The 112,102-nt window shown below is 65.3% G+C and carries 110 protein-coding genes, 1 tRNA gene and 2 pseudogenes (2 of these 113 running past the window's edge); 52 read left to right on the forward strand and 61 right to left on the reverse strand.

Annotation, left to right across the window (positions count from 1 at the left end; all coding sequences use genetic code 11):
• Together dnaG and B1756_RS11855 are read right to left on the reverse strand one after the other, a co-directional pair.
• On the reverse strand, nt 1-830 hold the 5' portion of the coding sequence (dnaG, locus tag B1756_RS11850; RefSeq protein WP_086888726.1) for a DNA primase DnaG. 526 nt of this gene lie to the left of the window's left edge; the window shows 830 of its 1,356 coding nt (coding positions 1-830); the start codon lies at nt 828-830; its stop codon lies off the left edge, out of view.
• Between the two features lie 177 nt (nt 831-1,007).
• Nucleotides 1,008-1,889 carry an ArsR/SmtB family transcription factor gene (locus B1756_RS11855; protein ID WP_086888727.1) on the reverse strand — a complete coding sequence of 294 codons (882 nt, stop codon included), beginning with the start codon at nt 1,887-1,889 and terminating at the stop codon, nt 1,008-1,010.
• 173 nt (nt 1,890-2,062) lie between these two features.
• Between B1756_RS11855 and B1756_RS11860 the strand changes: the two genes are divergently transcribed.
• The 7 genes from B1756_RS11860 to B1756_RS11890 all read left to right on the forward strand — a co-directional run bounded on the left by B1756_RS11860 (nt 2,063) and on the right by B1756_RS11890 (nt 9,590).
• Nucleotides 2,063-2,329 (forward strand): DUF3311 domain-containing protein, encoded by a 267-nt coding sequence (locus tag B1756_RS11860; protein ID WP_086888728.1) that lies wholly within the window; start codon nt 2,063-2,065, stop codon nt 2,327-2,329.
• The gene (locus tag B1756_RS11865; protein ID WP_086888729.1) at nt 2,326-3,795 is read left to right on the forward strand and encodes a sodium:solute symporter family protein; all 1,470 of its coding nucleotides are present in this window, start codon (nt 2,326-2,328) and stop codon (nt 3,793-3,795) included. Before B1756_RS11860 ends, B1756_RS11865 begins: the two co-directional genes overlap by 4 nt.
• A gap of 79 nt (nt 3,796-3,874) precedes the next feature.
• On the forward strand, nt 3,875-4,477 hold the full coding sequence (locus tag B1756_RS11870; RefSeq protein ID WP_086888730.1) for a DUF6517 family protein: 603 nt from the start codon (nt 3,875-3,877) through the stop codon (nt 4,475-4,477).
• Between the two features lie 101 nt (nt 4,478-4,578).
• Nucleotides 4,579-6,588 (forward strand): bacterio-opsin activator domain-containing protein, encoded by a 2,010-nt coding sequence (locus tag B1756_RS11875; RefSeq protein ID WP_086888731.1) that lies wholly within the window; start codon nt 4,579-4,581, stop codon nt 6,586-6,588.
• 46 nt (nt 6,589-6,634) lie between these two features.
• The gene (locus tag B1756_RS11880; protein ID WP_086888732.1) at nt 6,635-7,552 is read left to right on the forward strand and encodes an HFX_2341 family transcriptional regulator; all 918 of its coding nucleotides are present in this window, start codon (nt 6,635-6,637) and stop codon (nt 7,550-7,552) included.
• 222 nt (nt 7,553-7,774) lie between these two features.
• A complete protein-coding gene (locus tag B1756_RS11885; RefSeq protein WP_086888733.1) occupies nt 7,775-8,530 on the forward strand; it encodes a class I SAM-dependent methyltransferase in 756 nt (251 codons plus the stop codon).
• 79 nt (nt 8,531-8,609) lie between these two features.
• Nucleotides 8,610-9,590, forward strand: coding sequence for a carbohydrate kinase family protein (locus tag B1756_RS11890; protein WP_086888734.1), 981 nt, complete (start codon nt 8,610-8,612; stop codon nt 9,588-9,590).
• Nucleotides 9,591-9,678: 88 nt separating this feature from the next.
• On the opposite strand, the gene B1756_RS11895 is transcribed toward B1756_RS11890, so the two are convergent.
• Together B1756_RS11895 and B1756_RS11900 are read right to left on the reverse strand one after the other, a co-directional pair.
• A complete protein-coding gene (locus B1756_RS11895) occupies nt 9,679-10,665 on the reverse strand; it encodes a M50 family metallopeptidase (protein ID WP_086888735.1) in 987 nt (328 codons plus the stop codon).
• A gap of 6 nt (nt 10,666-10,671) precedes the next feature.
• Nucleotides 10,672-11,649 (reverse strand): ATP-grasp domain-containing protein, encoded by a 978-nt coding sequence (locus B1756_RS11900; protein ID WP_086888736.1) that lies wholly within the window; start codon nt 11,647-11,649, stop codon nt 10,672-10,674.
• A 214-nt stretch (nt 11,650-11,863) separates the two neighbouring features.
• On the opposite strand from B1756_RS11900, the gene B1756_RS20055 reads away from it, so the two are divergent.
• Complete coding sequence (locus B1756_RS20055) at nt 11,864-11,989, forward strand: hypothetical protein (RefSeq protein WP_267128189.1); 126 nt, start codon at nt 11,864-11,866, stop codon at nt 11,987-11,989.
• 140 nt (nt 11,990-12,129) lie between these two features.
• On the opposite strand, the gene B1756_RS11905 is transcribed toward B1756_RS20055, so the two are convergent.
• Nucleotides 12,130-13,182, reverse strand: a complete 1,053-nt coding sequence (locus B1756_RS11905) for a zinc-binding dehydrogenase (RefSeq protein ID WP_186336537.1) — start codon at nt 13,180-13,182, stop codon at nt 12,130-12,132.
• 94 nt (nt 13,183-13,276) lie between these two features.
• Nucleotides 13,277-14,059 carry a sensor domain-containing protein gene (locus B1756_RS11910; protein WP_228434350.1) on the reverse strand — a complete coding sequence of 261 codons (783 nt, stop codon included), beginning with the start codon at nt 14,057-14,059 and terminating at the stop codon, nt 13,277-13,279.
• A gap of 169 nt (nt 14,060-14,228) precedes the next feature.
• Here B1756_RS11910 and B1756_RS11915 point away from each other — a divergent pair, with 169 nt between their 5' ends.
• The 4 genes from B1756_RS11915 to B1756_RS11930 all read left to right on the forward strand — a co-directional run bounded on the left by B1756_RS11915 (nt 14,229) and on the right by B1756_RS11930 (nt 15,945).
• The gene (locus B1756_RS11915) at nt 14,229-14,582 is read left to right on the forward strand and encodes a winged helix-turn-helix domain-containing protein (RefSeq protein WP_086890167.1); all 354 of its coding nucleotides are present in this window, start codon (nt 14,229-14,231) and stop codon (nt 14,580-14,582) included.
• Nucleotides 14,579-14,935, forward strand: coding sequence for a hypothetical protein (locus tag B1756_RS11920; RefSeq protein WP_228434351.1), 357 nt, complete (start codon nt 14,579-14,581; stop codon nt 14,933-14,935). The genes B1756_RS11915 and B1756_RS11920 overlap by 4 nt, the downstream gene beginning before the upstream one ends.
• Entirely contained in the window at nt 14,922-15,206 is a 285-nt protein-coding gene (locus B1756_RS11925; protein WP_086888738.1) for a DUF7521 family protein, read from the forward strand. The genes B1756_RS11920 and B1756_RS11925 overlap by 14 nt, the downstream gene beginning before the upstream one ends.
• Nucleotides 15,207-15,303: 97 nt before the next feature.
• Nucleotides 15,304-15,945, forward strand: coding sequence for a sensor domain-containing protein (locus tag B1756_RS11930; RefSeq protein ID WP_086888739.1), 642 nt, complete (start codon nt 15,304-15,306; stop codon nt 15,943-15,945).
• Between the two features lie 126 nt (nt 15,946-16,071).
• Here B1756_RS11930 and B1756_RS11935 read toward each other — a convergent pair whose 3' ends face one another.
• The 4 genes from B1756_RS11935 to B1756_RS11950 all read right to left on the reverse strand — a co-directional run bounded on the left by B1756_RS11935 (nt 16,072) and on the right by B1756_RS11950 (nt 21,865).
• Nucleotides 16,072-16,905, reverse strand: a complete 834-nt coding sequence (locus B1756_RS11935) for a DUF4097 family beta strand repeat-containing protein (protein ID WP_086888740.1) — start codon at nt 16,903-16,905, stop codon at nt 16,072-16,074.
• Between the two features lie 132 nt (nt 16,906-17,037).
• On the reverse strand, nt 17,038-20,340 hold the full coding sequence (locus tag B1756_RS11940) for an MMPL family transporter (RefSeq protein ID WP_086888741.1): 3,303 nt from the start codon (nt 20,338-20,340) through the stop codon (nt 17,038-17,040).
• A gap of 135 nt (nt 20,341-20,475) precedes the next feature.
• Entirely contained in the window at nt 20,476-20,922 is a 447-nt protein-coding gene (locus tag B1756_RS11945; RefSeq protein ID WP_086888742.1) for a type IV pilin domain-containing protein, read from the reverse strand.
• Nucleotides 20,923-21,070: 148 nt separating this feature from the next.
• The gene (locus B1756_RS11950) at nt 21,071-21,865 is read right to left on the reverse strand and encodes an alpha/beta fold hydrolase (RefSeq protein ID WP_086888743.1); all 795 of its coding nucleotides are present in this window, start codon (nt 21,863-21,865) and stop codon (nt 21,071-21,073) included.
• A gap of 232 nt (nt 21,866-22,097) precedes the next feature.
• On the opposite strand from B1756_RS11950, the gene B1756_RS11955 reads away from it, so the two are divergent.
• Together B1756_RS11955 and B1756_RS11960 are read left to right on the forward strand one after the other, a co-directional pair.
• Complete coding sequence (locus tag B1756_RS11955) at nt 22,098-24,947, forward strand: valine--tRNA ligase (RefSeq protein WP_394340682.1); 2,850 nt, start codon at nt 22,098-22,100, stop codon at nt 24,945-24,947.
• Nucleotides 24,948-25,300: 353 nt separating this feature from the next.
• Nucleotides 25,301-25,660 carry a DUF7344 domain-containing protein gene (locus tag B1756_RS11960; RefSeq protein WP_086888745.1) on the forward strand — a complete coding sequence of 120 codons (360 nt, stop codon included), beginning with the start codon at nt 25,301-25,303 and terminating at the stop codon, nt 25,658-25,660.
• A 48-nt stretch (nt 25,661-25,708) separates the two neighbouring features.
• Here B1756_RS11960 and B1756_RS19080 read toward each other — a convergent pair whose 3' ends face one another.
• Both B1756_RS19080 and B1756_RS11970 read right to left on the reverse strand, forming a co-directional pair.
• Complete coding sequence (locus B1756_RS19080; RefSeq protein ID WP_228434353.1) at nt 25,709-26,260, reverse strand: hypothetical protein; 552 nt, start codon at nt 26,258-26,260, stop codon at nt 25,709-25,711.
• A gap of 85 nt (nt 26,261-26,345) precedes the next feature.
• Nucleotides 26,346-27,044 carry a DUF1405 domain-containing protein gene (locus B1756_RS11970; protein WP_086888747.1) on the reverse strand — a complete coding sequence of 233 codons (699 nt, stop codon included), beginning with the start codon at nt 27,042-27,044 and terminating at the stop codon, nt 26,346-26,348.
• Between the two features lie 121 nt (nt 27,045-27,165).
• Between B1756_RS11970 and pdxS the strand changes: the two genes are divergently transcribed.
• Nucleotides 27,166-28,074, forward strand: coding sequence for a pyridoxal 5'-phosphate synthase lyase subunit PdxS (gene pdxS / locus B1756_RS11975; protein WP_086888748.1), 909 nt, complete (start codon nt 27,166-27,168; stop codon nt 28,072-28,074).
• A gap of 128 nt (nt 28,075-28,202) precedes the next feature.
• Here pdxS and mct read toward each other — a convergent pair whose 3' ends face one another.
• The gene (mct, locus tag B1756_RS11980; protein WP_086888749.1) at nt 28,203-29,375 is read right to left on the reverse strand and encodes a succinyl-CoA:mesaconate CoA-transferase; all 1,173 of its coding nucleotides are present in this window, start codon (nt 29,373-29,375) and stop codon (nt 28,203-28,205) included.
• Between the two features lie 158 nt (nt 29,376-29,533).
• Here mct and glmS point away from each other — a divergent pair, with 158 nt between their 5' ends.
• The 6 genes from glmS (at nt 29,534) to B1756_RS12010 (ending at nt 35,315) form a co-directional block, all read left to right on the forward strand.
• The gene (gene glmS / locus B1756_RS11985; RefSeq protein WP_086888750.1) at nt 29,534-29,989 is read left to right on the forward strand and encodes a methylaspartate mutase subunit S; all 456 of its coding nucleotides are present in this window, start codon (nt 29,534-29,536) and stop codon (nt 29,987-29,989) included.
• Between the two features lie 18 nt (nt 29,990-30,007).
• A complete protein-coding gene (locus tag B1756_RS11990; protein ID WP_086888751.1) occupies nt 30,008-31,441 on the forward strand; it encodes a methylaspartate mutase subunit E in 1,434 nt (477 codons plus the stop codon).
• Between the two features lies 1 nt (nt 31,442).
• Nucleotides 31,443-32,720: a methylaspartate ammonia-lyase gene (locus tag B1756_RS11995; RefSeq protein WP_086888752.1), complete on the forward strand. Its 1,278-nt coding sequence runs from the start codon at nt 31,443-31,445 to the stop codon at nt 32,718-32,720.
• Entirely contained in the window at nt 32,713-33,774 is a 1,062-nt protein-coding gene (mch, locus tag B1756_RS12000) for a 2-methylfumaryl-CoA hydratase (RefSeq protein ID WP_086888753.1), read from the forward strand. The genes B1756_RS11995 and mch overlap by 8 nt, the downstream gene beginning before the upstream one ends.
• 72 nt (nt 33,775-33,846) lie before the next feature.
• Nucleotides 33,847-34,896 carry an L-malyl-CoA/beta-methylmalyl-CoA lyase gene (citE, locus tag B1756_RS12005; RefSeq protein ID WP_086888754.1) on the forward strand — a complete coding sequence of 350 codons (1,050 nt, stop codon included), beginning with the start codon at nt 33,847-33,849 and terminating at the stop codon, nt 34,894-34,896.
• 203 nt (nt 34,897-35,099) lie between these two features.
• The gene (locus B1756_RS12010; RefSeq protein ID WP_086888755.1) at nt 35,100-35,315 is read left to right on the forward strand and encodes a hypothetical protein; all 216 of its coding nucleotides are present in this window, start codon (nt 35,100-35,102) and stop codon (nt 35,313-35,315) included.
• Between the two features lie 145 nt (nt 35,316-35,460).
• Here B1756_RS12010 and tnpA read toward each other — a convergent pair.
• Nucleotides 35,461-35,964 (reverse strand): annotated as a pseudogene (gene tnpA, locus B1756_RS12015) (IS200/IS605 family transposase).
• A 95-nt stretch (nt 35,965-36,059) separates the two neighbouring features.
• Here tnpA and B1756_RS19665 point away from each other — a divergent pair.
• From B1756_RS19665 to B1756_RS12025, 3 genes are all read left to right on the forward strand, one after another.
• On the forward strand, nt 36,060-36,203 hold the full coding sequence (locus B1756_RS19665) for a hypothetical protein (protein WP_186336457.1): 144 nt from the start codon (nt 36,060-36,062) through the stop codon (nt 36,201-36,203).
• Nucleotides 36,200-37,477: an RNA-guided endonuclease InsQ/TnpB family protein gene (locus B1756_RS12020; protein ID WP_086888756.1), complete on the forward strand. Its 1,278-nt coding sequence runs from the start codon at nt 36,200-36,202 to the stop codon at nt 37,475-37,477. The genes B1756_RS19665 and B1756_RS12020 overlap by 4 nt, the downstream gene beginning before the upstream one ends.
• 221 nt (nt 37,478-37,698) lie before the next feature.
• Entirely contained in the window at nt 37,699-38,577 is an 879-nt protein-coding gene (locus B1756_RS12025) for a hypothetical protein (RefSeq protein WP_086888757.1), read from the forward strand.
• 160 nt (nt 38,578-38,737) lie between these two features.
• Here the strand turns inward: B1756_RS12025 and B1756_RS12030 are convergent.
• Nucleotides 38,738-38,821: transfer RNA gene (locus B1756_RS12030), tRNA-Ser, on the reverse strand.
• A 47-nt stretch (nt 38,822-38,868) separates the two neighbouring features.
• On the reverse strand, nt 38,869-39,672 hold the full coding sequence (locus B1756_RS12035) for a hypothetical protein (RefSeq protein ID WP_086888758.1): 804 nt from the start codon (nt 39,670-39,672) through the stop codon (nt 38,869-38,871).
• A 128-nt stretch (nt 39,673-39,800) separates the two neighbouring features.
• On the opposite strand from B1756_RS12035, the gene B1756_RS12040 reads away from it, so the two are divergent.
• Nucleotides 39,801-40,019, forward strand: coding sequence for a hypothetical protein (locus B1756_RS12040; protein ID WP_086888759.1), 219 nt, complete (start codon nt 39,801-39,803; stop codon nt 40,017-40,019).
• A 47-nt stretch (nt 40,020-40,066) separates the two neighbouring features.
• Here B1756_RS12040 and B1756_RS12045 read toward each other — a convergent pair whose 3' ends face one another.
• From B1756_RS12045 to B1756_RS12090, 11 genes are all read right to left on the reverse strand, one after another.
• Nucleotides 40,067-40,684, reverse strand: a complete 618-nt coding sequence (locus tag B1756_RS12045) for a uracil-DNA glycosylase (protein ID WP_086888760.1) — start codon at nt 40,682-40,684, stop codon at nt 40,067-40,069.
• 100 nt (nt 40,685-40,784) lie between these two features.
• Nucleotides 40,785-41,831: an Mrp/NBP35 family ATP-binding protein gene (locus B1756_RS12050; protein ID WP_086888761.1), complete on the reverse strand. Its 1,047-nt coding sequence runs from the start codon at nt 41,829-41,831 to the stop codon at nt 40,785-40,787.
• A 76-nt stretch (nt 41,832-41,907) separates the two neighbouring features.
• The gene (locus tag B1756_RS12055) at nt 41,908-42,249 is read right to left on the reverse strand and encodes a DUF7969 family protein (protein ID WP_086888762.1); all 342 of its coding nucleotides are present in this window, start codon (nt 42,247-42,249) and stop codon (nt 41,908-41,910) included.
• Nucleotides 42,250-42,325: 76 nt separating this feature from the next.
• Nucleotides 42,326-42,478: a hypothetical protein gene (locus B1756_RS19430; protein ID WP_161493180.1), complete on the reverse strand. Its 153-nt coding sequence runs from the start codon at nt 42,476-42,478 to the stop codon at nt 42,326-42,328.
• A 102-nt stretch (nt 42,479-42,580) separates the two neighbouring features.
• The gene (locus tag B1756_RS12060; protein ID WP_086888763.1) at nt 42,581-43,888 is read right to left on the reverse strand and encodes an MFS transporter; all 1,308 of its coding nucleotides are present in this window, start codon (nt 43,886-43,888) and stop codon (nt 42,581-42,583) included.
• A gap of 86 nt (nt 43,889-43,974) precedes the next feature.
• Nucleotides 43,975-44,370: a secondary thiamine-phosphate synthase enzyme YjbQ gene (locus B1756_RS12065; protein ID WP_086888764.1), complete on the reverse strand. Its 396-nt coding sequence runs from the start codon at nt 44,368-44,370 to the stop codon at nt 43,975-43,977.
• Nucleotides 44,371-44,487: 117 nt separating this feature from the next.
• Entirely contained in the window at nt 44,488-45,069 is a 582-nt protein-coding gene (locus B1756_RS12070; RefSeq protein ID WP_086888765.1) for a hypothetical protein, read from the reverse strand.
• Between the two features lie 174 nt (nt 45,070-45,243).
• On the reverse strand, nt 45,244-47,271 hold the full coding sequence (locus B1756_RS12075; protein WP_086888766.1) for a SpoVR family protein: 2,028 nt from the start codon (nt 47,269-47,271) through the stop codon (nt 45,244-45,246).
• The gene (locus B1756_RS12080) at nt 47,264-48,589 is read right to left on the reverse strand and encodes a YeaH/YhbH family protein (protein ID WP_086888767.1); all 1,326 of its coding nucleotides are present in this window, start codon (nt 48,587-48,589) and stop codon (nt 47,264-47,266) included. Before B1756_RS12080 ends, B1756_RS12075 begins: the two co-directional genes overlap by 8 nt.
• A gap of 49 nt (nt 48,590-48,638) precedes the next feature.
• On the reverse strand, nt 48,639-50,924 hold the full coding sequence (locus tag B1756_RS12085; RefSeq protein WP_086888768.1) for a PrkA family serine protein kinase: 2,286 nt from the start codon (nt 50,922-50,924) through the stop codon (nt 48,639-48,641).
• A gap of 1 nt (nt 50,925) precedes the next feature.
• Nucleotides 50,926-52,998 (reverse strand): PrkA family serine protein kinase, encoded by a 2,073-nt coding sequence (locus tag B1756_RS12090; protein WP_086888769.1) that lies wholly within the window; start codon nt 52,996-52,998, stop codon nt 50,926-50,928.
• 602 nt (nt 52,999-53,600) lie between these two features.
• Between B1756_RS12090 and B1756_RS12095 the strand changes: the two genes are divergently transcribed.
• Complete coding sequence (locus B1756_RS12095; protein WP_086888770.1) at nt 53,601-53,999, forward strand: DUF5820 family protein; 399 nt, start codon at nt 53,601-53,603, stop codon at nt 53,997-53,999.
• A 62-nt stretch (nt 54,000-54,061) separates the two neighbouring features.
• Nucleotides 54,062-54,508, forward strand: a complete 447-nt coding sequence (locus B1756_RS12100; RefSeq protein ID WP_086888771.1) for a UPF0179 family protein — start codon at nt 54,062-54,064, stop codon at nt 54,506-54,508.
• 179 nt (nt 54,509-54,687) lie between these two features.
• On the opposite strand, the gene B1756_RS12105 is transcribed toward B1756_RS12100, so the two are convergent.
• The 8 genes from B1756_RS12105 to B1756_RS12140 all read right to left on the reverse strand — a co-directional run bounded on the left by B1756_RS12105 (nt 54,688) and on the right by B1756_RS12140 (nt 65,241).
• The gene (locus B1756_RS12105) at nt 54,688-55,146 is read right to left on the reverse strand and encodes a universal stress protein (RefSeq protein ID WP_086888772.1); all 459 of its coding nucleotides are present in this window, start codon (nt 55,144-55,146) and stop codon (nt 54,688-54,690) included.
• A gap of 106 nt (nt 55,147-55,252) precedes the next feature.
• Nucleotides 55,253-56,899, reverse strand: coding sequence for a solute symporter family protein (locus B1756_RS12110; RefSeq protein WP_086888773.1), 1,647 nt, complete (start codon nt 56,897-56,899; stop codon nt 55,253-55,255).
• Nucleotides 56,896-57,306: a DUF4212 domain-containing protein gene (locus tag B1756_RS12115; RefSeq protein WP_086888774.1), complete on the reverse strand. Its 411-nt coding sequence runs from the start codon at nt 57,304-57,306 to the stop codon at nt 56,896-56,898. The genes B1756_RS12110 and B1756_RS12115 overlap by 4 nt, the downstream gene beginning before the upstream one ends.
• A 76-nt stretch (nt 57,307-57,382) precedes the next feature.
• Complete coding sequence (acs, locus tag B1756_RS12120) at nt 57,383-59,356, reverse strand: acetate--CoA ligase (protein ID WP_086888775.1); 1,974 nt, start codon at nt 59,354-59,356, stop codon at nt 57,383-57,385.
• A 259-nt stretch (nt 59,357-59,615) separates the two neighbouring features.
• Nucleotides 59,616-61,901, reverse strand: a complete 2,286-nt coding sequence (locus B1756_RS12125) for a bacterio-opsin activator domain-containing protein (protein WP_086888776.1) — start codon at nt 61,899-61,901, stop codon at nt 59,616-59,618.
• A gap of 123 nt (nt 61,902-62,024) precedes the next feature.
• A complete protein-coding gene (gene acs, locus B1756_RS12130; protein WP_086888777.1) occupies nt 62,025-64,016 on the reverse strand; it encodes an acetate--CoA ligase in 1,992 nt (663 codons plus the stop codon).
• A 96-nt stretch (nt 64,017-64,112) separates the two neighbouring features.
• Nucleotides 64,113-64,613, reverse strand: a complete 501-nt coding sequence (locus B1756_RS12135) for a universal stress protein (protein ID WP_086888778.1) — start codon at nt 64,611-64,613, stop codon at nt 64,113-64,115.
• Nucleotides 64,614-64,797: 184 nt separating this feature from the next.
• Nucleotides 64,798-65,241: a universal stress protein gene (locus B1756_RS12140; protein ID WP_086888779.1), complete on the reverse strand. Its 444-nt coding sequence runs from the start codon at nt 65,239-65,241 to the stop codon at nt 64,798-64,800.
• Between the two features lie 152 nt (nt 65,242-65,393).
• Between B1756_RS12140 and B1756_RS12145 the strand changes: the two genes are divergently transcribed.
• Nucleotides 65,394-65,780, forward strand: coding sequence for a pyridoxamine 5'-phosphate oxidase family protein (locus tag B1756_RS12145; protein WP_086888780.1), 387 nt, complete (start codon nt 65,394-65,396; stop codon nt 65,778-65,780).
• A gap of 22 nt (nt 65,781-65,802) precedes the next feature.
• Here the strand turns inward: B1756_RS12145 and B1756_RS12150 are convergent, their stop codons facing one another.
• From B1756_RS12150 to B1756_RS12180, 6 genes are all read right to left on the reverse strand, one after another.
• On the reverse strand, nt 65,803-66,909 hold the full coding sequence (locus B1756_RS12150) for a deoxyhypusine synthase (RefSeq protein ID WP_086888781.1): 1,107 nt from the start codon (nt 66,907-66,909) through the stop codon (nt 65,803-65,805).
• Between the two features lie 359 nt (nt 66,910-67,268).
• Entirely contained in the window at nt 67,269-68,792 is a 1,524-nt protein-coding gene (locus B1756_RS12155) for a hypothetical protein (protein WP_086888782.1), read from the reverse strand.
• Between the two features lie 606 nt (nt 68,793-69,398).
• Entirely contained in the window at nt 69,399-70,175 is a 777-nt protein-coding gene (locus B1756_RS12165; RefSeq protein ID WP_086888784.1) for a Nif3-like dinuclear metal center hexameric protein, read from the reverse strand.
• An 85-nt stretch (nt 70,176-70,260) separates the two neighbouring features.
• Entirely contained in the window at nt 70,261-70,653 is a 393-nt protein-coding gene (locus tag B1756_RS12170; RefSeq protein WP_086888785.1) for a DUF7344 domain-containing protein, read from the reverse strand.
• Nucleotides 70,654-70,792: 139 nt separating this feature from the next.
• Nucleotides 70,793-71,647 (reverse strand): agmatinase, encoded by an 855-nt coding sequence (gene speB / locus B1756_RS12175; protein ID WP_086888786.1) that lies wholly within the window; start codon nt 71,645-71,647, stop codon nt 70,793-70,795.
• On the reverse strand, nt 71,647-72,021 hold the full coding sequence (locus B1756_RS12180) for a translation initiation factor IF-5A (RefSeq protein ID WP_086888787.1): 375 nt from the start codon (nt 72,019-72,021) through the stop codon (nt 71,647-71,649). The genes speB and B1756_RS12180 overlap by 1 nt, the downstream gene beginning before the upstream one ends.
• Nucleotides 72,022-72,202: 181 nt before the next feature.
• Between B1756_RS12180 and B1756_RS12185 the strand changes: the two genes are divergently transcribed.
• The 3 genes from B1756_RS12185 to B1756_RS12195 all read left to right on the forward strand — a co-directional run bounded on the left by B1756_RS12185 (nt 72,203) and on the right by B1756_RS12195 (nt 73,422).
• Nucleotides 72,203-72,760 carry a hypothetical protein gene (locus B1756_RS12185; protein ID WP_086888788.1) on the forward strand — a complete coding sequence of 186 codons (558 nt, stop codon included), beginning with the start codon at nt 72,203-72,205 and terminating at the stop codon, nt 72,758-72,760.
• 61 nt (nt 72,761-72,821) lie between these two features.
• Nucleotides 72,822-73,049 carry an antitoxin VapB family protein gene (locus B1756_RS12190; RefSeq protein ID WP_086888789.1) on the forward strand — a complete coding sequence of 76 codons (228 nt, stop codon included), beginning with the start codon at nt 72,822-72,824 and terminating at the stop codon, nt 73,047-73,049.
• Nucleotides 73,036-73,422, forward strand: a complete 387-nt coding sequence (locus B1756_RS12195) for a type II toxin-antitoxin system VapC family toxin (protein ID WP_086888790.1) — start codon at nt 73,036-73,038, stop codon at nt 73,420-73,422. Before B1756_RS12190 ends, B1756_RS12195 begins: the two co-directional genes overlap by 14 nt.
• Nucleotides 73,423-73,540: 118 nt before the next feature.
• Here B1756_RS12195 and B1756_RS12200 read toward each other — a convergent pair whose 3' ends face one another.
• The 3 genes from B1756_RS12200 to B1756_RS12210 form a co-directional block, all read right to left on the reverse strand.
• Nucleotides 73,541-74,617 carry an enolase-like domain-containing protein gene (locus tag B1756_RS12200; protein ID WP_086888791.1) on the reverse strand — a complete coding sequence of 359 codons (1,077 nt, stop codon included), beginning with the start codon at nt 74,615-74,617 and terminating at the stop codon, nt 73,541-73,543.
• A 54-nt stretch (nt 74,618-74,671) separates the two neighbouring features.
• A complete protein-coding gene (locus B1756_RS12205; protein WP_228434613.1) occupies nt 74,672-76,285 on the reverse strand; it encodes an ABC1 kinase family protein in 1,614 nt (537 codons plus the stop codon).
• Nucleotides 76,286-76,348: 63 nt separating this feature from the next.
• A complete protein-coding gene (locus B1756_RS12210) occupies nt 76,349-76,858 on the reverse strand; it encodes an Hsp20/alpha crystallin family protein (RefSeq protein ID WP_228434356.1) in 510 nt (169 codons plus the stop codon).
• A 57-nt stretch (nt 76,859-76,915) separates the two neighbouring features.
• On the opposite strand from B1756_RS12210, the gene B1756_RS12215 reads away from it, so the two are divergent.
• On the forward strand, nt 76,916-78,235 hold the full coding sequence (locus B1756_RS12215; RefSeq protein ID WP_086888793.1) for a molybdopterin molybdotransferase MoeA: 1,320 nt from the start codon (nt 76,916-76,918) through the stop codon (nt 78,233-78,235).
• A 153-nt stretch (nt 78,236-78,388) separates the two neighbouring features.
• Here the strand turns inward: B1756_RS12215 and B1756_RS12220 are convergent, their stop codons facing one another.
• The 4 genes from B1756_RS12220 to B1756_RS12235 all read right to left on the reverse strand — a co-directional run bounded on the left by B1756_RS12220 (nt 78,389) and on the right by B1756_RS12235 (nt 80,683).
• A complete protein-coding gene (locus tag B1756_RS12220) occupies nt 78,389-78,715 on the reverse strand; it encodes a DUF5789 family protein (RefSeq protein ID WP_086888794.1) in 327 nt (108 codons plus the stop codon).
• Between the two features lie 200 nt (nt 78,716-78,915).
• On the reverse strand, nt 78,916-79,134 hold the full coding sequence (locus B1756_RS12225) for a hypothetical protein (protein WP_086888795.1): 219 nt from the start codon (nt 79,132-79,134) through the stop codon (nt 78,916-78,918).
• 51 nt (nt 79,135-79,185) lie between these two features.
• Nucleotides 79,186-80,316: a serine hydrolase domain-containing protein gene (locus tag B1756_RS12230; RefSeq protein ID WP_086888796.1), complete on the reverse strand. Its 1,131-nt coding sequence runs from the start codon at nt 80,314-80,316 to the stop codon at nt 79,186-79,188.
• Nucleotides 80,317-80,362: 46 nt separating this feature from the next.
• Nucleotides 80,363-80,683, reverse strand: a complete 321-nt coding sequence (locus tag B1756_RS12235) for a hypothetical protein (RefSeq protein ID WP_086890170.1) — start codon at nt 80,681-80,683, stop codon at nt 80,363-80,365.
• A 232-nt stretch (nt 80,684-80,915) separates the two neighbouring features.
• Here B1756_RS12235 and B1756_RS12240 point away from each other — a divergent pair, with 232 nt between their 5' ends.
• The 5 genes from B1756_RS12240 to B1756_RS12260 all read left to right on the forward strand — a co-directional run bounded on the left by B1756_RS12240 (nt 80,916) and on the right by B1756_RS12260 (nt 86,029).
• Nucleotides 80,916-81,767 carry a bacteriorhodopsin gene (locus B1756_RS12240; protein ID WP_086888797.1) on the forward strand — a complete coding sequence of 284 codons (852 nt, stop codon included), beginning with the start codon at nt 80,916-80,918 and terminating at the stop codon, nt 81,765-81,767.
• A gap of 60 nt (nt 81,768-81,827) precedes the next feature.
• On the forward strand, nt 81,828-83,699 hold the full coding sequence (locus B1756_RS12245; protein WP_086888798.1) for a molybdopterin biosynthesis protein: 1,872 nt from the start codon (nt 81,828-81,830) through the stop codon (nt 83,697-83,699).
• Between the two features lie 111 nt (nt 83,700-83,810).
• Nucleotides 83,811-84,470 carry a helix-turn-helix domain-containing protein gene (locus B1756_RS12250; RefSeq protein WP_086888799.1) on the forward strand — a complete coding sequence of 220 codons (660 nt, stop codon included), beginning with the start codon at nt 83,811-83,813 and terminating at the stop codon, nt 84,468-84,470.
• An 87-nt stretch (nt 84,471-84,557) separates the two neighbouring features.
• On the forward strand, nt 84,558-85,394 hold the full coding sequence (locus B1756_RS12255; RefSeq protein WP_086888800.1) for a M48 family metallopeptidase: 837 nt from the start codon (nt 84,558-84,560) through the stop codon (nt 85,392-85,394).
• Nucleotides 85,395-85,531: 137 nt separating this feature from the next.
• The gene (locus B1756_RS12260) at nt 85,532-86,029 is read left to right on the forward strand and encodes a LabA-like NYN domain-containing protein (RefSeq protein WP_086888801.1); all 498 of its coding nucleotides are present in this window, start codon (nt 85,532-85,534) and stop codon (nt 86,027-86,029) included.
• Between the two features lie 201 nt (nt 86,030-86,230).
• Here the strand turns inward: B1756_RS12260 and B1756_RS19670 are convergent, their stop codons facing one another.
• Complete coding sequence (locus B1756_RS19670; RefSeq protein ID WP_186336458.1) at nt 86,231-86,401, reverse strand: hypothetical protein; 171 nt, start codon at nt 86,399-86,401, stop codon at nt 86,231-86,233.
• Nucleotides 86,402-86,652: 251 nt separating this feature from the next.
• On the opposite strand from B1756_RS19670, the gene B1756_RS12265 reads away from it, so the two are divergent.
• The 7 genes from B1756_RS12265 to B1756_RS12295 all read left to right on the forward strand — a co-directional run bounded on the left by B1756_RS12265 (nt 86,653) and on the right by B1756_RS12295 (nt 92,047).
• Complete coding sequence (locus B1756_RS12265; protein WP_086888802.1) at nt 86,653-87,165, forward strand: PUA domain-containing protein; 513 nt, start codon at nt 86,653-86,655, stop codon at nt 87,163-87,165.
• A gap of 110 nt (nt 87,166-87,275) precedes the next feature.
• Nucleotides 87,276-87,503 carry an LSM domain-containing protein gene (locus B1756_RS12270; protein ID WP_086888803.1) on the forward strand — a complete coding sequence of 76 codons (228 nt, stop codon included), beginning with the start codon at nt 87,276-87,278 and terminating at the stop codon, nt 87,501-87,503.
• Nucleotides 87,500-87,676: a 50S ribosomal protein L37e gene (locus B1756_RS12275; protein WP_086888804.1), complete on the forward strand. Its 177-nt coding sequence runs from the start codon at nt 87,500-87,502 to the stop codon at nt 87,674-87,676. Before B1756_RS12270 ends, B1756_RS12275 begins: the two co-directional genes overlap by 4 nt.
• Nucleotides 87,677-87,815: 139 nt before the next feature.
• Nucleotides 87,816-89,009: a threonine synthase gene (locus B1756_RS12280; RefSeq protein ID WP_086888805.1), complete on the forward strand. Its 1,194-nt coding sequence runs from the start codon at nt 87,816-87,818 to the stop codon at nt 89,007-89,009.
• A gap of 155 nt (nt 89,010-89,164) precedes the next feature.
• Entirely contained in the window at nt 89,165-90,334 is a 1,170-nt protein-coding gene (locus tag B1756_RS12285) for a nitric oxide synthase oxygenase (protein WP_086888806.1), read from the forward strand.
• A 236-nt stretch (nt 90,335-90,570) separates the two neighbouring features.
• Nucleotides 90,571-91,272: a phosphoglycerol geranylgeranyltransferase gene (locus tag B1756_RS12290; protein ID WP_086890171.1), complete on the forward strand. Its 702-nt coding sequence runs from the start codon at nt 90,571-90,573 to the stop codon at nt 91,270-91,272.
• Nucleotides 91,273-91,399: 127 nt separating this feature from the next.
• Nucleotides 91,400-92,047, forward strand: coding sequence for a helix-turn-helix domain-containing protein (locus B1756_RS12295; RefSeq protein ID WP_086888807.1), 648 nt, complete (start codon nt 91,400-91,402; stop codon nt 92,045-92,047).
• A 7-nt stretch (nt 92,048-92,054) separates the two neighbouring features.
• On the opposite strand, the gene B1756_RS12300 is transcribed toward B1756_RS12295, so the two are convergent.
• Nucleotides 92,055-92,858 (reverse strand): SIR2 family NAD-dependent protein deacylase, encoded by an 804-nt coding sequence (locus tag B1756_RS12300; RefSeq protein ID WP_086888808.1) that lies wholly within the window; start codon nt 92,856-92,858, stop codon nt 92,055-92,057.
• A 90-nt stretch (nt 92,859-92,948) separates the two neighbouring features.
• Here B1756_RS12300 and B1756_RS12305 point away from each other — a divergent pair, with 90 nt between their 5' ends.
• The 3 genes from B1756_RS12305 to aspS all read left to right on the forward strand — a co-directional run bounded on the left by B1756_RS12305 (nt 92,949) and on the right by aspS (nt 94,925).
• Entirely contained in the window at nt 92,949-93,203 is a 255-nt protein-coding gene (locus B1756_RS12305) for an antitoxin VapB family protein (protein ID WP_086888809.1), read from the forward strand.
• Entirely contained in the window at nt 93,187-93,558 is a 372-nt protein-coding gene (locus B1756_RS12310) for a type II toxin-antitoxin system VapC family toxin (RefSeq protein WP_086888810.1), read from the forward strand. Before B1756_RS12305 ends, B1756_RS12310 begins: the two co-directional genes overlap by 17 nt.
• Nucleotides 93,559-93,620: 62 nt before the next feature.
• Entirely contained in the window at nt 93,621-94,925 is a 1,305-nt protein-coding gene (gene aspS, locus B1756_RS12315) for an aspartate--tRNA(Asn) ligase (protein ID WP_086888811.1), read from the forward strand.
• A 449-nt stretch (nt 94,926-95,374) separates the two neighbouring features.
• On the opposite strand, the gene B1756_RS12320 is transcribed toward aspS, so the two are convergent.
• Nucleotides 95,375-96,262, reverse strand: a complete 888-nt coding sequence (locus tag B1756_RS12320; protein WP_086888812.1) for an alpha/beta hydrolase family protein — start codon at nt 96,260-96,262, stop codon at nt 95,375-95,377.
• A 383-nt stretch (nt 96,263-96,645) separates the two neighbouring features.
• Here B1756_RS12320 and B1756_RS12325 point away from each other — a divergent pair, with 383 nt between their 5' ends.
• The 3 genes from B1756_RS12325 to B1756_RS12335 all read left to right on the forward strand — a co-directional run bounded on the left by B1756_RS12325 (nt 96,646) and on the right by B1756_RS12335 (nt 101,393).
• Nucleotides 96,646-97,320 carry a helix-turn-helix domain-containing protein gene (locus tag B1756_RS12325; RefSeq protein ID WP_086888813.1) on the forward strand — a complete coding sequence of 225 codons (675 nt, stop codon included), beginning with the start codon at nt 96,646-96,648 and terminating at the stop codon, nt 97,318-97,320.
• Between the two features lie 170 nt (nt 97,321-97,490).
• On the forward strand, nt 97,491-98,324 hold the full coding sequence (locus tag B1756_RS12330) for a pantoate kinase (RefSeq protein WP_086888814.1): 834 nt from the start codon (nt 97,491-97,493) through the stop codon (nt 98,322-98,324).
• A gap of 159 nt (nt 98,325-98,483) precedes the next feature.
• Nucleotides 98,484-101,393 (forward strand): DUF1508 domain-containing protein, encoded by a 2,910-nt coding sequence (locus B1756_RS12335; protein ID WP_086888815.1) that lies wholly within the window; start codon nt 98,484-98,486, stop codon nt 101,391-101,393.
• A gap of 492 nt (nt 101,394-101,885) precedes the next feature.
• Here the strand turns inward: B1756_RS12335 and B1756_RS12340 are convergent.
• Nucleotides 101,886-102,956 (reverse strand): annotated as a pseudogene (locus tag B1756_RS12340) (AI-2E family transporter); the annotation flags it as partial.
• Between the two features lie 149 nt (nt 102,957-103,105).
• Here B1756_RS12340 and B1756_RS12345 point away from each other — a divergent pair.
• Nucleotides 103,106-103,882: a 4-phosphopantoate--beta-alanine ligase gene (locus B1756_RS12345; protein WP_086890172.1), complete on the forward strand. Its 777-nt coding sequence runs from the start codon at nt 103,106-103,108 to the stop codon at nt 103,880-103,882.
• 107 nt (nt 103,883-103,989) lie between these two features.
• Here the strand turns inward: B1756_RS12345 and B1756_RS12350 are convergent, their stop codons facing one another.
• Nucleotides 103,990-104,517 (reverse strand): winged helix-turn-helix transcriptional regulator, encoded by a 528-nt coding sequence (locus B1756_RS12350; RefSeq protein WP_086888817.1) that lies wholly within the window; start codon nt 104,515-104,517, stop codon nt 103,990-103,992.
• A 211-nt stretch (nt 104,518-104,728) separates the two neighbouring features.
• Here B1756_RS12350 and B1756_RS12355 point away from each other — a divergent pair, with 211 nt between their 5' ends.
• Nucleotides 104,729-105,079, forward strand: coding sequence for a DUF7471 family protein (locus B1756_RS12355; protein ID WP_086888818.1), 351 nt, complete (start codon nt 104,729-104,731; stop codon nt 105,077-105,079).
• A gap of 11 nt (nt 105,080-105,090) precedes the next feature.
• On the opposite strand, the gene ribB is transcribed toward B1756_RS12355, so the two are convergent.
• From ribB to B1756_RS12400, 8 genes are all read right to left on the reverse strand, one after another.
• Nucleotides 105,091-105,813 (reverse strand): 3,4-dihydroxy-2-butanone-4-phosphate synthase, encoded by a 723-nt coding sequence (gene ribB / locus B1756_RS12360; protein WP_086888819.1) that lies wholly within the window; start codon nt 105,811-105,813, stop codon nt 105,091-105,093.
• Nucleotides 105,810-106,517: a DUF120 domain-containing protein gene (locus B1756_RS12365; RefSeq protein WP_086888820.1), complete on the reverse strand. Its 708-nt coding sequence runs from the start codon at nt 106,515-106,517 to the stop codon at nt 105,810-105,812. Before B1756_RS12365 ends, ribB begins: the two co-directional genes overlap by 4 nt.
• 140 nt (nt 106,518-106,657) lie before the next feature.
• Entirely contained in the window at nt 106,658-107,509 is an 852-nt protein-coding gene (locus B1756_RS12370) for a DICT sensory domain-containing protein (protein ID WP_086888821.1), read from the reverse strand.
• An 88-nt stretch (nt 107,510-107,597) separates the two neighbouring features.
• Nucleotides 107,598-108,683: a 4-demethylwyosine synthase TYW1 gene (twy1, locus tag B1756_RS12375; protein ID WP_086888822.1), complete on the reverse strand. Its 1,086-nt coding sequence runs from the start codon at nt 108,681-108,683 to the stop codon at nt 107,598-107,600.
• A gap of 63 nt (nt 108,684-108,746) precedes the next feature.
• Nucleotides 108,747-109,067: a hypothetical protein gene (locus tag B1756_RS12380; RefSeq protein ID WP_086888823.1), complete on the reverse strand. Its 321-nt coding sequence runs from the start codon at nt 109,065-109,067 to the stop codon at nt 108,747-108,749.
• 79 nt (nt 109,068-109,146) lie between these two features.
• Nucleotides 109,147-110,106, reverse strand: coding sequence for a formyltransferase family protein (locus B1756_RS12385; RefSeq protein WP_086888824.1), 960 nt, complete (start codon nt 110,104-110,106; stop codon nt 109,147-109,149).
• 137 nt (nt 110,107-110,243) lie between these two features.
• The gene (locus tag B1756_RS12390) at nt 110,244-110,939 is read right to left on the reverse strand and encodes an HAD-IIB family hydrolase (RefSeq protein WP_086888825.1); all 696 of its coding nucleotides are present in this window, start codon (nt 110,937-110,939) and stop codon (nt 110,244-110,246) included.
• A 310-nt stretch (nt 110,940-111,249) separates the two neighbouring features.
• Nucleotides 111,250-112,102, reverse strand: partial view of a DUF7973 family transport facilitator gene (locus B1756_RS12400; RefSeq protein WP_349675641.1) — the 3' portion only. It continues 248 nt past the right edge of the window; the window shows 853 of its 1,101 coding nt (coding positions 249-1,101); its start codon lies off the right edge, out of view — the gene reads right to left on this strand; its stop codon occupies nt 111,250-111,252.

A 112,102-nucleotide genomic window follows, 5' to 3' on the forward strand; every position in this document is an offset into this window, starting at 1 on the left:
GCGATCGCCTCTCGCGGTTCGTTCAGACTGGCAACGGTGTCGTAAGGGACCTTGTTCCGGAGCGCGGCGAACAGTTCGTGGTGGTCGAGTTCCTCGACGGAGTCGCCGGCGGGAGCGAACGCCACGTAGTCGACGTCCCCGACCTGTGAGAGTTCCTCCAGGATGAGGTCACCGCCGCGGTCGCCGTCGAGGAACGCGGTGACGGTGCGGTGACGGGTGAGTTCGGCGACGGCGTCGGGGACGTTCGTCCCCTCGACGGCGATGGCGTTCTTGATACCGTACTTGAGCAGCGTGAGGACGTCCGATCGTCCCTCGACGACGATGATCGCGTCGCTGTCGGTCACCCGCGGTCCCGCAGGAAGTCCCTCGTACTCGGTGACGTCCTCGACGCGAACGTGCTCGCGAACCTCTGCGAGGATTTCGTCGGAGGACATGACCGTGTCGTCGAAGCCGGTCCGAAGCAGTTCCTTGGCGCGTTCGACGACTTCCTTGCGCTTTGCGGCCCTGACGTCTTCGATCTCTGCCACCTCGAGGTCGGCCCGGCAGGGACCGACGCGGGTAATCGTCTCGAGGGAGGCAGCGAGCGTGGCGGTCTCGACCTTGTCGAGGCTGGTTGCGATGGTGACCTCGCCGGTCGACTGGCCCTTGCTGCTCGCGATTTCGACGTCGATGCGACCGACCTTCTGGGACTGACGGAGGTCACGGAGGTCGAGTTCGTCGCCGAGGAGGCCTTCGGTTTGCCCGAAGATGGCGCCGACGACGTCGCTCCGCTCGACGACCCCGTCAGCCGTGACGTTCGCGTGAATGAGGTATTTCGAGGTGTCTTCCATGGGGGATCTGTCACCGGCGCGACCGGTGACGGGGGGATGCGCGGGGGCGATCCGGTTACCGAAAGGTACGGCCGTGGAAGGGAAATAGCTGTTGACCCGCCAGATCCGTCGGAGTGTCGGATCGACAGCGTTCGACCGTTCCGGGTCGTGCTCGCCCACGAATCGAACTGCCGTCGATCAGACGGCCGCCTGCTCCCTGTAGACCGCCAGATACCAGTAGACAGACAGGCCGAGCAGAACGGCCAGTCCCCCGAGGAAGAACACCATCCCGGGAGAGGAAAGCGAGAAGAACGACTCGACGAGTTCGAGACCGCCGTCGACGACACCTTCTGGTTCCACGTCGTCGGCCGGAGCGTCCGCATCGAGCGCTTCGTCGTCCGGTTCCGCGACAGGCTCGTCGGCCGGGGCGTCTTCCTCGACGGCTTCGTCCATCGGTGCTGCATCGGCGGCGGCGACGTCGTCTTCGGGTGCGTCGTCGGCGACGTCTTCGTCGAATGCAGTGACGCCAGCGTCGTCGGCCGCTGGTTCGTCAGGCTCGTCCGGGGCGTCGGTAGCCCTCTCGTATTCGTCGCCCGCTGGGGCAGGCGCGGCGTCCTCGGTCACTCCCGATCCAGCGGCGTCGAACCACTGGGTGGCACCGTACTGGACGAGCAAACTGCCGCCAGCGAGTGCACCGATCGCGCCGATGAGCCGTGAGATGGCCCGTTTCAACTGGGCACCCGTCGACTCGTCACTGGTGACGATCAGCGGCCCGTTCGTCGTCGCGTAAACGCTCATCTCGTTGCCACGCGAGGAGTACCAGGTGTCGACGACCTCGACCAGTCCCGCGTCCTCGAGCTTTTCGAGGTGGTAGCGGACGTTCTGTATCGAGGAGTCGATGGCCTCCGCGACGTCGCTGGGCGTCCCGGGCTCTTCGTCGAGTCTGGCGTAAATTTCCCGGGCGGTCGTCGAGGAGAGCGCGCTGAAGACGGCGTCGGCGTCCTCGCCCTCGAGATCGACCACGCGTGGTGGCCCCTCCTGGGCGGGCGTCTCAGAGCGGAAGGGAAACAGGCGGGCCATATCGTCGGTTGCTTGCATTCGCCTGCCGAGGGGTATACGTTTTGTCTTACCTGAAACGTCTGTTTCACCTACCGAAACCGGCAGCCTGCGAACCGATCGGGGCCATCGACACGACTCGAGCGGTCCCCCGTCGAAAGAAAAGCCTTACTCCGGTCGGTTCCCCAGCCCCGCGCATGCAACGGCTCGAGGTGTGGGGCTGGCTCGTGGTCGCGGTCGTCCTCTCGGTGCTCGCGATTCCGTGGTTCCTGTGGGGGGATGCGACGACCGTGGTGGGTCTGCCGCTGTGGCTGTGGTGGCACGTCGGGTGGATGGTGCTCGCCTCCGTGGTCTTCTGGGTATTCACCCGGCGGGGCTGGGGGATCGGCATCGAACCAGACGCGTCCCGGACGTCTCCTGACGGGACCGACCCGCGGACGGACGCCGGGGGTGACGGTCGGTGACGCTCACGCTCCAGCTGGCGATCATCGTCGGCTATCTCGTGGTGGCCCTGCTGGTCGGGTTACTCGCCTACCGCGTGGCCGAACGGACCGCAGAGGACTTCTACCTCGCGAGTCGCACCTTCGGGACCGTCGTCTTGCTGTTTACGACCTTCGCGACCCTGTTGTCGGCGTTCACCTTCTTCGCCGGGCCGAACATGGCCTACCAGCACGGACCGGAGTGGATCCTCGTCATGGGCCTGATGGACGGCATCATCTTCGCGATCCTCTGGTACGTGATCGGCTACAAACAGTGGTTGCTCGGCCGCCAGCGCGACTACGTTACCCTCGGCGAGATGCTCGGCGACCGCTTTGGCTCCCGCGGTCTTCGGGGACTGGTCGCCGGCGTCAGCCTCGTCTGGCTCTTTCCGTACGTGATGCTCCAGCAGGTCGGGGCCGGCACCGCGCTCGAGGCGCTGACCGAGGGCGCGGTCCCCTACGCGCTCGGCGCAGGCCTGATCACCGCGTTCATGATCCTCTACGTCGTCGTCGCCGGGATGCGGGGCATCGCCTGGACCGACACCCTGCAGGGGGCGTTCATGCTCGTGACGACCTGGGTCGCCCTCCTGTGGATTCTCGCGATCGTCGACGGGCCGACGGCGGCCACGGCGGCACTCGAGGCCGAAGCCGCCGGCCACCTCGCCCTCGGCAGTGACTTCTACACGCCCCAGTGGATGCTGTCGACGGCGATCGTGATCGGCTTCGGCGTGGCGATGTTCCCGCAGGTCAACCAGCGATTCTTCGCGGCGGGCTCGCGAACCGTCTTCAAGCGCTCGTTCGCCCTCTGGCCGATCCTCTGTGTGTTGCTGTTCGTCCCCTCGTTCCTGCTCGGTGCGTGGGCTCGCGGGCTCGACGTGACCGTTCCGGAAGGCGGGAACGTCCTGCCGGCGATGCTCGCAGAGTTCAGCCCCGCGTGGTTCGCCGCCCTCGTCATCGCGGGTGCGATGGCCGCGATGATGTCTTCGTCGGACTCGATGCTGCTGTCGGGGTCGTCGTACTTCACACGGGACCTCTACCGGCCGTACGTGAACGCCGACCTGACGGAGCGTCGGGAAGACCTCCTCGCCCGCGTCGGCGTCGTGGTGTTCGCTACCGGTGCGTTTCTCGCGAGCCTCTGGAACCCCGCGACGCTGTTCGAACTCGGCGACGCCGCCTTCAGTGGCTTCGCCCAGCTCGCCCTGCCCGTGATCGCCGCCCTCTACTGGCGCGGGACCACTCGAGCCGGGATCACCGCGGGAATCCTCGCGAGCCAGGTGTTCTACCTCTCGAGTCTGTTCGTCGCCGTCGTTCCAGCGACCTACGCGGGCTGGTCCGCCGGCCTCGTCGGGATGGGTGTCGGGCTCCTCGTTACGGTCGGCGTCTCGCTGGTCACCGCTCCGGCCGCCGAGGAACGCCGGTCGATCTACTTCGAGGGGCTGCGAGCCGATTGAGCACGTCTGGCGACGAACCGAATCACACTGACGAACCCAACCGCCAGACCGATACGCACATCCGTCGAAGTGGGCACCGATGACCGATCCTCTCCCGGCCGACCTCGCCGACGCGTGGCGGCCGGTGGCGACCCTGACGGACGAACGCTCGATCGTCGCCGTCTCGATCACCGCCGAGACGACCGTCTACGAACCGGTCGAGCCCCCTGCGACCACGCCGGTCGAGGCGTCGCTGCCGCTTCGATCGCTGTTCGTCACCGATCTCTCCGTCTCGCCGTCGCTCTCGACCATCGGCCTCGAACCGACCGGCCTCCTCTCGGTCGCCACGTCCCAGGCGAAAACCCGCTTCGTCGACGTCGTCGAGGAACGCGGCGTGACCGTCGACGGCGTCCGGGACACCATCGCCTTCGAGACCCCCTCCGGTGAGCCCGGCAAGTGGCACGTCCTGGAGGCGACCTATCCACTCGTCGCCGACGAGACACCAGCAGACGCAGACTCGCTCACCGCCGAGGCCCACGTCGTCGTCTGGCCCACCGACTCGAGTTTCGGCGTCGTCGGCGGGACCCACCCGCTCGAGGCCGTCGACGACCGGCCCGTCGATCCGGAACGCGATCGGGACCGAATCGCCCGGCTCGTTCGATCGGTCGGTGGAGACGCGCCCGGCGGGTCGCCGGCGGAGTAACGGCGGTCGCGCGAGGCGTCCTGTCGTCGTCCAGTAACGTCGCGGCGAGAAATGCCAGATTACCCGCCACCCTTATTCTCGTCGGGGCAGTGTGCCCGATAATGTGCGAGGAGTGGTCACCGATCGAACGAGACGCCTCGTCGACTCCGGACGAGCGCGTTTCAGATCGGTCACTCGACGAATCGGATCGACAGCGGCCGCCTGCGCTGGCGGTGCTCGACCGGATCGGCGACCCCGTCTACGCCTTCGACGACGACCTGAACGTGACGTACGCCAACGACGCTGCTCGAGCGCTGTTCGGGCTCGCCGCCGGTTGCGCTCGCCCCAACGACGCGACTCGAGGTGGTTGCTCACCGCCGTCGCTGTTCGACGAGGCCCACCACCGAGCGCTCGAGCGTGAGCGCCGGTCGCCCCTGACGGTCGATCGATACCACGAGGCGTCCGACTCGTGGCTCGAGGCCAGACTGTGGCCGTCAGCGACGGGCGTGACCGTCGAGGTTCGCGACGTCACCGAGCGTAACGACCGCGAGCGACGGGTCGCAGAAGACGACACGCTCCGGGTGATCTTCGAGGCCGCCCACGACGCGATCGTGCTCGGTGACCACCGGTCGATCACCGAAGCAAATCCAGCCGCGTGCGAACTGTTCGGACTCGAGCGATCGGAACTGCGCGGCCGATCGTTCGTCGAGTTCGTCGCCGACGACGAGTGCGATATACGCGAGGAGTGGCGGGACTTCCTCGAGACCGGGCGACGGCGAGATATCCGTCGGCTCGCGCTGGCCGATGGAACCGAACGGGTCGTCGAGTACAACGCCGTCGCGAACGTGGTCCCCGGGACGCATCTGGCAGTCCTGCGGGACGTCACGGACGCACGCGAACGCGAGCGGGAACTCGAGGAGCAACGTCAGCGACTGGCCGCGCTCAATCACGTCAACGGGGTCGTTCGTGAGATCAACGCGGCGATCGTCAACGGCTCGACGCGAGACGACCTCGAGACGGTCGCCTGCCAGACGCTCGCTGACTCGCCGTCCTACGAGTTCGCGTTCGTCGCCGACGTCGATTCGAACGTCGTCACGACCCGCGTCGAGGCGGGCGTCGACGGCTATCTCGAGTCGATCCCGCTCTCGATCGACGCCGACGACCCGTCGGGACGAGGACCGATCGGCCGGGCGATTCGAACCCTCGAGGTTCAGGTCACCAACGACGTCCTCGAGGATCCGACGTTTCGACCGTGGCACGACGACGCCAGGGAGCGTGGCTATGCCTCCGCGGCAGTGATCCCGATCGTCCACGGCGGCGTGCTGTACGGCGTCCTCGGTGTCACGAGCGCCCGGCCGAACGCGTTCTCCGACGAAGAGCGCGCCGTCGTCTCCCAGCTCGGTGAACTCCTCGGACACGCCATCGCAGCCCAGGAGCGTCGGCGCGTCTTGCTCGGCGAGACCGTAATCGAACTCGAACTCGTCATCGACGACGCGACGGCGATGTTCGACGGTCCGTCGATGGCTGACCGGATCGTCCAGTTCGACCGGGTCGTCCGGATCGGCGACGACCAGTACCTCGAGTACGGCTCGACGTCACCGGAAACCTACCCGGAAGTCGAGGAACTGGTCGACTGCGTCCCCCACTGGGACGACGTCACGGTACTCGAAGAGTCGGGCGACCAGCTGACGTTCGAACTCGAGATCACTGCGCCACCGATGTTCTCGGTCATCGAGGCCTACGGCGGGTACGTCGACGCGGCGGCCATCCACGACGGCGATTACATCACGACGATCCTCCTGCCACCGGGGACGGACGTTCGCGCGCTCGTCGCCGAAATCGAGTCGGTCTATCCCGGCACCCGGACCCTCGCGCGCCGCCAGCGTAACCTGACGCGGGAATCGATCGCGAAACTGGTCGATCGGCTGACCGCGGACCTCACGCCCCGCCAGCGGACGGCACTCGAGATGGCCTACGCGACGGGGTACTTCGAGTGGCCCCGAACTACCTCGGGCGAGGAGGTTGCAGAAACTCTCGACGTCACGCCCGCGACCTTCCACGAACACCTCCGGACGGCCCAGCGGAAGCTCCTCGACGCACTGTTCGACGAGGGAGAGCGACTCGAGGAGTGACGACGAGTCTGGTGATTTTTATACGTACTGCCTCGCTGGTCTACGTATGCAGACCCACATCGTCCCGGTCGGATTCGACTACGACCGGCTGATTGCGCCGCTGGTCCGCGATCAGATCGACGTCGACAGCGTCATCCTCCTCGAGGGCGCCGTCGGGAGCGAGGCCAACGTCGAGTACTCCCGAAACCTCTCACGGAAACTCGAGACGGACTTTCGGAACCTGCTGGGTGCCGAGACCGACCGGTTCGTCCTCGAAGACGTCTACGATTACGACGAGGCGTTCGAGCAGGCGTACGACCTGATCACCGACGAACTCGACGACGGCAACGAGGTCTGGGTCAACGTCGCCGCGATGCCCCGGACCGTCAGCTTCGCGTTCGCCAACGCCGCTCACTCCCTGATGGTCGAACGACAGGAAGATCGCGAGGCCATCCACACCTACTACACCGCTCCCGAGAAGTATCTGGAGACCGAACTCGCCGAGGAACTCCGGGCGGGAATCGCCCTGCTCGAGGATCTGGCAGCCGGCTGGGCGGCCGACGGCTGCGTCGAAGCGACCGTCGACCGCGATCGGATCGACGACCGACTCGAGAGCGCCCGCGACCTGCTCGCGGAGTTCGACGAGCGCGGGACGACGATCGGCGCGAAGGAGATCGACGGTGACCACATCGTCGAGTTGCCGGTCGCCTCGTTCTCGAACGTCAAGCCCTTCGAGGAGCTGATCCTCTACAAACTCGGCGAGGACGGCGAGTTCGACTCGGTCTCGGAACTCGCGGAATCGCTTGCCCGCGAACTCAACGAGGAGTATACGGACAGCTTCCGCTCGAAGGTCATCTACAACGTCGACCGCCTCGGCCCCGGGGGCAAGGGATACATCGAGCGCGAGGAACACGGCAAGTCCTACCGAACGCGGCTGTCTCGGATCGGCGAACTCTGGGTCCGGGCCCACTCGGATAGCGACTGAACACGCGACCAGTAGTCTATCCTGGTGTTCGGGCCCGATCGACTCGGAACAGACGACGTGTTCCGGGCCCCAGGAGTCGACCGGACACCCGCGGTCAGGCCCGTCGATCGGCTTCTCGGTGCACTCTGAGTGGCGTCTCGTCGTGCCGGTGGTACGACCGTCATAGGTCAGTGTTGCTGAACATTAGTCAACGGTGTGCCCTTCGTCGTGGGAGCCACCACCATGGATGGACAGTCAGTCGGCCAGTACTTCGACGACCGATCGGATAGCTACACCCGCGACGTCGGCATCGACGAAATCGAGTCGTCGACGATCGTGGACGGATTCATCGACCCGAATTGTACCGAAGGCGACTGGCTCCTCGAGATCGGCTGCGGTGACGGGCTGTTGCTCGAGTACGCGCTCGAATCGACGGACGTGACGGAAGGGTATGGGATCGACATTTCGGCATCGATGTTGCCCGATGGGAACGATGGTCGGGCAGAGTACATTCAGGGGTCGGCGACGGATCTTCCGCTCCCGTTCCAGCCGGAGACGTTCGACTTCGTCGTGATCGGCGACGTTCTCCACCATCTCGTCGGCGGGACCCGATCGGCGTCGAAAGGGACGGCACAGGCCGTCCTCGTCGAGGCCGCGAACCTGCTGAAGCCGGGGGGATACCTCATCGTGAAAGACATCTACTATCACAGCCCTGTTGGTCCCGAGACGCTGACGTCTCACCTGATCTTCTACGGGCTCAAGTACTTCGCCCGAATCGCCGCACGGATCGACGAACAGGCAGCACCCGGATTGCTCGTCTCCTTTTATACACGCGACGAACTGACGTCGTTGCTCAGCCGGTCGGGAACGACGATCGTGGCCGAAGAAATCGAGAAGAAAAAGCAGCGTTCGATACCGAGACGCTTGCTGATCGGCGAATCGGGGTGTATTCGGCTGTACGCCCGACGAGAAGAGCGGTCTCGTTTTCGAGAGGAGTAGCCAGAGCGAGTGCTGTATTCGAACCGTTCGTCAGAATAGTCGTCTCATAGTTACGAGCCACCACGTCTATCTGGCAGTTATGACAGGTTCACCGGCGATCGTTTCGGTGGGCAGTGCACTGCTCGACGAACAGTATCTGGTCTCGAACTTGCCGAGACCGGATGCCGGGGCGTTCGTCCGTGAAGAATCGGTCGCCTTTGGCGGGGTCGCCGCAAACGTCGCGGTTGCGGTTTCACGGCTCGGCCACACAAGCGGCATCGTCGCCCGCCTCGGTAACGACGACATCGCGGAGATGGTCACGTCCGACCTCCACGAGGAAGGCGTCGAAATCGATCGACTCCGTCGGAGTGACGACGAACGATCGACGTACTGTATGGTCTTTCGGGACCCTGACGGCGAACGAACGATCGTCACCAGAAGCGGCGCTGCCAGTGCCCTGCGACTGACCGACGACGACGTGTCGTACCTCCGGTCTGCCGACGTCGTCTTCGCAAACGGATTCTGTCCGGACGACGTTACCAGGACGGTCTCGAGGCTCGCCGCCGAGGGAACGATCCGACTGGCGTTCGATCTGGCGAGCCCGCTCGACGCGCTCGCTGGCCGGGCCACCAGCCGGGAAACGGTCGACGGACTGCTGTCGGAGGTGTCCCTGTTCGTCGCAAACGAGGCGTCGATCCGGTCGTACCTGGGAACTGATGGCAGGGATGCAGTCGAACGGTTGCGTCACCGTGGCGTTCGTCGAGGTGCTCTTACGCAGGGTGAAGACGGTGCCCTGCTCTGGACCGACGAGCCAGACAGCGCGGTCGTCGACGTTCCTGCACTCGACGTCGACGTCGTCGATACGACGGGGGCAGGCGATGCGTTCGTCGCTGGATTGCTCCATCGGTGGCTACTCGAGGGCGATTCACTCCAGTCCGCAGCAGAGTTCGCGACTGCTGGGGCAGGGTACAACTGTACCGAACCGGGCGCACGTGGCGGGATGGTCAGCGAGAAACGGATCGCCCGTCTGGTACGGGACGAATTGCAGCAGCGACGAGACACCGGCACGCAGGACTCATGACCGAACGCTCTCCGGGCGGACTCCGACGACTCGAGTGTGATGCCGGCACCGGTGGTCGGCCAGTCCAGTTTCGGCGTCGACAACCGGCTCAGACGACTCCGAAGACCGTCGCCAGAATCACGACGTTGAGTACCACGAACACGACCGTGAAGACGACCACCAGGAGCGCGTACGCCGCTGGCCACGAGGTCGTCAGATCCCGCAGGTCGCGGAACCCCCGACTGCGCAGGTTGTGCCACCCCATCGCGTCCACGAGGATCCAGTAGCCGTCGCCCTCGAGCAACGGGTTGAGCACGAAGACGGCTCGAGCGGCGATCACCAGCGCGAGAAAGCCGAGGATCGGCTGGCCGGGAACGACGACGAACGCGAGGGCGAAGCCGGTCGCGACGACGACGTCGGCGAACGGGCCCGCGGCGCTGATCCAGATCCGGACGTTGCGCGGACACTGCCAGGCGTCGGTCGTGCGCGTGATGATCGCCGGGATCACGCCGTTCAGGAGACCGAACCGGATCGTTGGATCGAAGTACCGACGACTCGGGACGTAGTGACTGGCCTCGTGGATCGCGATGGAGCCGAGTAACACCGGGAGCACGACCAGTGCGAGCCCGGTGCCGAACTCGAGGTCGGCGGGTAGCGCCCGGATCTCCGGCCACCGGACGGTGATCGCGGCGGCGAAGACGGCAACGGTCGCGGCGAAGAGCCCGAAACGCGGTGCCAGTCGGATGTCCTCGGGCGTCTCGTGGTGGGCGACGTCCTCGCCGGGCCGGAGGTACCCCTCCTCGTACAGCAACGCGACCGTTCGCCGGACGCGCTCGTCGTGCGTTGACGGGTCTGTCCTCCCGTCTGCGAGGTCGCGCAACTGCCCGAAAAACGCCGGATGGACGCGCTTGTAGTCTCCCTCGTCGGATCGGAGCCACGTGGTTTCGTCAGTCTCGCCCCACGTGAAGCCGAATCCCTCCCGAAAAAGGGACTCGAGCGACGGGTCGATATCGGGGTCCGGACTCGGTTCCGCGTCGGGACCGGCGCTCGGATCGTGACTGGAATCGGAGTCGTTATCGGTCACCGGTTCGGTCACGCTGGCTCACCTCACGTCCCCGCTCCGTTCGATTCCGTTCCCACCCTCGGCCGGCCCAGCGAGTAACGCCGCGAGCGCACCCGCGACGTCCGTCCCGGCTCGTTCGTCGAACGCCGCGAACATCGGCGACGGGTTCGCCTCGAGCACCCGGTGGCCGTCGTCCCCGACGACGACGTCGACGCCCGCGAACGACAATCCGAGCGTGTCTGCAGCGGTCACGGCGTCCTCGGTGATCCCGTCGGCGAGCTCGGCGCGAGGAATCCGTTCGACGTCGTGATCTGCTGCGCGGTAGTCCAGTTCCTCGGAAATAATTCGTGCAGCGGCGACGGCCTCGCCGTCGACGACGAAGATCCGCACGTCGTCGCCCTCGACCCGTTCCTGAAACTGCACCGGCGAGTTGGCCAGCAGTGAGAGCCGCCCATCGGAGAGATCGTCGACCTCGAGTGTGGCGGCGTGGCCCCCGCCGCTGACGGGCTTGTAAACGATTTGCTCGAGGCGATCGGCGAACGCCCGAACGGCACCGGGATCGCTCGTGGTCAGCGTCTCTGGTACCGGGACGTCGGCAGCGGCGAGCTGGGAGAGCTGCCACGGCTTGCGCGTGTGTACTCCCTGACTCTCGAGGGGGTTGACCATGCGAACGCCGCGGCGATCGAGCACGTAGAGCATCGACTCGAGGACGGCCTGATGCTCGCGCAACTGATTCAACAGCGAGTACGGACGCTCCTCGAGTTCGTCGCGGTACTCGGGCAGTCGGGGATTGAGTGCGAAGTTCCGGAGATAGACCGTGTGAACGTCCGTGCCGTCGACGACGGTCCCGTCGACCTCGAGGCGAACGTCCGGGCCGCGCTGGCGCATCGAGAGCGCTCCGTCGCCCGGCCAGTCGTCGGCGTCCCAGACGTGCGTCTCGACGTGCCGACCCTCGAGTTCGCGTTCGACGGCGGTCAGTTGTGGATCCGAGCGTGGACCGAGTAGGAGTACGCCCATTCGTCTGTATACTTACGGATAGGATGTATAAATTTAGTGCTGCATTTCCGTCTGTATCTTTCGGTTATTCGGCGATACTGGTTTCCTCAGGGGGTGTATGGTCGTATCTCGTTAATCTGGACCGGTTCTGGACTTCTGATTAGGAGAGTGAACGAACTCCATAATTATTTAGTGAAAAAAGTTATAAACTAACTTCGCGTCGATGGTAATGGATATGGACTCAGAAACTGACGAGCCGATCCACTTCGTCGAAGACCTCGAAGAACGATCGAACGCGACGACCACCGGTGACGTCGTAACGACGATGGCGACGGGCGAGTGTCCCGAGAAGTGCTGGTAACGAACGGTCGAACCGCACCCCGGACTCGCATTTTTTGACCAGAACGACGGTACCCGTTCACGTTACGGAGACGCCAGTCTCTGGCTCCACGACGGAGGCCCCATCGACAAGAGACGGCTGCCGACGACCTCGATTCCGACTCATTCGAAGTGGATTAGCGGTTTGATGATTCCATCTTCCTTGTTGTCCATCAGTTCGAACGCCGCTTCGATCTCGTCGAACTCGAACTCGTGGGTCGTCATCTCTGTCGGGTCGACCCGGTCGTTCTCGAGCAGCCGAAGCAGCCGTTCGATGCGGAGTCGACCGCCCGGACAGAGGTCGGTGACGATGTCGATCTCGGCCATGCCGACGCCCCACTCCTCGCGGGGGATGTGGCGGAACTCACCCTCGCCGTGGTAGCCGACGTTCGAGACGGTTCCGCCGGGCTTGACGGCCTTGATGCAGTCCTGGAAGGTCTGATCCGTTCCCAGTGCCTCGATGGCGGCGTCGACGCCCTCGCCGTCGGTGAGTTCCACGATCCGCTCGACGGGATCGTGCTCCTGGAAGTCGACGACGTGATCCGCACCGTAGGTCCGGGCGAGTTCCTGGCGTTTCTCGACCGTCTCGACGGCGATGATCTCGCCTGCGCCCTGTAGTTCTGCTCCCTTGGTCGCCATCAGCCCAACTGGTCCCTGCGCGAAGACGGCGACGGTGCCACCGACCGGAATGGCCGCGTTTTCGGCAGCCGCGAAACCAGTCGTCATCATGTCGGTCGTGTACAGTGCCTCGTGGTCGCTGACGTCGTCGGGGATGTGTGCCAGATTCCCGTCGGCGTCGTTGACGTGGACGTACTCCGCGAACGTCCCGTCTTTGACGTTCGCGAACTTCCAGCCGCCGAGGGCCTGGTTCGACTGGGACGCGTGCCCGTCCTGTGCGGCCCTCGAGCTCCAGTCCGGCGTGATCGCCCCGACTGCAACGCGGTCACCGGCTTCGAAGTCGGAGACCGCGTCGCCGACCTCCTCGACGACGCCGACGACCTCGTGACCGAGCGTGAGGTCCTCCCGGTCGCCGATCGCACCGTGAACGGTGTGACAGTCCGAGGTGCAGATCAGTCCCTGCGTCGGTTTCAAGATGGCGTCCGCCGGCCCCGGCTCCGGCGGCTCTTTCTCGGTGATCCCCGTTTCGCCGACCTCTTCCATGACGAACGCTTTCATGCTCATGACTCGCTATCTCGCGACGCCGTCGATTCGCAAAAAGCTTTCAGCGACTCCCCTCCGGTAGTCGTCGCGTCGGCCCCGCCGCCATCGGTCACTGTGTGCCTTCCGAGTGGACGACCACCGCGAACGGGTCGTACCCGTCCTCGAGCAGCACGCGTGCGATCCAGCCGGATATCCAGGCCAGCGCGTTGAGTGCGTGGAACGTTGCGAGCAAGAGGACGATACCGAACGCAGCGGCCACGAGGGCCGACGAGAACGTCGTGATCTCCCAGTAGCCGACGGTGAAGACGGCCTCGAAGCCCACCAGCAGGTAGTTCCAGCCGAGATACAGTGACTGGTGGATCTCCGGGGCGCGATCGGTCACGACGCCGACGTACAGTCCCTGCCTGTCGTAGTACAGCGGAAGCGCGAGCATGCTCATCCCCGTCGAGAACCCCGTTACAGCGACCACGAACGAGACGAGTCCGAGCACGAACTTCACGGGGAGGTACAGCACCGCCGTCCAGGTCCTGTAGTCGGTCACCAGCGACCAGAGCCTGTCGCGGCCGCGGTCACCGGTGAGGTCGGTGCGCGGTTCGACGTCGACGGGGAGCACGGTCGTCGTCAGCCAGCGCTCGAACCCGGCCAGCCCGAGCGCGAGTGCGATCGTGATCGCGAGCACGGGAATCCCGACGAGGAAAATTGCGAGTCCAAGTCCGACTGAGAGCCCGACCACGAGGAAGACGACGTACGCGAGCCCGAGGGGGAACGCGAGCAGCACGTAACAGAGGTTCAGGTAGGTCTGGCGCTCGAGCGGGACGCCGACGAACCGCGCCACGCCGGACCCGATTCGGCCGAACCGGCCGTCGGCGTCCGTGGGCGCTGCGCGTGCCATTTCGGTCGGGAGTGCCTGACCTGCATACATAAACGTTCGCCTCGAGTTGTCGAGCCGACAGCTCGTCTGCGGGTGTTTACGCTGTTCCCGACGAGGGTTCGCCCACCAATGTCCACGCCGGGTGAATCGACCAGTGACTCTTTCGTCTCCCCGTCGAATGTCGGCACTGATGGGCGACGACGCTGACGCAGACGTCGACGTCGTCGAGGTGCTCAGCGACGAGTACGTCCGGACGATCCTCACACAGACCCGCGAGGAACCAAAGTCCGTCGACGCGCTAAGTGACGCCTGCGAGGCCGACCCCTCGACGATCTACCGTCGCGTCAGACAGCTCCAGGCAGTCGATCTCATCGAGGACCAGCAGCAACTCGACCCCGGCGGGCACCACTACAAGGTCTACAGCGCCCGACTCGAGGAAGTGCGGATCCGACTCGCCGAAGACGGCCTCGAGGTCGACGTCGACAGGACGCCCACCGAATCGGCAGCCGATCGCTTCACCAGACTCTACGAGGGTTTCAAATGACCGGGAGTATCGGCGCGCTACAGGGAGGCCGCCCGCTCGAGGTGACGACGCTCCAGCAGGTCACGGGCGGGTCGCCGGCGGTCGTCCTGCTGGTGTTCCTCGCCTTGCTCGTCGCCACGGTGCTCTCGCTGTACCTCGCCGTCCGGCTCTATCGGGGCTACCGACGCGGTGGCGGCACCGGGATGCTCCTGCTCGGCACCGGGCTCGTCCTGCTCACGACGGTGCCGATGGTGCTCCGGCTGGCGCTGTCGAACGTGGGAGCGATCGACCCGGTCTGGCGTGAGGTGCTGGCGACGGCTATCCAGTTGCTCGGCCTCGTCCTCATCCTGGGGGTGGTCTATGGTCGTCGCTGATCCCGCGGTCGTGCTGTTCGCGACCGCGTTCGCGACCGCCCTCGTCGGGACGGGGGTTGCCTGGCTCGCCTACCAGGGCTATCGGCGCAACGACAGCGACGCGATGCGCTACCTCGCGGTCGGGATCGCCCTCATCACCGTCGGCCCGTTCGTCGTCAGCTACGTCCTCTCGCCGGTCGCCGAACTGTCTGACGCGGCGACGCTCCTCGGCGTCCTCCTGGCGAACGTCGCCGGTCTGCTCGCGATCCTCTACTCACTCGAGGGGACCTGACTTCGCTTTTAAGAGTTTCGCCGAGTGGACGGGCCGACAACTCGGTTTCCCTCTTTAGGGACCTGTCCGTCGACGTCTCGATCGGGGATTCAGACCCATGACGACCGATCAGCAACCTCACGCGAACCGATCTGCCGGACGGCCCCTCCTTCGGGGGGTCCTGACGGCACCGATCGACCCCTGGACGTACCGCTCGCTCGCCTACCTGCTGCTGGCGTTCCCGCTGGCGATCCTGTATTTCGTCGTCCTCGTGACGGGCGCATCGATGACTCTCGGCCTGAGCATCACGCTGCTCGGCCCGCTCGCGTTTCTGGCGACCCTCCTGGCGATCCTCGCGCTGGCCTGGCTCGACGCCGCAGTGACCGACGGGCTGCTCGAGGTGGACGTCACGACGACGTTTCCCGAGACCGGGGAAGGGATCGTCGCGTTCGTGCGCGAGTTGCTCCTCGGACCGGAGACCTGGCTCGGCGCGGTCTACGTGCTGTGGAAGACGGTGCTCGGGTTCGTCGCGTTCGTCGGAATCGTCGTCGGTCTGTCGCTGGCCGCGAGTCTCCTCGTCGCGCCACTGTATTACGGCGAGCACGTCGTCGTCGGCTGGTACCAGGTCGACACGCTCGTGCGAGCGCTCCTCGCGGCCGCCGGTGGCGTGGTCGTCGGCTACCTCACGCTGTCGCTGGTGAACCTCACCGGACACCTGTCGGCCGTCGTCGCCGAGGGACTGCTGCCCGAGACGGCGTGAGCGAGGATTATTGCTCGAGACGGCCTGATCGAGCCGTTCCGTTTTCTCGCCGCTCGAGTCTGGTCGGCTGACGCCGAGAAAACGTAGGCTGAAAACTGCTTGAAACCCGTGGACGCTCGCGGCCGACTACTCGAGCGTCGTGAGCGTGACCCGGCCGGTCGACGTCTCCACCCGGAGTGCCGGGCCGCCGTCGCCGAGCGTTCCCCGCACGCGGTCGTCATCGCGGTCGACGTCGGTCAGCTCGAGGTCGCCGACGTCGATTCGACCGGTGCTGGTTTCCACGTGGAGGTCGGCGTCGACGTCCGGCCCGATCGCCGCATCCACGCGGCCGGTGTTCGTCGCGATCGTCGTGTCGCCGTCGATCGCCGGCACGTCGACGCCCACCCGGCCGGTGCTCGTCCGGACGTCCTCGAGGGCGTCGACGTTGCGAACCTCCACGCGTCCGGTGTTCGTAGTGACCCCAACTGCGCCGTCGACGTTCGCGACGTCGACGCGGCCCGTGCTCGTGTCGACTGCGAGGTCGCCGACGACGTCCCGAACCGTCACGCGACCCACGCTCGTCCTGATCGTCTCGAGGGCGACGTCACGCGGAACGTCGGCGTCGATGTTCATCGTCGGGCGACTCTGGAACCAGCCCTCGTTGCCGTCCCACTCCGACCGAAGCTCGAGGAGGTCGTCTGCGCGATCGGTCCGGAGGGCGAGTTCCTCGAGGTCGGTCCTGATCGAGCTGGATTGCTTCTCGAGCTCGAGGTGGATCTCGTCGGCGTCGTTGCCGACGACCGTGATCCGGCCCGCCTCGCCACGGATCGCGACCGTCTCGGCGTCGTCGGGATCGATCGTCTCCGATCGCTCCAGTCGCTGGCCGACGAACGGCGTCATGCCGCTACAGCCGGCGAGCGCTGCGGACCCCGTCGCCGCGATCCCACCGAGCAGCGATCGTCGAGTCGTATCTGGCTGCATATGCGAATTCACGGGGGCGACCTACGTCAATCCAGACGCGGGGCTGTCGGTCGCCCAATCGACCCCCGAAATTTATGAGGGGCAGCCAGTTCCGTCGTGGGGTTGCTTAAGTCGTCAGGACGGCACCCTCGCTCACGAACCGACGCGCTCGAGCACCCGTTCTCTGAGCACGAGCAGGCTCGGGAGCACCGTCACGCACGCGACGAACGCGAAAATGATGCTCAGGCCGGTGACGAGGCCGAATCGCTGGAGCGGCGGCGCGAGCGCCAGCGCGAGCACGCCGAATCCCGCGGCGGTCGTCGCTGCACTCCCGAGCAGGGCCCCGCCGGTGCCGGTGATCGTCGCCTCGAGGGCGTCGGTGACGGTCCCGTGACGGTCGCGCTCGACGACGTATCGCTCGCCGAGGTGGATGCTGTAGTCGACGCCGAGGCCGATGGCGAGGCTCGTGATGACGGCCGTCTCGCTGTTGAACGGCACGTCCAGCACGGCCATCGTCCCGAGGAGCCACGCCAGCGCGGCGACGACGGGTGCGAGGGTCACGAGGCCGAGCGAGAGCGCCCGGTGGCGGACCCAGTAGAGGATCGTAAGGAACGCGCCGATCACGACGAGCGTCACGGCGAACGCCTGCACGAGCGTCTCGAGCAGGGCGTCCTGTACGACCGCGGTCGTGACGGGCCCACCGGTCGCGACGGCCGTCACCGCTGGCTCGTCGCCGTCGGTGGTGCCGGTCTCGACCTCGCCAGCGATCCCTCGCACGTCCTCGGCGACCGTCTGGGCGGGCGCGTCGCCGCGAACCGAGACGACGAGCCGTGCGGAGTCGTACGTCCCCTCGTCGGTCCGCTCGAGGATGCTCGTGGCGGCCTCGTCGTCGGCCTCGTAGAGCAGGTCGTACAGGCCCTCGAGGTCCTCGTCCGGGACGCCGTCGCCGGTCGTATCCCGCTGTGCGAGGCCGTCGGCGACCGTCTCGTTCGTCTCGGCGACGTCCTCGATGACGGTGAGCGGGCCGTCGACGGCGGCCGTTCCATCGGCGCGGGCGTCGATGGTCGTATTCTCACCGGTGGTGGCCTCTGCTCGAGCGTCCTCGATCGCTGCAAGCAGGGCCGGGTCGGTCACGTCCCCGCGTATCAGGATCTGGGCCTGCGAGTCCGGGTCCTGGAAGTTGTCTCCGAGGTAGGTGACGTCGTCGCTGATCGTGTAGGTGTCCGGCTCGAGCGGCCCGGGAAGATACGAGGCCCACTCGGGCGCGTCCTCGGGGAGGAAGTCGGCCTCGTTGAACTCCGTGTCGATGCCTGTCGCGCCGTAGGCACCGCCGACGGCGAGCAGGAGGGCGACGAAGACGACCACGAACGGTGCCCGCCGGGCCAGCGCGACGCCGCCGCCGAGGATGCTGTTGATCGGCCCCGGCGTCACCCCGAAGGCGGGCTTGGCCCGATCCCGGTCGAATCGCTTCTCGAGCAGGCCGTCGACTTCGACCTTGAGCGCGGGGACGAGGACGCCGAAGGCGACGAACGTGGCGAAGATCCCACCGGCGCTGAGGACGGCGAAGTCCTGGATCGCCGGCAGCGGGCTGACGACGTTCGAGAGGAAGCCGATACCCGTCGAGAACGTCGCCGCCGCGAGTGCGAGCACGACGCCCCCGAGTCCGAGTACCATCCCGGTCCGGACGCCGCGGGCCACCCCGGCCTCGGCGGACGCGGACTCGCCGTTCGAGTCGGCTGCGGCCCCGTCGGTCGAATCAGCCGCGGATTCGTCGCCCGGGTCGCCCCCGATCCCGAGCGTCCCCGCACGGGCCTCCCGGTACCGCATCACGACGTGCAAGGCGTAGTCGATCGAGAGCCCGATCAGCAGGAACGGCACCGCGATCAGGAGCTGGCTGGTCGGGATCTCGAGCCAGCCGAGCAGGCCAGCGAGCCAGACCATGACGACGCCGATTCCGACGAGACCGACGAGGACGTCGACGACGTCCCGGTAGGTAATTCCGAGGATGCCGAGGACGAGCACCAGCGCGACGGGCGTGATGATGGCGAAGCTGTCTCCCACGGCGTTCGACGTGATCTCGTCGGTGATTGCCTGGCCGAAGACGAAGCCGCCGTCGTCGGTGTCGCCTCCGTCACCGTTTGCACTGTCACCGCCCCCGTTGCCGGAACCGTCGCCGCTGCCACCGCCGAACCGCTCCTCGAATAGCGAATCGATCTCGAGTTGAGCCGCCGCGATCGGTTCGGGGACGCCGTCGTCGTCATCGTCCGCGTCGGCCTGGTCCGCGTCGGCTTCGTCGCCTGCCTCGGCCCCGCCGTCGGCTCCGTCGCTCCCCGACGCGCCGTCAGGAACCTCGTGAAAGACGAACGTTACCCGGGACTCGGCAGTCGTTTCGTCGGGATCGTAGTCGTCGGAGACGAACGCCGTAACGTCGTCTCCGCCCGCGCCCGGCGTGGCGGTCGGGCTGGACTCCCCGTTGCCAGACCCATCGTCCGGACCGGCGAGGTCGCCCTCGAGCACGTCCGCCACGAGCGTCTCGACTTCGTTACCAGACCGGGTCTCGAGTGCTTCGCGCTGTTCCTCTATCGTCGGACCGTCGTCGTCCGCGAACTCCTCACGATCCGCTTCCAGCGCGTCGAAGTCCTCCTCGAGTGCGTCGAACTCGTCTTCGAGCAGCCCGACCGTTCCGGCGGCGTAGATCCCTTCGAGGGCTGTTTCCACCTCCTGGTACCCGGGAGTCGCTTCGGGGTCGTCGGTCGCCTGCTCGATCCCGACGAGCGCCGACTCTAGACCGCGGCCCTCCCGGGCGATCTCCTCGTATTCGGACGCCGCTTCGTCGTCGAGCTCGGCGGCCGTCACGGCGTCCTCGACGACGGCATCGAATTCCGCCTCGAGGTCGTCGCTCGCCTCCTGATAGGTGGGATCGGTCTCGTTGGCCGTTGCGTTCAGCTCCTCGAACGCACGCTGGAGTTCTCGACTCTCGTCGAGTCCCGTCTCGAGTGCGTCGCGTCGGTCCTCGAGATCCGCCTGTCGCTCACCGAGTTCCTCGCCACGCTCCTCGAACGCCGCGACTCTGTCCTCGGTGTACGCCGCAGTCCCGACGACGGCCTCGAGGCCAACCATCTCGTCGACCGTCGCGTTTACCGATTCGTTCGCACGGATGTCCTGCTGGAGGGCCAGTCCGTCGAGGAGTGACTCGCGGGTCAGGACGTCACCGCCGTCCTCGCGGACGACGATCTGGGTGATCTCCCGGTCGTCTTCCTCGTAGGCTGCTTCGACGTACTCGAGGGCTGCCTGTTCTTCGGAGTCGGTCTCGAACTCGCCGATGCCGGCGTCTTCTGTCTCCGTGACGACGGCGCCGGTTCCGACGACTGCTGTCAGGAGGAAGACGACGACGAGGACGAGTTTGCTCCGGGCGACCAGCACCTCGGCGTAGCGGTCGGCGCGGTCACTGCTCATCGATCGTCTCGCGCAAGTTGTCGGTGAGTACGGGGGACGGGGACAGTCCCTGGTGGCTCATCGGCACAGCGTCCGCCACGATCACGGAAAACGCTTGCCCCGAACGAAGTGGCGTACGTGCGGCCGTGAGGGTCCTTAGGCGGTGGTTTCGTAGAGGACTGCGGATCGATCGCTCCCGTCTGCGTGCCAGACAACCTCGAGGTCGACCGTACTCGAGTCGTCGACGCAGACCGTCGCCCGATCCCCGGACCGGACTTCGCCGTCGCCGACGCCGTGAGTCTCGTAGCCGTTCGGCTTCGCCCACGACCCCGTGAGCGCTTTGTCCGCGGACTGGAGAGACAACTCGTCGGCGGGAACCGTCTCACCCGCCCGGTGGACGACCGTGACTTCCGTCCCCGCGCAGGTCCCCGTCTCGGTGGTGAACGCGGCCATCGGGGCCGGTTCAGCCAGGTGCTGGTCGCTCACGTCGACGGCGTACACCGCGACGACGCCGGCCAGGAGGACCGTGATCGCGAGCAGCAACGCGACGCCGACGACGGGCGTCACCCCCCGCTCTCCGTTCGGACTCGAGGACAGTCGCATACGACGAACTGTCTCGATACTCGACCGTTGTTATCGGCGCGCTACCCATCGGTACCCGGACGCTACCCTCTCGAAAGCAGTTCCAGACGGCCGATACGGGGGCCCTACCGGCTCGAGACGGCAGCTCGAGACCGATCGAGCGAGCGGTTCACGTCCCCGCGTCCACGTTCCGAACGAACCGTCGAACGACGTTCGTGAACGTCTCCGGCCGGTGGAGGTTGCAGACGTGGCCGACGCCCTCGAGGACGATCACGTTCGCGTCGCCGGCGGCCGCGGCGTGTTCGCGTTCGCCGCTGCGCATGATCTTGTCGCGTTCGCCGTTGACGACGAGCACCGGACCCTGGTAGGCCTCGAGTCCCGCCCGGACGTTCCGGCCCCCGAGATCGGGGCCGGGCGTGCCGAACTCACGCGGAAAGATCCCCGACTCGAGGATCTCCCGTTCGTGCTCCGGCGAGAGGTCCCGGTTCCGAACCCATCGCGTTCCGAGCCGCTGGATCCCGCGCTCGACGAGGTCGCTGCGGGTCGCCAGGCGTGCGACGGCACCGGTCGCCCTCGTCAGGAGGTTCATTCCCCGGACGGGATTCGCGCTGCTCCCGACGATCACGAGGCCGTCGACGTTCTCGGGTTTCCGGCGCGCGTACTCCGTGATCACGTAGCCCCCGAGCGAGAGGCCCACGAGGACCGCACTCCCGTCGGCCTCCGACTCGAGTACGTCGTCGAGCAGCGCGAGGGCCGGCGCGAGGTCGAACGACTCGTCGGACCGGGTCCCGTGTCCCGGCAGGTCGGGGGCGATCACGCGGTACTCTTCGGAGAGGGCGTCGCGCTGGGGTGCCCACAGCGTCCGGGTGAACATCGCGCCGTGGACGAAGACGATCGGACGCGCGTCTGGCGGGCCGGCGACGTCGACGCCGCGGATCGTCGCCGAGGCAGTCGTGTCTCCCATACGACGACCACACGGGACTTCACGTCGTAGTGGTGGTGCCGGCAGATGAACCTCGGGCGGCCGTTCGACGCCGGGGACGGTGAACGCGAAACACCTAACACGGTTCCACGTGGTACCGTTCTGTATGCGCGATACCGTCACGGTCGTGGCGATTCCCGTTGGCCGGCCGTGCGACGCCGTATTCGTAGGGGCCTCGTAGCCCCGCCTTTCCAACCCCGTTTCGACGGATGTATTGTCCCCGACCGAATTTCACCGAGCAACGACCAGTAGCAGCTATGGACTACCGATCACCGCGATACGACCGACCGACGCACCGACGACGCCCTCGCCGGGTGGTGAGAGCATGAGTATGGACACCCCGGAATCCGAATCCGAGTCCGACGAGGGCCCCGGCCTCGAGGGCGGGTACGATCCCGACGCCGTCGAGTCGCGCTGGCAGGACCGATGGGTCGACGAGGAGGTCTACGCCTACGAGAGCGATCCCGAGCGTGACCCGAACACGGTCTACGCGATCGATACGCCGCCGCCGACGGTCTCGGGCAGTCTGCACATGGGTCACCTCTACGGCTCGACGCTGCAGGACTTCGCCGCGCGCTTCCAGCGGATGGCCGACGGCGAGGTGCTGTTCCCGTTCGGCTACGACGACAACGGAATCGCGAGCGAACGACTGACCGAGGAAGAACTCGACATCCGCCACCAGGACTACGAGCGCCGGGAGTTCCAGGAACTCTGCCGGGAGGTCTGCCAGGAGTACGAGGCGGAGTTCACCGAGAAGATGCAGGACCTCGGGACCTCGATCGACTGGAACTCGACGTACAAGACGATCGAGCCCCGCGTCCAGCGCATCTCACAGCTCTCGTTTATCGACCTCTACGAGCAGGATCGTGAGTACCGCAAGAAGGCACCGGCGATCTGGTGTCCAGAGTGTGAGACCGCGATTTCGCAGGTCGAGATGGAAGACGACGAGCGCGGCTCGCACTTCAACGACATCGCGTTCGAGGTGGCCTCAGACGGCACCGACCGAGAGGAGTTCGTTATCTCCACCACGCGACCCGAACTGATCCCCGCCTGTGTCTCCGTCTTCGTCCACCCCGACGACGAGGACAATCAGGACCTGGTCGGCGAGACCGCTCGCATCCCGATCTTCGGCCACGAAGTGCCGATCATTGCCGACGAGCGCGTCGACATGGAGAAGGGGACCGGCGTGGTCATGTGCTGTACCTTTGGCGACCAGAAGGACATCGAGTGGTACCAGGCCCACGACCTCCCGCTCCGGGTCGCCATCGACGAGTCCGCGACGATGACCGACCTCGCCGGCGACTACGAGGGAATGTCCACCGAGGAAGCCCGCGAGGCCATCGTCGAGGACCTCGAGGAAGGAGGCTACCTCCGTGACCGCTGGGAGATCACCCACGCCGTCGGCGTCCACGAGCGCTGTGACACGCCCGTCGAGTATCGCGTCTCCAAACAGTGGTACGTCGAAATCCTGGACCACAAGGAGGAATACCTCGAGGCCGGCCGGGAGATGGACTGGCACCCCGAGAAGATGTTCACCCGGTACAAACACTGGATCGAGGGCCTCGAGTGGGACTGGCTCATCTCCCGACAGCGCGACTCGGGGATTCCGTTCCCGGTCTGGTACTGTACGGAGTGCGATCACGAGATCCTCGCGGAGAAGGAGAACTTGCCGGTCGACCCGCTCTCGGACGACCCGCCGGTCGACGTCTGTCCGGAGTGTGGAAACGACGAGTTCGAGCCCGAAGAGGACGTCTTCGACACCTGGGCGACGTCGTCGCTCACCCCGCTCATCAACGCTGGCTGGGACTGGGACGAGGAAGCCGAGGAGTTCACGATGGCGAAGCCGGAGCTCTACCCGTTCGACCTCCGCCCGCAGGGCCACGACATCATCTCGTTCTGGCTGTTCCACACCGTCGTCAAGTGCTACGAGCACACCGGCGAGGTGCCGTTCGACGCGACGCTGATCAACGGCCACGTGTTAGACGAGAACAGAGAGAAGATGTCGAAGTCGAAAGGCAACGTCGTCGCGCCCGACGAAGTGCTCGCCGACTACCCCGTCGACGCCGTTCGCTTCTGGGCCGCCAGCGCCGCCGTCGGTGACGACTTCCCGTATCAGGAGAAAGACCTGCGCGCGGGCGAAAAGCTCCTTCGAAAGCTCTGGAACGCCTCGAAACTCGTCGACACGCTGGCACCCGCCGATCCGGACGAACCCGACGACCTCGAGCCGATCGACCGCTGGCTGCTGGCCGAACTCGACGACGCGACCGCCGAACTGACCGACCAGTTCGAAAACTACGAGTTCGCGAAGGCCCGCGACCGCCTGCGGACGTTCTTCTGGAACACCTTCTGTGACGACTACCTCGAGATCGCCAAGGGTCGGGAGGACAACCCGTCGACCCAGTACGCGCTCCGGACGGCCCACCGGACCTTCCTCGAGCTGTGGGCGCCGTTCCTGCCACACGTGACGGAGGAGATCTGGCAGGCCGTGTATGCTGGCGAGGCGCCACGCGCCTCGGACGAATCGAGCGGAGAGCGGAGCGAGCCGCGAGACGCTGGCGAGGGAGCCCTCGAGGAGACGAGCATCCACCTTCGCGAGTGGCCCGAACCGCAGGGCTACGAGGCTGACCTCGAGGCCGGCGAGACGGCGATGGAGGTCATCTCCGCGCTCCGACGCTACAAGAGCGAAAATCAGCTGCCGCTGAACGCCGACCTCGGATCGGTGTCCGTCTTCGGGGCCGTCGAGGGCTTCGAGGACGCCATCCAGCAGGTGATGCACGTCGAGCAACTGACCGTGCTCGAAGACGAGCCGGAAGTGACCACCGAGGTCGCCTCGATCGACCTCGACTACTCGACTCTGGGTCCGAAGTTCGGCGCGAAAGTCGGCGAGATCGACGACGCGATCGACGCCGGTGAGTACGAAATTGACGACGAAGCCGACGTGCTCCGTGCGGCCGGCGAAAAACTCGAGGCTGACCTCTTCGAGGTCGACCTCGAGCGCACCTACTCGGGCGAGGGCGAGATGATCGAAACCGAATCCGCCGTGGTCGTCCTCGAGGACGCCTGATCGTTCACGAGGATTCGTCCGGTCTATTGTCGTTCGGTACCGGCGATTCGCCGCCTGGGTGTCGATCGCCGGTAACACGCTCCAATGATCCGTATCAGGCGCTGGCTACTCACTCGAGTCGCGATGGGCGCGGTCGCTCGCTCGAGTCGTGGTCGGTGTGAGTTGCAGCGTTCCCGATCCCATTCGAACGTGACGATCACGCCGATGAGACTGAGTATGTGGACGGACGATCAGACTGTGTGTCTAGTTCGGGAAAAGTTATAATAGGTTGCGCCCATTCGTGACCGTGCTCTGCTGAAGTCGTTCGTCGCCGATCGGTCGCGAGCAGTCGCGTAAGCCGAGTACGGAGCACCATGCCTACCGATACTACGACTGTGGACCCCTCCGGAATCGACGCGCAACTGCCGACCGACGTCGTCTTCGACCTCCTGTCAGACGCGCGTCGACGCTACGCCCTGTACTACCTCTCCCAGCGCGTCGGCGCGATCACGCTCGAGGAGCTCGTTGACGGCGTCGTTCACCACGAGGGACCGGTGACCGACGACCAGTTCGTCGACGTCACGCTGTCGTTCCAGCACAACCACCTCGGGAAGCTCGTCGACGCCGGCGTCGTCCGATACGAGCCTGCGACGACCCGGATCGACCGCGAACCTGCCGCGACCGCGCTCGACCCTTACCTCGAGCTGGTTTTCGACGGTGGGGCCAGTTCGTGAACTAAATCGGCTCTCGAGGTGGTCGAGCCCATCTCGAGAGTTTCCAGATCAGCTGTCCGAATCGGAATCGGAATCTGTGTCGCCGTCGTCGGAGTCCGAGTCAGTGTCGCCGTCGTCGGAGTCCGAGTCAGTGTCGCCGTCGTCGGAGTCCGAGTCAGTGTCGCCGTCGTCGGAGTCCGAGTCGGCATCCGACTCGAGCCGACCGTCCTTCTCGCCGTCTCGTTTTGGTGTCTCGGCTGATTCACCGATTCGGTCCCGACGCTGGTCCGGATCGGGTTCGACTCCGTCGTTCGAACTCGTATGCGACGTCTTCGAGTCGTTGTTGCTATCGTCGTCGGATGTGGACCGCTGTGAGTCGTGCGAATCGGGTCCGACTTCGGCTCCGACCGAATACAGGACGAGGGGCGGGCCGACGTAGGACACGATCGCCACCGCAGCAAAGAGCGGATCGATGAAGATCAGGAGCCCGAAGATCGCGAGTGCTGCAGCCGACGCGGTGTGAATCGCCGAAGAGGTGTACTCTCGGTAGAACGCCCAGAACCCACGGACCCACTGCTTGATCGTTCGTTCGCGGGCCAGTCCGAGGATGGGCAGTGGCACACCCGTGGTACGCTCTCGACGACCAAGAGCCCTCAGTCAGGACGCCCTGAACGAGCAGGCTGCACCCGTGAAACTGCGACGTGCTTCACCCAATGCGGGCGTATTCACACAGTTTAACCCGCGTCGCGAGGGCGAGAAAGAGCGCGAGCAACGTGAACGTGACCTCGCCAGCGGCGACGACGCCGAGTGCGTCGGCACCGAGGAACATCGGTTCGTCCTGTGGAACGGGAATCGTCGTGTGGTGGACGCCGTGTGGCCCTTCGAGCACCGGGACGAAGTAATCGACGAGCAGGTTGCTGGTGTACCAGACGAGCGCGACAGCGACTGCCCAGATGGGAAAGTCGGTGATCCGGTGGAGTACCAGCGCCTGCACGACCATCGCGAGGTGGCTCCAGAAGAGAAACTGGTACATCAGCGGATGGGTCTGGGCCGCGTAGGTCTCGTAGAACACCAGTAGCGTGTACGGCGTCCATAGTCCGAGGATGATATTCCCAAAGAACGCCAGCGCGGTGAGCCACGGCAGTTCGTGGCCGAGTTTCCACGCGGCGATGGCGAGTGCGATCAGGAGCGTCGCCATCGGGCTGTCGGGCACCCACGGCCACATCGCCATCGGCGTCGCCTCCAACTGGTGGGCATAGTACCAGAACCCGAAGGCCGTCCCCGCGAGGTTGATGGCGACGACGAGCCACGCGAATCGCAGCCCGAGGTCCTCGATCCGCTTCGGGACCGGTGCGAGATACCGGGGAAGTGGATCGCGATCGGAGATCCGACTCGAGCCAGCCATTGGCCGAGGTGACGAGGGGGGCGTGTAAAACGCTAGTGGTCGTGGACAGTCCCTCGAGTTGACCGACGGGAGGCTGTGCCCAAAGGATACGCGTAAGTGCGGTCACTCCTAACCCGGTGATATGACCGACGAAACCGATCTCGAGGACCTTCGACGCGGCACGGACCTCGTCAAGCGTGGCTTTGCTCAGATGCAGAAAGGCGGCGTCATCATGGACGTCGTCGATCCCGAACAGGCCCGCATCGCCGAGGAAGCAGGTGCGGTCGCCGTGATGGCGCTCGAAGCCGTTCCGGCTGACATCCGCAAGCGCGGCGGCGTCGCCCGGATGGCAGATCCCGCGGACGTCGAGGAGATCGTCGACGCCGTCTCGATCCCGGTGATGGGCAAAGCTCGTATCGGCCACACGAAAGAGGCCCAGATTCTCGAGGCCGTCGGCGTCGACATGATCGACGAAAGCGAGGTTCTCACGCCGGCTGACGACGCCTACCACATCGACAAGCGCGACTTTACCGCGCCGTTCGTCTGTGGTGCCCGGAACCTTGGTGAGGCGCTACGCCGAATCGAGGAGGGCGCGGCGATGATCCGCACCAAGGGTGAAGCGGGAACTGGCGACGTCAATCAGGCCGTCCACCACCAGCGGACGATCAAAGGCGAGATCCGCCGCCTCGAGGGCATGAGCCACGAAGAGCGCGAGGCCTACGCCCGCGAGATCGAAGCCCCGGCCGAACTGGTTCACGAGACCGCCGAGATGGGCCGGCTTCCAGTGGTGAACTTCGCCGCGGGTGGCATCGCGACGCCCGCCGACGCCGCGCTGATGATGCACCACGAGTGTGACGGCATCTTCGTCGGCAGCGGCATCTTCGGTGCCGAGAACCCGCCCGCGATGGGTGAGGCGATCGTCGAGGCCGTCAACAACTGGGACGACCCCGAGGCGCTCGCCGAAATCTCGAAGAACCTCGGCAAGGGCATGAAAGGCGACGCGAACGTCGACCTGCCCGAAGAAGAGAAACTGCAGGGTCGCGGCGTCTGAACCGGCACGCGGTTCGCCGGTCGCCCATCTCCGCTTTCTCTTCCCGATCTCCTGCCTACTCCGTGAGCGTCCGCCGTCCCGCTGGCTCCTCGCATTTCGACCCGGAAAACCACACGCTCGATTGCTGGTCAGTCGTCCGCCGACGTCTCGGCTTCCTCGCCCAGCAGTTCGTCGCGGTGTTCGTCGAGCAGCGGCGCGCGACCCCGGGGCTTCGGCGGCGTCTCGGTCATCTTGATCGGGTTGCCGGCGATCTCGACGTCGGTGTCGGCACCCGGCTGTTCGACGGGCACGAGCATGTCGCGGGCGTGGACGTGCTCGTCCGCGAAGATCTCCTCGGTCGTCTGGACCGGCGCGGCCGGCACCCGACCCTCGAGACTCGAGACCAGTTCGTCGTTGGTCTGTTCGATCGCCCACTTCTCGAGTTCGACGCGGAGTGCGTCGCGGTTCTCGAGGCGTTCTGGCGTGGTCGGGTACTCTTCTGCGAGGTCCTCACGGTCCATCACGTCGCAGAGTTCTTTCCAGTGGCGGTCGTTGAACGCCGCGATGACGGCGTAGCCATCGTCGGTCTCGAAGGCGTCGTACGGGAACAGCGTCGGGTGGGAGTTCCCGCGTCGGGTCGGGGCCTCGCCGTGGTAGGACTGCTGGTAGATGGCGCGCTCGGTGAAGCTGATCATCGAGTCGTACATCCCGGTGTCGACGTACTGGCCCTCGCCGGTCTGCTCGCGGTGGTTGACGGCTGCGAGGATGCCGATGCAGTTCAGGGTGGCGGTGAAGAGGTCGCCGACGCCGGGGCCGGTCTTCGTCGGTGGCCCATCTGGCTGGCCGGTAGTCTCCATGACGCCGCCCAGCGCCTGGGCGATGAGGTCGAACGACGGCTGACCCTGGCGATAGGTCTCGCCGGTTCGTGGGTCACCAAAGCCGCGGATCGAGGAGTAGATGAGCTGGGGATTGTACTCTGTGAGCGTCTCGTAGCCGAGGTCGTACTTCTCCATCGTGCCCGCACGATAGTTCTCGACCACGACGTCTGCGGTCTCGACGAGCGAGAGAAAGTCCTCGCGGTCCGCTTCGTCACCGAGGTTGAGCTCGATACTCTTTTTCCCGCGGTTGACGCTCTGGAAGTACCCACCGTAGGCTTCCTCCTCCGGATCGTCGACGAACGGGGGGTTCGACCGGATCATGTCGCCACCCGGTCGTTCGACCTTGACGACGTCAGCACCCATGTCTGCGAGTAACATCGTACAGTACGGGCCGGCTAACACCTGGGTCAGATCCACGACGCGCAGATTCGACAGCGCTCCCATACTCTGACCGGAACCGACACTGCGCCAAAAACCTTTACCATCGATCATGAGGATGTGGTGTCGTACCACTGGGATGTGTTGGTGTCACATTGGGCCGATGTAAGGGAATTTAAGGTGTATTATCATGGAAGATCATTAGGTTTATCACCGAGTCCATCATGGTTCCGGATACGATGTCCCAAACGGTCGTCCTCGGCGTGATCGGCTCTGACGCTCACGTCGTTGGCATCACCATCTTGGAGCAGGCTCTCAGTGCAGCTGGATTCGACGTCGTCAACCTCGGCGTCCAGACCTCTCAGGAGGAGTACGCCGAGGCCGCCGTAGAATACGACGCCCAGGCTGTACTGGTCTCCTCGCTCTACGGCCACGCCGAGCAAGACTGTCAGGGATTCCACGAGGTCCTCGAGGATGCAGGCGTCGAGGCGGTCACCTACATCGGCGGGAACCTCGCCGTTGGCCAGGACGACTGGGCCGAGACCCGACGCACGTTCGAGGAACTCGGATTCGATCGCGTCTTCGACTCCGAGACCGACCCCGAAGACGCCATCGCAGCACTCCGGGCCGACCTCGACATCACATCGACCGAGTCGGAGCGAGCGACGATCAGTTCCTAGATGTGGATTCGTAACTAGATGATACGAGACGAACGTATACCATCCGACGAGCTACGGCGTATCGACGAGGAGATCAGGTCCAACTGGGAGACTGGGGCGGACGTCGACTTCGAGGAAGCCATCGAGTACCACGAGTCGCTGCCCGAGCACAAGCGATTCGCGGACGTCCTCGAGTCGGCGGACAAACCCCTCTTGCAGCCACGAGCCGGCGTCCCCCGACTCGACGACCAGATCGAACTGCTCGAGTACCTCCACCGTGAGGGCAAGGCGGACCTCCTGCCGACGACCATCGACTCCTACACGCGTGACAACGAGTACGAGAAGGCCCAGCAGGGCCTCGAGAAGGCCCGTGAAACGGGCGACGACACCCTGAACGGCTTCCCGGCCGTCAACCACGGGGTCGAGGGCTGTCGGAAGCTCATCGACGCGATCGACGCGCCGATCGAAGTTCGCCACGGCACCCCCGACGCCCGCCTGCTCGCCGCGATCACCTTCGCCGGCGGGTTCCAGAGCTTCGAGGGCGGCCCGATCTCCTACAACATCCCCTACACCAAGCGCCACGGACTCGAGGAGACGATCGAGCGCTGGCAGTTCGTCGACCGGCTCGCAGGTGCCTACACCGAACGGGGGATCCGGATCAACCGCGAGCCGTTCGGCCCGCTCACGGGGACGCTCGTGCCTCCGTCGATCGCCATCGCCGTGATGCTGGTCGAGGGGAAACTCGCCGCCACGCAGGGTGTGCGATCGATCACGCTCGGCTACGGTCAGGTCGGCAACGTCGTCCAGGACGTCGCGGCGCTGAACGCGCTGAAGAAACTGGGCAACGAGTACCTGCCCGACGAGGTCGTCGTCACCACCGTCTTCCACGAGTGGATGGGTGGATTCCCACCGGACGAGGCTCGCGCCAACGGCGTGATCAGCCTCGGCGGCATGACCGCCGCTATCGCTCGACCGGACAAGGTCATCACCAAGTCACCCCAGGAGTTCCAGGGCGTCCCGACCAAGGAGGCAAACGCCTCCGGGCTCCGAACCACCCGGCAGGTCATCGACATGGCCATCGAACAGAAGATCGACATCGACGGCATCGAAGAGGAACAGGACCTCATCGAGCGCGAAACGCGCTGTCTGATGGACACGATCTTCGAACACGGCGACGGCGACGTCGTCCAGGGGACGCTCAAGGCCTTCGAATCCGGTGCACTCGACGTCCCCTTCGCACCCAGCGACAGCGCGAAAGGCGCTGTGCTCCCTGCTCGAGACGACGACGGCCGCGTCCGAATCTTCGAGTGGGCCGACCTCGAGATGGACGACGAGATCAAAGAGATCCACAAGGCGCGACTCTCACAGCGTGCGGATACCGAGGGTCGCGAGCAGTCGTTCCGGATGGTTGCAGACGACGTCGACGCGATCAGCGACGGAAAACTCATCGGTCGCCCACAGGGAGGTGCCTGAGATGGAGATTACTGGAATTTACGCCACGCCCGGCTTCTCCGGGTTCTACTTCGACGACCAGCGCGCGATCAAGCAGGGAGCCGAGCAGGATGGCTTCACCTACGAGGGCGACCCCGTCACCGACGGCTTCGACGAGATCCGTCAGGCCGGCGAATCGATCGTCGTCGAGGTCGAGCTCGCCGACGGCACCGTCCACCGCGGGGACTGTGCCGCAGTCCAGTACTCTGGTGCAGGCGGGCGTGACCCGCTGTTCACCGCCGAGGAATACGTGCCCGTGATCGAAGGCCCCGTCGCCGACGAACTCGTCGGCCGCGACGCGACGACGTTCCTCGCGAACGCAGACGCCCTCGAGGAGATGGACGTCGACGGGACCCGCCTGCACACTGCGATCCGCTACGGCGTCTCCCAGGCGCTGCTGGCCGCTTCGGCCCACGCCGAGGGGACGACGATGACCGACGTGATGGCCGACGCACTCGGCACCGAACCGGCGACCGAACCCGTCCCGGTGTTCGGCCAGTCCGGCGACGACCGCTACGTCAACGCCGAGAAGATGTTCATCAAGGGCGTTCCCGTCCTCCCACACGCGCTCATCAACAGCGTCGAGAAGATCGGTGAAGACGGCGAAACGCTGGTCGAGTACGTGGAGTGGCTCACCGACCGCTCACAGGAACTCGGACCCGACGGCTACGAGCCACGATTCCACATCGACGTCTACGGCATGATCGGCGAGATCTTCGGTGCGCCGTACGACCGCGAGGAAGTGGTCGACTACTTCGCCGCACTCGAGGAGGCCGCCGCGCCGTTCTCGATTCAGATCGAGGGACCGATGGACGTCGGCAACCGCGAGGACCAGATTGCGGCGATGGTCGAGCTGCGCGAGGGGCTGGCCGACGCCGGCGTGAACGTCGACATCGTCGCCGACGAGTGGTGTAACACCTTCGAGGACGTGCAGGCGTTCGTCGACGCCGAAGCCGCAGACCTCGTGCAGGTGAAGACGCCCGACCTCGGCGGCATCCACCGCAGCGGGCAGGCAGTCCGCTACTGCGAGGGGACCGACACCCGCGCGTACCTCGGTGGCACCTGCAACGAGACGGACGCCTCCGCACGGGCCTGCGCGCACGTCGCACTCGCGACCAGCGCCGCACAGGTGCTCGCCAAGCCCGGCATGGGCTTCGACGAGGGTTACATGATCGTCGAAAACGAGATGCGCCGAACCGTCGCGCGACGAGCGCGCGAACAGCAGCTATCCGACACCGACGAAATTACCGCAGATGACTGACTGGACCGATCCCGACACGTTCGCACAGGCACTCGAGTGCGTCGAGACGAAAGAGAAGGGCAACTGCTTCGAGGACTTCGAGGAGGGGGACGTCATCGAACACGACCCCGGGCTGACCCTCACGAAGTTCGGCAACGAACAGTGGATGAGCCAGACGCTCAACCACGACCCGGCCTACTGGCGGCCCGACGTCGCCGCCGACCGCGGCTTCGACGAACCGCCGATCCACCCCGACTACCTCACCGCCGCGACGCTCGGCATCACCGTCGAGGACCTGAGCGAGAAGGGTGGGTACTTCCTCGGCCGGACCGACGTCCGCTTCGCGAAAGACGCCGTCTACCCGGGCACCGACATGTACGTCGAGAGCGAGGTCGTCAACACCGCCTCCTCGAGTTCCCGTCCACAGTACGGCATCGTCTCCTGGCGCACCCGCGCGAAGGACCTCGAGACCGACGACCTCCTGCTGTCCTACGAGCGGACGAACATGATTCCGCGGCGGGAACCGCTCGAAACGGACGGCGGATCTGCAGCCACCGAGGAGGAAAGCGACGACGGCAGCCTCCCCGAAACGTTCGTCACTCCCGACGGTGGCTACTTCGAGGACTTCGTCGCCGCACTCGAGGCCGCCGAATCCGAGAACGCAGCGGTCGCCTACCGCCACGAACGCGGCCGTACCCAGGACGACGTCACGGTCGCCCAGTTGCCGCTCGCGACGCTCAACACCGCCAAACAGCACCACAACGTCGACGTGATGGCCGACTCTCCCTCGGGCGACATCGTCACCTACGGCGACGTCACCCGTTCGACCGCACTGGGCCACGCCCGCTCGGACGAACGGACCTGGCGCGAGGTCGGCTTCGACGACGAATCGTTCCACACGTTCGTCACCCCCGGCGACACTGTCTACGCGTTCACGCGCGTGCTCGAGGCAGACGACGAGGCCTCGAGCGACGAGGCCGGAACCGTCCGCTTCCAGCACATCGCGTTCAACCAGGACGACACTCCGGTCTACTCGGGGACACGAATCGCGGAGATTCGAAAGCGTTCTAACTAACACGATCGAACGTGACAAACGACTGCTGAACCACAGGCAGCCACCGACATCAGACTTCACCAGACCATACAGATGACAGACGACACCGACATCCGACTCTGCCGAACCTTCCAGACCGCACCGGCCGCCGTTCCCAAAGACGACTCGGCGAAGTACCTCCGCTCGGGCCTCGAGGCCGAGGGCTTTCAGGCACCCGACTGGCTCGTCCCCGACATGGAAGACGGGACTGCCCCGGACATGAAAGACGAAGGGCTCGAGAACACGATCGAACTGGTCCCCCAGTCCGACTTCCCCGGTGAGATCTGGCCCCGCGTCGAGTGGAGCTACGAGGACGAGTCGTTCCGCGAGCGCGGTCGCGAGCAGATCGACCGCCTCGTCGGCGAGATCGGCGACGAGATCGACGGCGTCGTCATCCCCAAGGTCGGCCGCCTCGCCGACGTCAAACGCGCCGCCGAAGCGGTTGCCGAAGCCGAGGCCGAACACGGCCAGCCCGACGGCTCGATCGGCATGTCGATCATCGTCGAGACCGGTCGTGCGCGGTCTGACCTGCGTGACATCGCCAAATTCGGCGCGGACTCACGGCTCACCGCACTCGTCTTCGGTCCTGTCGACTACGCCGCCGAACTCGGCGCTCGCGACCTCGGTGACGGCCGCCCACGCTGGGACGGCCTGCTCGAGCGTCTCTCGAACGAGGCCAGCGCCGGTGACCTGCTCTCGATCGGCGGCCCGTTCGACGACCTGTTCAAGGAACGCGCCGGGCTGACCTACTACAACGCCGATGCCTACGCCGACCAGGTCGAACACGAAGCTCACCTCGGGCTGGACGGCTCCTGGTCACTGTACCCCAAACAGACGATCCAGGCGAACACCGTCCACATGCCCACGCCCGAGGAGTTAGAGCGCGACGTGAGCAAGATCGAGCGCTTCAACGAGGCCAAGCGCGAGGGCACCGGCGCCGTCACGCTCGACGGCCAGATGGTCGACGAAGCGACGTTCAAGGTCTTCCGCAACACCATCCTGCAGGTTCGGGCCATCGACGAGACGCGGCCCCAACAGACCGAGGAGTACTACGACGCCGACTTGCTCGAGCGCGCTCGCGACCTCGAACTGTCCTATCGGTAAGTCGCCGCGGATCGACCGGCTCGCGTCCGTTTTCTATCGGACAGTAACCGCGAGTCAGGAATCGGTACCTCGCGGATCCCTCTCGGGAGACGGCCACGCTCGAGTGTCGAGGACACGTCGTTGCAGCCTCGAGTACGCGAAGGAGACGGTGTTCTGGGTAGACAGCAGTAAAACAATAGTGGACGTCGAACGAATTGAAATCTATGGCGTTTACCACCGACGAGGAACCGAAGAGCGATCACGTGTTTATCGTAGAGATGGGGGCGCTCCTGTTACTGCCGCCGATCGTACTGGGGCTGGGTCTCGCTGCGGTAAGCGGCGTGGAAAACTTTCTGCCGGGGTTCGGGATCGGGGCAATCGTCGGCGTGGGTGCCGCTAAACTCAGGAACGAAATTCGCGGTGCCCGCACCGGATCGTAGGCTTACGGCGACAGCCGGGTCGCTGTTGCGCGACGCGCAGCGTGCTCCCGGTTTCGCTACCGAGCGGATCCGGTTTCCGCATCTACAGGCGGAGCAGGCCGAGTGCCTCGGGGCTAGACCCCGAGGGTGAAGGCCGTAAGCCTCGCTAAACGTGTTCCGTTCGCACGATATACTGCTCAATCGTATCGGTCGAAACATCCCCTGCCGTCCCAACGTAGTACGATCCCTCCCAGAACCCACCGCTCCACAGATACTCCTCTAAGAACGGTTCGTGCTGTTCCCACATCTCCCGCGTCGTGATGCTCTTGACCGTTCGCACAATCTCGCTCGGTGCGTGCTTCGGGTGGGCTGACAGGAACAGGTGTACGTGGTCGGGGGAGATGTGGAGTCGTTCGAGAGACTTCGTCTCTCGTGATCACGAAAATCTTCGATTTTCGGACGACGACAATATCTCATACCCGTACTCGTCACACACGTCGCGGAAACTCGCTTCCAGCGACTCCTCGATTGGTTCGAGAATCGCGTGGCGGTACTAAGCGGGATCTTCGATCCCGCGAGGTACGCAAAGCTTCGCTTTGCTTGACTTCGGACACCACACGAAGTGGTAGTTGACGTTGTACACCGTGTGGTTCGACCGCTTCTCGCCCACACCTACCAATACAACGACCAATCAGAAGTGTTCTTTGAGTTGACTCATAGACTACCTCCAGTAAACTTTTAAGCGCGGAGGAACAAGGGGTAGACGTGACGAAGCAACTCAAGGTATCCGACACCGTGTACGACAACCTTGACGAACTCAAGGACGAGGAGGGGCACACGAGTTTCGACAGCGTACTCCGCACGCTCCTCCTTCACTACCGTCACGTCCAACCCAACGACCAAGAATGACCAACGAACAGGTTCTCGTCAAAACACTGGACTTCCAACTCGACATCCAGAGTGACAACGAGGGCCTGTTGTACGACGCCTCACTTGAAGCCCGACGAGTGTACAACGAAACCATCCGTCTCGCCAAGCAAGGCGTGGACTGGGACGACATCCCCGACCGAGTAGCCGACGACGCCGACCTCGTGAAGAACACGACTCAGCGCGTCGTTGCCAAAGCACTTGGCGCGATGGAGAACTACTACGAGTACGACGATTTCGGACTCCCGAGTCACACCAAGGACGGTGCGTACCCGCTTCGTGCGAACTACGAGGAAGGGTACAACCTGTCGCTCACTGACGACGGTGACGTGTCGTTCCGCATCAGCGCGAAGCCCTACAAGCACGTCAAGGGTGTTCTCGAAGGCGACGACGCCCACCTCGACGTTCTCAAAACCGCACTCGAAAGCGACGAGTGGAAGATTGGAACGGCGGAAGCTCTGTTCCACAACGACAACGCTGAGTTGCACGTCAACGTCACCAACACCGAGCAGACCGTCCGAGACAAGCAGGACTCACGAACGGTCGTCGGTGTGGACGTGAACGAGGACAACGTAGCGTTGACCGCGCTCTCCAAGGGTGGCGTCGAGGACACGTTGGTTATCGACTTTCCCGAAATCAAGTTCGAGCGCCACCGCTACTTCACGATGCGGAAGCGCGTGCAAAACGCGGGGAAGCAGAGTATGCACGACACGCTAGAAGGACGTGAGGAACGGTTCGTCCGCGACAGACTCCACAAGGTGAGTCGTCACATCGTGGAGTGGAGCCGTCAGTTCGAGAAACCGTGTATCGTCTTTGAAGACCTCAAAGAGATGCGCGACAGTATCGACTACGGCACGCGGATGAACCGACGCTTGCACCACCTCCCGTTCCGCTTCCTTCAGTTCTATACGTCGTACAAGGCGTCGTTCGGAGGGATTCCGACTGGCTGGATTGACCCGTACAAGACGAGTCAACGGTGTCCGCTGTGCGGCCACGCCGAGCGAGCGAACCGCAACAAGAAGCGGTTCAAGTGTCGGTCGTGTGGGCATCAAGACCACAGCGACCGTGGTGCAAGCGTCAACATCGCCGTGAAAGGCATCGAGAAGCATCAGGACTGGAATGTGCCTGCTCTCAACAGCCTTCCTCAAGTGCGGAAGGTGCGACGGCAGGCATCGGGGGCCGTGGACGCCCCGACCGTGACCCACGACGCCGTTCGAGGCTATCAGACCGATGGTATCGTGGGAGTGTCCGATTAAACCACGGGAAGCCTCGGGGCTTGACCCCGAGGCGGTTCACCGGAGATACCGATCGAATCGTCGGCCGCGTTCGATTGCCGAGAAAAATAATTGATAAGGGTACCGGACTGTCACAGAGTTTGAGAGGGACGAATGTTATAATGTTGATCTGATAGCTATTCAGTTTTTGTATGTCCAATCAGAACGATAGGATTTCGCGCCGGAACGTACTACGAAAGAGCGTGATAGGGGCTGGTCTCGGCACCGTCGGTCTTGCACAGACGGCTGCCGCCTGGGAGGACACCGATCCGACAGAGATCAGAGACGTGCGAAAATCGGACGAGGTGCAGGCGATTCTCGACGAATTGGATTACAACGGTTCGATCGCCGCAAACGCGGTCGAAAAGCGAGTGGACAGCGATCTCCCGGCCGAAGAGGACGTAGCGATCACTACGTACCGAGCCGAACTCGACGCCGGGACGCTCTATTACGTCGCGCTCGAAACCCCCATCGCGATCTTCAATTTCGATCGGGACGGAGCGGAACTTTCGAAGAGAGCACGGCAGCGAATCGACGAGCGATTCCACGGGCTGCCGACCGATTCGAACGTGAGTATCCACGCTCGCGACGGAACCGTCTCGGTCCGTCGAACGGCGACGGAAGCCGAGCGGGAACGAGTCCTCTCTAAGATATCGAGCGACGAGCACGATAACGCGGTAGTAGTCGCCGAGTCCGGCCTCGACGGGTTCGTCGTCAACCTCGTCTACGCTGACGACGGCGAAGTCGAGTCCGTAGGCGTGTACACCGCAGTTCCGGAGACCGACGTCGCCCTCGAGACGGAGGCGCTCGACGAAGAGATCGATCTCACGGTCGAGTTCGTCGAAACGACGACGCTCGAGGACGAAATCCTTCCGCAAATGAACGGCTGTGGAGGGATTTGCTTAGACTGTGCGGAGTCGATCATTTTCGAGATACTCGGGCGCTGTCGATGGTGTACGTCGGTTTGTTACGTCGGAATGACGCCCCAGGGAGCGGTCGGGTGTATCGGATGCGTACTCCTCTTCTGTTCGTCGTTGTTGACGACGACGAACTGTGCGTTGTGCGCAGATTGCATCGATTGAGCGCGATACCAAAGCCCGGGGACGTTCCCACCACCATAGCGGTGAGGATGGGGTTTGAACCACGGTCGGAGCGAACTCCTCGCTGGTTCAACTTCCACCGTCTCGTCTTCTCGCTCGCGATACGTCTCGCTCAGATCGTCGTGTGGTGCTCGTGAGAAGACGGTGGGGAGGGGATTCGAACCCCTGAGGCTTGACAGCCACCTGCTCTCAAGGCAGGCGCGTTAGGCCGCTTCGCTACCCCACCTCACCTCTCCCTACCCCGCCGTCTCAAAAAGGGTTATCGGTCTCGAGTCACCGACGCTCGACCGTCCCACCGCCACCGATCGACAGCCCAAGCTCGTCGACGACCGCCGCCGTCGCTTCTCCACCCGGCCGAGCAGCCACCTGTCGGGCCTCGAGCGTGGCGATCGTCGCACACAGCCCCGACTCGGTGGCGATCGTCGGGACGGACTGGGCGAGGCCCAACTGCAGGCCCGCTTTCTCGGCCCGATTGGCGAGCGTCTGGAGTTCCCGCTCCGGTCGTGCGTAGGCGTCCGTGAAATCGACCGGCTCGGTAAACCCCGCGAGGTAGGTCCGCCCGCCAGCCGAGGGTCCGAGGACGACGTCGTACCGACGTAGACTCATCGCCGCGCTGTCGATCTCGGTGCGACCGACCAGCGACGCGGTCGGGTCGAGGACGGCGACGCTATCGGCACCCTCACGCTCGAGGAGGTGGGTGACCGTGTTGCCGATCCGGGCTGACCGACTCGAGCCGACCTGGCGTTCGAAGCGGATCGGCCTGTCATCGTCGTTTTCGCCCTCGCCCTCGAGATCGAAACCCAGAGCGTCTTCGACCAGCGTGCAGACCGCTGCTTTCGCATTCGTGTTCGATTTCCCGTCGTCGTCTGCTTCCTCGTCGTTCGCGTCGGGGAGCGTCTCTTCGTCGCGGTAGTTGACGAGGAGGTCGCCACCGCTTGCGACGGCGGCGGCGCAGACGTCCTTCACGGCCCCCTCGTAGAGCCGGACTGCATCGCCGGGTGTGAGGCGCGTCTCTTCGACGAGCGAGGGACAGACCAGTCCAGCACGGGGCGGATCGACCGGAACGACGACGATCATAGCGCAAGCTGGGGGACCACGACTCTTGAACGCGATGCTTCGGGGACCGCTGCCGGTACCGTCGAACGGTCGTCGGAACCCCATCGAAACGCGCATGAATTATAGTGTCCCACTGCGACGCCTGAAATATGGATGGACGAACCCTCTCGAGTATCGGCCTCGTCGGCAGCGCGATCGTCGTCGTGACCGTGCTGTTCGGGATCTACGGTTTCATCACGCTGCTCGATGCACCGAGTGAACTGCTCGCACCGGCGATCGGTACCCTCGTGGTAACGATCCTCGTCGTCGGTGCGCTGGCCACGCTCGGGTCGCGGTCCAAGCGCTGGCGAGAAAATCCCTACTGGTAACCGGTGTCGCTCTTCGGTCGCATTTTCACCACCGCAGTCGAAACCGCTCACCGACCGCGTCGTCCCTTCGTCTGCCGATAGTCACTCGCCATCAGCGACGCGAACGCCTCGAGCCACGCCTGCGTCTGCTCGTCGGTCTGTGCCCGCGGGTCGATCATCGGTACGAGTTCGAACCCTCGACCCCTGATCCGCTCGCCGTGGACGTCCGGCAACTCGAGTTCAGTGACCGGTCTCGTCGTGTACGTTCGGCCCAGTTCGGCGAGCGCCCGCTCGCCGACGGGGATCAGGATCTCCGGATTGAGCATTCGAATTTCGGCCTCGAGGAAGGGGTCGCAGGCGTCGACCTCCTCGTCGGTTGGCGGTCGCTCCGGGTGGCGACACCGCGTGAGCATCGTCACGTAGACGTTCTCGAGTTCGGGCCGCTCCGGCGGTGTGGTCGCGTCACAGAGTGCCAGCCGCTCGAGGAGTCGTCGAAGCGTGGTTCCCGCGTCCGTCTCTCCCCCATCCGACGACTGCGGCTCCGCGAGTGGAACCCCCACCTCGTCGGCCCCACGACTCGGTCGCTCCACGACGACGCAAAAGTCCGCCGTCACGTCGCCGTAGCCGTGGACGACCTGCGTGCGCGTCTCACAGAGTGCCGGACAGTTTCGACACTCTTCGTCCATCCCGTACGGATTCGACCGGGTAGGCTGACTCGAGTCCACACGCGAATCTGGTCGGGGACGATCAAAAGGAGTCGGTCCTGCAACGTGGCAGTGTCCGTCGTTACCGCTCCGGGGACACACTCTGTCGGTGGACGATTCCCGTGTTGTTGGCGACGTTCTCCGTAATCTCCCTGAACGCCTCGCCCGTGTCGACGTCTGCGAGGACGACCGGTTTTCCATCGTCGCCGCCCTCCCGCACGGCCGGGTCGAGCGGGACCGAGCCGAGGAACGGCAACTCGTGGGTCTCGGCGAACTCCTCGCCGCCGCCAGTGTCGAAGATGTCGTGGTGACTGCCACAGTCTGGACAGGCGAACGTCGACATGTTCTCGACGATGCCGAGGACGACCGTCTCGTGAGTCGCGAACATCTCGAGTCCCTTTCGGGCGTCGTCGAGTGCGACGTCCTGTGGGGTCGTAACGACGACGGCACCCGTCACGGGCATCGTCTGGAGCATCGTCAACTGGGTGTCACCGGTCCCCGGCGGCAGGTCGACGACGAGGTAATCCAGGTGCCCCCACTCGACGTCCTCGGTCAACTGCGTGATAACCTTGTGGACCATCGGGCCGCGCCAGATGACCGGATCGTCCTTGCCCGTGAGGAATGCCATGCTCATCAGCTTCACGCCGTACTTCTCCGGCGGCACGAGCGTCTCGTCTTCGGTCGCGCCCGGCGGCTCGTCGGCGTCGACCATCCGCGGGACGTTCGGCCCGTAGACGTCGGCGTCGAACAGCCCGACGCGCGCACCGAGTTGAGAAAGCCCTGCCGCGAGGTTGACCGCGACCGTCGACTTACCGACGCCACCTTTGCCCGACGCGACGGCGATGACGTTCTTGACGTTCGGCAACACCTGATCTTCTCCCGGCAGATCGTCGCGATCCGGAATGCTCGCCGTGAGGTCGGCTTCGAGGCCTGCTGCCTCGAGTTTACGACGGACTGCCGCGGCGATGTCGGACTCCGTTGGCGAGTACGGTGCCCCGAGTGCGAGGTCGACGCGGGCCGTCTCGTCGTCGACCGCGAGCTCGTTGATCAATCCGAGCGAGACGATGTCGTCACCGAGCTCCGGATCTTCGACCTCCCGAAGACGGTCTCGAACCGCGTTTTCATCCATGGTTACAGGGTACTGTCGGGCGTCGAAAAGGGTTGTGTTCGATTCACACCGCCTCATCTCAGCCACCACTCCCGACTCAGGCCTGAAAGTCGAACCGCGGCCCGCCGTAGGTCGGCGGATCGGGCTCGAGTTCGACACCCTGTTCGTAGCGAACGAAGTTCAGGTAATACGGACGGCCACAGCCCTCGATTTCGTTTCCATCGAGATCGGTGACGGGGTCGTCTTCGCCACACAGAAAGGCGATTCCGTCGGCGTCCTCGAGATCGTCGTCGCCCGGCCGGGCGTACTCCCAGCCAGCCTGCTGACGGGTCGTGACGGATCGGTCAGCGAGGTCCGGCGTGCGCTCGACGCTCGTGACGGCACCGCAGTGCGGGCAGGTGTAGCGTACGGTGACGGTTGCGGTGTCCTCGTCGGTCATCGCCCGTCCTAGGGTGGCGACGATCAAAAGTCCGGTCCCGAACGGGAAACTCGACGACCCGATCACCACCCTGCGGTCAGTCTCGCCTCGAGAACCTCGCAGCGAGCAGTGCCAGCGCCAGCGTGATCGCACCGACGGTAATCTGGACTCCGTACCCGGGGATACCGTCGGCCGGTTCGACTGCTGCCTCGAACGCGACAGTGTCGGAGTCGTCCGCATCGAGGCCCATCGACTGCGCGTCGGCGACCTCGTCATCGATCAGACGCTCGAGTTCGGTCTCGTCGGTGCCACGATCGCTGGTCGACGGCCCAGCACAGGACGGTGCTGGGGCTCAGGCGTAGGCGTCGAACTCCTTTCCGAAGACGAAGAAGTAGGCCGTCCCGACGATGCCGATCACTGCGGCGACGGTGAAGGCGAGTTCGGGGGTAGCGAACTCCCAGAGGGCACCGCCGAGGGCGGCACTGGGAATAACGATCGTGTTCCTGATGAGGTAGTACGCACCCGCCACGCGCCCGCCGGTATCGCGTTCTGCCGGGCCGACGATCAGCGCCTTGTGCGAGGGGAGGCCGGCGAACCGGAGTCCGGAGAACGCGAAGAGGGCGGCGACCACCAGCGCGCTCGTGGGTGCGTAGATCAGCAATACCGGGAAGATGGCGTAGACGGCGAAGCCGAGGCCGACGACGGGTTTCAGGCCGACGGACTCGGCTACCTTGGCGGCCGGGGCCATCACGAGCAAGGCGACGAGCATCTCGAGGCCGAGCAGGAGGCCGAAGAAGACTTCGGGGCTGAGGTAGATCCCGAAGAGGGTTGCGTCGACCTCGAGGTGGCGGGTAACGACGATGACGAAGAAGATGTAGACCATACCGTTGGCGAAGCGCACGAGGGTATCACCGACGAGTAATGGACGGAGTTCCGGCGGGAGGTCTCGCAGGTCGTCGAGGACTTGCCCGACGCCCTCGAACTCCTTGCCGATGGTGTCCTCGCTGGCGTCGTAGAGGACGTGCTGGGCGACGGTCGCGAACGCGCCGAAGACGACGGCGACGACGAGCACGAACAGGAAGCCGGGGAGGACGTCGCCGCCGCCGACGTAGAGCAAGCCAGCGGCGATCAGCGGGCCGACGAGGAAGGCCGTCCGCCGGAAGGTCTCGGTGCTCGCGAACCCGCGGGCGAGCCTCGAGGGGGGGACGCTCTGTTTGACGATGGCGTAGGTGGCTCCCAGTCCGAAGGACTTCCAGCCCTGTGCCAGCACGAGACCGACGAAGATCCAGATCCAGGGTTCGACGGCGACGGGGCCGAGATTGATCGTGCCAACGAGTGGGGCGACCAGCCAGACCAGAAAGCCGAGCGTCGAGACGAATCCGAACAGTGTGAGGGCGACCCGCGAACCGATGCGATCGGAGAGTGCACCGCCGGGGTAGGGGTAGAGCGCGCTGATCACGTTGCCGAAGGTGCCGTAGAGCCCGATGACGAACGTACTCGCCCCGAGGACGGCCATGTACTCGGGGAGGTACCGGCTGGTCATCTGGAACCCGAGACTGAAGGCGAACATCGCGACCGAGAGGACGAGGACGTCCCGTTGCAGGGAGAAGAACTGGCGGAACGGGTCGAGCGCGTCGGGCGTTTCTCCCTCGGTTGCCATACGGCCGCCTATTCGTCGAGGATCAATAAGGCTCCGTACCGTCTCGGAGCCAGTCGCTCGAGCGAGTGCCACTCACTCGAGGGACCTCAGCCGTTGGCGTCGGTCACCGTCACCGAGACCGTCCGCGTCCGCGGGCCATCGCACTCGAGCAGGAAGACCGACTGCCAGGTGCCGAGTGCGAGGTCGCCGTTTCTGATCGGGACGGTCACGTCCGGGCCGAATAGCGCCGCGCGGAGGTGTGAATCGGCGTTGCCGTCGAGTTCGTCGTGGGCGTGGCCCTCGTCGGGGACGAGGTCGCCGAGAAACGTCTCGACGTCGTCGCGCAGTCGCGGTTCGTTTTCCTGGACGACGAGCGCGGCCGTCGTGTGCGTGACGAACGCCGTCGCGAGTCCCGACTCACAGCCGTCGGGGACGGCGGCTTCGACCTGTGCGGTCACGTCGACGGTCGTCAGCCGTGCGTCGGTGTCGACGGTGAACTCCATACTGACCAGTCGTGTCCCAGCGGCCCGTGCGTTTCGGTTGCACGCCGTTGTCTGGCGGCCAGTGGTGTCTCAGTCACCACACCCGTGACTCAGGGGTCAGAACGCAGGACTCGGGACTCAGCGCTCGAGGTGCTCGAGAACGGCCGCTGCCCGCTCCCTGACGCTCGCGTTCGGATCGTCGGTCGCGAGGTCTGTGAGTCGCTCTCGCATCGACTCGAGGCTCGTTTCCGTCTCCGTCGCGAGGTGTTCGAGGATCCTCGCGCCGGCGGCTCTGGCGGCCGGATCGTCGCTCTCGAGGGCGACCGCGGCCGCGTCGACGTGATCTGTGAGGGCCGTCGGGCGATCGCCTGCGACGGCCTCGAGCGCCCGGACGAGCGCGGGCGTGGCGTCGTCGGTCGGGTTCTCGAGGACGAACGCTACGATTTCGTCGACCGACGGTGCGACGTCGGCTGGCGAGTACGCAGCTAGCGTCGCGAGACAATCGGCGATTTCCGTGTGACACTCGAGGTCGTCGGCGAGCAACGAGCGAAGTTTCGGCACGGTCGGCAGGCAGGCGTCGGGTGCGTCCTCGACGTGAGCGACGACGTCGGCGACGGCTGCCCGTCGCTCGCTCGCCACCTCGCTGTCGAGCCGGGCCAGTATCGACGGCAGGTCGACTGACGACCCTCCCTGCTTCCCGACGGCATTTCCCCCATCCATCTCGTCCGATCCATGAGACAAGATAGAGAAAAGTCTTCCGACTGTTTAGTTCACGACTGCTGACGAGTAATCGGGATCGTCGGAGGGCGACGAGGCCGGGCCCGACGTGGCCACCGCTCGAGGTGCGAGGACTCAGTCGAAGATCCGAACGGGTGATGGGGAGCGTCCCGAGCGTCAGGCCAGCCACTCCTCCGGTTTCGTGTCGTAGTCGACGTCGTCGGCTGCGAGGTGTTCGACGTCGCTCCACGGGACGTCTTCCATCGTCACTTCCTCGCCGTCGTATCGGATGAGCTTCCCGCGTTCTTCGGGTTCTGGCTCGCGGTTGCGCCGCCGTGCGACTTCGACGTCGTGTTCGTTGACCTCCTTGACGATCGTCAGGAGGTTCACCGGTCGGCCCCAGAGTTCGAAGATCCGCTTCAGGGTCTCTCGAGCCTGCCCGAGGTCGAGCATGACGCCGTTGTACTGGTGGCCGAGCAGGAGTTCGTTGGCGTTGTTGTAGTTGCCGTCGTAGACCGCAATTGTCGGTTTCCCGAAGTTGGTGAACTGCAACAGCAGCTTCTTCTTGACGTCTTCGGCGGCGTCGCTCGCGACGTGGAACTGGCCGGTGGCCTTCGAGTGCTCGTAGGTGAAGTAGTTGTTCTCGGTGATGAACTCCTCCGTGAGGAACTCGTCTAAGAAGGTCACGTCGTTGTGGCTCTCCCGGACGTCGTAGAGGCGATCCCAGCCCGCGGTGAACTCGACGTCAGCGAGCGCTTCCTCGACGCTCTCGTAGCGGGCGTCGTCGAAGAGGTACCGGCCGATCCGCTCGAGATCCTGCTGGCTCACCCGGGAGAGGAACCCACGGTTGTGTCGCTTGACCAGCGAGTAGTGCCGGCGTGCCAGTCCCTCGTCGGTCAGCACCTTCCACGGGTACTTCGCGAGGTCAATTTCGCCGTCGCGGGCGGCCTCGAGCGCCTCCTGATCGACCCAGTCGTCGGGAACGTCCTCGAGTTCGTCGAACGAGTCGGCGTCGATCGAGGCGATGGCTTCCGGCGGCTCGAGCTGGGCGAGGACGTCCTCGAAGTCGACGACCTCGGTGAGGTTGCGCCAGGAGATGCCCTCGACGCGGAGCAAGCGTTCGAGGACTTCACGGCGGTTCGTCGTGTTCTCGACGTACTCCCAGAGTTCCATCCCGAGGCTGTAGGGGTTGAGGCCGCCAGAGCCGAGTACCTTCGCCATGTGGTCGGCGTAGTTCAGGAACTCGTCGTCGCCGGCGAAGCGCTCGTCGGTCATCATCGTCGACTCCCAGTAACTTGCCCATCCCTCGTTCATCACCTTGGTCATCTTCTGGGCGGCGAAGTAGTAGGCCTCCGCGCGCATCATGTCGAGGACGTCCCGTTGCCAGGGTTCCATCTCGACGGCACGCTCGGACTCGCCGTCGTACTGTTTGCCGTGTTCGCGCAGGAACGCCAGCACGTCTTTCTGGGGCTCCTCGGGGAAGGTGACCTGCTCGTCTCCCTCCTCGAGTTTCTCGAGCCACTCCTCGTCGAACACCTCGCCTTTGATCTCCTCGGAGAGGTCGAGTTCGTCGAGTTGTTCCGCGAGGTCGGCGTCGATCGCGTCGACGGGGCCGTCGACCTCGAGTCGACGCTCGAACACCCGGTGCTGGTCGATGTTGTCCTCTAAGCTGAGGCAGTGGTCGATCCACTTTTCGACCTCGGCGCGGTCGATGTCGGGGTCGCGCATGTAGCGGTCGATCGCCCGGGCGTGGCGCTCGAGCATGGCCGCGGCGTTTACCTGCGCTTCGTCCGCCTGACCGCTCGTGAACAGACCGAACCACTCGTTTTTCGCGAAGAAGTCGGAGTGGGCTTCGACGTGCGTGATGACGGCCTTCTGGTCGGCGACCGTGTTCGACTCCTGGAGGAACGCGTGAGCGGGGTTGTCGTTGTTGACGATTTCGAAGGCCTTCCCGCCGGTGTAGCGGCCCTGTTTCTGCTGGCGGTCGTACTGCATTCCCCACCGCCAGTGGGGGTACCGCGACTGGAACCCGCCGTAGGCGATGAGTTCGTTCATCTCGTCGTAGTCGACGATCCAGTACTTTACCGGGTACGGTTCGAGACCGAGTTTCTGTGCCAGGTTTCTGGCCTCCGTGACCGGTTCCTCGAGGTCGCCGGCGATGGCTTGCTTTCGGTACCTGTCTGCGTTGGTCGTTGGCTTACTCATTAGTCTCACTCTCGGTCGAGAGAATCTCGTAGATCGCGTCGGTGACGTCGGCTTCGCCGTTGACGTAGGCCACCGCGACGTCTTCGGAATCGGGGCCGAAGTGACGCTCTAACTCCTCAGCGTGGGTCGCGTTGATCGCGTTCCCGCTTGGCTGGGTCTCGACGTAGGCGTGGAGGTTGGCGTCGATCTCTTCCATCATGGGGATGACGCGCTCTTCGGTGTCGTTGCTCGAGTTCTCGGAGTCGCCCGCGGCGAAGACGTAGCGGTTCCACTCGCTCCAGGGGTACTCCTCCAGCAATTCGGCGGCGAGTTCGTACGCACTCGAGATCTTGGTGCCACCGCCGCTTCTGATGCCGAAGAAGTTCTCGCGCTCGACCTCCCAGGCGTCGGCGTCGTGGGCGATGTAGACGAACTCGGCGTTGTCGTACTTGCCCTGGAGGTACCAGTCCAGCGGCGTGAACGTGCGCTCGACGAGTTCGCGTTTCTTCTCGCGCATCGAGCCGGAGACGTCCCGGATGTTGACGACGACGACGTTCTTCTCTTTCTCCTCGATGATCTCGGGATAGCGGTAGCGTTCGTCCTCACGGCGGAACGGGACGTGTTTGATCCCCTCGCGGCGGATCTGTTGCTGGACGCTCTGGCGGTCGACGTTGTCCTCGACTTCTTCGATCGAGGACCACGTGCCGCGTTCGTCGGCGACCTCGTCGTGGGCCTCTTCGATCCAGGCCATCGAGACGGGCAGGTTCTCGCCGCGGGCCCACTCGAAGACGTCGCGGGGGGTGATCCCCTCGACCTTGCAGACCTCACGGACGAAGTCCTCGTCGAAGTCCATCGCGAGTTTGCGCTTGAGTCCCTCTTTGAACATCCGCTCGAAGTCGAGGGTGCTGTCCGGGCCGGTTCGCGTCAGGTCGGTGAACGGTCCTTCGGTCTCCTCGACGACCGTCTTCCCCTTGGGTTCCAGGTCGAGACCCAGTTCCTCGTCGAGTTCCTGAGCGAACTCCTCGGGGTCCATCTCGTAGTACTCGTGTTCGCCGCCTTCCTCGCCGGGTTCACCATCCTCGCCGTCGCCGTCGCCCGGCTGGGGCTGTGGCTGGCCGACCGGCTGCCCGACGTCCGGCGTGTCGCCGTCGCCCTGCCCGACGCCGCCCTTGTCGCGCTGGTCGTACTCGAACTCCGGAAGCGAGACGATCTTGACAGGGATCTGGATCTGGTTCGGCCGTCCGCCGCCCAGGTCGCCGTACTGAATGAAATCAGCCAGGTCCTCGCGTCGTTTCTCGCCCACTTCGCGGAATCGCTCGAGGTCGTCTCTCAGTCCCATGTGTTCTCACCCCCGACGTTCCGGGGTTGGGTCGATGTCGTGTTCATCGTCAGTCCCATCGGTAGCTCACCTGTCCCATGACGTGTCTGCTGGTCAGTTCGGCCGACGCCTCGCTGTAGTCGAACTCCTCGACCATCGTCTCGAGTGTCGCCTCCTTGACGCTCTCTGTCTCGGTCCCGCTCGGCGGGTCGTCCCACTGCCGGGGGTCGACGTCCTCGAACGTTCGCCTGACGTCCTCCCAGTCGTGGCTCTCGAGGACGGCCTTGATCACCGGGATCGCCGTCAGGTCGACGTCTTCGACCGAGAAGTCCTCGTCGCGGTGTTCCCACGCGTGGCGATTCAGGGAGGTGATCACCTTCTCCCGGCGGAAGTTTCGGACGCTCTCGTGTGGGTGATTCCCCTCGTAGTCGTCTTCGCCGAACCGGCCGAGGTGTTCGACCTCGAAGAGCTTCATCTTCAGCGGGTCGGGTTCGACGCGTTCGCCGCGGTCGTTGTACAGCGGTTCGTCGGTCTCCCAGGCGTAGACGTGTTCGACGTACTCTGCGACGGTCTCCTCGTCGACGCGTTTGTCGTGCATGATCGCCTCGATGACGTCGGCTTCCTGCCGGTCGTAGACGTAGTTCTTGACCGGGACGACCCGGTTTTCGAACTCGGAGCGCTCGCCGGTCGAGAACACCGGTGCAGTCGAGAGCCCCTCGGCCATCGCGTTCAGGACGTCCCGGGGCATGACGACGTCCTCGACGGGCAGGTCGGCGTGGTGGCGGTCGAGGTCCGTCTGGACCAGTTCCGCGAGCGCGTCCCGCGTGTAGGTGACCGGAATGCCGTGGTCGCCGTCGTCTCCGTCGTCGTCGAAGTCGAACGCCTCCTTCTCGAGTCGGTTGTCGCCTTCCTGCAGATAGCCCTGATCGTAGATCAGCGCCTTGTCGACGAGGTCGAGCCCGTTGGGCAGGTCGGTCTCGTCGAGCCGCGTGACGACCGCGTAGAGTGCCGCGGCCTCGATGGCGTGGGGGGCGAACTCTCGCGTTCGGGTCTCGCCGTCCTGCCCCCTGATCGTCACGGACACCGGTTCCCGAATCCGTGACTCGAGTTCGTCGTAGGTATCTGCCTCCCAGACCTCGGTCTCGTTTGTCAACTCCCGACGGATGAGTTCACACTCGAGGCTCAGGTTGGTGAGGTAGCCGAACTGGTGTTTGTCCAGCCGGCGTTTGAGCGCCTTCAGCGGGTCCGTGCCGTTGCGATCGGCGTGCTGGTTGAGCTGGGCCTCGAGGTCGGGGTTCGAGATGATCAGTAACTGGGTGTCGACGTCCATCCCGATGCCTTTGTCCAGTTTTACCGACTGCTCGTCGGGGACGTTCAGCAGTTTCTGCAGGAGGTCTGCGTGCTGGGCGGCGTCTTCGACGATGGTGAGGACGCCGTTGCCCTGCGAGAGGACGCCGTCGTAGCTGAACGCCTGTGGGTTCTTGCGCCCGCGCGAATCCAGTTCCTGGAGCATGCCGTGCATCCACGACCCGACGAGCCGTTCCTTGGGGCGGCCGTCGTCCTCGCTGTGGAGAACGCCGACGCCTTGGCCCACGTCGACGACGTAGTTCTTCACGCGCAGGTGGTCCTCGTCGATGATCGCCGAGAACAGTTCGTCTTCGCCGGCCCGGCGGTATCGTTCCTCTAAGTATTCGTAGGCCTCCCGGGAGAACGGGTCGAGGTCGGTGTCGACCCGGACGGGGACGTGATCCTCGAGGTCCGCGTTCAGGTCCTCGAGAATGCGTTCGCGGACCTCCTCGGGGAAGACCGACAGCGGGTGGACCTGCACGGGACTCTCGTACCAGTGCTGTTCGTCGGCCGCGGTGGGGTCGCCGCCGTAGCTCAGGCCGCGTTCGCCGGCGGTGGCGGTCGTGACGTTCCACTCGACGGTGTAGCGCCGACCAGCGGGGGTCTTCGAGTACTCCCGGAGGCCGTTGACCAGACACCGTTTGAGTTCGGATTTCCCGGTGGCGGTGGGGCCTTCGAACCAGATGATCTTCTCGTCTTTCGCTCGCCCGGCCGCGATCGACCGGAGGTCGTCGACGAACCGATTCAGCACCTCGGTGTTGCCGAGAATGGCGTGTTCGCCACCGTTGTGCGGATCGTCGAAGAATCGGTAGCGTTCTTTCTCCTCGCCTTCTTCGACCACCGTTCGCGTGCCGGCGGCCTCGATCGCCTCGAGTAAGTACTTCGAGGCGTGGGAGGCGATCGTCGGGTTTGCGAAGAGCCGGTCGACGTAGGTCGAGACGTCCATCGGCTCCTCGTACGTCTCCTCGAGCGTGCGATCGGCCGCGGAGACGTAGTCTCTGTCTGTCATATCAGGTGTCGATCTCTGCTTTGGCGACCTCCGCGCCGGCGAACTCGAGGACTTCCTTGGCTCCCTCCTCGGAGTAGCCCTGTTCGATCAGGGCGTCGATCCACGCCGAGCGCTCGTCGTCGTCGAACTCCTGGGCGCTGACCAGCGCGGAGAAGTTGATGTTGTGTTTCTTGTCCTCCCAGAGTTTGCGCTCTAACGCGCGGCGCAGGCGCTCGTTGTCCTGCGGGTTGAACGCCTCGCCTTCGCGGGCGCGCCGGGAGACCCAGTTCGAGACTTCCTGGCGGAAGTCGTCCTTGCGGTCCTCGGGGACGTCGAGTTTCTCCTCGACGCTGCGCAGGAACGTCTCGTCCGGTTCCTGCTCGCGCCCGGTCAACTCGTCTTCGATCGTGTCGTCGTCGATGTAGGCCATCACGTGGTCCATGTACTTCTCGCCCTGACGCTGGATCTCGTCGACGTCGTAGGCCAGCGCGTGACGGACGTCCTCGATGGCGCGCTCGCGGTACTCCTCGCGCACGGTCTCGAGGTAGCGGTAGTACTTCTCGAAGTTGTCCTCCGGAATGGAGCCGTGGTGCTCTAAGTTCTCCTCGAAGAAGTTGAACACCGTCAGCGGCGAGAGGAATCCACGCGAGCGGTGCTTGCTGTCCATGATCGCCTCGGCGATCTCGTCGCCGATGAATCGTGGGGAGATGCCGACCATCCCCTCGCCGATTTCGGCCTTCTGGGCGGCTTCCTCGCGGAGTTTCTTCACGTCGACGTCGTCGCCCTCGTCGATCTCGCCGTTGTAGGCTTTCGCCTTCGAGAGGAGGTCGACCGTCTCCGCGTCGGGTTCTTCGATGCGGGTGAGGACGCCGAACAGGCCCGCCATCTCTAAGGTGTGGGGCTCGACGTTGATGTCGGGAACGTCGGCGTTGGAGAGCATCTTGTCGTAGATGCTGGCCTCGTCTTCGTAGCTGAGGACGTACGGGAAGTCGATTCGCTTCGTCCTGTCGTTGAACGCCTCCATCTTCTCGTCGCCTTTCTTGTCCTTGTACTCGGGCATGTTCGTCCGCCCGACGATCACCTGGTCGATGTCGATCCGGGGGTTGTTCTTGGGCTTGATGGTCTGCTCCTGAGTGGCGTGGAGGAAGTCGTAGAGGAACTCTCGCTGGAGTTTGAGCAGTTCCTCCCCGGAGAAGATGCCACGGTTGGCGTTACAGAACGCTCCCGAGTAGTCGAACGCGCGCGGATCGGACTCGCCGTAGATGGCGATCTTCGAGTAGTTGACGTCGCCCGTCAACTCGGTTTCGTCCTGATTCTTCTTGTCTTTCGGCTCGAAGGTCTCGATCCCCTGACGCTTGTTCTCGTCGGCGATGAAGCGGACGATCTCGACGTGATTCTCTAGGACCTGCTGGAGGTCGTCGTCGTAGTACGCCAGCAGTTTGTCCATGTAGAACTCGCTTTCGGGGTCGAGTGCCTGCTCGTTCTGGATGGTGTAGGGCGCATCGAGGCGCTCGTTCAGATCCTCGATCACCCGCTGGCGCTGCTCGAGCGGCAACAGGACGAGCGGATCCTGATTCATCGGCGACCGGACGACGTCGTCTGCGGGATCCTGGTCTTTGATGACGTCACAGAGGTTCGTCCACCGGAAGGTGTACATCCGCCCCTCCTCGCGGAGCGTGTAATCCTCGAAGTAGTTCCGAACCTGTTTGTCGAAGTGAGACTTCCCGGACCCGACCGGACCGAGCAGCAATTTGATACGGCGTTCCGGCCCGAGTCGACGGGCACCTGATTTCACCTTGTTGACGAACTCGTGGATCGACTGGTGAATCACCTTCCCGTAGAAGGTGTTCTCGCCGTCGTGGAGGGGATCTTCGCTCGCGAGTCGGTACTCGACGACTCCTTCTGTCTCGTCGTAGGTGGTCCCGTAGTAGTCGAACATGTCCGCGACGCGCTGGTGAGCGTTGCGGGCGACTTTCGGGTCCTCGTAGACCTCCTCTAGGTACCAGTCGAACGACTTGGTTTCCCGCAGGTCCGCGGGCATCGATTCCTTGTATGCCGTACTGAGCTTCTCGAGCGTCTCGATGTCACCGGTCATGGTTTGGAGTGTGGTGCCCCCGTAGTCGGTCGTCGGTTTCCGCTCGTCGGACGTCGGCTGCGGGAAGCGCCGTAGCGACGAGCCACGCCACTCCGAGAGCCCGGGGAGCCGGACGCGAGCGGCGAGCGGTCTCCCGTCGGCTGGTGGGCGGTCCGCAGCGACCCCCAGTTTGGGCGGCAGCGAACGATCGTGTCATGTGTGAACTATCACCACTCATCGGTGTGCGAGCCTCGCGTCGACGAACTCGCACGACCTGCACCGGGGACGGGCGCTGAGTGGATCGGTCCGGCGAACGGATACCGATAGTATTTAATGAGTGAGTAATCCAGCTACTTAACCTTGGCCCCAAAAGGTATTTACCAGAATCTATTTTCAGGCAAAACGTGCCTGAATCGTATCCTGTCGTTCGGTACCAGACCACATATTACTCGCTCGTTGCCCTCAATCGACGGCTTTCACCTGCCTGCCTCGCTCGCGCGCGGTCCTTCCACGGATCGCCAAACGATAGTCTGGGGGAGGGCCGGAAAACGACCTGCCCCAACGCGACCGACTCGAGTCGGGGAGCCGACGACGATTTAGGCCCGTCTCGCCTACCCCACTGCATGAGCGACCTGCCGGACCTCCCCGATTCGTGGGTCGTCTGGGCCGACGGTGACGACGGCCGACTCGTCCTCGCCTATCGCCCCGACGTCTTCGACGCAGGCGAGTACCCCGCCCCCTGCCTCCCCACCCTCTACGTCACCCACGGCCGCCGGACCCGTCGCCCCGGTCGAAACCCCCGGAACACGACCGCCTCGAGCGACTGGTTCGTCACGTTCTACCTCGAGCCGGAGGTCACCCTCGCGAACGATTGCCACTCGAGTCAGGCCGAGGCACTCGCCGCAGCGGGTGACCTCGCTCGCCGGTTCGACGACGGCGAACTGGACTACCGGGGATGCTATCAGGTTCCCCGGGAGGCGTATCTGGATCGGCTGGACGACCTGACTGGTCGGGCGGAATAGGCGTCGATGGACGCGTCCGCGAACGCGTGAGTCTTAACCGCCCGTAGCGAGTACCCCTCGCCATGTCCACCGTCACCCTCCTCGGCCGTCGGCTGGCCGAACCCGGGACCGAATTCGTCTACGAGGGCGAAGCCGACGGCTGTGCGGGCTGTCCCTACCGCAGCCAGTGTCTCAATCTCTCCACTGACACGAAGTACCGCGTCACGAGCGTTCGCGAGAACGCCCAGACCCTCGAGTGCGCGATGCACGACGGTGGCGTCCGCGCCGTCGAGGTCGAACCCGTCTCCGTGCGCGCGAACATCCACGGGAAGGGTGCCTTCGCCGGGAGCAAGGCTGGCCTCCCCGGCCCCTGCCCGTACGTCGAGTGTTCGAGCCACGAGTTCTGTGAACCCGACGGCGTCTCCTTCGACGAGGAGTACCGAATTCGCGAGATTATCGGTGATCCCCCACACGAGGTCTGTCACCTCGACCGCTCGCTCGAACTGGTCGAACTCGACGTGCAGGATTGATCGGCTCGGTCTCCACCTCTCGAGTCGTCCGTCGAATTCCTCCCACAGCTCACGCCGTGGGCTTTCTCCTTGTCCCGCCGTGACTGCGACGGTGACCCCGGCTCCAGCGTCGTCACTCACGACGTCGGTGGGCGCAGAAAAACGTGTACCAGGGGAAGCCAGCGACGCGTCGTGTCGCTTTACTCCTCGCGGACGTCGACGACCAGTACCGGAATCGTCGTCGAGCGCAGTGTTCGTTCGGCGACGCTGCCGAGCAGGACCCGTCGGACGCCGCCGCGACCGGCCGACCCCATCACGATGAGGTCGATGTCGTTTTCGTCACCGTAGGTGGCGATTCGCTTGCGCGGGTTGCCAGCGACGATCGATTCGGTGACCTCGAGGCCGGCTGCTTCGGCTTTCTCGGCGACGGAGCCGGTAGCGATCCGGGCGCGCTCCTCGAGTTCGGGGAGGTCGCTCAGGTCGCCCTGTTTGAAGCGGTCGATCTGTTCGGTGCCGACGGCGACGTCCATCGCGTCGAGGTCGACGACGTACAGCGCGTGGACGTCGGCGTCGTACTGCTGGGCGAGGTCGACGGCGTGTTCGACGGCGGTTTCGGCGACGGTACTTCCATCGGTCGGGACGAGTATGGTGTCGTACATGTGTCGTGTAGTCGTCTCGGTTCTTCGTTCTCGAGGGCTATGGTGGATGTCGTTGGGCGAGGACCGTCAGTTGTTGGGCAGTTCTCAGTTCGTGGTGGTTTGTCGATCAGTCGTCTGCGGGACTCCCTCCGTCGGCTGCGACGTCTTCTGCGGAGTCCATCTGGTGCATCGGCTCGGGGCTGTGACACTGGCGGACGAGTCGTTTGACGTCCTCCGGTGGTTCTTCGGTCAGCAGCGAGACGACGATGATGACTGCGAACACGACCGGGACGCCGATCAGTGCGGAGGCGGTCCCGGGCAGGTACGCGGCGACTTCCGGGATCACGGCAGTCTCGACGCCGGTGTACATCGGAATCGCGGTGTCGTTCAGGATCGCACCGAACGAGATCACCATCCCGACGAGCATGCCGGCGATGGCACCCTCTCTGGTCGTCTTCTCCCACCAGAGCCCGAGGAAGAACACGGGGAAGAAGATCGAGCCCGCGATGGCGAACGACATCGCGACGAGTTCGCCGATGAGCGCCGGCGGGTTCAGGCCGATGATCGTCGTCAGGATACCGATGCCGAGGATCGTCGATCGACCGACGATCAACTGTTCGCGCTGGGTCGCGTTCTCCTTGTAGAGGTTGGTGTAGATGTCGTGTGCAGCCGCCGACGAGGCCGTAATGAACAGGCCGGCGGTCGTCGCCAGTGCCGCGGCGACGGCACCCGCTGCGACCAGTCCGACCAGCCACTCGGGCAGTTCCGCGAGCTGGGCGGTCAACAGCACGATGGAGTCTGCGTCACCGCCGGGCATGTCCATGAAGCTGCCGTCGCCGGGACCGTCGGCGTACAGCAGGCCACCGAAGGCCGCGTACGTCGCGGTGCCCCAGTACAGCAGGCAGATGAAGAACAGTCCCCACACCGTCGACCAGCGGGCCGTCCGCTCGTTGTCGACCGTGTAGAACCGCACCAGCACGTGGGGCAGCCCGCAGGTACCGACGATGAGACTGAACGTCAGTGCGATCCAGCCGTAGTAGCTCGTGAACGCGAACGGCTCGACGAGCTGGGCCTCGAGGCTCGCGGCCTCTGCGACCTGCGGACCGGCCTCGAGGTACGGCACGGCGAGCGACCAGCCCTGTGCCCAGCCGGTCGCGTAGAGGCCGAGCGTGAACGCGATGATCAGGATGATGTACTGGATGGCCATGTTCTTCGTCGTCCCCAGCATGCCGGAGAGGGCGACGTAGCCGATGGTGACGGCCATCAGCAGGATGACGCCAGTCTCGTAGGAGACGCCGAAGATGTACTGGGACATCAGTCCCATGCCGCTGGCCTGTCCAACCGCGTAGACGAACGCGATCACGAGCGTGGTGAACGCCGCGATGCCACGCGCCCAGTCGGAGTAAAACCGGTCACCGACGAAGTCGGGTGCGGTGTACTTTCCGAACCGACGGAACTGGGCGGCCATGAAGATGAGCAGGATGAAGTATCCCGTCGTCCAGCCGACGACGTACGCCAGCCCGAAGTAGCCGATCGTCGCGATCAGTCCGGCCACCCCGAGGTACGACGCGGCACTCATCCAGTTTGCACCGATCGCCATCCCGTTCTCGACCGAGCCGATCGAGCGCCCGGCGACCCACAGTTCGTCGACTGCGGCGACGCGGAAGAAGTACCCCACGCCCAGGAAGAGCGCGAGCATCCCGACCAGGATCAGTGTCGGAACCGTCTTGAACCCGATGTCGAGTGCAGAGTCGAGGACGACCGGATCCATCATCGGTCACCCCCGTCGGCCGCGACCGTCTCGCTCGAGTCGGTCTCGACGTCGTCTTCGTGTGAGATACCGTACTTGGTGTCGAGGCGATCACGCTGGTAGGCGTAGACGGCCGACAGCACCAGCGCGCCGAGGGGTGTCACGACCGCCGTGATGAAGAAGTGCAGCGGGAACCCGCCGAGCACTTCCGTCCCGGTCATGACGTCTGGCGCGATCAGGACCGCCGTCGTCGGGCCGAACACGACGATCGCCCACAGCGCGAACAACCCCCACATCGCACGCAGGTTGTCCCGCATGAACGGCGTCGCGGGCTTGAAGAGGTTGATCTCCTTGTCGAGGTACTGTTCAGTCTTCACGCCGCCGTCCGTCGCGGCGGCGTCTGTCGAATCTCGAGTGGTATTATCTGACATGGTCTTGGTTCGTATCGTGGTCTCGTGTCTCGTGTCTCGTGTCTCGTGGCCTGTGAAATCGAAGAATGGCCGCTGCTCAGTCGCTATCCACCTGCGCAGCGATGTCGTCGACGACGTCCGGATTCCGGAGCGTCGACGTGTTGCCCAGTTCGTTGCCGCTGGCGATGTCCTCGAGTAGCCGCCGCATGATCTTGCCCGAGCGCGTCTTCGGGAGTTCCGGCGTGAAGATCACTTCTTCCGGGCGAGCGATCGGGCCGATCGAATCGTCGATCGATTCCACCACCGCTTGCTCGAGTTCGGCGTCGCCCTCGTAGCCGTCTTCTGGGATCGCGTAGACGTAGACGGCCTCGCCTTTGACCTCGTGGTCACCGCCGACGACGGCGGCTTCGGCGACGCCCTCGACGCCGACGGCCGCGGACTCGATCTCCATCGTCCCGAGGCGGTGGCCCGAGACGTTGATGACGTCGTCGACGCGGCCGAGGACGGTGATGTAGCCGTCCTCGTCGATCTTCGCGCCGTCCTCTGGGAAGTAGACCCACTCGTCGGCGTCGGGGTCTGAGTACTCCTGCCAGTACTCGGAGACGAATCGCTCGTCGTTCCGGTACAGCGTTCGGAGCATCCCGGGCCAGGGCTTCTGAACGGTGAGGTAGCCAGCCTCACCGGCGTCGACCTCCTCGCCTGCCCCGTCGACGATCTGGACGTCGAGCCCGGGGAGTCCCGGTCCAGCGGAGCCGGGTTTCATCTTGCCCACGCCGGGCAGGGTGGTGATCATGTGACCGCCAGTCTCGGTCTGCCACCAGGTGTCGACGACCGGACACTCACCGCCTCCGATGTGCTCGTAGTACCATTTCCACGCGCGCGGGTTGATCGGTTCGCCGACCGTTCCCAGCAGTCGCAGCGAGGAGAGGTCGTGGCGTTCTGGGTACTCCTTGCCCCACTTCATGAACGCCCGGATCGCCGTCGGTGCCGTGTAGAAGACGTCGACGCGGTTCTTCTCGATGATCTCCCAGAACCGGTCTTTGTCCGGATAATCGGGCGTCCCCTCGTACATCACCGTCGTCGTTCCGAGCGCGAGCGGCCCGTACAGGATGTAGGAGTGACCCGTAATCCAGCCGATGTCCGCCGAACACCAGTAGGTGTCTTCCGGCTCGAGGTCGAGGACGGCGTGAGACGTCCAGGCGGCGTACGACAGGTAGCCACCCGTCGTGTGCTTGACGCCTTTCGGCTTGCCGGTCGTCCCCGAGGTGTACATGAGGAACAGCATGTCCTCTGCGTCCCGGGTGACTGGCTCGACCGTCGCACCCGCGTGCTCGTCGACCAGTTCGTCGTAGTCGACCTGATCCGCCGCGAGGTCGTGCTCGAGTGCGTCGCCGAGTCGGTCGACGACGACGGTCGTGGTCTCGTGGTCGACGTCGGTGAGCCCCTCGTTGGTCTTCGAGAGGTGATCGAGCGCGTCGCCGCGCCGGTAATACCCGTCACAGGTGATCAGGTACTCGCTGTCGGCGTCGTTCATCCGGGTCGCGAGCGCGTCCGCGGAGAATCCGGCGAAGACGACCGAGTGGGGTGCGCCGATGCGGGCGCAGGCGAGCATCGCGATGGGCAGCTCCGGCACCATCGGCATGTACATCGTGACGACGTCGTCTTCCTCGACGCCGAGGTCTCGCAGCCCCGCCGCGAAGGCTTCGACCTCGTTCAGAAGGTCACCGTACGTGTACGTGCGCGTCTCACCCAGTTCGCCCTCCCACTTGATCGCCGCCCGGTTTTTCGCCCCGTTCTCGACGTGCCGGTCGAGACAGTTGTACGAGGCGTTCAGCTTCCCGTTCGTGAACCACTGGTAGGTCGGTGCCTCCGACTCGTCTAACACCTCGTCGTAGGACTCCTCCCAGTCGATGAAATCGGCTGCCCGTTCCCAACACTCCGGCCAGTTCTCCTCGAACTCGTCGTAGATGCCCGGATCGGACACGTTCGCCTGCTCGACGAACGACTCGGGCGGCTCGAACGTATCTTGCTCCTCGAGTCGCGCCTCGAGACTGGCTTCCTCCTGTGACATGGTACAGACACACCAAAACCTACTACCATAGTAAAGTGGGTCTCTAGCTGTGCAAAATCATCCGGGTTATGCGCGCCCACCAGACATAGTTTCTCGAATCTATCACAGAAACAATGTCGGTATCGCGCTCTGGACTCGCCACGCTCCGAGTTACGACCGTTCAGAAGCCGTTATTTAACAACTGTTTTACGATAGTTCGACCCGTTCGTTGCGGTGGCTCTAGAGGCTTAGTGTCGACCGGCTCGCGGCCACCACCGGATCACTCCCCATCGATCGTCTCTTCTCCCGGATCGTCGAAGAACGTCCGCAGTAGCTCGTGCTGGCCCTTCCGGAGGTGGTTGTGAAGCGTCGGCGAGGAGATGCCCATCGCGTCGGCGACCTCCTCGGCCGTACTCTCCCGGGGCCAGTCGTAGTACCCGCCGAAGTACGCTGCCCGCAGGGCGGCCTCCTGCCGGTCGGTCAGGCGCTCCTCGAGTCCGTCCCTGAACTCGCGGGCGGTCTGGACGGCGCGTTCGGTCTCGCGCTTGCTGACTACCTCCGAATCGGGGAACGACGCGCGCAGGCCGTCGACGATGGTCCGGAGGTCCGCGTCGGCCGCACACTCGGCGGTGATCGTCGCCACGCCGTCGGCGAAGACGGCGTCGACGACCGTCATGCCGTACTCCGTCAGCGTCAGCGTGGGCGAGGATCCCTCGACGACGAACTCGAGTCGGCAGCCGTCCTCGTCGGTCTCGATGAGCCGACAGTCCTCGATCCCGTGATCGGCGTCGACCAGATCGAACACCGCCGCCGGCTCTGCACCCTCGAGGTAGAGGTAGTACAGTTGCGTCGTCTCCGAAATCGCCACGAGCGAGTCGAGTTCGAATCGACAACCGAGCCGACGGCTCGCGTCGACGAAGAACGATTCGTCGTCCCGACAGACGATCTCGAGTTCGACCACCCGGTCCGACAGCAGGAGGTTCCGCCGGCGGACCGCCCTGATGGCGTAGCCGACCTGCCGAGCGATCGTCTCGAGCCACCGTCGCTCCTCGTCGTCGATCGCTGCCCGCCGGGTTGCGACCGAGAGCGTCCCGTAGGTCGTGTCGCCGTCGGAAAGGGGAACTGACGCGACCGTTCCGTCGAACCGCTCGCCCTCGAGGGTGCCGTCGACAGGGGTCGTGAACACGAGTTCGTTCCGGTCCTCATCGTTCGCGCCGCTGGCTTCGTTGCCTGCCGGTTCACCGATCACGTCGACCGTCGTCGATCGCTTCGGTCCGCCATCGCCGACGACGGCCTGCGCCCCGTCCCAGTCGTCGGGGAGCACCCCGTCGATCGCGTCCGGATCGACGCCGCTTGCAGCCCGTCGTGGCATCGTCCGCTCGTCGACGGTGGTCCGGTCGATCCAGGCGAAGGCGTAGGCGTCACCGTCTACGATCGCCGCACACGCGTTCCGTTCGACGGCTTCGTGGTCCTCCGCGGCGAGCAGTGCCAGGGTGAGCCGACGGTGCCCGCGAGCGACCGCCTCGCGGCGCTCGAGCGTCTCACACCGATCGGTTACCGACTCGAGTTCCTCGTAGAGCGACGAGACGTCGCGCACGAAGACGGCGTAACCACGGTGGCGACCTCGATCGTCCCGCAGCGGGGTGATCACTTCGGTGGCGCGAAACCTCGAGCCGTCCTTGTGGACGCGAAGTCCCTCGGCTTCGTATCCCGACTCCTCGAGTGCTGCTGCGAGCGTCCGCTCCGGCCTTCCGTTCTCGACGGCCTCGTCCGTGTAAAACGCCGAAACGTGCGTGCCGACGATCTCGCCGGCCCGGTAGCCAAAGAGCGCGGCGCCGCTTCGATTCCACCGCTCGACGTAGCCGTCTTCGTCGAGCCGAACCAGCGCGTAGCGGTCGCTCGCGGCGAGCAACAGGCGGATCACGCTGTCGTCGCTCACGGCTGAACCGGTCCCCGGCTGCCCGCCGCTTCGGCTCCGCCGCGGGTCGCCCGGCCGTTCGACCGCCTCGAACGCGTCGACGAGTTCCGTCTCCGTGGGCTCGGGAAGGTACGGCTCGAGCGCTTCGAAACTCTGCCAGCCACCCGCCGCCTTCACGACGCGCGGATTGACGTCGTTTGCGACGAGCGCCCGGTAGAGGAAATACTGTCTGAGGTCACTCGAGGAAATTTCGGCGAGTGAGGGGTCCTCGAAGAGGTCGCTCGCGCGCTCGGCGACGTCGGCGACGAGCATCTGGAGCCGCCGGGGCGTCACCGTGAAGATCCGGTCGGCGGCGGCGAGGTCGTTACTCCGGGCGTACCGCCGGAGCTCGCGCTCGACGTTCGTCGGCAGGTAAGCCGTCCGGCCCGACCGATCCCCGACCGGGGGAACGCGAACGAGATATCGGGGCGGATCCATCCGGACCTGCTCTACGTCCTCGATCGATAGCTCGGCGAGTTCCGCCGGTCGGAGCCCGACCTCGCCACAGAGACGGACCACGAGCGCCTCGCGGTAGGTCTCGGCGGCGTCGAGTAACGACTCGTACTGCCGACGAGAGAGGACGGCGTCCGTCGCCGTCTCGATGGACATACTTCGCCACTTCAGGAGCAACGAACATAATTGTGCCGGGTGATCGAACGAACACCCGGTATATCCGGCTTCCTCACTCGATCCGACGCAATCGGACGTTTCGCGACAGTTGATTCCGCGAAATCAATCCGAGTTCTGGCGCTCGGTCTGGATCTCACCGACGACCTCAGGGTTTCGCAACGCGCTCGTGTCACCGAGTTCTTCGTCGCGGGCGACGTCCTCGAGTAGCCGACGCATGATCTTGCCCGAGCGCGTCTTCGGCAGTTCGGGCGTGAACACCACCTCGCTGGGACGAGCGATCGGGCCGATCGTCGACGTGACGCCCGCGAGGATCGCCCGCCGGAGGTCCTCGCCGGGTTCGACGCCGCCTTCGGTGCTGACGTAGGCGTGCAGTTCGGTCCCCTCGAGTTCGCTCGAGCGCCCGACGACGGCGGCCTCGGCGACGCCGTCGACGTCGGTGATCGCCCCCTCGATTTCGACGGTGCTGAGGCGGCGGCCGGCGACGTTGACGACGTCGTCGACGCGGCCGAGGACGGTGAGGTAGCCGTCTTCGTCGACGCGGGCGGTGTCGCCGCTGAAGTAGATCCACTCGTCGGCTTCTGGGTCCGAAAAGCGCTCCCAGTACTCCTCACGGTAGCGCTCGTCGCCGTCGTAGAGCGTCCGGGCCATGCCGGGCCACGGGCGGGCGAGCGTCAGGTAGCCCGGTTCGCCGGGGTCGACCGATTCGCCGTCTTCGTCGACGACGCGGACGTCGATGCCGGGCAGTGGCGGTCCCGCGGCACCCGGTTTCATCTCGTCGATCCCGGGGAGCGTCGAGACCACGACGCTCCCGGTCTCGGTCTGCCACCAGGTGTCGACGATCGGCGTCTCGCCGTCGCCGACGTGTTCTCGGTACCAGTTCCACGGCCGCGGCCCGATCGGCTCGCCGACGGTCCCCAGCAGTCGCAGCGAGGAGAGGTCGTGGCGCTCGGGATACTCCGTCCCCCACTTCATGAACGCCCGGATCGCCGTCGGCGCCGTGTAGAAGACGTCGACTGCGTTCCGGTCGACGATCTCCCAGAGTCGATCCCGGTCGGGGTAGTCGGGCGTCCCCTCGTAGAGCACCGTCGTCGTTCCGAGCGCGAGCGGCCCGTACACGATGTAGGAGTGGCCCGTGATCCAGCCGATGTCCGCGGCACACCAGTAGGTGTCCTCGGGTTTGACGTCGAGGACGGAACGGGTCGTCCACGCCGCGTGAGCGAGGTAGCCGCCGGTCGTGTGGACGACACCTTTCGGCTCGCCGGTCGTCCCCGAGGTGTACATGACGAACAGGTCGTCCTCGGCGTCCCGACTCACCGGCTCGACCGATTCACCGGCGTAGCGAGTCCGGAGATCGTGGTAGTCCCACTCACTGTCGCCGAGAACGTGGGGGAGGTCCTCGCCCAGCCGATCGACGACGACGGTCGAGACCTCCTGATCGAGGCTGAGGCGGGCGTTGTCGGCCTTGCTCTTCTGGTTGAAGGCGTCGCCGCGGCGGTAGTAGCCGTCACAGGTAACGAGGTACTCGCTGTCGGCGGCGTCCATCCGCGTGGCGAGAGCGTTCGCCGAGAGACCGGCGAACACCACGGAGTGGGGCGCGCCGATGCGGGCGCAGGCGAGCATCGCGATCGGCAACTCGGGGATCATCGGGAGGTAGATCGTCACCACGTCGTCTTCCTCGACGCCGAGGCCGCGGAGGGCGGCGGCGAACTCGTCGACCGCGATCGCGAGGTCCTGATAGGTGTAGGTTTCGCGCTCGCCGCGTTTGCCTTCCCAGCGGATCGCCGCGTGGGTCTTCCGGCCGGCCTCGAGGTGCCGATCGATGCAGTTTGAGGCGGCGTTCAGCCGGCCGCCCGTGAACCACCGGTAGAAGGGTGCATCCTCGTCTTCGAGGACCGTCTCGTAGGGGTCGTCCCACTCGAGCAGTCCAGCCGCTCGCTCCCAGCACTCCGGCCACTCGTCGTCGAAAGCGTCGTGGATCGTCGGGTCCGTAACGGTCGCTTGCTCGACGAACGACGGGGGAGGGCGCTGGGGCGGGCCGGTCGTCGTCGACCGGGACCGTGGCCGCGATCGACGCGGATCGGTGCGATCCTCCATCTCGTTCGTGTTCGAGGGTCGTCAGCCGAATAAACGTTCCTCCAAATCGCTCACGGTCGCCCGGATTCGACGGTGACGACCCGGGCGTGAGTGTGCTCACTCGGACTCGGTCATCGAGTCGACGTCCGTGACGTCGGCGTCGTCGGGGTCGTCGTCCGGCTGCCGAACGACGTAGACGTCGTATCGCTGTCCCTTCGCGACGGGGCTGCCGACGCTGGACTGGGGGGCGATGACCGATCCGGCGTTCTCCGAGCCGATGAAGACGACGCTCGCTTCGATCTCGGCTGCAACGCGGCGGATCTCCCGGACGACCTGCGTCGTGGCGGTCGCGGTCGGCTCGTCGGAACTCACTCGCTTGGTTCGAAACGTCGTCTCGGGGGCGACCTCGTCGGCTCTGGTCTGCAAGCCGGCGGCGATCGTGTCGGGATCGAACGGTTCACCCTGGGTAATCCAGTTGCGCTCCCGGGCGTACTCGGCGTCGTCTGGAATCACCGTCAGGACCACCACCTCTTCGTCGAGCAACTCACCGAACGTGGCTGCCTTCTCGAGTGCCTCTCTCGCCAGCGCAGAACCGTCGTACGGAACGAGTAACGTCATCGTCGGATACCACCACGACCGCGGAGGTAAATGTTCGGCTTCGAACATCCGCGAAGCGGACGACGGCATCACGGTTTTGCCATCCTCGTGGTCCGTGCAGGTCGTTCGTGCGGAAGCGTTTGCCAGTGACGTGGGTCCAGAACGTGTTCGCGATAGCGAGGACGAACCACCACAGCAGCCACTCTCAGTCGTCCTGCTCGGTCGCCGCGTCGACGACGGTCACCGGCCGGTCGGCGAGTCGGACGACCCGATCGACCGTGCTCCCCAGCAGTGCACCCTTGAACGACGATCGGCCCTGTGAGCCGACGACGACGACGTCGACGTCCCGGTCGGCCGCGAGCGCGAGAATCTCCTCGTGGGGAACCCCCGACATGATCCTCGTCTCGAGCGCGACGCCTGCTTCACTGGCCAGCCCCTCGGCGTCCTCGAGCCACGATCGGGCCCGCTCCCGGCGCTGTTCGTCGACCGTCTCGGGATCGACGATGGCGTTGTCGTAGCCGGTCCGGGTCTCGAGGACCGCGACGGCGGTCACGTCGGCATCGAGGCTGGCTGCGAGACTGATCGCGTGGCTCACGGCTGCGTCTGCGGCCTCGCTGCCGTCGGTCGCGACGAGGATCGAGTCGTACATGCGCGCCGATACGGTCCGACACCTCTTGGGACTACCCCTCCTCGCGGGCGTACGATAACCGGGGCGCGCACGAACCGGCAGTCTGCCGCCCACGGCACGAGACTGCAGGACCAGCCCCTGCCCCTTTGCCCGTCGCGGTAGCCAGCCGACCTATGTCGAACGTCTCCGACGCCGTCGAGAAGCGACTCGAGTCCGAGCCGCTGATGGCCCATCTCGCGACGAGCGTGGACGACCGGCCCCACGTCGCGCCAGTCTGGTACCGGTACGACGACGGGACGATCGAGATCGTGACGACGGGACGGAAACTCGCGAACGTCCGGGAGAACCCACGGGTCGCGCTCTCGATACAGGCCGCCGAAGGCGGCGACCCCGAGTGGACGGTGACGCTGCTCGGAAGGGCGACGATCGTCGACGACGAGGCGGAGAGTCGGCAGGCTCGAGCCCGAATCCACGAGAAGTACGACGCCGACGCCTCGTCCTACAGCGAGAACGTGCTGGTTCGGATCGACGTCGGATCGGCGAGCCTCCAGACCTACTGAGCCAGATCGTCCACTGGGCCCGTCAGGACCCGTCGCCTTCCACTCGCTCTCGAGCCGCCGCGACGACCAGCGGCAGCGACACCGTGGCGTCGCCGTAGACCGAGGCGTTCTCGGCATCGCGCTCGAGTTTGCCCCACGAGCGGGCTTCCTCGAGGGTTGCCCCGGAGAGGCCGCCGCTCTGTTTCGGGTCCATGGTGAGCTGGACGGCGTAGTCGTACGCCCGCGGGGTGACGAGCATCGTCTGGAGGGTGTAGTTCTTCGGGACGCCACCGCCGACGACGAACGCGCCAGCGCCGTCGGCATCGAAGGCCACGTCGGTGATGTCGGTCATGTCCGAGAGGGCGTCGAGCGTGAACGACGTCGTCTGGGAGTACATCCACGCCTGCAGGCCGAGGACGGAGTCCTGAACGGCGGGACAGTAGATCGGGACGTCCGATTCGTAGGCCGCGGCGGCGATCCCCGGGTCCTCGTCGACGTCGTCGCGCTCGTTGACCGCGGCGTTGGCCCGACCGAGTTCTTCGGTCAATCGCTGGATCGAGACCGACCCCTTCTCGCGGTTCGCACCGCTCGAGGATTCCGAGGCGCGTGACGCCTCGCTCCCCTCGCACTCGGCCTCGAGCGGCGGGAAGACCTCCTCGCGCAGGTGCGATTCGAAGGTGGCGAAGAACTCCTGTGGGAGGTAGACGTTGTAGATGCGGTCGACGCCCTCGTCACGGAGGGTCTCGTCGTGTTCGCGTTCGCTCATCCCCTCGGGGGTGACCTCGCCGTGGTGGTGCTTGCCGCCGATGGCCTCGATCGAGTCGTGGGTGAGGTTTGCCCCCGTCGTTACCAGCACGTCGATGTAGCCGTCGCGGATGAGATCCGAGACGATCCGGCGCATGCCGGCCGGGACCATCGCCCCCGCGAGCGAGAAGAAGACCGTCACGTCGTCGTCACCGAACATCGTCGCGGCCACGTCGACGGCCTCGTTGAGGTTCGCAGCGCCGACGCCGGCGTGTCCGTACTGGTCGGCGAGGTCGCCGACGCTCATCCCCCCAGTCACGCTGGCGTGACCGATGGGGTCATGGGAGAACGTCTCCCGTTCGGGTTCGTAACCGTGCTCGTGGGCGTCTTCGTCCTCGTCGCTCATACTCCGGTCTGGGTCGGCCAGCGGTTTGAACGCCGCGGTTCGGCCGTCAACTGTCCGGTCCCCGGGCGCGGCCGTTTCCCTTCTCGTCGTGAGAGGTGCATGCAGTCACGAGACGGGCATGGCTGGTCGGTCAGGTCACGGCCTCGAGTCGGCGTCGACCGATTCTCGACGCACTCCTGGTCGGATTCGGGTCCAACGAAGGAATCGAGCGGGGTCGGCAGCGGGGTGGAATCGGGAGCACGCGACGTGGGAGTCGGAATCGACGGCAGCGACGGGCTATTCCCACCCCGTCTCAGGACACGGAAGCGATCTCGAGCCGACTGGCAGGCGACTCGAGGCGAGAGACGGCTGCGAGTCGATCAGCAGCTCCGTGACGGGTCGCTCGCGGCAGCGCCGACGGACTCGCCCTCGTAGAAGAGGCCGACCGTCGCCTCACCGTCGGGAGCGGGGACCCGGAACGTCTCCGCGCTCGCGAGGGAGTCGGGCACGGTGACGAGCCCTGTCTGTCCCGTCTCGGCGACGTAGTAGACGAACGTCAGGTCGTCGTCGGTGCCGTTGTGGACGTAGAACTCGGCCATGCCCTCCGTGGCGTCGTAACACTCGAAGGAGAAACCGATCTGGGTGCGCGGGATGCACTCTCCGCCCCCGCTCTCCCTGATATCGAGTTGCTTGCCGTCGGCCCAGATGCTGACCGTCGCCTCGCCTTCCGGCGCCATGACCTCGATGTAGGTCGCGCTCCTGGCTTCGACGTTGATCGTACGCGCGTCGTCGAACTCGCCGTCTTCGACCTGGGAAACGACCTCGACGGGCTTCGGGTTCGTGTTGTTCACCCGGAACCGGGCCATCCCGCGCTCGCTGTCGACGCAGACCGGCGACAGCGAGATGTTCTCGAGGTCGATCGTCCCGTCCCACTCGAAGGTGCGCTGGTACGGCGCTGCGCACTCGTTGGGGTTCTGGATGGTCGTGCCGTCGATCGTGACGGAGATGACCTTGTCGCCGGCGGTGATCGGCCGGTCGTAGAACTGGTACGGGTTGAACGTCCACGCGTAGACGTCCTGGACGTCGTCGTAGCCGTGGAGCGTCGACGTCAGGAGGTCGTCGACCGTGATCGTTCGGTAGATGTTCTCGATCCGTTCCGTGCGGGCGTTGTACATTCTGACGCGGACGGACTTGAGGTAGCCGCCGCGTTCCCTGACGACGGGAGCCGAAGCGACGGCGCCGTCTGCGTCGCCACCGACGACGGGGAAGTGTGCAACGCCGTCGTCGACCGGGATCGTGACGCTGTGGGCACCCGAATGTGCAACCGGGATGAGCAGGTGGCCGCCGTTGACCAGCGGGATCTTGTAGGCCCCATCGTGTTTCCCGTCGGTCGGGACCACGATCGAGTCCTCGGTCGTCTTCTGCAGCGGCACGCGCACGACCTGTGGGGTCTGGACGAGGCTATCTCTGTCCTGAACGACGACGTCGACGTAGCCGTCGGTCGGGTTGAAGTTCCCGATCGGAAGCGCGATGGCAGTGTCGGTCCCGTCTGCGGTCGGGATGAGCATGACGTCGTTGGTCGCGCTGACGGGGATCTCGAGGGAGTGGCTGTCTTTCTTCGTGATCCCAACCTCGACGAAGCCATCGGCCTCCGGCGCGACGTAGCCGGGATCGAAGTGGACGGCCATCGAGTAGCACTCCCAGAAGTCGATCGCCTGGACGCCGTGGATCTCGCCGACGCCGTCGGCACCGTTTTTCTTTCCGTCGTCCTTCTTGCCGCCTTTGTCGTGTTTCTTGCCGGCACTCGCACCGGTCGCGCCGAGGGCGATACCGCCGAAGAGCGCCCCGGACGTTGCGATACCTTTGAGGCTCGTTCGCCTGGAGATTCGATGTTCGTCTGACATGGTGTCGGTCGTCCCGCCTCTGGCGGCGACGCCGCCAGACCAGCGAGTATCCCCTGCTGCACCGTACCGACGTTTTGTAATCGAGGAACTACCCGATAGAATGACAATTCTAACGCCGAGACCATTCGCAGATTCCAACTGTCACAGTTCCTGACCGGGACAAACGGCTGTATTCCGCTCACAACGCGGAGAAAGCGGCGGCTATCGCCGATCCGATTCGGTCGCCCGCGACGACGCGCACGAAAACCTGCGGTGAAGAGGTACACGTCGAACTGTGCCGGACTGCTATCGGGGTCGATCGAGGGCTGGCGGCCCCCTCGAGTGGCTCTTCCCCACCGACGGCGTCGTCACTCGACTCCACACCGTCTCGTGGTGTCCGTCCACCGGCGTCACCCGGAGAAGTGCCTCCGTACTGGACTCGAGCGTCCCGTACGACGTCACTACCCCGGTCACCACGGGGATGGTACGCGCTGGTTCACTCACTGGCCCGCGAGACAGTCCGGCCCTACTCGAGTCGGATCCGTGCCTGACCGGTTCGTCGGCGGTCGAAGGTACCAGCTACCGGGGCCGAGTCGGAAACGGATACCTGCAACCGTCCGGACGGCCTCACAGCCCGGTCGGCGACTCGAGGTAGGTCGTCTCGAGGTCGGGGTGCCACGTCTCGAGTCGCGACTGGAGCGAGCGAACGCCGAACGTCTCGGTGGCGTAGTGGCCGGCCAGGACGACGCTGACGCCAGCTTCCTTCGCCTCGTGGTAGACCGGGTGTTTGCCCTCGCCGGTCACCAGCGCGTCGGCACCGACGTCGACGGCTTCCTCGAGCCAGTCGGTGCCGCTGCCGGTGACGATCGCGACCTCCTCGATCTCGTCGGGTCCAAACGGGAGGAGTCGAACGTCTCCTTCGCCCGTCTCGAGCGAGTCGACGAGTCGGTCGCGGAGTTCGTCGGGTGCGTACGCGGTGGGCGCGCTCCCGCGCTGGCCGATGTGTTCGGGCCCGAGTTCGCCAAACGGCTCGCGACCCTCGAGCTCGAGCACGTCGGCGACGCCGGCAGCGTTGCCGAGATCGGGGTGGGCGTCCAGTGGCAGGTGCGAGACGTACAGTGCGAGGTCGTTCTCGAGCAGCCGCGAGAGGTGGTCGTAGGTGCGACCGGTGACCCGGTCGAATCCACCCCAGGAGATACCGTGGTGGACGACGAGCAGGTCCGCGCCGGCCTCGGTCGCCCGGTCGAAGGTCTCCGCGACGCCGTCGACGGCGAACGCGACGTGATCGACGGTCGTTTCCTCGGGGCCGACCTGCAACCCGTTCGCGCTCGCGTCGAGGTCGGCGAAGTCGGCCGTCCGCAGTTCCTCGTCGAGCCGGTCGACGAGCGTCGACAGCTGTGGCATAGTCCGAGAGAGGGGCCCCGGGGACTGGACGTTTGTGGTTCGTGACTGGTCCCGCCGTCTGGCGACAGCGCTGACGGAACAGTCCTCAGGAACTCGAGGGCGGACCGTCGCCCCGACTGTGACCGTCACCACTGCCTGTGTTCAGGTTCAGTCGCGCCGCGAGAACCGACGGAAAACGGTCTCCTACCTCCTCGGGAACGACGATAACGTTCTCCGCGGGACGGTAGTCGATCACGTCGTGATCGTGGAGAAATGGCAGGTGGTTGTGGACTAGCTGGCTCTCGAGGTGGTACTCGTCTACGGCGACGCCAGAACCGTCGCTCGAGTCGGCGGCTGTTCGTGCAAGGTCACGAGCGAGGCTCCCGACGGTGCGTCGTTCGCCCGGAGTCAACTGTTCGAGAAGCCGGCGGCGACAGGGGTTGGCACAGATCGCGTACGCCGCGTCACGAGAAAGCGGATCCGGGTTGCTCGAGACCACCGGACGGAGTGGCGGATGCTAGCCCCCCAACACTTGCCCCAAACTGGTTGGGTATGCCAGCGACGGACGAGCGGTCGTCCTCGACCGGTGGCCACCTGTGGGGTCCTCGAACGATACCTGGCGGGGTGGCCTCGATACGTCACTCCGCGGCCGCCGAGAAGACGAACTCACGGAGGAGTTTCCCGGCCAGCGCCGCGGCCTGCCCGTCGTCGCGATCGTTCACCTCGACGACGTCGAACCCACTCGCGTCCGGGGCCACTTCGCGGACCACGTCGCGCAGTTCGCGTGGTTCGAGGCCGAACGGTTCCGTCGTTCCCGTTCCCGGTGCGTAGCCGGGGTCGGCAGCGTCGACGTCGACGCTCAGGTAGGCCTCGCGGTCCTCGAGGGCGTCCCCGACCGACCAGTCGGCGACGTCTTCGGGTGCGACGACGGTCACGTCGTCTTCCTCGGCGCGTTCCCACTCGGCTTTGCTTCCCGTCCGGATTCCGAGGAGGATCACCTCCTCGACCGACTCGACCTCGAGAATGCGACGCGTCACCGAGGCGTGTGAGAACTCGTTGCCGTCGTAGGCGTCGTAGAGGTCGAGGTGTGCGTCGAGGCAGACGAACACCTCGGGGGAAACGGCGCGGACGCCCGCGAGTGAGACGGTATGTTCGCCGCCGAGTGTCAGGGGGACGGCGTCGTCCCAGACTACGTCGCGGAGCGTGCCCTCGAGCCACTCGAGGTACTCCTCGACGTCGTCCCAGGCACGGACGTCGCCGTGGTCGGCGACGCCGAGGTCCGAAAAGTGCTGGTCGGTTCGACGGTCGTAGTCGTCGAACGGCTCCGCAAAGGTCCGAATGCGCCGGGGGCCGAACCTGGTCCCCGGCTGAAAGGTCGTCGATACGTCCAGGGGCGCACCGACGACAACGAAGTTCGCGTCCTCGGCGTCGGTATCGGCCGACTCGGCCGCGTTGGACTCGGTCCGCTGGTAGTCGGTCGCCCCGGGAAACATCAGACGATCTTGCGCTGGTCGTCCATCTCGAGGAATTCGATCTCGTCGTCGGGGGAGACGTCCTCGTCCTCGGGAACGCGCATCGTCATGGTCTCGTAGGTCTCGAGGTCCATCACCTGCATGTCGTCGCCGTCGACGGAGACGACCTGGCCCTGTTTGCGCTCGATGATCGGAACCCAGATCTTCGCGTCGACGGGCTGGGAGAGCGAGCGCTTCTTGCCGTCGAAGACGCCGCGAGCGTCGATGCGGGCCTTCGCGCTGCCGTGTTTTCCGGGCTTTGCGGTCGAGTAGGAGTCGATCTTACACGCCGCGTCGTCGATCATCACGTAGCTGCCTTCCTGGAGGTCGCGAACTTCTTGCTGCTGTTTCGCCATGCGGCGGGATAATCAACCGACGGCCATAAACCGTTTGGAATCGCCGCTCACCTGAGCCCGCCGTGGCGCGGCTAACGCGGTCGATCCCCGGGGCCTCTGTTTTCAGTCTCGGCAGTTCGTGGACCGCATCCCTCCGCCGAAACGACCACGGCGCTGGCAGCGCAACGCTCGAGCGACATCGATGCTCGACGCGGTCGACGCCTCGACGCTCGCGGTCGTGTTCGCCGTCCTCGTCGGAGCCACCGCACTGGTCGGCTACCGCCGCCTGCAGACGCGGGCCCAGCGTGCACTCGCTGCCGACCTCGAGTCCCGTCTCGCAGCCGAGATCCGGACGGGGATCGCCTCCCACCTCGAGCGGCCACCGCGCGTGCGGACGATCAGACGCGTCGACGAGGCCCGCAACGAAGAGCCAGCCGTCGTTCCCGTCGTCCGCGTCGACCTCGAGACGGCCGACACGCCGGGGACGGAACTGGCCTGCGAGTACGTCGCCGACGTTCTCCGAGCGGTCCATCCCGCGTGCCGCGAGCGCGCGATTTCAGTTCAGCGCTACGAACTCGAGTTCGGGGTCGGCCCCGGTGGCCTCCTCGTCGGTGGGGAGTGCCGGCGGATCGACGTTCCGCCCGCGCTGGCCGACCGGGTGGTCGACGAGGGCGAGTATCGCGCGTTCGATCTGCATCGAGACCTGAAACGGCGTAGTCTCGACGAGGATTCCACGGCTGTGTTGTGGGTGCCCTGCTGATATTCCTGAGGTCAAAATCCCCCAACTGTTATACTCTCCATGCACGTACCATGCATTAGGTATGGCGACGACGACGATCAGTTTGACAGAGGAGGCCTACGAAAGCCTGAAAGCGCTAAAAGAGGATGACGAGAGCTTCAGCGATGTCGTGCAGCGTCTCACTGGGGCTGAGCGTGACAAAATGAAGGGGTTCGGTTCGTGGGCGGACTCGGGTCTTCGCGAGGAAGTTGCGTCGTATCGGGACGGGTTCGAGACCGATGCCGCAGAACGGATCGATGAACTGTCTTGATACCAGCGTCATCGTCGATTACCTGCACGGGATTGACGAGGTTGGAGCCTACGTTCGCGCACACGAATCTGAACCGCTCTTCGCACCGACGATCTCACTTCAGGAGACGTTCGTCGGTGCAGTGAGAACGCGGGGTTCCGAGGGACTCGAACGGGTTCGGGCAGATCTCGACTGGATCGAGCCGATCGATCTTACGGTCGACGCTGCCGCAGAAGCGGCGGTAATCGATAACGAGCTACACCGCGAGGGAACTCCCATCGGTTCTCTCGATACGCTCATCGCAGGCACCGTCAGAGCGGCCGGCGGAACGTTAGTAACGAGGGATCGCCACTTCGAACGGGTCGACGGGCTCGAGGTCACGCACATCGACTGATACGAATTACTGTAACGGTTTACCGACGCAACCGCGACCCGTGCGGCGGTTGCGTCGGCAACGACTTACAGTAAACCGTATGAGTTGTCGGTTCGCTGGATTCGACGTTCCGTCGTGTTTACTCCCACCGAAACCCGACCGTCTCCGCAGGGGGCTCGAGCGGGCTCGCCGGCAATCCATCGCCGACCTCGGGGTCGTTGTACGCTTGCGGGGCGATGTCGTTCGGTCCGTCGGGGTAACACAGCGCGGCGAGCACCTGAAGCTGGCCGCGGCCGACGCCGAGTTCGAACTGGCCGCCGCCGTACAGGCGAATCTCGTGCTCCTCGCAGTAGTCGAGCGTCTCGAGCAGTGACTCGAGCGAGCCAAAGCGGGAGGGTTTGATGTTCAGCCAGTCCGGCTCCCACGGGAGGGCCTCGACGTCTGCGAGCCCGTGGATCGGCGCGTCCCACGAGACGCGCGACCGCACTGCCGGATCGTCGAACAGCGGCTCCGTCTCGGGCGTCAGGGCGGGATCTTCGATGATCGCGCTCGGGAACGCCTCGATGACGCGCTCGTAGAGGTCCGGGTCGGCGGGAACGTCGACGTCGGTTCCCTCGTACTGGCCTTTCAGGTCGAGAATCCGGACCGACTCTGCGCCGACTGTCTCACGGATCGACGTGACGACCTCGTCGTCCCACTCGAGCGTCGGATCGAGCTTGAACTCGACGCCGGGAACGCGGCTACGAAGTTGCTCGAGTCGGTCGGTCGTCGGCGGTTCCCCGAGTCGCGTACTGGTGACGAACCGAACGGGCTCCGCGTCGCGCTCGAGCAGCGCCGGAAGGCTGGTCTCGGCCTGCCGGAGCGCGAGGTCGAGAGCGGCCGCCTCGAGCGCCCAGCGTCGGTAGTGGGTGAACGCGTCGCGGTCTGGCACACCGTCTGGAAAGAGCTCCAGCGTCTCGAGCCGATCGGCGAACGACGAGAGCGTGTACTCACCCGAGAGGTCGGGAAGCCCGCGCTCGGCCAGCGCGTCGTGGGGTTCGACGTCGTAGATGACGTCCTCGCCGCGCCCCGCTCGTCTCGTCCCGTCGTCTCCGGGGCCGACGAGCGTGATTTCGGTCGTCACCCGGGTAAAGTCGCTCGAGGTCTCGCGTTCGCGCCGGGTCGTCTCGAGGTCGGTCACCGTCAGTTCGAGCTCGGGAAGCCGATCGACGTTCATACCCACTCCTCTCGGGGGAGGATCAAGACGCTGGTGGGGGGATTCCGACACGTGTCACTGCTCTTCTTCTCGTTGCTGCTGCCGGAGTCGCTGACGGCCGATCTGGGGCCTGACCCGGGTCTTCCGTCGTTTGCGGAACGTCCGGTAGAGCTGGATCGTCACGATCACCGAAAAGACGGCCGCGACGACCGACGCCTCCGGTGCCTCGAGTGCGTAGAGGACGCCCATCGAGAACAGCGACATGGTGAGCAACATGCCGTAGATCAGCCGTTTGGCGAGGTTACCGAAGACGCCTTCGGGGTCCTCGACGCCGATCCTGACGTAGAGGTCGTCGCGCTCGAGACGGTCGAGCGCTCGCTCGGTCTTGGGCGCGAGTCGGGTGAGCGATTCGCCGGTTCGACGCAACTGGTCGCCCGTCTCGGCGGCGTACTGCCGGATCGACTCCTCGCGGTAGCCCTGTTCGGTGAGGTAGGCCGTCGCCGTCGAGATGAAGTCGAACTCGGGATCTAACGTGACACAGACGCCCTCGACGACGGTCGCGACCCGCAGGACGAGCGCGAGGTTCTTCGGAAGTCGGAACGGGAACTCGTAGATCGAGTCTTCGATCTGGCCGACGATCTGCTGGACCCGGTACTGTTCGACGTCCTCGCCGCGGGCGTTCTGGATGGCCAGTTCCATCACGTCGGCCATCGTCCCCCGGTCGGCCTCCGGGCTCAGGGTTCCGATCTCGATCAGCGCATCGAGGATGGCGTCGATGTCCTGGTTCGCGACCGCGACGTAGAAGTCGACGATCTTCCCCTGGACGAACTCGTCGACCCGGCCGGACATTCCGAAATCGTAGAAGACGATTCGCCCGTCGTCGGTCACCGCGAGATTCCCCGGGTGTGGGTCGGCGTGGAACACACCGTCGTCGATGATCATCTGCAGGTAGGCCCGCTCCAGGTGTTCCGCGAGCTGTGTCCGGTCGATGCCCTTTCGCTCGAGCGTCTCGACGTCGGTGATCTTCGTGCCGCCGACGTACTCCATCGTCAGCACCCGCCGGTTCGAGTACTCCTCGTGGACGTCGGGGACGACGAACCGCTCGTCGCCGGCGAAGTTCGACCTGATCTCGGTGAGCATCGCGGCCTCGCGTTCGTAGTCCATCTCCTCACGGATCGTCTTCGCGAACTCGTCGGCGAGGTTCTCGAGGGAGAACGCCCGCGAGTCGTCGACGAAGTACAGCAGGATCGGCAACGACCAGCGGATGACTCGCAGGTCCGTCTCGACGAGTGACTCGACGTTCGGCCGGCGAACCTTCACCGCGACCGGCTCGCCCTCGAGTTGTGCCCGGTAGACCTGCCCGAGACTCGCGCCGCTGATCGCTTCGGTGTCGAACTCGTCGAACGCCTCCTCGACGGGGCCGAGTTCGTCCTCGAGCACCTCGCGGGCCTCCGGCCACGGCGCTGGCGGCACCTCGTCTTGCAGGGCCGAGAGGACGTCGATGTACGCTGGCGGCAGAATGTCTGGCCGCGTCGAAAGTAGCTGGCCGAGTTTGATGAACGTGGGCCCGAGAGTCAGCAGCGACTCGAGGAGAACCTCTGCCCGCTCGCGCTGGGTAGCCGGGTCGACGCGCCGCCTGGAGCCGAAGAGGAGGAATCGTCGCCGGTCGCGGGCGTAGGCGAGAAAGATCGGAAGAAAGTGCCACGCGACGACGACGAACCGTCTGTACGCGCGCAGGGAGGCCAGCCTCGGTCACCTCGGTTCGGCGTCGGTGGTGTCTGGGTCGGTTGGATCGTCGGGATCGGTGGTCGAATCGCCGCCAGCATCGTCGTCCGTGGCGGCCCGACGACCCCGTCCCTCGGCGACGTCGATCGTCGTCTCGTACCGCTCGGGCTCACGGGGGACGACCACCTCGAGGATGCCGCGATCGACCGTCACCTCGAGGCCGTCGGCGCTTGCGTCGTCGGGCAGTGGGAGGTCGACGTCGACGAGCGTCGGCCGGTGCTCTTCGACGTAACTGTACTCCCCCGCGTCGGGTTTCTCCCGGCTGGCGTCGATCACCAGTCGGTCGGCAGTCGCCTCGACCGTGACCGAGTCGTCGGTTACGCCGGGAAGGTCCACCACGTACAGGTACGCCGACTCGCTCTCGAGGAGGTCGAAGAAGACGTCGTCGGCGAGATCGGCGACTGCGTCGCGAAGGGCACCCATTGATACGGGTTCTGGTTCGAACGCCGTGACGAAAAAGGCCGCGGTCGCGGTCATCGCTCGAGACACGGGGAGTCCCGCACGTTTTTTGCCTCGCGCAACCCGGGTCCGGGTATGAAAGGAGCCGATCGCGAACGAACCGAGGCCGGGTTCAGGGTGCGGACGCCGGTCGACGAGGCGCGCCAGACGCTCCGGGACGCCCTCGAGGAACGCCTCGAGCGGCCGGTGGCCGACGGACCGGCGACGGGAACCGAGACGATCGACGTCGAGCGCGCCGACGGGCGCGTCCTCGCCGGCGGGATCGAGTCGGCACGGAACGTCCCACACTACGAACGAGCGGCGATGGACGGCTACGCCGTCCGGGCCGCGGACACCTTCGGCGCGAGCGAACGCTCACCAGAGGTCGTTCGGATCGCCGACGGAATCGGTACCGAGGCCACCGTCGGGCCGGGGACGGCCGGCCGGGTCCACACCGGAAGCGCCCTGCCTGAGGGTGCCGACGCCGTCGTTATGATCGAACACGTCACCGAACTCGAGGCGACCGGCGAACTCGAGGTCGAAGACGCCGTCGCGGAAGGAGAAAACGTCGCGCCGGTCGGCGAGGACGTCTCCGAGGGCCAGTCGCTGTACGAGGCCGGCCACCGGCTCCGTCCATCCGATCTGGGACTCCTCCGCTCGGCGGGCTACGCCCGGGTCGAGGTCGCGACCCGGCCGGCGGTCGGCGTCGTTCCGACGGGCGAGGAACTCGTCGCCACCGACCCGGGACCGGGAGAGGTGATCGAGACCAACGGACTGACGGTCTCACGGCTGGTCGAACGCTGGGGTGGCCGAGCGACCTACCGCAACGTGGTCACCGACGATCCGGACGCCCTCCGTGCGGCCATTCAGCGGGATCTCACGAAGGACGTCGTCGTCACCACCGGTGGTTCCTCGGTCGGCGAACGTGACCTCCTCCCCGAGGTGATCGACGACCTCGGCGAGGTGCTCGTCCACGGCGTCGGTCTCAAGCCCGGCCACCCGGTCTGTCTCGGCATCGTCGAGGACACCCCCGTGCTCGCGCTGCCGGGCTATCCCGTCGCCTGCATCGTCAACGCCGTCCAGTTCCTCCGTCCCGTCCTCCGGTGGCTCGAGGGCACCACCCCCGACCCGCACCCGACCAGGCGGGCGGTGCTGGACCGGAAGATTCCGAGCGAACCCGGCACGCGGACGTTCGCACGGGTCCAGCTCGAGCGTCGCGACGAGTCGGACGGTGACGCGAGTGACGCGGACGGCGAAGCCGAACCGGGCTACCGTGCGATCCCGACGCGGGCGAGCGGCTCCGGCGTCCTCTCGAGCGTCGCGCTGGCCGACGGCTGGGTCGTCGTCGACGACGCTCGAGAGGGGATTCCCGAAGGAGAAACGGTCACGGTCGAGCTCTGGGAGGATTCGTCCTGACGAAGGCCGGTGTCGATCGGTGAGCATTGGCTCCGTGCCCGTCGAGTCTCAGGGCTGGTCGCCACCTGTCGCGATCCGCAGGAACTGGATCGTGCCGAGGGCTGTACACCCGAGGAAGACGCCGAGTGCGACGGCGTTCACTCGACTCGAGACTCAGAACGACAACGACTGGTGGTTCCGGCTCTCGCCCAGCGCTGGCGGCGTACGATCCGAGTAGTACTTTCGTCCGATCGCGCGGCTGTCGACCATGTTGAACAGCGCCTGCTGGGCTTCGGTAGGTGATTCGTACGTCTCCGCTCCGACCGACTCGAGTATTTCCCGCACCGATTCCGTTCCGTTCGGGAGTTCGAGGACGTGTTCGCCGAATTCGGCGACGAGTTCCTCGCTCGTCAGTGGGTAGGAGTGCTCCTCGATCTGTGCGGCGAGGTCGCCGAACTCGACGCCCAGTTCTCGACGCGGCAAAGTGTTGACGTTCGTCATCGTCGATCCGACGGTCCTACGCTATCCGTTCACAAACGTCTTCGCCAGTCGCTGGCCGGCGACCCGGCTGCAGTCCGCCGATTTCCTGTCCCGCACCGATCTCGCCACCGACCGCTCTCATACGGTTTCCTGTACGTCATTTCCGGGGTAACCGCCACCCGGGCGGCGGTTACCTCGGTACATCGTTACAGCAATCCGCATCACTTGCCGGACAGTCGCCTCGAGAGGTACCGATAGCCGGTCACGAGCACGAGCGCGTTCGTCGACAGGCTCCCACAGAGAGCAAACAGGTTCCGGCGCTCGCCCCACTCGATGCGATCCGACGCAGAGGGTGCGAGCGTCGCGATCAGGTGTGCCGCGGCCGCGGCGGTCCAGGCGAGGACGGCCACGACGGCGAGGAGACGGCTGTATCTGCTCATGGTCGGTGTACACCCTCGCGACTCGTCAAGCTACTGGATACTCACCTCGGGTCACTGCAGCAACGCCGTCCGAACGGCGTCGGCCAGCGAGCGGACGCGGGCGACGTGCTCGTAGGACCCCTCACGAACGCCGTTCGTGACGTACGAGAAGCCGACGTTCAGTTCGGGGTCGGCCCACCCGACGCTGCTGCCCAGGCCCGCGTGGCCGTAGACGTGTTCGGGGGTCAGCGAGCCGTAGGGGTCTGCCGTCGTCCCACCCTTCCAGAACCCGAGCGCGAACCGTCCCGGTCGGCCGAGGGTGCCGTCTGCGTCCGTCTTGGCCTCGAGCGCCGTCGCCTCCTCGAGCGTCGACTCCGAGAGGATGCGTGTGCCCTCGAGTTCGCCGCCGTTTGCCAGACAGCCGTAGAAGCGGGCCATGTCCCGGGCGGTTCCGATGCCGGTGGCGGCGGGGATCACCGACCGGTGGACCGCCTCGGTGTTGAACGGCGCGGCGACCTCGGTGTGGTCGCCGAGTCCTTCGCCGGGGTCGCGACAGCGGTCGAACGGCTCGAAGGCGACGAGCGTGGCGACGTCGTCCGGTTCGTCCTCCCGGAGGCCGATGCCGGTGTCGTCCATCCCCAGCGGGTCGAAGACGCGCTCGGCTACGGCCTCCTCGATCGGGGTCCCAGAGACGCGGCGGACGAGTTCGCCCACCAGCCAGCCGAAGGTCAGCGGGTGATACGCCGGTACCTCGCCCGGCGAGAAGACGGGGTCCATCTCCTCGAGCGCCTCGACGCAGGCGTCCCAGTCGCTCCACAGGTCCGGTCGTTCGTCGATCTCGCCCTGGGTCAGCCCCGCAGTGTGGCTCAGAACCTGCCGGACGGTGATCTCGGCCTTCTCGGTCCCCGCGTCGGCGAACTCCGGCCAGTGGTCGACCACGCGGTCGTCGTAAGCGAGTTCGCCCTCGTCGACCAGCGTGTGGAGCGTGATGGCCGCGTAGGGTTTCGTACAGGAAAACAGGACGTGGCGCTGCTCGCTCGTCGTCTCCGTTCCGTCGGGTCCGGTGACGCCGCCGGCGAGGTCGAGTTCGAGTTCCCCGTCGACGAACACGGCCAGTTGTGCCCCGTGGTGGAGCCCGAGCTCGAGCTGGCGGTCGAACAGTGCGGCGATCCGGTCACGACCGGACGTGGTGAGTCCTGTCATACCACGACCCAACCAGCGGGATCACCGTAATCGTTCCCCTCGGCAGTCACTCGAGGCGGTTCCAGTCCGGTGCCGCCTCGAGTCGCGGGAGAGCCTCCTCGAGGTCGAGCTGTGCCGCGCCGTAGAATCGCTGGCGGCCGACGGGGGTGCGAACGCGTAACACGACGGTGTTGTCCGTCACCCGGAAGATCGAGAGCGCCCAGGTGCTACCGGTTCGCTCCCACTCCTCGAGGTGTATCGTCTCTTCGTCCGAAACGATTCGCGACCCCAGCTCCCAGCTCAACCGGGTCAGCGCCGGGAGCTCCACCGGGAGGGCCGTCGGCAGGGACGCACCTGGTTGTGTTCCGTGCGTTCCGTGAGTGGCCATATCACGCAAGATAGCCTCGAGCGTGAAAAAGACAGCTATTCCCTCGTCGTCAGCGAGGGCTGGCCGGTCGTCGACCACCGTGGGCCCACACAGAAAGCGCGTCTCGAGGCGTGAGGATCGACCGACCGACCAATCTCCGCGGGGAATCTCACGCCGAATCACGTGCGATGGGCGCACCGGCCATACACGTTAGGTGCGCTCGTTTTCGCCCTATTGCTCGTATACGACTGACATGCACGTAGCTCCAGCCGGTACGGCAGTACTCCCACAGGTCACGACGCCGCTCGAGGCGTCCCAGGCGGAACTCTTCGAGTTCGTTCACAGCGACCCGCTCCTCTCGGCGTCGTTCGTCGCGAACATCGCGCTCGCAGGACTGACGATCCTCCTGATCGTCTACCTCGGGCGTCATCTCACCGATCCGCGGACGAAGCTCATCGCGGTGTCGGTGATGCTGATCTCCGTCGTCTCGATCTCGAGTTATACGGGGCTCGCATCCGGGCTCACGCTGAGTTTCCTCGAGATGCCTGCCGGCCACGCGATGGCCGGAGAGGAGGTACTCGCGATGTGGGGACGGTACCTCACCTGGACCTTCTCGACGCCGTTTATCCTGATCGCTCTCGGGATGATCGCCGGCTCGAACCTGACGAAGATCCTGACCTCGGTCGCGTTCACCATCGCGATGTGTGTCACGGGCCTCGCAGCCGCGTTCACCACCTCGAGCTACCTGATGCGCTGGTGGTGGTTCGTCATTAGCTCGCTATTCTTCCTCGTCATCGTCTACATCATCCTCGTCGAGTGGACGGCCGACGCGAAGAACGCGGGCACCATCGGCCTGTTCAACACCCTGAAGATCCTGACGGTCGTTTCGTGGTTCGGCTACCCGATCCTGTGGGCGCTGGGCGTCGAGGGATTCGCCTTGCTCGACGTGGCGATCACGTCCTGGGGCTACAGCTTCCTCGACATCATCAGCAAGTACGTCGTCACCCTGCTGATCATGCTGTGGCTCGCCAACGAGCCCTCGGAGGTTACCGCTGGCGCAGACTACGGCGCGAGTCTCCCGGGCTTCGCTCCGGCGGACGACTGATCGCGAATCCTGGCATCGAATTCGGCCGACGTTTTTAGGCTCCACCACCGATAACCCGGTATGGACCGCAAGGAATTTCGCGACCTCGCCTCGCCCGCCGACGCCCGCGAGGCGATCGACTCGCTGCCACTCGAGGCCGGCGTCGAACGGGTTCCGCTCGAGGAGGCCCGCGGCCGGGTGCTCGCCGAACGACTGGACGCCGAACTGGACGTCCCCGGGTTCGACCGGGCGAGCCTCGACGGCTACGCACTGCGCGCACGGGATACGTTCGGGGCCGACGAGGCCGATCCCGCCCGCCTCACCGTCGTGGGTGAGGTCCACGCTGGCGAGGAACCCGACGTCGACCTCGAGACCGGACAGGCGGCCGAAATCTCGACCGGCGCGGTGATGCCGCCGGGTGCGGACGCGATGGTCCCCGTCGAGCGGACGGACGAAGCCGACGAGGCCGGTGAGGTGCTGGTCCGCACGAGCGTCGCGCCTGGGGACAACGTGATGTTCGCTGGTGCGGACGTCGCCGCGGGCGAACGGGCACTCGGTCCCGGAGCCCGGATCACGCCACGAGATATCGGGCTCCTCTCGGCGCTGGGAGTCGACGAGGTTCCGGTCCGCGCTCGCCCGAAAGTCGGCATCGTCTCGACGGGTGACGAACTCGTCCGTCCGGGTGGGGACGTAGAGAGCGAACGCGGCCAGATTTACGACGTCAACAGCTACACGATCGCCGCGGGCGTCGAGGACGCCGGTGGCGATGCCGTCCTCTACCCGCACGCGGGCGACGAGGCCACGGAGATGGAACGAATCCTCCGACAGGCCGCCGAGGAGTGCGACCTCGTGCTCTCTTCCGGATCGACCAGCGCCAGCGCGGTGGACGTCATCTACCGCGTCATCGAAGAGCAGGGCGACCTCCTCGTACACGGCGTCGCGGTCAAACCCGGCAAGCCGATGCTCGTGGGTCGACTGGAAGAGTCGGCGTACGTCGGCCTCCCCGGCTACCCGGTCTCGGCGATGATGGTGTTCCGCACGTTCGTCGCGCCTGCGATCCGTGAGGCCGCTGACGTACCCGAACCCGAAACCGCGACCGTGACGGGGCGGATGGCCCGGCAGGAACGGTACGCCGAGGGTCGGCTCCGGCTGATGCCCGTCGGCCTGGTCACGGACGGTGACGGCGAGACGCTCGTCTACCCCGTCGACAAGGGCAGCGGTGCGACCACGAGCCTCGCTCACGCTGACGGCGTCGTCGAGGTCGAGCCCGGAACCGATTACCTCGAGGAGGGGAGCCCGGTTACCGTCCAGCTCTTCTCGCCGGACGTCCGCCCGCCCACGCTCCTGGGCGTCGGCGAAGACGATCCGACACTCAATCGCGTGCTCGACCGGCTCGAGCACCCCCGGTACCTTCCGGTCGGCTCGCGACCGGCACTCCGGCGGCTCCGCGATGGAATCCCGGACGTCGCGGTCGTCGCGGGCCCGATAGCGCGCGAGGTGGACGCCGTCGACCTCGGCGGCTGGGAGCGCGAGTGGGGACTCGTCGTCCCGGCGGGCAACCCCGACGACGTGACCGGACTGGCGGAGCTGGTCGATCGTGACCTGCGACTGGTCTCCCGGACGACCGACTCCGGCCTGCGGACGAGTCTCGAGGCCGAACTCGAGGCGCTCGCGGCCGAGCGGGATTCCGACCGCACGACGCTGGCCGGGGCCATCGACGGCTACCAGTTCGCCCTGCGGGCCCACGAGAGCCCGGCCCGGGCCGTCCAGCGGGATGACGCCGACGTCGGCCTCGGACTGGCCGACACCGCGGATCGACTCGGGCTCGGGTTCGTCTCGCTGGGCTCACAGCAGGTCCGCGTGCTGGCGAATCCAGACCGGACCGGAAAGCGCTCCGTCCGGGAACTCAAGCGCGCGCTCGAGTCGGGAGTGGACGTGGACGAACTCGAGTAGGCCAGCTCGTGGGGCGAACTCACACCGTCTCGAGTTCGGACAGGTTGCCAGAACCGACTCTCAGGCCACGCTGAACAGCGATTTATACCGGATGCCGGTGTACCAGGCCTGATGTCGACGATAGCAGAGCTTCGCCTTCCGGCACCGGAGACGACACTGGCGACGGCGTTCGACCACGCTCCCGACGCCACCTTCGAACTCGAGTCGTCGGTGTCGAAGACGAACCCCTGTCTCTGGGTCGCCGACGTCGACCGCAGCCGTATCGAGACCGCCTTCGACGCCGATTCGTCCATCGAGGCCTACGAAGCGCTCGTCGAGACCCAGTCGCGCGTCCTCTACGATCTGGAGTTCGTCGACGGCGACGGGATCACGACGCTCTGTGACCCCTTGCTGGTCGACGGCGGCTCGTTACTCGAGGCCTGGGGAACCGACGGCTGGTGGCAGGTCCGCGTTCGATTCCCCGACCGGGACGCGCTCACGAACGCCTACGAGCGGCTGCTCGAGCGCGACATCTCCGCCGACCTGCGCCGGGTCACTGACGTCACGAACGCCACCGAACCCGACACGCGACTGACGCCGGAACAGCGCGAAGCACTCGAGGCTGCCCTGCAGTACGGCTACTTCGAGATTCCTCGCCAGATCTCGATGGAGGAACTGGCCGCCGAACTGGACATCTCTCACCAGGCGCTCTCAGAACGCTTCCGGCGGGCCTACGAGACGCTCGTCGACGAGGAGCTGCAACCTGCTGGCGAACCGCCGACGACGAGCTGACCCGGACACCTGATCGTGGGCTGACAGGCCGCTCGACGGTCGAGAGCGGTGCGCTTTATACTCTCGAGAGCTAACGCTCCGGCGCACATGAATAAGACCGGTTTGCAGTTGCGGATGGCAGTCGTCGGTTCCGTGCTGTTCGGCCTCTATCTGGTCGCAGCGTGGTTCATCTCGATGGCCTTCGGGGTCAACTGGCTCTACGTGCTGGTCCCCGGGATCGTCTTGCTGCCGGCGGTCCAGTACAAACTCGGCAAGTTCATGGCTGTCAGGACCTCGGGCGCCAAGGACATGCCCGAGGACCACCCCCGGTACCGGCGGGTCCACCAGATGACCGAGTCCCTGAGCCGGGACATGAAGATGGACAAGCCACGGCTGATGGTCGCCGAGATGGGCGTCCCCAACGCCTTTGCCACCGGTCGCAAGGGCTCGGGCGTCGTCGTCGTTTCGACGGAACTCATGCAGATCCTCGACGACGACGAACTCGAGGGCGTCGTCGCCCACGAACTCGCCCACCTCAAAAATCGCGACACCATCATGATGACGCTGGGCCAGTCGATCGCCACGATCGTCGGCTACGCCGTGTTCTTCGTCGTACAGGCAGTCGGCGAGGACAATCCGGGCAGCATCGTCTTCGCCTGGGTCGCCTCCATGATCGCCAACTTCCTCGTCATGCTGCTGGTGATGGCCATCTCGCGATACCGCGAGTACGTCGCCGACGACACGGCCCGCCAGTACATCGGCAACGGCGAACCGCTGGCTCGCGCCCTCGAGAAGATCTCCGGGAGTGCCGAGGGCCGTGAGTCCCGAATCGACGACAGCGGCGTCAACGCCCTGTGTATCTTCAACGCCGACCGCAGCATGCTCCAGCAGGTGTTCTCGACGCACCCGCCGACCGAGAAGCGCATCGAGGCCCTCCGGAGCTAACATCGCTCGGCCCGTTCGCTCCCCGCTTGCGACTCGAAACTCTACACTCGAGGGCGATCGAACGACGGGCGTTCAGTTTTCGCGGTTCCGCATCGACGAGCGACGATTTTTAACCACGGTCGTCCTTAGAAGAGCGTGTGACGGAAATCCACCCCGGTCAGCGCGTCGCCGTATTGGTCGACGCCCAGAACCTCTATCACTCGGCACAGAGCCTCTATAGCCGAAACATCGACTACTCGTCGCTGCTCGAGAAGGCGGTCCAGGACCGACAGCTCACCCGCGCGATCGCGTACGTGATCCGGGCCGATGCCCCGGAAGAAGAGAGTTTCTTCGACGCGCTGATCGACATCGGCTTCGAGACGAAGATCAAGGAGATCAAGACGTTCTCGGACGGCTCGAAGAAGGCCGACTGGGACGTCGGGATGAGCCTCGACGCGGTGACGCTCGCGAATCACGTCGATACGATCGTCCTCTGTACCGGTGACGGGGACTTCTCACGGCTCTGTTCGCACCTGCGCCACGAGGGCGTCCGCGTCGAGGTGATGGCGTTCGAGTCGTCGACCGCCGACGAACTCGTCGAGGCAGCGGACACGTTCCTCGACCTCGGCGAACGCCACGAGACCTTTCTGCTCTAGGCTATTGTGGTCGTCCTCGCAGTCTCCAGTCCGTAGCGATGCGTCTCGAGATCGGTACGGAAGACGGCGACTGGACTCGGGGGTGACACTGAATATGGCGACGCGTCTCGAGCAGGTTGCAATCGAGGCTGCTCGAGGCGGGAGGAACAGCCGGTACGCAAACCGGGGTGGGTCCGAGGTCCAGATGGCTAGCAGTCCGTATCAGGGATGAGTGTCGCGGGCGATCGTGGTGAAGACGACGAGGGAACCGACGAGGAGGGCGAACCCGGTCACCGCGGCGAGAACGGACGCGTCGAGGCCCGAGGGGCTTGCAAACGCGAGTCCGCTAACGGCGAGGAGCGAGGCTCCGATCGCGACCTGCGTCAGATCCATTCAGCAGGGGGTTTCGACCGCTGGTATATAATGCTCGTGGTCTGTGGCGTTTGCGGCGTGTCGTACGCGTAGCATACTCAGATGCGCCCATCCCTCGCTGGTGATCTGTGCCGACTGTTCGCCGGTGAGCCACTGGCGGTGCACGTACATCGCTCCACGAGATCAGCTGGCGGGACAGGGGCGAGCAACCGACCACCCCTGCGCTCGAGCCGGGTCGAAGCGCTTTCGACGCGTCAGGGCGAAGCCCGCCCATGACCGACGCTTCCGAGACCACCGACGCTCCCGGCGGTCCCGACGGTAACGCGGGCTTCCCGACGCTCCGGACGATCGCCGACTACCAGTTCGGCGCTGGCGCTGGCGAGGCACTCTTTCCGCCAGACGAGTCGCTCACGATCAAGCGGACGACCTCCGGCCGCCCCCAGCAGGTTCTCGCCGACAGCGGCCGCCTCGTCTCTTTCGGCACGGACGGCCGGTTCACACTCGGCCTCGAGGGTGGTCGTCGGCTGGCCGACGCCCTCTCCCACCCGTCGTACCGGGTCGTCGTCGACGACGAGAGCGAACCGTTCGTCCGCGACGGGAAGAACGTCTTCGCGAAGTTCGTCCTCGAGGTGGGCGAGGAGATCCGGCCGGGCGACGAGGTGCTGGTGGTCCACGAACGCGGCGACCTGCTGGCGGTGGGGCGAGCGGAACTCGGCGCTGCGTCGATCGACGATTTCGAGTCGGGGATGGCTGTCTGGGTGCGCGAGGGTGCGCCTGCCGAATGAGGTCACGATTGTATGAGCCACTGTCGACCCGACCGCAAGCGTAACCACCAACCCGTTTGCCCGGCGAACGGACCGGTACGATTAAGTGTCCGTCACCTGCGCTCTTTCGTATGAGTGGACGACCGCTGGACGTCCTCGAGGCGTCGCTTTCGGAACGGGTCACCGTACGACTCAAGAGTGGTGACGAGTACGTCGGCGAGCTGACGGGCTACGACCAGCACATGAATCTCGTCTTGGAGGACGTGGCGATTCCGGCCGGCGAGACCGCATCCGGGGAGGAGCAGATCGAAGACACAACGATTATACGCGGCGACAACGTCGTTTCGATCACTCCATGACTGGCGCAGGAACTCCGAGCCAAGGAAAGAAGAACACGACGACCCACGTGAAGTGTCGTCGCTGCGGTGAGAAATCGTACCACGTCAAGAAGAAAGTCTGCTCGTCGTGTGGCTTCGGCAAATCGGCCAAGCGCCGCGAGTACGCCTGGCAGTCGAAAGCCGGCGACAACTGAGACTCGACCTGCAGACCGCTTCTCCTGCTTTCTCACCCTCGAGCGACAGCGTCTGGTCCGTCCACTCGAGGTTGCCGATCGATGACCCGATGGACAGCCATTTGTCCAGCGCCGCGAACACACGCGTATGACCACGGCAATGGAGACGACCGACGCGTTCGTCGGCCTCGAGTGTCTCGACTGCGGGGAGACGGTCGACGCGGCCGACGCGAGCCACCGGTGTCCGGACTGTGGGGGACAACTCGACCCCCGGTACGACTACGATTCGATCGACCTCGACCGTGACGCCCTGACCTCCCGTCCGTTCGACTCGATGTGGCGCTACGCGGAGGTGCTGCCGTTTGCCCGCGAGACGGCGGTGACGACTCGTGAGGGGGCGACGCCGCTGGTCTCGTGTCCCACTCTCGCCGAGGAGTTCGGCGTCGAGCGCGTCCTCCTGAAAGACGAGGGCCGAAACTCGACGGGAACGCTCGCCGATCGCGGATTCTCGGTCGCAACGACGGCCGCCGTCCAGCACGGGGCTGACAGCGTCGCGCTCGCCTCGCCGGGTGATGGCGGCCAGTCGGCTGCGGCCTACGCTGCCCGGGCCGGACTCGAGGCGACGGCCTACCTGCCCTCCCGCTCTGGATTCTCTAACAAAGCGATGGTGAACGTTCACGGCGGCGAGATGAACGTCGTCGGCGGCCGGTACGACGACGCCGTCGGCGCTTACGAGGAGGGGCTCGACGAACACGACGACTGGTACCCACTCCAGCCGTTCGAGACGCCCTACCGTCACGAGGGGGCGAAGACGCTCGTCTACGAACTGCTCGAGCAACTCGAGTGGGAGGTCCCCGACGCGGTCGTTTACCCCACCGGTCACGGCGTTGGACTCGTCGGTGGCTACAGCGGGGCGACGGAGTGTCGGGCCCTCGGACTGGTCGACGACCGACCGGCGCTGTACGCCGCTCAGGCGTCGGGCTGTGCGCCGATCGTCGCGGCCGTCGACGACGACGCGGATACCCCAGCGCCCGTCGAGACGCCCGACACCATCTGCGGCGAACTCGAGATTCCCGATCCCACCGGTGGGAAGCGGGTGCTCGAGGCGATCCGCGAGACCGGCGGCGATGCAGTTGCGACCGACGACCCGGACGTCCTCGAGGCGGGAACACAGATCGCGATGAACGAGGGGCTCGAGGTTTCCCCGAGCGCGGCGGCGGCGATCAGCGGTGCGCAGGAACTGGCCCAACGCGGTGAGTGGAACGGCGACGAGACGATCGTACTCGTCAACGCCGCGGCGGGGAACAAGCAGGCCGACGTGCTCCGGAGTCACCTGATGAGTCAGGGAATATAGTGGCGGTCCAGGCCTGAACTGGTGCGTGAAACCGAGCGCAGGTGACCGGTTTCACCCGTCAGTCGACGCCTGGAACGGTACTGGGTCGAATCGCTCCGAGTCCTGCGACGCGGGGATCATCGGTACCCATATGACGCCCGAGTCGAAGTGAGCGCATGCACCAGCCGATCCCGGAGTACGACCCACAGGAGCTCTACCGGGAGGCGGAGGCGTTCGTCCGCCAGTGTTACACGGAACTCGAGAAGGAATCGGCAATCGAGCCCCGGCTCGAGACGATCCGCCGCGAGATCGCCGAGAGCGGTCACTACGATCACACCTTCGAGGAACTCGAGCACGGCGCGCGGATGGCCTGGCGCAACAGCAACCGATGCGTTGGGCGGCTCTTCTGGCAGTCACTCGAGGTGCTCGACCGGCGGGACTGCGAGACGCCCGCGGAGGTCCACGAGGCCTGCTGTGAGCACCTCGATCGGGCGCGAAATGGGGGCGATATCGTCCCGACGATCTCGATCTTCGAGCCGATGATTCGCGGGCGACAGCGGGTTCGCATCTGGAACTATCAGTTGCTGCGCTACGCCGGCTATGCGGGTGGCGACGACAGTGACGTGGTGACCGGAGATGGCGACAGAACGCGTGCCGAAAACCCGGACGAAATCGTCGGCGACCCCGCGGAGGTGCCGATGACCCGGTACTGTCAGTCTCGTGGCTGGGAGGGCGACGGTGGCCGGTTCGACATCCTGCCACACGTGATTCAGGTCGGCGACGACGAGCCGGAACTGTTCGAGGTGCCCGACTCGGTGATCGAGGAGGTCGAACTCAGCCATCCGGAGTACGACTGGTTCGCCGACCTGGACCTCCGGTGGTACGACGTGCCGGTCGTCTCTAACATGCGCCTCGAGGTCGGGGGCATTCAGTACACTGCCGCGCCGTTCAACGGCTGGTATCTCGCGACCGAGATCGGCGCGCGGAACTTCGCCGACACGGACCGGTACGATATGCTTCCCGAGATCGCCGATCGACTCGGGCTCGACACCGACGACGACCGGTCGCTGTGGAAAGACGAGGCGGTCGTCGAACTCAACCGGGCCGTCTTGCACTCCTACGACGAGGCGGGCGTCCAGATCGTCGACCATCATACGGTCACCGACCAGTTCGCCCAGTTCGAGCGCAACGAGGAGGCGGCAGGCCGGGACGTGACCGGTGACTGGTCGTGGCTAATCCCGCCGGTGAGTCCCGCGACGACGCAGGTCTTCCACACGACCTACGACGACGAGATCAGGACGCCGAACTTCTTCTACCTCGAGCCGCCAGCGGCTATCCGGGAGTGACCTGACGAAGACCAGAATAAACCCAGTGCCGAACTCGCCGGGTGGTTCTCGAGTCTGGAACCGTAGCTGCCACGTCCGCTGGCGGTCTCCTCGACGGCCCGACAGTGGAGGTCGCCTGTGAGATCCCCGCGATCGACTCGGGTGCACGAGGAGAACTGCGTGCCTCGAGCGCTCACGCCGGCAAATCCGTCGGGCGTTTCGTAGCGTTTTTGCTGGCGCTCTGGAAATGGAGCGGTATGACTGCCCCCTGGGACGACTGGAATCACGTGCTCAAGATCGATCCCGACAAGGACTTGCCCGAGGGCGTGACCTACGGCGACATCTGTGCGACCGGGACCGACGCGATCGAAGTCGGTGGCACGATGGGGATCACCGAGGAGAACATGCAGGCCGTCGTCGACGCCTGCGCGGAACACGACGTCCCCCTCTATCAGGAACCCTCGAGTCCCGACGTCGTCATCGAACACGATGCCCTCGAGGGGTATCTCATTCCGACCGTCTTCAACGCGGGGTCGCCGTTCTGGATCACCGGCGCGCACAAGGAGTGGGTTCGTATCGACGACGGTCTCGACTGGGATCGCACGACGCTCGAGGCATACATCGTCATGAACCCCGACGCTGACGTGGCGACCTACACCGAGGCCGACTGCGATCTGAACGCCGACGACGTCGCCGCCTACGCCGAGGTCGCAGAGCGCATGTTCGGTCAGGAAATCGTCTACCTCGAGTATTCGGGTATGCTCGGCGACGAAGGGATCGTCGAGGCAGCAGCGGGGGGAGTCGACGAGGCCACGCTGTTTTACGGCGGTGGCATCCACGACTACGATTCGGCGTACGCGATGGCCCAGTACGCAGACGTGATCGTCGTCGGCGACCTCGCCCACGAGGAAGGGGTCGACGCCGTCCGCGAAACCGTCGAGGCGGCAGCCGACGCGTGAGGTCACTGGCCACTGCCGATCACTACCGACGTGGATTTCTGGAATATCGTTAGAACAACTGTTCGAGCGGGCTGAAAAAGCCGGATCGGCCTAAACGGTTTTGCGTCTCCTCTCTCGAGTTCGATGCATGAGTCTCCGCGCGGAGTTCGAGGCGGCGTCACCCGGCCTCGTCCTCGGTCCGACGCTCGAGGCCCTGCCGTCGCTCACGGTCGACCTCGAGCGCCAGTACGCGCTCGACCCCGACCACCCGATCGCGTTTTGCTGGGTCAGGTATCCCGACCGACGACGGCTCGAGCAGACGCTGACCGACGACGGGACCGTCGACGACTTCGACCGGGTGACGACGGCCGACGACTCTGCGCTCTATCGGATCCAGCGTAGCGATTCGAACGTCGTCGGGGCCTATCGGCGCTGGGTCGCCGTCGGCGGCGAGTTGCTCGCCGGCCGCGGGAGCGACGGCCGCTGGGAGATCGAAATGCGCTTTCCGGACCGCGAGGCGTTCACCACCTACCACGACTTTCTCCAGCGCGAGGGCGTCGGCTTCGAGTTACATCGACTCGCCCCGGACGATCGGGTCGGCCGCGACCGCCAGTCGGAACCGGTCACTCACTCACAGCGAGAAGCGCTCGTTCTCGCCCACGAACACGGCTTCTTCGAGGTCCCACGGGAGACGTCACTCGAGACGATCGCAGACACGCTCGAGATCTCTACGCAGGCCGTCAGCGAGCGACTCCGGCGAGGCCAGTCCCGGTTGATCGAAGAACACGTTCTCTGACTGCGCGCTACCTGACAAGTTCCCGCAACCGCGGGACGGCCTCGGTGACGTCCGCTCGACAGACTACCGCGGCGTCGCCGTCACAGGGAGTCTCCTCGAGGTTGATCACAGCCAGCGTGCCGTCTGCGGCGGCCTGTCTCGGTAACGAGGCAGCGGGCTGGACGACCAGCGAGGACCCGATCGCGAGGAAGACGTCGCTTTCGCCTGCGAGCGTCCGTGCGCGCTGGATGACGGCCCCGGGTAGCTGTTCGCCGAACAGCACGACGTCCGGTTTGAAGGTGCCGCCGCAGTCACATCGCGGCGGGAGGTCGCCGTCTTCGGCGCGTTCGAAGACCGGGTCTGCATCCTGTCGCCGTCCACAGTCGACACATCGCACTCGACGCGCGTTGCCGTGTAACTCGAGAATCTCGTGATCGGTCCCCTCGGATTCGTCGGTGGTGTCGTTCTCTCCGTCGGCCGTCGCCCCCCGAACGCGTGCTGTCGCGTCACGGTGTAGCCCGTCGGTGTTCTGGGTGACGACCGCGTCGAGGTACCCCTCGGCGGCGAGTTCTGCGAGCGCCACGTGGGCTGCGTTCGGCTCGTAGGCCTCGCCGAACAGCTCGCGCTGGAGGTCGCCCCGATCGTCCCAGAAACCAGCGGGATCGCGCTGGAACCGTCCGTAGGTGAACTGTCCCTCGTCGAAGTGCTCCCAGACGCCGTCGTCGCCGCGGAACGTCGGAACACCCGAGGGTGCGGAGATTCCTGCACCCGTGAGCGCGACGACCGTCGACGCCCGGTCGATCTCGGCTGCGAGTGACTCGAGGTCGTCCATACGCGAGGATCGACCTCGACGGAGATAAGACCAGAGATACCCCCCGCAGCTAAAGATTATATGCACAGGAACTCGTACACAGGAACACAGATGGGGAACAAGACCATCAGCCTCCGAGCGGAAACGTACCGCCGACTCGAGCGGGCGAAACGGGGCGACGAGAGTTTTAGCGACGTGGTCGATCGACTGCTGGTCGACGACGAGAACCCGTTTCGCGAATTCGTTGGATTCGTCGACGAGGACGAATTGGATACCGTCCGGCACGAGTCGTCGACGTTTCGCGCCGAGATGAACACTCGATTCGCCGATGGTGGTGACGGGGGCGACGATGGTTCTGGTCGATAGCTGCTTTTTGATCGATCTCTTCGAGGCCGACGCCGGTGCGATCGCCAAACTCGACGAGTTCGACTGGCACGACGCGTCGGTTTCGACGCTCACTGTGACCGAAGTCGGCCGAGGCCTCCCCGAATCGCGTCGTGACCGGTTCGAATCGATCATCGAGCGCGTCGACGTGCTGCCGTACGGGTTCGACGAGGCGAGACGAGCAATCGCTGAACACCGCCGTCTCCGTTCTGCAGGGACCCCGATCGGTGCGGTCGATACGATGATCGCTGCAACCGCGATCGCGGTCAACAAACCGGTGTTGACGAGAAACGTGGCTGAGTTTCAGCGAACTCGAGCGGCCGTCACACCATACTAGCCGATTGCATGCAGTGGACTCGAACGAGTGCGCTTAAGTTTCGCCTGCGTGAATCACGGCCTATGCAGGACAGAACTTACACTGCCGACGCCGAGCCAGGCGACGACGCAACCGTCGCCGGCTGGGTGCACGAAATTCGTGACCTCGGCGGGATCGCGTTCCTGATTCTCCGGGATACCACCGGCAAGATACAGATCAAGTTCGAGAAAGACGAGATGGACGACGAACTCGTCGAGACCGGGCTGGGCGTCTCCCGCGAGAGCGTCGTCAAAGTCTCCGGTGCCGTCGAAGAGGAGCCCCGCGCCCCGACCGGCGTCGAGGTTACCCCCGAGTCGGTCGAGGTCGTCGCACCCGCCGACCCGGAGCTCCCGCTGGACCCCTCCGGGAAGGTCGACGCCGACATCTCGACGCGACTGGACAACCGCACCCTCGACCTCCGCAAGGAGGAGGTGCAGGCGATCTTCGAGATCCGCGCGGAGATTCTGCGTGCGGTTCGCGAGCAGTTCCGCGAATTCGACTGCACGGAGATCAACACGCCGAAGATCGTCGCCACCGGCACCGAGGGCGGCACCGAACTCTTCCCGATCACCTACTTCGGCGAAGAGGCCTTCATGAACCAGTCGCCACAGCTGTTCAAGCAGCTCATCGCCGGTTCGAACGTCGAGCGCGTCTTCGAGATCGGTCCGATCTTCCGCGCCGAAGAGCACAACACCCCGCGGCACCTCAACGAGGCCACCTCGATCGACTTCGAGGGCGCATTCTGTGACGAATCCGACGCCATGGACGTCGCCGAGGGTGTCGTCCGTGCGGCCTACGAGGCTGTCGCCGAGAACTGCAGCGAGGAACTCGAGGCACTCGGCCTCGAAGAGGAGTTCGAGGTTCCCGAGGAGGCATTCCCGCGTCTCAGCTACGAGGAGGCGATCGAGCGTATCAACGCGACGGGCGAACTCGACGACCAGCTCGTCTGGGGCGACGACCTCCCGACCGAAGGCGAGAAGGCCCTCGGTGAGGACGTCGGTAGCCACTACTTCATCACCGACTGGCCGAGCGAGATCAAGCCGTTCTACATTCAGGATCACGACGACGACGAGCAGCTGTCGACCGGCTTCGACCTGATGCACCCGCGGATGGAACTGGTCTCCGGTGGCCAGCGTGAACACCGCCACGAGAAGCTCATCGAAGGCTTCGAACAGCAGGGACTCGACCCCAGCGAGTTCGAGTACTACACCAAGATGTTCAAGTACGGGATGCCGCCCCACGCCGGCTTCGGCCTCGGTGGCGAGCGCCTCGTCATGACGATTCTGGGCCTCGAGAACATTCGAGAGGCTGTTCTCTTCCCGAGAGATCGCCAGCGTTTGTCGCCCTAGGCGACAAACCTGGGAGCCAGCGAGACGACCGAAGCGAGTCTCGCCGGACCGGCAGCGGCTCTCGCCGTAGGCGAGGTCGCTGTTCGTCGGTCGGGAGCAGGGAGGAGCTTCGCTCCGACCGTGTTCCCACGAGATCGTCAACGTCTGAGCCCATAGGCGAAGACGCCGAGAACCAGCAAGTCGTGGTGGGCGACAGCGAGCCACCTCGCGGGGTCGTCACCGACTGAGCCCCTAGAGCGAAGTCCCTGGGAGCGCGTGGAAGCTACGAGCGCGTAGCGCGAGTGCGTTTCCTCGAGATCGCCAGTGGGTGTCGCCGTAGAGACGATCCCCCTAATCGATCACCGATTTGCAGCCGCACGAGCGGCCAGTCAAAATGCGTGACGTTGGTCAACGGGTGAGTGGGTCTGTTGGTGTGGGAGATCGCTGTGGGGCGGGGCCTGTCTTCTCGGCTACCACCAGCCGAAGTCGTCGTCATCGTCGTCTCCGCCGCCATCGTCGCCGTCGTCTTCGATGGCAGCGGCGATGTCGGCACCGACCTCGGAATCGCCGAGGAACGCGAAGTGGTCGCCGACGCTCGAGGTGACGTCGACGTCGGTGTAGCCGTCGGGATCACACGGGGCACCTTCGTTCCCGAGTGCGGTGTCGCTGAAGACGCCGTAGGCTGCTCCGACGGTCGAGTCGTTCTCGGAGTGGTAGTTGCGGATATCGACGGCGCCGTCGGTCGCGTCGTCCCACGGCCCGTCACAGACTTCGGAGCCGTCGGCGGCCGCACCGAGCGGGGCGACGGTCTCGATTTCGTAGCTCGAGCCGATCTTGGTCGCCGCCCAGAGGACGCAGCGCCCGCCAAGCGAGTGACCGACGAGACGGACGTTCCCGCCGCCATCGTCGTAGAAGTCCTCGATGAGTTCTGCGGCGACCTCGCCGACGTACTCCGTGTCGCTCTCGGCACCGAAGAAGTTGATCGTCGTCGCTGGCCACTCCAGCGCGACGGCCTCGTCGGGTTCGTAACCGCCGTCTTCGACTGCGCCGAGCACGTCGTTTGCCTGACTCGAGACCGTGGTGTCGCCGAACCAGCCGTGGATGAAGACGAACAGTTCGTCTGCCACGGGGAGGTCGTCTTCGGCTTCCCAACCGCCGAGGAGCCCGCCGTCGTCGATCTCGATGACGTCGACGCCACCGAAGAGCTGTGCGGATGCCGACCCGGAGACGGCCGTCAGTCCCGTTCCGGCGACGGCGGTCACGCCCGCGGCTTTGAGCATCGTCCGTCGCGTCGAGGTTGGTTCATCGCCCGATTCCTGCGCTCGTGGCACGTGGTCGCTGTCGTTGTTGCCTGCCATGAGACGATATTATCTCGCGTGAAATGGTGGGAAACTATTCTCCTTCGGAACTGAATCCATTCAAACCGGGGCGGGAATGTGTCCAGACATATCACGACACACAGTCTCATCAGTGCGTTCCCTGCGGTGTGTTTCGATCACTCGGACGTGAGAATATAGACACGCGAGGCCCGTCATCGACTGTCTCGAGTCGCAACCAAGTTATATTTTAACCCAAGGATAAAAAATAAATATGCCGGCACCGATACGATGCGTTTCGACGAACAGAGCCAGTCGTCAGTCACCGATCGCGACTGGACGTCGGCGTTCGCTGACAGGATGTCTGGACACTCTTACGACACATTCCGGAATATTTTTAATTAATAATAACGTGGAGAGGTAGTATGAAACGGGTGACGTACGTTGTCACTCCGCGACGTGGGTACTTCGCTCCGACTGAGAGGCGATGTCGTGAAAACGGCATCCGGTTCGAAGCGATCCACGAGGCCGATATCCTCGAGGACGGCTCGGTGAACACGCTCCTCGAGGTGTCTGGCACTCCGACTCAGATTCGAGCGTGTTTCCCGACGGAGCTTCCCCGGCTGATCGACCGGGAACTCAGCACCGACGGGGAGACGACGATGTTGCAGCTTCGGTACGAACCGACCGAGCACAATCGACGATTTCTCGAGCCGTTCCGAACCTATGGTGTCATCGTCCAGTATCCGATGGTGTACGTCGAGCCACTGCGATCGGTGCTCCGGGTGACGATCTTCGGACCGGACGACGAGGTCCAGCGGTTCGTCGGCGACATGCGAGAACTGGCCACACTCGAGGTCGAGCAGGTGACGAACTACTCGCCTGCCGTGAGCCACCAGTTCGACGACCTGACCGATCGGCAAAAGGAGGTCTTGCTCACTGCCTACGAGCAGGGATACTACGACACGCCGCGTGAGGCGACCTACGAGGACATCGCGGCCGAACTGGACTGCTCGGCGAGTTCGGTCGGTCAGATCCTTCGGCGGACCGAATCGGCGCTCGTTTCGGCGACCGTCTCCGATCGCACGCTCGAGTCCTGACCTCTGTGTCTACAGTCTCGTACCCTCGGGTCTCGTGGTCTGACTCCTGAGGTCCGGAGCCGCCGCTGCTCGAGATATTTTCACCACTGGTTTCACGAACTGCCCAACTCCACCGGCGATCGCTCCCGTAAATCTTCACAGTTATACAGGCCGGGTGGCAAGCATCGGCAATGCGCGACGAAGCGACGGCGTTCGTACCCGGCCACGTGACCGGCTTCTTCAGCGCCCACCCTGCCGAGGACCCGACGATTGCCGGCTCGCGGGGTGCCGGCCTGACGCTCAGCGACGGTGTCGAGGTGACCGTCCGTCCGACGAACGACGCGGCGTCGACGGTCGTCCTCGACGGGACCGACGTCACCGTCGACCCCGTCGAGACCGTCCTCGAGACGCTGGGCGTGACCGCGCGCGTCGAGGCGGAGTCGGCGGTCCCGATCGGTGCTGGCTTCGGTGTCTCGGGCGCGATGGCTCTCGGCACGGCGCTGGCGGCCAACCGCGCGTTCGATCGGGCGCTGTCGACGAACGAACTCGTCACGATCGCCCACGGCGCGGAGGTCACTGCCGGGACGGGCCTCGGCGACGTGGTTGCACAGGCCCACGGTGGAATTCCGATTCGACTCGAGCCGGGTGGCCCCCACGAGAACGAACTCGATTCGATCCCCGATCGCTCGCGCGTCGAGTACGTTTCCTTCGGCCAGCTCTCGACGGCCGACGTCCTCTCGGGTGACACCGACGCGCTCGACGCAGCTGGTGAGCGCGCGCTCGCACGCGTCGTCGGGGAACCGACCCTCGAGTCGTTCGCGGTGGCCTCACGGCAGTTCGCTCGCGAGGCGGGACTGTTGACCGACCGGGTCGCAGACGCGATCGAGGACGTCGCGACGGTCGACGGCGAGGCCTCGATGGCCATGCTCGGCGAGACGGTCTTCGCACTGGGAACCGGACTGTCGGATGCCGGATACGACCCGGCCGTCTGCGAGACTCACTCTGCCGGTGCGACGCTCCGATGACTGAGGTGTCACGACCTCGTCGAAGCCTCTGGTAATCGCCTGTTGACTGTCGTTTCATCGACTTCTATGGGTTCTATCCGGGACTCGGTTAGTTATTTTGCGTTGTCACTTGGCCAAAAGTTTATTTAAGTCTGACCTAATTCTCCGGCGAGATTTCGAATGTCATTCGTCCCGACGATTCACCAAAGTCTGTATCGGCTCTACGAACACTACGTCGGCGAACCGGACTCGAGTTCGGACGTCTACGGCTACTGGCTGTTCATCGTCGGCTACCTCGTCGCCGCCGCGGGCGTGCTCATCTTCGTCGTCAGTTACGCCGGCGACACCGGCTCGTACTTCCTGATCAGGGTGTCGACGGTCACCGCGGGGACGGGCGCGACGCTCGCACTGTTCGGCATCGTGCTCATGCAACCGGTCAGGAAGTGGGGGATCTGGGCGAGCGTGGTCGGGTTCGCCATCGCCCTCGTCGGCGTCGCGTTCTTCGCAGTGGTCTACCCCGAACACTGGCGCGGGCACGGTAACGACTGGAGCGTCGAGGTCGTCGCCGTGTATGCCCTTGGCGTCGGCATCATCGCCGGCGTCACCGCGCTCGTCCCCATCGTCACCGGTCAGCGGGGGATGTTCGTCGACGACGTCGGCGACGACGAGGACCCGCCGATCCTCACCGGCGACGCTCTGGAGGGCGCGCAGTTCGCCGTCTTCCGCGACGAACACGGCGACTGGACGTGGAACGTCCTCCACCTCGAGGCGCTGGCGACGAGCGACCAGAGCGCGGTCACTCGCCCCGACGCGACGGCGGACATCGAGCGCGTTCAGTCCCGGATCAGTTCGGCCGGCCTGCTCGAGTTGACGACCTCCGCGTTTCGCCTCTACGAGGACCGCGACGGGAGCTGGCAGTGGACGCTCGCGCGCGACGACGGGAGTATCGTCGGCAGTTGCGCCGGCCAGTTCCCGACGCGAGACGAGGCCGAGGAGTCGGTGAGCTTCCTCAAGGATCGGGGGCCCGAGGCCGACGTCATCGAGATCGACGGCGCGGCGTTCACCTACGACAGCGACCGTGATCGCTGGTTCTGGACGCTGATCGACGACGAGCGACGGCCGATGGCTCGCGGTGCGGGCGACCACCCCGACCAGGACGGTGCCGAAGCCGCGGCCAGTTCGTTCGCCGAGCGATTCGACGGTGCGCGCGTCCTCGACGTCGAACACGTCGGGATCGAACTCTACGAGCGCGAGGCCGACTGGGCCTGGCGGGTCGTCGACGGCGACGACCGCCCCGTGATGGACAGCACCGACCCCTTCGACTCCCGTCGGGACGCCGAAGCGGCCGTCGAGGCACTGGTCTCCGAACTCGAGACCGCCTCGATCGTCGTCGCCGGCGAGCCGGCCTACGAACTGTACGAGGTTGGTTCCGACTGGAACTGGCGGCTAATCGACGAGACCGAGAGCACCGTCGCGCGCAACCCGGCGGAGGTCTCGAGCGAGGAGGCCGTCACGGAAACCGCAGAACAGTTCGCGAGCAACGCTCAGACGGCCGAGGTCGCCGAGATCGACGCCGCCGAGTACGAGGTCTACCCCGCGCCAGAGGGGGTGACGGCCGCGTCGGGGACCGACGACTCGCTCCCGGCGTCGGTCGAAGAGCCAGCCAGAGCCGACGGCGGCACAACTCTCGAGTACGCCGAAGACGACGCCGAGGCCACGGGCCCCGACTGGCACTGGCGTCTCGTCACCGAAGACCGCGACATCGTCGCCGCGAGCACGGAGCCACACGGGGACGCGGAGACGGCCACCGAGGCGATCGAGCGCGTCCGCCAGCAGGCCGCCGAGGCCGACCTGATCGAGTTCGAGCACGCGGCGTTTCAGGTCTACGAGGCCGACGACGGCGAGTGGCGCTGGCGACTGATCGACGAGGACGGCAACGTGCTCGCCGACAGCGGCGCAGAACACACCTCCCGGAGCGAGGCCGCAGAGGCCATGATGACGCTCAAAGAGGAGGCCCCCGACGCCGAACTGCTCGAGATCGAGACCGCGGCGTTCGAACTGTTCGTCAACGACGACGGCGAGTGGGGCTGGCGACTGATCGACGAGGGTGGCAAACTCGTCGCCGAGGACCCCGCGACCCACCCGACCCGAGCCGCGGCCAAGGAGGCGATGGACCGCCTGCTCGAGCATCTGGACTCGAACGTCCGGACGATGGAACAGGCGATCTTCCAGCCCTACGCGGCCGACGACTGGCACTGGCGGTTCGTCCTGCCGGAAGGCGAGACGATCGCCGTCTCCGAGGACGCCTATCCGACCCGCGACGAACTGCTCGAGGACGTCGACCGGCTCCGCCGGGTGGCCGCCGTCGGCCAGCAGCACGTCTTCGGGGAGGTCGCCGTCCAGCTCTACGGTGCCGACGAGTGGCACTACCGGCTGCTCGACCGCGACCGTGAGGAACTGGCAGATTCGACGATCACGTTCCCCGATCAGGAACGCGCCCGCGAAGCCGCGGTCCACCTCGAGTCCCACGTCGCCGAGGCACCGGTGTTTTCGATCGAGGACGCCGTGGTTCGCGTCGAGCGCGGCGACGAGGGCTGGGGCTGGAGCCTCGTCGACGGCGACCGACAGGCGATCGCCCACTCGGTCGAACCGGTCGGAAGCCGCTCCGAGGTGTTCGAGACGATCGAGACGGTCCGCCAGCTCGCACCGATGGCCGACCGTGTCGACTTCGACGTCGCCTCGTTCGAACTCGCCGTCGAGGACGACCGCTGGCACTGGCGCTTACTCGACGAAGACGGCCGCGTCGTCGCCACCGGCGCCGAGCGCTACGACTCGAACGAGGCTGCCCGGGACGCCCTCGAGGACGTCCGCGAGGTGATCGAACTAGCGAGTATCCTCGAGATCGACGAGGTCTCCTTCGAGTTGCACGCTGCCGACGACGGCGAGGGCTGGGTCTGGCAGCTCATCGACGAGCACGGCAGCCGGATGGCCGAGAGTACGCAGGTCTACGAGACCCGCACCGAGGCCCGCGAGGCGATGAACGACGTGAAAGCCCACGCACCGGAGGGCTGGATCACGTTCACCGAGTAGTCTCGACTGCGACGCCACTTTCTGTTTTCTCCGACCGTCTGACTCGGCTCTGCACACTGGCTCGCTGTCGGCCCTCACTGGCCAGTCGAGCCAGCGTCGGCTGCTGGATACTCACTCGAGCGCGACTCGGACCCACGGTCGAACGCACGGTGTGCAGTTTACCACGATCGCCTGACGTTGGATCTACTTCGTGACCGCCGGGCGCTACGACTGGTCGTCGAACTCGCGGTCGGCATCCGGATCGTACGTCGGATCGAGGTCGAGGTCGGCCTCGAGTGCGGCCTGCACGTCGAACCCGTCGTCGTCGGTGTCGGAATCGGCGTCGACGTCGGGGACCGCCTCGAGTCCGGATGGGCGCTCAGAATCCGGCGCATGCCCGTACTCGAGCCCGTGGCCCTCGCGGTGCCACTCGACCGACCCGTCGCCGGTCCCGACCGCAGACTCGAGTGACTTCCCACCTTCGAACGCATCGTCGTCTACGTCGGGGACGTCCTCGAGTGCAGGGCTGGGTTCGGCGGCACCGAGCAGGCGCGGAAGGGCGGTGTCGGCGAAGGTCAGTCCGACGACGAGGATGATCGGTGCGAGAAAGAGGCCGTGGAAGCCGAAGACGACGGGACCGAAGATGTACGCGAGCATCAGGAGGCCGACGTGGGTGCGCTTGCCGCTCAGGTACGGGCGAACGACGAGGTCGGGAATCGTGTCGACGACGACGACCGCGAGCGCGAGAAAGCCGACGATGTACGCGAGCATGGCGACCTCGCCGTCCATGGCGAGTGGAACCGCCGCGGCGATGGCGACCGGGACGTAGACGATCTTCATCCCGACGACCGGGATCAGGCTGGCGATCCCCGTCAGCGCGCCTGCGAGCGCCGGATAGGGGATCTCGACGGCCGGTGGGGCCACCACGTTGTAGCCCATGAACGTCACTACCGCGACGATCGAGATGATGATCACGTTGAGCAGGTTGCCAAAGAGGACGGCCTCGAGTTCCTCGTCGACGGCTTCCAGGTACTCACGGACGATCGCGTCGTCGTCGAACCGCAGGAGCCACTCGTGGGCCTTCGAGCCGTCGAGCAGCAGGTAGTAGGTGACGACCACGGTGATCAGGAGGTTGAGCAGGAAGGCGGTCACGAGGCTGGTCAGGACGGCCGCGTGTTCGACGACGTAGTCGATGAGCGGGTCGAACGTCCCGTCCTGGTAGGCGTCGATCAGGCCCTGGAAGGTCAACTCGGGCGGTTCGTCGAACGCCCGGGCCCAGGCGACGTCGTCGGGAACGGACTCGGCGATCGGGTAGGCGTCGGCGAAATTTCGCAACTCGACCGCGAGCAAGAGGACCGTGTAACTGAGCAGGACGAGCAACGGCAACCCAAGCAGCGAAAGGACCAGCGCCGCCCGGACCCGGGCCGGGAGCTTGAACCGCTCGAGGCTCCGGTAGAACCGCCGCGTCGAGTAGTAGAGGAAGACGGCGACCGTGAGCGCGGCGATGAACCGGTAGGCGACGTAGGCGGTAACGGCGGCGACGCCGATCCCGAACAGGGCGACGACCACGCGTTTCTCGTTCATCTGTCGACGGTCAATGGCGTCGCTAAATTTAAATAAATGTATCGACGTGTGAGACGAGCGGGTTGACGGGCCGGTCACCGCGACTGGCGGCGGACGCGGTGCGCCGGCAGATCGGTCTGTTTTTTATCGGTCACCGCGAGTTGTCCCTCGTGAGCGACTACGACACGGTCTCGGCGGAGGTCGAACACGAAGACGAGATTCCGGAGGACCACCCGCGGTACCAGGATCTGCTCACCCGTCACCGCATCGAGAAGGGCGTCGAGAAGGGCATCACCCACCTCCAGGGGATGCACGCAGAGGGCCGGGGGAGTGCGTTCGACTATCTACTCGGCGAGGAGACGATTCCCAGTGCCGACGACGCCGAACGCGCGGCCGCGGCCCACCTCCTGCTCGCCGACCACCCCGTCCTCTCGATCAACGGTAACGTCGCCGCGCTCGTTCCCGGCGAGATGGTCGACCTCGCCGAGACCGTCGACGCCGACCTCGAGGTCAACCTCTTCAACCGCACCCCCGAGCGAATGCAGGCCATCGCCGACCACCTGCGCGACCACGGGGCCGAGGCGGTCAAGGGGCTCGAGGCCGACGCCCGCATCCCGAACCTCGACCACCAGCGCGGCAAGGTCGACGAAGACGGCATCTACGCCGCCGACGTCGTCCTCGTCCCGCTCGAGGACGGCGACCGCGCGGAAGCACTGGGCGAGATGGACAAGACAGAGATCGTCATCGACCTGAATCCCCTCTCCCGGTCGCCGCGGGTCGCCGAGGTGCCGATCGTCGACAACATCATCCGTGCCGTGCCGAACATCACCGCCCACGCACGCGACCTCGTCGACGCCGATCGGGACACTCTCGAGAAAATCGTCGAGGAATTCGACCGCGAACACGCACTCGAGGCGGCAGAAGAGCGGATTCGAAGCGGGTTCTGACGGAATTTGCGGATCGAGTCTGACCGCTCGATCGATTGCTTCTGTTTCGATCGGGTAACTCGGCGAAACGGCTGATCGGTGTCTCGAGTTCGGGGCGTACCCAGCGCCTACTGGGGGTCGGCCGGCCCCTCGAGCAGGTCGTCGACGAGGCGAGTGAACCGGTCGAGCAGGCGGTCGGGGACGGTCGGTTCGACCTCGGCGAGCAGTTCGCCAGTCCGTTCGGGGTTCGCCAGCGTGAGTGTAACTCGATTGCGCTCGTCGTATCGTTTTTCGACGATCTCGCAGTCGACGAGTCGACCGAGGTGGTACTCGAGGGTGCTGCGGGCGATCTCCAGCGCGTCTGCGACGGTTGCCGGGGTGGTCGGTTCGTGCTCGATCAGGTAGACGACGATCTCTCGCGTCGTCTCGCGTCGGAACAGCGCGAGGGCGGCGCGTTCCCAGGCGTCGTAGGTCGGCGGATAGTAGTGGGTTCGACCGTAGTGCTCGTCTCTGACCAGTTCGTCTTCGGCGATGAGGCGACGAACGTGGTACTGGATCTGTCCCGGCGCGAACGCCGACTCGCGGACGAGTTCGTTGAAGTGGATGCCGGCGTTGGCGTGTACGTGCGTCCGGATCTGTCGTCGTGTGTCGCTCATGGGTTGGTGTGGTGAGGCCCCCGTTCCAGACGGGGGGTAGTCGGTAGTAGTCTCTAGCGGTATAGCAGGGATAACGGGTTCGCATCGTTCCCAGTCGCTAAGAACGGGTTATATGACCCGTCCGGCACCTCGATTCGATCAGCGACGTGGGCTCCGCTTCGGTTGCACCGAAGCACATACAGTGTTCTCACACCGAAGTACGGCAGCGTCGATGCAGCACACGAATCCCTTCGAGGTGGACTGGCTGAGCCCGGAGGCAGCCTGGCTCTTGCTCGCCGTGATCGTCCTCGCGGTGATCGGGACGACCGTCCTCTTCTGTGTCGGACTCGTCGCGTACCACCGCCGCCGGTCGTTTCGGTACTTACTGATCACCGTCGTGCTCGGACTGCTCGTCGTCCGGTCGATCGTCGGCCTCTGTACGGTGTTCGGCATCATCCCGATGGCGATCCACCATCTCGTCGAACACGGCCTGGACTTCGCTATCGCCGTGATAATCCTCTATGCAGTGTATCGAAGCGGCTCACAGCGGAGCGAACCGATGCCTGGGTTCGAAGAGGAGTGATCGGCGGAACCCTACTGCAGCGCCTCGAGCACGTCGCTCCCCTCGAGGTAGACGAAGTCGTGTCGGTTGGCGTAGCTTCTGGCGTCGGCCGGCGCGAGTGCGCCACCGGTTTCGTCGTCGAGCATCTCACAGACGACGACTGCCGGCGGGAGGTCGGCGGCCGCTGCGAGTGCGACGCCGAGTTCGGTGTGACCCTCGCGCTGGGCGAGCAGGTCGGGGGCAGCTTTCAGGAGGTGGACGTGCCCCGGAACGCGGAATTCGGTCGTAAAGTCGACCGCGTCGGGTTCGCCAGCGGCCGCGCCGAGTGCCTGGATGGTCTGTGAGCGGTCCTCGTCGGTGATCCCGGTGAAGGTGTCCCGGTGGTTGACCGTCAGCGAGAACGACGACCGCTCGTCGTAGCCGAGTTCGTGGTCGCCCGTGGCGGGATGATCGACCGCCTCGGTGAAGAAAGGTAGATCGAAGGTCTCGGCGACCTCGTATCCCAGGGCCGTACAGACCAGCCCGCCGGCATCGTTGCGCAGGCGTGCGACGGCATCGGGCGTGACCGCGTCGGCGTGGTAGATCAGGTCCGTCTCGCCCTCGCGGTCTGCCGCGTCGTGGACGAGCACCGGTTCGCCGGCCTGCAGGGCCTCGAGCGCGCGGTCGACGGCTTCGGTTCGGCCGTCGGGCTGGCCGGTCCCGGTCGTCGTGATGCCGTCGCCGTTCGGCCGTGGCCCCGCGTGGTGGCCGGTCATTCGCTCTCACCCACGGTGACCGTGACGTGATCGTCGTCCTCGAGGGCGAGTTCCTCCCGGAGCTTCTCGGGGGCGATCACCTCGAGCTGGTCGTCGTCGTGGTGGGTTCGCTCGGGAGCGATGGTGTGGGCACGCTCGTAGGTTTCGCCGGTCGCGGTCTCGATCGTCGCCGGATAACAGACCGCCGGGCCGTAGGTCCGCTCGTCGTCCTCCCAGCCGTCGATCGGAATCGGCTCGAGCGACTCGATGGCTCGTCGACGGCGGACGCTGTCGTCCCGCAGTTCGACGTTCAGCGTTCCGGGGAACGGCTCGTAGCCCAGTCGATCCTCGAACTGGCGCTTGTACCCCGACAGGGAGATGTAGTGGCGGCCCTCACCCATCCCGCTCGTCACGACGCCCTCGAGGTCGACTTCGGCGTCGGTCTCGAAGATGCGCCGGTATTCCTCGTACTCGGCGCGCAGCGCGCGTTCGCCATCGTCGGTGATCGCGACCCACTGGCCGTCACTGACCGTCTCACGTTCGAGATACGCCGCGCTCTCGAGTCGCTGGAGCCGGCGCGAGGCGGTCTGGTTCGACGCCTCGAGTCGATCGGCGAGTGCCGAACAGGAGATTTTCAGGTCGCCCTCGAGGCCGCCGTCGAGTGCGAGAAGTCTGAGAACGGCGAGTTCGTCGTGGCCGACGGCCGTCTCCGCTGTCGCGTTCATACACCACCGTTCCGGCGGGATCCCCAAAAGCGTACCGAATGTGGTATGCGTAACAGAACTGTGATGGCGTTGTCGGGAGTTTACTCGCTGGCTCAGGGGTTGGGGGCGACGTGTAAAAAGACACCGGCTCCGTTCGTCGACTACAGCGAGGTTGCGATCGTTTCGTCGATGGCCGCCACTCGCTCGGCGTCGAACGTAAACGCGCCGTCCCAGACTCGCGGTTCGACCTCCCAGCAGACGAGTGCGGCCGGCGTCGCCGACTCGGCCCGTTCGTCTGGCAGATAGACGACGAACCAGGCGTTTCGATAGGCGGTCCCGTCATCGGCGTGAACCGTCGCCTCGAGGTCCGCTGGTGCCCCATCGTCGACGCCGTAGACGTGGACGTCGACGTTCGTCCGGTCGAGTCGCCGGTACACGTCGCGCGTCCCGATTTCGTCGCTGATACGCGAGAGCCGCTGGAACGCCGCCCGGTGCGTCCCGGAACCGCCGGCCCAGGCCAGCTGTTCGATGTACCGCGAGAGCACGATCAACACGAGTTTTTCCTTGTGTGCGAGCGGGTACCCCCGCAACTGAAGTCGCGTGTCGGCGAGCCCCGCAAGCACGTCGGGGAGGTCGACCTCGCCGAGTCCTCGCGCACCCGTGACGAACAGGTCCGAGTTGATCGCCAGGATGGCCTCGTAGAGGTCGGTCATCGATGAAGCCGCGACGGGCTCGCCGTCTTCGAGCAGGACCGCCGTGTCCCCACTCGAGGTGAGTTCGTCGACGACGGTAGACTCGAGGTCGCCCGGCTCGAACGTCGACTCGAATTTCTCGGTCGGGCGGCCCGAAACGTCGATCGACTGCTCGTCGAAGAGGCCCGCGAGCATTCTCTCGAGCGGTCCCTGCTGGCCGGTGCTGCCCGTCCGATCTGTCTCATCGGCCTCGCGCGCGACGACGATCGCGTGATCCGGTGGATCGGTTCCGAACTCCTCGAGCACGGATCGAAGTGACACTGGTCGTCGTTCTCGAGTTACCTACCTAAACGTTCTCGCCAACGAGTACGGGAGCGGACGAGCAGAAACGGCCCAGGGCAACGCCGAGTCAGTCGCCCACAACCGGATCGCGCGCCCAGAAGTCGCTACCTTTCTTCAGTTTCGGCACCCAGGTGTCCAGGGTCTTCGAGAGCAAGGCGACGTGGGAGGCTGGCACCTCGAGACACTCGGTGAACTCGGGCATGTACTCCATGACGTCCTCGGCGAATTCGACGACCTCGTCGTGGTGGGGCATCGCCGAGCGATCGAGGCGACCGCGGGAGTGGCCGACGTGCATGTAGGCTTTGATCTCGACGAAGTCGGGGTCGGCCTGCTCGTAGAAACCGGCGTACCAGTCGGGATGGTGCATGTTCTCGCCCTTGACGAGCGTCGTCCGGAGGACGGTCCGCGTCTCCGATTTCTCCCGCAGGACGGCCATCGTCTCGAGGAGTTTCTCCCAGGCGTCGTCTTCCATCGCGCCGACGACCTCGTCGAAGGTGTGGCGGTCGGGTGCGTCGACGCTGACGTACAGTTGCGTCGGGTCACACTCGCGCAGGACCTCGGGACGGGTACCGTTCGAGACGAGGAACGTGGTGATGTCACGGTCGTGGAACGCCTCGATAAGTTCCGGCAGGTAGGGATAGAGACTCGGTTCGCCGTCGAGCGAGATGGCGACGTGACGGGGCTCCATCGCCTGCTCGAAGACCTCCCGTGGGACCTCCTCGTTGCCGCCGAACCCCGAGAGCAGCTTCTTCTGGAGCCGGATCGAGGCGTCGACGACGGCTTCGGGGTCGTCCCACTCGACACCGTCGAGTTCGTAGGCGTGGCCGTTGTGGTCACGCCAGCAGAAGACACAGCGTTCGTTACAGCGCACGACGGGGGTCATCTGGATACAGCGGTGGGACTCGATCCCGTACCAGATGTTCTTGTAGCATTTGCCCTCACCCCGGAGGGCGTTGGCCGTCCAGCCGCAGGTCTGGGCCGCCGTGTGATTCTCGTTGTGATAGTTCGGGCTCGAGACCTGTGCCGGGCCGCCCCCATCGTCGTCAGCCCCGGTCTCGCCGGTTTCGCTCCCGTCGATGCCGGACCTACCAGCGTCGCCGCCCTCGTCGACGGCGGGTCCCGCCTGCCTGCCACCGTCTGCGGAGTCGCTCATGTTGCTCTCGCTTGGACCGGGGCGCTGAAAAGCCGTGTGGTCCGCCCCGTCGCGGGAACGCGGTCACTTCCGACGTGGCAGCGTCCCCGGTTCGGCCGGTTCTTCTTCTTCGCCACTCGAGAGTTCGCGCTCGAAGCCGTACAGCACCAGCCCGGTGTTCGCGGTCATGATGACGCCGGTCGTCGGCACGGTCGCGAACAGGTACAGTCCCAGCCCGAGGACGTACGCGCCCGGAACGGCGACCACCCACAGCCAGCGGCGGGGGACCTCGACCCGGCCGGCATCCCAGTAGGTCCAGCCCAACAGCAACGGTGTCCCCACGACAGCGAGCAGGCTCGCGATGGGCGACTCGAGTGCGACCGCGCTCACCGACTCGAGGACCATACGCGAGTGCAGGGTCGGCGCGAGGAAAAACGTTCTGTCACGGGTCGAGGCCCCACATTCCCGGGCTGGTCGACGCTCGTCAGTCGTCGTCTGCCGACCGTCTCGGTGGCTGGCGACCCGACCGTTCGACCTCGAGTTCGGTCACTGCTCGATCGGCCGGGTCGGTCCCTCCGCGCTCGAGTCGTCTGCGAAGCCGCCCGGAGAGGTTCTTCGCGAGGACGCGGGCTGCGAAGGCTGGCTGTCGACGCTGGTCACGGTAGTAGAACGCACCCAGTTGCTCTTCGGGCACCGCCGTCGGCTCGAACGTCGGGTCCCTGAGGTTCGCCAGTCCCTCACCTAACAGGTCGATCTGGAGCGTGGCGAGCCTGTCGAAGACGTCCCAGAGGGTGTAACAGCCCTCGAGGCTGACCTCCTCGAAGGCGACGATCTCGCCGCCGTCGATCGACTCGTTCAACCGCTGGAGGGTCGTGCCGGCCCGTCCCCGACCGTCGTGGAAGATCGCCGGCGGCCCCATCCCCCGGTACCGCCGGATGTCGGCGGGGTGAAAGCTGATCACGCCGTGTTCGGGCGCCGTGAGGACGTCCCCGCGAACGAGCCCGAATCCGAACCGGACGACGACGTCACACCGCTCGGCAAGGAGGTCGACCGCGGGCGCGGGGAGCTCGTTCCAGCTGCCGTCCGTGTGGGGCGTACAGCCGACGATATCGACGTCTCGCAGACACTCGACGTTCTCGACGGAGTGGCGGTGCCAGAGCGTCTGTTCGTCGCCGAGGATCCGCGCGACGGCACGTTCTGCGAGGACGAGCGTCCATGCCTTCTCGGTCTCGAGCAGGGCAAGGAACTCCCGGACGTCGTCCAGTGTGATCCGTGACTTCCGGTTCCACGATTCGGCCTGGTATTCGCGAGTGCCGTCGTTTCGGACGACGATGGCGAGATCGACGTGGGGGTCGTCCCGGAGCGTCTCGAGTGCCCGAACCTGCCACTCGTAGAGCCACGGTTCGGCAAGAATCCCGACGCGCACCTGATCGCTCCCGTCCATGCGTCGGAGTACTATACCGGTGCGCGCCAGTTAGTTATCCCCAGCCGACCGGGACCCAGGGTTCGGTATTCGAACGCTACAGGGTAACTCGGCGGCTGTATCACCTCGTTACCGTTCGTCGGCCTCGGCGTCGATACCTATTCTCTCTCCAGACCGGTCCCCTGCACGCGCTCGAGCACCGCCAGCGTCCCGTCGACGTGGGCTGCCTCGAGCACCTCGTCTGCGGCCGCCTGTGCGGCCTCGTCGGCGTTCGAGACGGCGAAACTCCGACCGACGACTTCGAACGTCGAGACGTCGTTGATCGAGTCGCCGACCGCCACGCAGTCGGCGAGGTCGAAGCCGACGTGCTCGGCCATCGTCTCGAGGCCGTCGCCCTTCGTCGGCGTCGGGTCCTTGACGTGGTAGGCGTAGCCCGTGTCGATCACCTCGAGCCCGTGGGCGTCGGCGATCTCGCGCAGTGGCTCGAGCGGCTGCTCGCGGGCAACGGCGATCTCGGTCTCTCGCCAGCGGTTGATCGTGTCTGCGCCTTTCCAGCCGAGTCCGTAGCCGGCGGCGCGATAGTCCTCGAGGACGGCTCGAGCACCGTCCCGGTCTGCGGTGACGAAGATTTCCTCGCCGGTGTAGACGACGCCGCCGTTCTCCGCGACGACGCGTTCCGGGATGCCGGCGAAGTGACAGAGTGCGACGGGGTACGGGAAGGCCTTCCCGGTCGCGATCACGACGGGGGCGTCCCATGCGCGGAGCGCGTCGAAGATCCGGGGGTCGAGTCCCCACGAGTCCGGCCGGGTCAGGGTCCCGTCGACGTCGAGTGCGAGCGGCGGATCGGCAGTCATACCATCTGGTCGGTCGTCGGCAGCCTAAAACGGTTGGATCAGTCTCGCTCGTCGTGGCCTGCCCTCGATCCGAGACGACGTCGATCGCGGACTGGCAGGACTCAGCGGAGGGGACTCGAGCGTCAGCGGGAGGCCGGGCGATGCTGGTGGTGTCCAAAAGTGGTCGACAGGTGGCAGGTGGTATAGTAACAACTGCAACGATTTACACACTGATCGCCGATCCGTCTGGCGATCAGATATGCACTGACGTGCAGTGGCTACTACAGTTCGTGGTCGATCGTCGATACACTGCAGGGTCGCGAACGCGCGGTCAGAACGTCGGGACCCACGAGGTGTCGGGGAAGACGCCGGCGAAGTAGAGGATCGCCACGAGGAGGGTACCGAAGACGATCGCCGCCGCTGGCGGGTCGACGTGGGTGTCCCCGTGGGCGTAGAAGACCCGCTGGAACACCTCGCCGAAGAGCGCGCAGACGACTCCGAACAGGAGCGCGATCAGGAGTGCGCCACTCTGACCGAGCCCGGCTATCAGGGCGTCTCCTTCCACCATCACGGCCAGTGCGGCGGTCCCGGCCGGCAGGGTGATGTGGTGGGTCACCGGCACCTTCTCGATTCCGAGGTTCAGGAACAGCAGCGTCGCTGCGCTGACGCCGAACGCGAGGAACGGGCTCTGCGTCGCGATGGCGATCCAGCCGCCGAGAATGCCCGCGAAGGCACCGATCGCGGCGACGTTCGCCCACCGGTACTGGTGGGGGAGCCAGGGTTCGACGGCGAACCGTCCCTGTCCGATCGCTTGTCTCGCTGATTCGGGCCTGACCACCTCCCCGCCGTCGGTGCGAGCGCGCGCCGTCCCGCCGTCGGTCGCGTTCCGTCGCTCTTCGCGCTCGAACGGGCTCATGTCGAGGACGCTGCTCCCGCGAATCGTTCCGATGACGCTGTACCCGAGGATGAGGCGGTGGAAGATCGCAGAGAGTACGACCCCCATCGCGATGGGATCGTACGGCAGGGCGAGCGTGTCGAAGGCGACCTGCATCCACCAGCCGACCACGCCGAAGACGGCACCGACGGCGAGGACGTCAGGTTTCGTCCCGAGCGCCTGGGCGATGTTCTTCGCCTGGTGGTAGTCGTACTCGAAGTCGTCCATGTAGCCCTTGCGGGCGGCGTAG

It is taken from the genome of Natrarchaeobaculum aegyptiacum (genome assembly GCF_002156705.1).
Taxonomy (GTDB): Archaea; Halobacteriota; Halobacteria; order Halobacteriales; family Natrialbaceae; genus Natrarchaeobaculum; species Natrarchaeobaculum aegyptiacum.

Excerpts from the sequence above, each read along its gene's own strand:
- B1756_RS11855 (WP_086888727.1), bottom strand. The coding sequence starts at position 1,889 with ATGGCCCGCCTGTTTCCCTTCCGCTCTGAGACGCCCGCCCAGGAGGGG.
- B1756_RS11860 (WP_086888728.1), top strand. The coding sequence starts at position 2,063 with ATGCAACGGCTCGAGGTGTGGGGCTGGCTCGTGGTCGCGGTCGTCCTC.
- B1756_RS11870 (WP_086888730.1), top strand. The coding sequence starts at position 3,875 with ATGACCGATCCTCTCCCGGCCGACCTCGCCGACGCGTGGCGGCCGGTG.
- B1756_RS11875 (WP_086888731.1), top strand. The coding sequence starts at position 4,579 with ATGTGCGAGGAGTGGTCACCGATCGAACGAGACGCCTCGTCGACTCCG.
- B1756_RS11880 (WP_086888732.1), top strand. The coding sequence starts at position 6,635 with ATGCAGACCCACATCGTCCCGGTCGGATTCGACTACGACCGGCTGATT.
- B1756_RS11885 (WP_086888733.1), top strand. The coding sequence starts at position 7,775 with ATGGATGGACAGTCAGTCGGCCAGTACTTCGACGACCGATCGGATAGC.
- B1756_RS11890 (WP_086888734.1), top strand. The coding sequence starts at position 8,610 with ATGACAGGTTCACCGGCGATCGTTTCGGTGGGCAGTGCACTGCTCGAC.
- B1756_RS11900 (WP_086888736.1), bottom strand. The coding sequence starts at position 11,649 with ATGGGCGTACTCCTACTCGGTCCACGCTCGGATCCACAACTGACCGCC.
- B1756_RS20055 (WP_267128189.1), top strand. The coding sequence starts at position 11,864 with ATGGACTCAGAAACTGACGAGCCGATCCACTTCGTCGAAGACCTCGAA.
- B1756_RS11905 (WP_186336537.1), bottom strand. The coding sequence starts at position 13,182 with ATGAAAGCGTTCGTCATGGAAGAGGTCGGCGAAACGGGGATCACCGAG.
- B1756_RS11910 (WP_228434350.1), bottom strand. The coding sequence starts at position 14,059 with ATGGCACGCGCAGCGCCCACGGACGCCGACGGCCGGTTCGGCCGAATC.
- B1756_RS11915 (WP_086890167.1), top strand. The coding sequence starts at position 14,229 with ATGGGCGACGACGCTGACGCAGACGTCGACGTCGTCGAGGTGCTCAGC.
- B1756_RS11920 (WP_228434351.1), top strand. The coding sequence starts at position 14,579 with ATGACCGGGAGTATCGGCGCGCTACAGGGAGGCCGCCCGCTCGAGGTG.
- B1756_RS11925 (WP_086888738.1), top strand. The coding sequence starts at position 14,922 with ATGGTCGTCGCTGATCCCGCGGTCGTGCTGTTCGCGACCGCGTTCGCG.
- B1756_RS11930 (WP_086888739.1), top strand. The coding sequence starts at position 15,304 with ATGACGACCGATCAGCAACCTCACGCGAACCGATCTGCCGGACGGCCC.
- B1756_RS11935 (WP_086888740.1), bottom strand. The coding sequence starts at position 16,905 with ATGCAGCCAGATACGACTCGACGATCGCTGCTCGGTGGGATCGCGGCG.
- B1756_RS11940 (WP_086888741.1), bottom strand. The coding sequence starts at position 20,340 with ATGAGCAGTGACCGCGCCGACCGCTACGCCGAGGTGCTGGTCGCCCGG.
- B1756_RS11945 (WP_086888742.1), bottom strand. The coding sequence starts at position 20,922 with ATGCGACTGTCCTCGAGTCCGAACGGAGAGCGGGGGGTGACGCCCGTC.
- B1756_RS11950 (WP_086888743.1), bottom strand. The coding sequence starts at position 21,865 with ATGGGAGACACGACTGCCTCGGCGACGATCCGCGGCGTCGACGTCGCC.
- B1756_RS11960 (WP_086888745.1), top strand. The coding sequence starts at position 25,301 with ATGCCTACCGATACTACGACTGTGGACCCCTCCGGAATCGACGCGCAA.
- B1756_RS11970 (WP_086888747.1), bottom strand. The coding sequence starts at position 27,044 with ATGGCTGGCTCGAGTCGGATCTCCGATCGCGATCCACTTCCCCGGTAT.
- pdxS (WP_086888748.1), top strand. The coding sequence starts at position 27,166 with ATGACCGACGAAACCGATCTCGAGGACCTTCGACGCGGCACGGACCTC.
- mct (WP_086888749.1), bottom strand. The coding sequence starts at position 29,375 with ATGGGAGCGCTGTCGAATCTGCGCGTCGTGGATCTGACCCAGGTGTTA.
- glmS (WP_086888750.1), top strand. The coding sequence starts at position 29,534 with ATGGTTCCGGATACGATGTCCCAAACGGTCGTCCTCGGCGTGATCGGC.
- B1756_RS11990 (WP_086888751.1), top strand. The coding sequence starts at position 30,008 with ATGATACGAGACGAACGTATACCATCCGACGAGCTACGGCGTATCGAC.
- B1756_RS11995 (WP_086888752.1), top strand. The coding sequence starts at position 31,443 with ATGGAGATTACTGGAATTTACGCCACGCCCGGCTTCTCCGGGTTCTAC.
- mch (WP_086888753.1), top strand. The coding sequence starts at position 32,713 with ATGACTGACTGGACCGATCCCGACACGTTCGCACAGGCACTCGAGTGC.
- citE (WP_086888754.1), top strand. The coding sequence starts at position 33,847 with ATGACAGACGACACCGACATCCGACTCTGCCGAACCTTCCAGACCGCA.
- B1756_RS12010 (WP_086888755.1), top strand. The coding sequence starts at position 35,100 with ATGGCGTTTACCACCGACGAGGAACCGAAGAGCGATCACGTGTTTATC.
- B1756_RS12020 (WP_086888756.1), top strand. The coding sequence starts at position 36,200 with ATGACCAACGAACAGGTTCTCGTCAAAACACTGGACTTCCAACTCGAC.
- B1756_RS12035 (WP_086888758.1), bottom strand. The coding sequence starts at position 39,672 with ATGATCGTCGTCGTTCCGGTCGATCCGCCCCGTGCTGGACTGGTCTGT.
- B1756_RS12040 (WP_086888759.1), top strand. The coding sequence starts at position 39,801 with ATGGATGGACGAACCCTCTCGAGTATCGGCCTCGTCGGCAGCGCGATC.
- B1756_RS12045 (WP_086888760.1), bottom strand. The coding sequence starts at position 40,684 with ATGGACGAAGAGTGTCGAAACTGTCCGGCACTCTGTGAGACGCGCACG.
- B1756_RS12050 (WP_086888761.1), bottom strand. The coding sequence starts at position 41,831 with ATGGATGAAAACGCGGTTCGAGACCGTCTTCGGGAGGTCGAAGATCCG.
- B1756_RS12055 (WP_086888762.1), bottom strand. The coding sequence starts at position 42,249 with ATGACCGACGAGGACACCGCAACCGTCACCGTACGCTACACCTGCCCG.
- B1756_RS19430 (WP_161493180.1), bottom strand. The coding sequence starts at position 42,478 with ATGGGCCTCGATGCGGACGACTCCGACACTGTCGCGTTCGAGGCAGCA.
- B1756_RS12060 (WP_086888763.1), bottom strand. The coding sequence starts at position 43,888 with ATGGCAACCGAGGGAGAAACGCCCGACGCGCTCGACCCGTTCCGCCAG.
- B1756_RS12065 (WP_086888764.1), bottom strand. The coding sequence starts at position 44,370 with ATGGAGTTCACCGTCGACACCGACGCACGGCTGACGACCGTCGACGTG.
- B1756_RS12070 (WP_086888765.1), bottom strand. The coding sequence starts at position 45,069 with ATGGATGGGGGAAATGCCGTCGGGAAGCAGGGAGGGTCGTCAGTCGAC.
- B1756_RS12075 (WP_086888766.1), bottom strand. The coding sequence starts at position 47,271 with ATGAGTAAGCCAACGACCAACGCAGACAGGTACCGAAAGCAAGCCATC.
- B1756_RS12080 (WP_086888767.1), bottom strand. The coding sequence starts at position 48,589 with ATGGGACTGAGAGACGACCTCGAGCGATTCCGCGAAGTGGGCGAGAAA.
- B1756_RS12085 (WP_086888768.1), bottom strand. The coding sequence starts at position 50,924 with ATGACAGACAGAGACTACGTCTCCGCGGCCGATCGCACGCTCGAGGAG.
- B1756_RS12090 (WP_086888769.1), bottom strand. The coding sequence starts at position 52,998 with ATGACCGGTGACATCGAGACGCTCGAGAAGCTCAGTACGGCATACAAG.
- B1756_RS12095 (WP_086888770.1), top strand. The coding sequence starts at position 53,601 with ATGAGCGACCTGCCGGACCTCCCCGATTCGTGGGTCGTCTGGGCCGAC.
- B1756_RS12100 (WP_086888771.1), top strand. The coding sequence starts at position 54,062 with ATGTCCACCGTCACCCTCCTCGGCCGTCGGCTGGCCGAACCCGGGACC.
- B1756_RS12105 (WP_086888772.1), bottom strand. The coding sequence starts at position 55,146 with ATGTACGACACCATACTCGTCCCGACCGATGGAAGTACCGTCGCCGAA.
- B1756_RS12110 (WP_086888773.1), bottom strand. The coding sequence starts at position 56,899 with ATGATGGATCCGGTCGTCCTCGACTCTGCACTCGACATCGGGTTCAAG.
- B1756_RS12115 (WP_086888774.1), bottom strand. The coding sequence starts at position 57,306 with ATGTCAGATAATACCACTCGAGATTCGACAGACGCCGCCGCGACGGAC.
- acs (WP_086888775.1), bottom strand. The coding sequence starts at position 59,356 with ATGTCACAGGAGGAAGCCAGTCTCGAGGCGCGACTCGAGGAGCAAGAT.
- B1756_RS12125 (WP_086888776.1), bottom strand. The coding sequence starts at position 61,901 with ATGTCCATCGAGACGGCGACGGACGCCGTCCTCTCTCGTCGGCAGTAC.
- acs (WP_086888777.1), bottom strand. The coding sequence starts at position 64,016 with ATGGAGGATCGCACCGATCCGCGTCGATCGCGGCCACGGTCCCGGTCG.
- B1756_RS12135 (WP_086888778.1), bottom strand. The coding sequence starts at position 64,613 with ATGACGTTACTCGTTCCGTACGACGGTTCTGCGCTGGCGAGAGAGGCA.
- B1756_RS12140 (WP_086888779.1), bottom strand. The coding sequence starts at position 65,241 with ATGTACGACTCGATCCTCGTCGCGACCGACGGCAGCGAGGCCGCAGAC.
- B1756_RS12145 (WP_086888780.1), top strand. The coding sequence starts at position 65,394 with ATGTCGAACGTCTCCGACGCCGTCGAGAAGCGACTCGAGTCCGAGCCG.
- B1756_RS12150 (WP_086888781.1), bottom strand. The coding sequence starts at position 66,909 with ATGAGCGACGAGGACGAAGACGCCCACGAGCACGGTTACGAACCCGAA.
- B1756_RS12155 (WP_086888782.1), bottom strand. The coding sequence starts at position 68,792 with ATGTCAGACGAACATCGAATCTCCAGGCGAACGAGCCTCAAAGGTATC.
- B1756_RS12165 (WP_086888784.1), bottom strand. The coding sequence starts at position 70,175 with ATGCCACAGCTGTCGACGCTCGTCGACCGGCTCGACGAGGAACTGCGG.
- speB (WP_086888786.1), bottom strand. The coding sequence starts at position 71,647 with ATGTTTCCCGGGGCGACCGACTACCAGCGGACCGAGTCCAACGCGGCC.
- B1756_RS12180 (WP_086888787.1), bottom strand. The coding sequence starts at position 72,021 with ATGGCGAAACAGCAGCAAGAAGTTCGCGACCTCCAGGAAGGCAGCTAC.
- B1756_RS12185 (WP_086888788.1), top strand. The coding sequence starts at position 72,203 with ATGCTCGACGCGGTCGACGCCTCGACGCTCGCGGTCGTGTTCGCCGTC.
- B1756_RS12190 (WP_086888789.1), top strand. The coding sequence starts at position 72,822 with ATGGCGACGACGACGATCAGTTTGACAGAGGAGGCCTACGAAAGCCTG.
- B1756_RS12195 (WP_086888790.1), top strand. The coding sequence starts at position 73,036 with ATGAACTGTCTTGATACCAGCGTCATCGTCGATTACCTGCACGGGATT.
- B1756_RS12200 (WP_086888791.1), bottom strand. The coding sequence starts at position 74,617 with ATGAACGTCGATCGGCTTCCCGAGCTCGAACTGACGGTGACCGACCTC.
- B1756_RS12210 (WP_228434356.1), bottom strand. The coding sequence starts at position 76,858 with ATGACCGCGACCGCGGCCTTTTTCGTCACGGCGTTCGAACCAGAACCC.
- B1756_RS12215 (WP_086888793.1), top strand. The coding sequence starts at position 76,916 with ATGAAAGGAGCCGATCGCGAACGAACCGAGGCCGGGTTCAGGGTGCGG.
- B1756_RS12220 (WP_086888794.1), bottom strand. The coding sequence starts at position 78,715 with ATGACGAACGTCAACACTTTGCCGCGTCGAGAACTGGGCGTCGAGTTC.
- B1756_RS12225 (WP_086888795.1), bottom strand. The coding sequence starts at position 79,134 with ATGAGCAGATACAGCCGTCTCCTCGCCGTCGTGGCCGTCCTCGCCTGG.
- B1756_RS12230 (WP_086888796.1), bottom strand. The coding sequence starts at position 80,316 with ATGACAGGACTCACCACGTCCGGTCGTGACCGGATCGCCGCACTGTTC.
- B1756_RS12235 (WP_086890170.1), bottom strand. The coding sequence starts at position 80,683 with ATGGCCACTCACGGAACGCACGGAACACAACCAGGTGCGTCCCTGCCG.
- B1756_RS12240 (WP_086888797.1), top strand. The coding sequence starts at position 80,916 with ATGCACGTAGCTCCAGCCGGTACGGCAGTACTCCCACAGGTCACGACG.
- B1756_RS12245 (WP_086888798.1), top strand. The coding sequence starts at position 81,828 with ATGGACCGCAAGGAATTTCGCGACCTCGCCTCGCCCGCCGACGCCCGC.
- B1756_RS12250 (WP_086888799.1), top strand. The coding sequence starts at position 83,811 with ATGTCGACGATAGCAGAGCTTCGCCTTCCGGCACCGGAGACGACACTG.
- B1756_RS12255 (WP_086888800.1), top strand. The coding sequence starts at position 84,558 with ATGAATAAGACCGGTTTGCAGTTGCGGATGGCAGTCGTCGGTTCCGTG.
- B1756_RS19670 (WP_186336458.1), bottom strand. The coding sequence starts at position 86,401 with ATGGATCTGACGCAGGTCGCGATCGGAGCCTCGCTCCTCGCCGTTAGC.
- B1756_RS12265 (WP_086888802.1), top strand. The coding sequence starts at position 86,653 with ATGACCGACGCTTCCGAGACCACCGACGCTCCCGGCGGTCCCGACGGT.
- B1756_RS12270 (WP_086888803.1), top strand. The coding sequence starts at position 87,276 with ATGAGTGGACGACCGCTGGACGTCCTCGAGGCGTCGCTTTCGGAACGG.
- B1756_RS12275 (WP_086888804.1), top strand. The coding sequence starts at position 87,500 with ATGACTGGCGCAGGAACTCCGAGCCAAGGAAAGAAGAACACGACGACC.
- B1756_RS12280 (WP_086888805.1), top strand. The coding sequence starts at position 87,816 with ATGGAGACGACCGACGCGTTCGTCGGCCTCGAGTGTCTCGACTGCGGG.
- B1756_RS12285 (WP_086888806.1), top strand. The coding sequence starts at position 89,165 with ATGCACCAGCCGATCCCGGAGTACGACCCACAGGAGCTCTACCGGGAG.
- B1756_RS12290 (WP_086890171.1), top strand. The coding sequence starts at position 90,571 with ATGACTGCCCCCTGGGACGACTGGAATCACGTGCTCAAGATCGATCCC.
- B1756_RS12295 (WP_086888807.1), top strand. The coding sequence starts at position 91,400 with ATGAGTCTCCGCGCGGAGTTCGAGGCGGCGTCACCCGGCCTCGTCCTC.
- B1756_RS12300 (WP_086888808.1), bottom strand. The coding sequence starts at position 92,858 with ATGGACGACCTCGAGTCACTCGCAGCCGAGATCGACCGGGCGTCGACG.
- B1756_RS12305 (WP_086888809.1), top strand. The coding sequence starts at position 92,949 with ATGGGGAACAAGACCATCAGCCTCCGAGCGGAAACGTACCGCCGACTC.
- B1756_RS12310 (WP_086888810.1), top strand. The coding sequence starts at position 93,187 with ATGGTTCTGGTCGATAGCTGCTTTTTGATCGATCTCTTCGAGGCCGAC.
- aspS (WP_086888811.1), top strand. The coding sequence starts at position 93,621 with ATGCAGGACAGAACTTACACTGCCGACGCCGAGCCAGGCGACGACGCA.
- B1756_RS12320 (WP_086888812.1), bottom strand. The coding sequence starts at position 96,262 with ATGGCAGGCAACAACGACAGCGACCACGTGCCACGAGCGCAGGAATCG.
- B1756_RS12325 (WP_086888813.1), top strand. The coding sequence starts at position 96,646 with ATGAAACGGGTGACGTACGTTGTCACTCCGCGACGTGGGTACTTCGCT.
- B1756_RS12330 (WP_086888814.1), top strand. The coding sequence starts at position 97,491 with ATGCGCGACGAAGCGACGGCGTTCGTACCCGGCCACGTGACCGGCTTC.
- B1756_RS12335 (WP_086888815.1), top strand. The coding sequence starts at position 98,484 with ATGTCATTCGTCCCGACGATTCACCAAAGTCTGTATCGGCTCTACGAA.
- B1756_RS12350 (WP_086888817.1), bottom strand. The coding sequence starts at position 104,517 with ATGAGCGACACACGACGACAGATCCGGACGCACGTACACGCCAACGCC.
- B1756_RS12355 (WP_086888818.1), top strand. The coding sequence starts at position 104,729 with ATGCAGCACACGAATCCCTTCGAGGTGGACTGGCTGAGCCCGGAGGCA.
- ribB (WP_086888819.1), bottom strand. The coding sequence starts at position 105,813 with ATGACCGGCCACCACGCGGGGCCACGGCCGAACGGCGACGGCATCACG.
- B1756_RS12365 (WP_086888820.1), bottom strand. The coding sequence starts at position 106,517 with ATGAACGCGACAGCGGAGACGGCCGTCGGCCACGACGAACTCGCCGTT.
- twy1 (WP_086888822.1), bottom strand. The coding sequence starts at position 108,683 with ATGAGCGACTCCGCAGACGGTGGCAGGCAGGCGGGACCCGCCGTCGAC.
- B1756_RS12380 (WP_086888823.1), bottom strand. The coding sequence starts at position 109,067 with ATGGTCCTCGAGTCGGTGAGCGCGGTCGCACTCGAGTCGCCCATCGCG.
- B1756_RS12385 (WP_086888824.1), bottom strand. The coding sequence starts at position 110,106 with ATGGACGGGAGCGATCAGGTGCGCGTCGGGATTCTTGCCGAACCGTGG.
- B1756_RS12390 (WP_086888825.1), bottom strand. The coding sequence starts at position 110,939 with ATGACTGCCGATCCGCCGCTCGCACTCGACGTCGACGGGACCCTGACC.